Here is a 109,969-nt window from a genome sequence, read left to right on the forward strand (position 1 = left end):
TGATGTCTAACCTCGCACCGTTATCCGGTGCAGGGACCCTCTGTGGCGGGTAGTTTGACTGGGGCGGTCGCCTCCTAAAGAGTAACGGAGGCGCGCGATGGTGGGCTCAGGACGGTTGGAAACCGTCTGTTAGAGTGCAATGGCATAAGCCCGCCTGACTGCGAGACTGACAAGTCGAGCAGAGACGAAAGTCGGTCATAGTGATCCGGTGGTCCCTCGTGGAAGGGCCATCGCTCAACGGATAAAAGGTACGCCGGGGATAACAGGCTGATGATTCCCAAGAGCTCATATCGACGGAATCGTTTGGCACCTCGATGTCGGCTCATCACATCCTGGGGCTGGAGCAGGTCCCAAGGGTTTGGCTGTTCGCCAATTAAAGTGGTACGTGAGCTGGGTTCAGAACGTCGCGAGACAGTTTGGTCCCTATCTGCCGTGGGCGTCGAAATTTGAGAGGAGTTGACCCTAGTACGAGAGGACCGGGTTGAACATACCTCTGGTGTACCTGTCGTCCTGCCAAGGGCGCAGCAGGGTAGCTATGTATGGACGGGATAACCGCTGAAAGCATCTAAGCGGGAAGCCTCCCTCAAGATAAGATTTCTTCGAGCGGTCGTAGACCACGACCTTGATAGGCCGGATGTAGAAGTGTGGTAACATATGGAGCTAACCGGTCCTAATTGCTCTGATCGCGCCTGAGAGTCCCACCATCAATGACAACACTGGACAACAGTGTCAGCCATCGAGCGTGGTGATCACCTCAAGCCAGATAACAACCAAATAGACATAGCGTGCACGGCATCGATTAAAACCCAAAGCGCAAGCTTCATTGCTTGGTGACCATAGCGTCTGTGACCCACCCGATCCCATCCCGAACTCGGCCGTGAAACCAGACTGCGCCGATGGTACTGTGGCTCAAGCCCCGGAAGAGTAGGGCGTCGCCAGGCATTGAAGCTTGCGCTTTGGATCAAAAAAACCCATTCACATCTCATGCAACAAGGGCGGCCCATAAAGCCGCCCTTTTGCGCCTCCAGGCACCAAAGCCAAAGAGGCAAATCAAGGTGACGCGGGATGGAGCAGCCCGGTAGCTCGTCAGGCTCATAACCTGAAGGTCGTAGGTTCAAATCCTACTCCCGCAACCAAATCACCACCGCACAAATCCACAAACGCCGCCCCCAAAAAGGGCGGCTTTGTCGTCTCCGCTCATCCGCAACAAACCCCCGACACGCCAACGCAAGCTCCCCACGCCCGGCACAGGTGGGGGTCAAAGCACGCTGGTCGGCATGACCGCAGGCGGAGGCAACGCTGGCGATGCTCTGGGCTCCTCCCCACAATCGGAGCGCATGCCCCGTCGATAATCACCCATAGCCCATCCGCATTGCCTTTACGCCGGTAACGCCCCACTAAAATGCACCGCGCAAACAGGAGACCGAAATGAGCTTCACGACTGCCGATGTACCGGATCAACGAGGGCGCACGATCCTCGTTACCGGCGCCAACACCGGCATTGGATTTGAAGCCGCAAAAGCGCTCGCGAGTAAAGGCGCACGGGTGCTGCTTGGCTGCCGGGATGCCGATAGAGGTAAAGCCGCGATGGCGCGGATCGCTGCTGAAACTCCCGGCGCCGAACTCGACCTCATCCTGTTGGACCAAGCCGATCTATCAAGCGTCCGCAGTGCCGCAGAACGGATCGCTGAGGAACCGCGGCTAGACGTGTTGCTCAACAATGCGGGCGTCATGATCCCGCCGCTTTCCAGAACGGCGCAAGGGCTTGAGCTTCAGTTCGGGGTCAACCATCTTGGTACCTTTGCGCTGACAGCCTTGCTACTGCCTAAGCTCGCTCAAACCCCAGACTCGCGGGTCGTCGTCACATCCAGCCTGGCGCACCGCCGGGGCCGCATGCTGTGGGACGATTGGAACGCGGAACGCAGCTACGATCCGACGCGCTATTATGGCCAGAGCAAATTGGCCAATCTGCTGTTTGTCCTGGAGCTTGACCGCAGGTTGCGCGCGACGGGTTCTCCTGTGAGTGCGATCGGTTGCCATCCTGGTGTGTCGCTCACCGAACTGATGCGTCACCTGCCCCGGTGGACGCAGCCACTGATCCCGCTGGCGCGGCCGCTGTTCAACCCGGTATCCGCAGCGGCATGGCCCGCGCTGCAAGCCGCCACCGATCCGCACGCCCAGGGCGGCGACTATTTCGGACCGCAGGGCCGTTGGGAGATGAGGGGCATCTCAGGTCCTGCCTTCGTGGAAGATTATGCGCGCGACACTGGAGATGCGCGGCGGCTGTGGGATCTCTCAATCGAACTGACCGGGATAGACCCAGGATTGCCAGCGGTCTGAAGGCAAAGCGCAACCCGGCTGATCCCGGCGACGCGCCAGTCGCCTACTCGCCGCACCCTTTCACCTCACAGCGATCATCGAAATCTGCCGACCATAGCTCGCTTCCCCGAGATGGCACGAGCGACGATAGCTGAAGAAACGCTCGGGCTGGCTATAGGTGTCCTGATCGAGCATCTCGATACGCGCCACCCCGACGGCGGCGAGGCGTGCCGCCACATAGGCTGCGATATCGAACTGGCAATGGCCTTCCCGTCCTTCAGTGAAGAAGCGACTATTCTCCGCGTCCTGCTCTTCGAAATGGCGCGCGAAATCCAGCGTCACTTCATAGGAGCTTCGGCCGATACAGGGGCCGATCGCGGCGCTGATTCGATCGGCTCGCGCGCCCAGCTTCTGCATAGCTGCGATAGTCCGGTCCGTGACGCCGGTGATCGCGCCTTTCCAACCTGCATGGGCCGCACCCACTATGCCCACCTCCGCATCGGCGAGCAGCACGGGCACGCAGTCGGCGGTCAATATGCCAAGGATCAAGCCAGGCCGATCCGTCACCATCGCGTCGGCGGCGGGCCTATCCGCCTCGGCGATGGGCGCGGTAACGGTTACGACATCCGGCGAGTGAACCTGCCGCACGGTGACCAGGGTAGCGCCGGGCAGCAAGGCATCTCTCGCCAGATCCCGATTGTTCAATATCGTGTCCCGCTCATCTTCGGACCCCAGCCCGACATTCAACCCCGCATGCACTCCGGTCGATACGCCGCCCCGGCGTCCCGCAAAGCCGTGCGGCACATCCTGCAGGCTCGCGGCGCGCAGCAGTTCGACCATGAAAAAACTCCCTTTGGACAAACGTGTCGAGGCCGCGCAACATACTTGCGCGCGCCACAATAAGCGATAGTCTCAGGCGCAGAACATAGGGGAACGGCCACCGCCGGCCGTTTGGGCATAAGATATGAGATATAAAGGGCTCCACACATGATCTTCGGCCGCATCAAGTCCTTGGACGCCATATTGGCGACGGCGGAAAAAAAGTCGCTGGTTCGAACTTTGGGGCCCTTGCAACTGACGCTGCTGGGCGTCGGCGCCATCATCGGCACCGGCATTTTCGTTCTGACCGCGGCCGCCGCGCAAAAGGCTGGCCCGGGCATGATGTGGAGCTTCATAATCGCAGGCGCGGTTTGCGCCTTTGCTGCGCTTTGCTATTCCGAAATCGCCTCGATGGTGCCGGTATCGGGATCTGCCTATACCTACACTTATGCAGTGGTCGGCGAACTGCTCGCCTGGATGGTGGGGTGGGCGCTGATCCTGGAATATGCCGTGGCGGCCAGCGCCGTTTCGGTCGGTTGGTCCGGCTATTTCATGGGGCTGATGAAGAGTCTCACCGGACTTGAATTGCCACAGGCACTGTCGGCCGGGCCGGCCTGGACCATGAATGGCCTCATCCCCCATGCTGATTTTTCCCATGGCGTCATCAACATTCCCGCGATCGTCGTGGCGCTGGCCGTAACGGCCTTGCTCGTGATCGGCACCACGGAAAGCGCGCGCGTCAATGCAGTTCTTGTTGCGGTGAAGGTGGCGGCGCTCACCGCTTTCATCGCCCTTACCCTGCCCGCTCTCGACACCGGTAACTTCTCGCCCTTCGCACCCAATGGCTGGTTTGGTCCTGAGGGCACGAGCGGCATGGGCATCGTGGGCGCCGCGGCTTCCATCTTCTTCGCTTATGTCGGCTTTGACGCCGTATCGACAGCAGCAGAGGAGACCAAGGACCCGCAACGCAACGTGCCCATCGGCTTGATAGGCAGCCTCGCGATTTGCACCATTTTCTACCTGCTCGTTGCCGCGGGGGCGATCGGCGCCATCGGCGCGCAGCCGGTGGTTGGGCTGGATGGTTCGGTCGTAGCCCCGGGATCGAAGGGTTTCGCCGAAGCCTGCGCCACCGCTGCCCATGTGGGCGACCTGGTCTGCTCTAACGAAGCGCTCGCTCATGTGCTGCGTTCGATCAACTGGACCGTCGTGGGTAATGCGCTTGGCCTTGCCGCCAACTTGGCGCTGCCATCCGTCATCCTGATGATGATGTTCGGTCAAACCCGCATCTTCTTCGTGATGGCGCGTGACGGCCTGCTGCCTGAAAAGCTGGCAAGCATCCATCCGCGCTTCAAGACCCCGCACATCGTAACCATGGTGACCGGCGTTTTTGTCGCCATTGCCGCGGCATTGCTGCCCGTCGGTCAACTTGCCGACATTTCCAACTCCGGCACGCTTTTCGCCTTCTTCATGGTGTCGATCGCTGTGCTGGTGCTCCGCGTGCGTGATCCGAACCGCGCTCGTCCGTTCCGTACTCCCGCCGTGTGGTTCGTGGCGCCCATGGCCGGGATCGGTTGCCTCTTCCTCTTCTTCAACCTGCCGGTTGATGCTCAGCTGGTCCTGCCCGTCTGGGGCGGCTTGGGCCTGTTCCTCTACTTCCTCTATGGCTACCGCAAGAGCCATGTGGCTCGCGGCATCGTGGAAGCGCATGAGCAGGACGCCGGTATTCCGCCGCAACCGGTGCCGCCGCTGCCGGGCGCGCACACGCCGGGCGGCCGGGACGCCTGATCGGAACAAGAGGCGGCGGCGCAATCCGCCGCCTCTTCGTCAATGAAGCGGGTCCAGTTCCGGCTCGCGCATCGCCGCATGATGCGGGCGAGTGAACAGCTTCCCGCGCTCCGCGAACAGCACGATCAGAAAGGCGGCACTGCCAAAGATCAGCATGCCGAGCGTCAGGGGCAGGGTCGTCCCGTCAAATGCCCGCCCGACCACGCTGCCCATTGCGCTGGATACCGCCGTCGTCAGAAAAGCCTGGAAGGATGAGGCCGCGCCTGCTCCCTTGGCGAAGGGCTCCATGGAGATCGCGCTGAAATTGGACGCGGTGAAGGCCACCGCCATCATGGTCGCCGACTGGAAGAACATGAAGGTGAACATCGTCTCCATCCCAGCGACGATTACGGCCAGGTGAATGGCGCTCGTCAAAATCATCGACAGCACGGCGCCCTGGCTCAGCCGCCGCGCGCCAAAGCGCGACACCAGCCGGCTGTTCAGCAGACTGCCCACACCCATGCTGCCCGCCATCGCCGCAAAGGCGAGGGGAAAGACCTTCTGCGCATGGAACTGATCGAAGAAAATCTGCTGCACCGACAGGATGAAGCCGATCAGTCCGCTCATGACCACGCCGCTCGCCAGCATATAGCCCGCAGAGCTGCGATTGCTCAGCACCGCGCCAATGGTGCGGAAGATCGTCACCGCGCTCATCTTCAAACGGTTTTCCGGACGCAGCGTCTCAGGCATGCGCAGGATCATCCACAGGAGGATCACTGTGGCCTGGATCGCCAAAATCCAGAAAATCCATCGCCAGGGGGCAAACCAGAGTATCGCCTGGCCGAAACTGGGCGCGACCACCGGGATCAGCATGAATACGGCAAAGATCAGGGACATGACCTTCGCCATGGCGTCGCCTTTGAAACGATCGCGGACGATGCCGACGGCGATCACCCGGCTTGCCCCGGCGAAAAAGCCTGCCGAAGCGCGGCCGGCCAGCAACATGGGAAAGCTATGCGCCACCGCGCAGCTGATCGTGGACAGGATGAATAGCGCCAGCGCTCCGCCCATCACTGGCTTGCGGCCATAGCGATCCGACAGAATGCCGAACAGCAAAGACCCGATGCCGAGCCCGAGAAAATAGGTGCTGATGATGAGCTGGCGGTCATTGGCGGCCTTGATCGCGAGATCACGGCCGATCTCCGGCAGTGCGGGCAACATCGGGTCGGTGGACAGCGCGTTCATCGCCATCAGGCAGGCGCTCAGCACCACGAACTCGCGAAAGCCGATATCTTTTTGCGATGTTGTGGTGGCGACCGGGGGCGGTGAGTTGGTCATCGCGCGGCTATGGGGACAATCCATCGCGGAAGCCAGCCCCGGTAGGATCGATCCAGCGCATTAACCTTGCCAATCTCGCATTTCCGCCCTTCGATCTTCTTCGCAGCGAATATGCGTTAACCATTTTTTATCGCCTGCCGGTGCACCGTGACGCCTGTCGAGAACCATTATGTCGAAATCCACAGGGGGATTCGGTCATGGCGAATAGTCTGAAGAGTGCGCAGTTTCTGATGGAAAGCCGCCTGTCTAGCACGGGCTGGGAATCGGCTGAGGCTTGTTTCGACCTCGGCGTCGCCTATAGCTGCGGCACCAATGGCATGCCCGTCGATCTGATCGAAGCGCATAAGTGGTTCAACCTCGCGGCCCTTCGCGGCAGCGAGGAAGGGCAGGCGATGCGCGCTGAGATCGCTGAGGAAATGACCGCGCGCGAAATCGCTGAAGCCCAGCGCCAGGCCCGCGCCTGGATCGCCTCCAACCAGTTGCGCGCTGCCTGACCTTCAGCCCTCCTTACGGAACGGCGCACGCTGCGAAAGCCAGATGCGGTCGCGCTGTACGCCCTGCCGCTCCGCCGCCAGGAAGTCCGCTACCGCCCGTCGGAAGGATGGATTAGGCAGGAAATGGGCGGAATAGGTCGGTTCAGGGCCATAGCCGCGCGCCAATTTGTGACTGCCTTGCGCGCCTGCCTCGACCCGCGACAGTCCCCGCGCGATGGCGACATCGATCGCCTGATAATAGCATAGCTCGAAATGCAGGTTCGGCACGTCCTCCGTACACCCCCAATAGCGGCCATATAGGGCCTCCTCCCCGATCAGGTTCAGCGCCCCTGCGATTGGCTTGCCGTTTCTGTTCGCCAGCATCAGCAGCACGCGATCGGCCATGTTGTCGCCCAGCATCGAGAAAAAGAACCGGGTGAGATAGGGCCGCCCCCATTTGCGTGAGCCGGTGTCCTGATAAAATCGCCAGAAAGCATCCCAATGCGATTCCTGCAGGGCGCTGCCGGTCAGATGGACGATCTCCAGCCCTTCGATTGCGCGCTCCCGTTCCTTGCGGATGTTCTTTCGCTTGGCGCTGGAGAGGGTGGCGAGGAAATCGTCGAAATCACGATAGTCCCGGTTGATCCAGTGAAACTGGCTGTCTTCGCGGATCAGCCATCCTGCCGCTTCGAACAGGGGAACCTGCGCCGGTTCGATGAAGGTCGCATGGGCGGAGGACAGGTCATTGCGGTCAACCACCGCCTCGATACCGGCGATCAGCGCGGGGGCGAGGGCCGGATCACGCAATAGGAGCCTGGGTCCCGGCACGGGCGAGAAAGGCGCGGCGAGCTGGATTTTGGGATAATATTGCCCTCCGGCCCGCTCCCACGCATCAGCCCAGCCATGGTCGAACACATATTCGCCTTGGCTGTGCGTCTTGCCGTAAAGCGGCGCGGCGGCTGCAATACGCCCATCGGCATCATCGATCAGCAATGGCAAGGGTTGCCATCCAGTGCCCGGACCGACGCTGCCCGACCGTTCCAGTGCGGCCAGGAAGTCCCAACTCATGAAAGGATTGCCGCTTCCCGCGCAGGCATCCCATTGGTCCCGCGGAACATCGGCCACACCGCCCGCCATCCGCGCCACGCATTCAGTCACGCCGAACCTCGAATATGATCTGGTCGGCATGCGCAACGGCAACGGCGCGCTCGCTCTGCGTCCGCACTGTCCAGGTCAGCACCGGCAGCCCCCGCTCTTGGGCTTTTGTCGAAAAATCGGAGGGGAGATCGCGGATATCACAAGCGATAAAGTCGGGTTTCGCCACCCAAAGTGCAAGACCGCGCCGGGCAGCGCCGCGCCAACCTGCATCACCCTGCTCCGTCACCACCAGCCCCCGCACCGCTTCCGGCATGTGGCGCGCGAACCAGCGCATCGCGACAGGGTTGAAGGACATGACCGCGGCCAAGGCGCCGGGATAGCGGGCCAGATCACGGGCGACGGCGGCGCACAGCGGCCCCACATGGCGACCCATGACCTTGAGTTCGATCAGCAGCGGGACGTCCGGACCGCACAGCTGCAGCAATGTCTCCAGCCGCGGGATACCGCCGCCGTCCGTCAGTTGCGTCCGTTCCAGCTGTTCCGCCGTCAAATCCGACAGTGATCCTTCGCCGCCTGTCATCCGCAGCAGCGTCGCGTCATGGAACACCATCGCCACGCCATCGCGGCTCAGCCGCACGTCGCACTCGATGCCATGGCCTTGCGCGATGGCTGCGCGAAAGGCGGCCATGCCGTTTTCGCTGATCCCCGCCCCATGCAGCCCGCGATGGGCGAAGGGGCGGGCGGTCAGGAAGGAAAGGTCAGGCCGCCGGCCGGACAAGGACGACTGCGTCGATTTCGACTGCTGCGCCTAGCGGCAGCACAGGTACGCCCACCGCGCTGCGCGCATGCTTGCCCGCCTCGCCGAAAATCTCGACCATCAATTCGGACGCGCCGTTCGCTACCTTGGGCTGGTCGGTAAAGCCCGGCGCGCTGCTGATGAAGGCGCCCAGTTTCACTATCCGCTCGACCCGGTCCAAGCTGCCGAGCGCCGCCTTCATCTGCGCGACCAGGTTGAGCCCGCAGGCGCGCGCCGCCTTGATGCCGAAGTCCAGGTCGCGGTCTTCGCCCAGCCGGCCGGTCATCAATTGGCCATCGGACAGCGAAATCTGGCCGGAAATATGCAGCAGGCCGTTCACCTCTACCGTGGCGACATAGGCCGCAACGGGCGCAGCCGCTTCCGGCAGGGTGATGCCAAGTTCGGTCAGGCGGGCTTCAACGCTCATGCAGGGGCTCCATCGGAATGATAAATGTCAGAAGGGGCGGGACCTTCACCCAGCCGCGCCATGATCCATGCTTCGGCGCTGGCCCATTCGTCGATTCGCGCATGGGCGAGGGGCGCCACATCGATCTGCGGTGCGATTTCTGGTTCGCCGACCATGTGCAAACGCCATACGCCGGGCGCATGCTCCGCCACCGACTGATGATGTTCCGCGAGATCGTCGATGAAGAGCGCAACGGAAGGGCGGCGTTCCGCCACGATCGCAGCCAAGGGCCCGCCCTTGGGTCCATGGTTCCAATGGACCGGAAAATGGAGGCCGTACGTCCCCAATTGCTCGACCCGCTGCTGATGGTGCCGCTCCCCGATATTGGTGAGAACCACAATGTCGGCGATGCGCGAAAGCCGCGCTATTGCTTCCACCGCGCCGCTGATGGGCTTCTGCCGGTGCATTTCCGTGTCGAAAAATCCGACCAGCAGCTGCCACACCAGCTCGCGCTCCAGTGGCACGCCGCTGTCCTTGTGGCGCAGCGCTTCGGCAAAGCCGCGTTCGCGCATGTCGAAATGGACGTCATGATGCTCGTCCAGCCATTCGCGAAAGGGGACGACCATGTGCAACAGCACTTCGTCGCAATCGGTGATGATCAGCGGCCGGCTCATCGGCTCAGCTCCTGCGCGGCCGCGATCAAGGCGGCGGGCTCCCTATCCAGCGCGTCGGCGCAGGCGATCAGGTCGGGCTCATGATCGCCCAGAAATTCCAGCACCGCCCGCAGCACCGCAGGATTGCCTACCCCCGCCCGCAACGCGTCAGCGTCCAGGCCCGTCAGCGCCAGCAACCGGTCAGCGCGCCGCTCATCATTCAGCGTCCAGGCCAGCGCCATCAGCGCTAGCGTGCCCGCTTCCTCGCCATGCTGGCGGCTATCCTGCTTGCCATCGGGGTTCTCGGGACGCATGATTGATTCTCGGCCAAGGGCAGTTTTAAAAGCGCGCTTTTCTATGCGCATTATCTAACGCGGGTGACTGGTGGCAAAGCGCGTGCTCGTTGTCGAGGACAACGAACTCAATCTCAAACTTTTTTGCGATCTGCTGCGCGCCCATGGTCATGAGGTGCTGCCGCTGCGCGATGGCCGTGATGTGGTGGCCCAAGCGCTGGAGTTTCGCCCCGATCTGGTCATCACCGACATTCACTTGCCCCATGTCAGTGGCCTCGACCTCATCATCTCGCTGAAGCGCGATCCCCGCCTTGCGGCCGTGCCGATCATGGCCGTGACCGCCTATGCCGGAAAGGGCGACGAAGACCGCATCCGGGGCGCGGGGGCGCAAGCCTATGTGTCGAAACCGATTTCGGTGCTGCGTTTCATCGAACAGGTGAACGCCCTGCTGTAACGGCCGGGTCACAAAAGTCATTGTACGGTCATTCAATTTTCACAGGCGCGCCTTCGAAGTGAAGCCTTGCTTACACGCGCCTCTGCCAACTCCCCCGGCCAAGGACGCGGCGTTCTGCCGACAGTCCGATCTGCACAGGGGTAAATTCATGTCTCATCTGACCGACGAAGCGCGCGCGCCGTTCCGCGACGCTGAACCCACGATCGACGCTGGCGATAATTGCCTGGAGGCGATCGCCGCCGCCAATCCGGCGCGCCGCTCCGTCCTGAAGAACGGCCTGCTGGGCCTGTCCATGCTGCCGATGCTGGGCGCGCTCGCCGCTTGCGGCGATGACGATGACAGCAGTTCGCCGACGCCCTCACCCAGCCCGACGCCTACCCCCACGCCTGCGCCCAGCTATTCCATCGCCTTTGCGCCTGTGGCCGCGAATCAGAATGACACGGTCACCGTTCCCACGGGTTACACCGTCGATGTGCTGCTTAAGGCTGGTGATTCGGTCGAGGCCGGCACGCCCTATGCGGGTAGCTTCCCCACCCCCGCCGTCGCCGAAAAATGGGCGGGCGGCAACCATGACGGCATGGAATATTTCGACCTTTCGGGCACCGACGCGAATCTGGGCGGGCTGCTCGCCATCAACCATGAGCTCGCCGACTATAACATCCTGTTTTCCGGCAGCTACAATGCCGCCACAGCAACCGCGGACCATAAGGCGCTAGCGCTCTCCGCTGTCGGCATTTCGGTCGTCGAAGTCGCCAAGGGCACGGACGGCAAATGGGCGGTGAAGGCGGGCTCGCGCTTCAATAAACGCTACACCGGCAACAGCAGTTATCGTGCGGGCGGTCCCGCCGCAGGCCAGCTTTCGGGCTCCATCAAGGGCATGCTGAACAACTGCTCTTCCGGCCGCACCCCTTGGGGCACCTACCTGACCTGCGAAGAAACCACGAACAATTATCTCGATCCGACACAGCCCGCCACCAACTATGGTTGGGTTGTCGAGATCGACCCTTATCAGGAGTTGGCCGAGCCCACCAAACGCACCGCCATGGGCCGGTTCAGCCATGAAAATGTCGCCTATCTCAACGATAGCAACAATCGCGTCGCCTTCTACATGGGCGATGACTCGACGCCGGGCTGTATCTACAAATTCGTTCCCAACCGGGCCTACAGCACCGGAAATCGCGCGGCGAACACCGACCTGCTCGACTATGGCACGCTCTATGTCGCTCGCTTCAACGCGGATGGCACGGGCGAATGGCGCGCGCTGGTCCAGGGGCAGAATGGCCTGATCGCCGGTGCATCCGATCCGGGTAATGTCAGCCAATCCACCACGCCGCCCACGCCTGTCACGGTCAACTTCAACACGACTGCCGATGTGCTGATCAACACCCAGGCGGCTGCGCGCGTGGCGGGCGGCACGCTGATGGATCGTCCCGAATGGATCACGGTCGCGCCGAACAAGCAGGCGATCTTCGTCACGCTGACCAACAATAGCGGTCGCCGCGTCACCGATAATCCCAATCCGCGTGTCACCAACCTGCACGGCCATATCCTGAAGTTCCGTGAGGCAGGCGATTCTCCGCTGGCGACCACCTTCACTTGGGAACTGTTCCTGCTGGCGGGTAATCCGCAGCTTGCCGAAGCGAACCTCAAGGGCAATATCAACGGCGATTTCTTCTCCAGCCCCGACGGCATCCGCATCGATCCGCAGGGCCGCCTGTGGGTGCAGACCGACCATAATCTGACTGGCAACGCGGGCACGCTGAACGGCGCTGCGGTCAATATGGTCCAGGCGTTCGGCAATAATTCGATGTATTATATCGATCAGACCAGCAAGCAGTCGAAGCGCTTCCTGGTCGGGCCGACCGGCTGCGAGATCACCGGCATCGCCTATACGCCGGACCTCAAGACCTTCTTCATCAACATCCAGCACCCCACAGGCAACTGGCCGGTGGCGGGTCAGCAGCCGCGTTCTTCGACCATCGTCGTGACGCGCACCGACGGTCAGCCTGTCGGCAACTAAAGAGAGCGGGGCGAGCGGAGGGCTGCCCCCCCTCCGTTCGCTTCGAGCGAAGGCGAGAAGCCGGTAACCGTTTATCGACAAGCTCGAAACGAACGGACGTGGGCCTTGCCGATCTTCAGCACCAACAAGGAAAGGCCCGTTCCCACCAGGGGACGGGCCTCTTCATTCAGCCGCTCAAATCGACCGAGGCGGGCGAACCCGCCTTCAGATCACTTGATCTTGGCTTCCTTGAACTCGACATGCTTGCGCACGACCGGGTCATATTTGCGGAAGCTCAGCTTCTCGGTCTTCGTGCGCGGGTTCTTCTTGGTGACGTAGAAGAAGCCGGTGTCAGCCGAGCTGACGAGGCGAATCTTGACGGTTGCTGGCTTGGCCATGGCCCTGGTTCCTGAATATCGTGAAAAAGAAAAGCGGCCCCCAAATTCTTCCGAAAAAGGGCCGCCCCGTTTCAGCAGCCGCCCATGAGGGAGATTCGGAATAATGTCAAGACGCGCGTGGCAGGGACTCACTGGCCGTGCTAGACTTTACGCGGCCTTAACCCGTTCCGGTACATGCTGTCATCGGAGCGACAGGAGAGGGGAAGACTCCCATGCGACATGATCCGATGCTGGCCATTCTTGCAGATCTGCTGCGCCGCGTGGACGGCCTGGCCGGACAGCGGGGCCATGTGAGCCTCGCGCGATTGCGGGATGAAGTGGACCAGATCCGCCATGTCGCGCGCGCCTATCAGATCGACAGCGTCGAAGGGTTGGCGGGAACGCTGCAGTCGGCCTTGTCGCTGCAGGGCATGGGGCCTGTGGTGCTGTGCTATCTTGATCTGATGCGCGACGCGATCGCCGCCGAGATGCCGGAGGCGCAGGTCATTCCGATGCCGATGGCGGCTCAGCCGATCGCCGGAACGCCGCTGTCCTTCTGACGATCGGCCGGATCGTTCATGGATGCATTGCTGACCGCGTTGCTCGGATGCTTCCTGGCTGAGATCGGTGACAAGAATCAATTGCTGGTGCTGGCGCTCGCGGCCCGATTCGGCCGCGACGGCGCGATAATTGCGGGCATCTTTGCTGCGGCCGCCGCCAATGCAGCCATCGCCGCGACGGCTGGCGCATTCCTCGCGCCGATGCTGGGGTCCGACGCCCGGCTGTTGTTCCTTGCCGTGGCGCTGTTGTTCCTCGGGCTTGGCCTGCTCTGGCCGGTCAAGCCGCCTGATCCGCTCGCTGGCTGGCCGACCGGCCCGTTTCTGACCTCCGCCCTCGGGCTCTTCATTCTCGGCTTCGGGGACGGGTCGCAATTTCTGATCCTCGGCATCGCGACGCGCACCGCCGATCCCATACTCGCCGCTATGGGCGGCGCGTTGGGAGTGGGGGCCGCACTCGTCCCCGCGGTGCTGCTGCGGGACCGGCTGCTGCGCATCATCCCTGTCCGCGCCATTCGTTATGGCGGAGCTGCGCTGACCCTGATCCTTGCTGCGGCTCTTGCCGTCTCGGCGTTGCAGCTGGCCTGATCGACCGCCTTCATCAGACTGAACGAAGATTCGCAGGCAATTCGCGCCTTGTCATGGCACCTTATTGGCACCAGATCATTATAAGACCGAAATTAATTTCATGAGCCAGGAGCACAGCATGACAGCCCCCGACCTCAAGACCCCCACGGACCTGCGCAGCAACGCCACCAAATCGGTGGCCGAGGCGCTGAATGGCGTGCTGGCGGACAGCTATGCGCTCTACTTCAAGACCAAGAATTTCCACTGGCATGTGTCGGGACCGCATTTCCGCGACTATCACCTCATGTTCGATGAGCAGGCCACGCAGATTCTGGCCGTTACCGACGCGATCGCCGAGCGGGTGCGCAAGACGGGCAACACCACGTTGCGCTCCATCGGCGACATCAGCCGCCGTCAATCGCTGTCGGACAATGACGCAGACTATGTCAGCCCTGCCGACATGCTGAATGAACTGCGTGAGGACAATCTGCGCCTCGTCGAAGCACTGCGTGCCGCCAAGTCCGCCGCAACCGAAGCGGGCGATAATGCGACGGAGGGCATCATCGACGACTGGACCGATCAGGCCGAAGAGCGCGCCTGGTTCCTGTTCGAAGCAGGCCGCAACGGCTGATCATTTTATATTCGCTCAGGCGCAGGGGAACTCCGTGTCCTCTGCGCCTGAGCGAGAAAACATCAGCTCTCGCCGACCCGGTCGATGGATAGAATTTCGACCGCTTCGGACTTCCCGCCGAAATCGATCTTCTCGCCTGCTTCGGCGTCCATGATCGCGCGGGCTAGGGGCGATGAAAAACTGATCCGCCCTTCGTTGGGATCGGCTTCGTCATCGCCGACGATATCGACCTGCTTGTCCTTGCCGTTCAGCTGGTAGGTAACGCGCGTCCCAAAGGCGACGGCTTCGCCATCCGGCACCGGCCGCAGTTCCGCCGTCGCGAGGCGCGTGCGCCAATAGCGCAACTCACGCTTCAGCTTCTTCGCCTCTTCCTCGGCCATTTCGGCGGTATCTACCGCTTCCAGCGCATCGACCTTCTCGCGCGTCAGCCTCAGCCCGCGCGCCGTCACCCAGTTCGGGCCGGGGGGCAGCGGGATCTCGAAGGTGGGCTCCAGATGCTCCTCATCGCTTTCGCGGCGAAAGGCGACGCTCATAAAAATCTCCTGAGAATATCCCGCCGAGATTGGGTGGCCCGCCCGGGCTTTCAATCCTCGTCGAAAAGGCCGGCGAGTTGCTCGACCATCGTGCCGCCCAGTTGTTCGGCATCCATGATGGTGACGGCGCGCTTATAATAGCGCGTGACGTCATGACCGATGCCGATCGCCACCAGCTGCACCGGCGACCGATTTTCGATCCAATCGATCACCTGGCGTAAATGCCGCTCCAGATAGGTGCCGCTGTTCACCGACAGCGTGGAATCGTCGACCGGCGCGCCATCGGAAATCACCATCAATATGCGGCGTTCCTCATTGCGCGCGATCAGCCGGTTGTGCGCCCAGAGCAGCGCTTCCCCGTCGATATTTTCCTTCAGCAGCCCCTCGCGCATCATCAGGCCCAGATTGCGCCGCGCCCGCCGCCAGGGTTCATCGGCCCTCTTGTAGATGATGTGCCGCAAGTCATTGAGCCGCCCCGGCATCGGCGGCCGTCCCGCCGCCAGCCAGTCCTCGCGGCTTTGCCCGCCCTTCCACGCCCGGGTGGTAAAGCCCAAAATCTCGGTCTTCACGCCGCAGCGTTCCAGCGTGCGCGCCATGATGTCTGCGCTGATCGCCGCGATGCTGATCGGTCGCCCCCGCATCGATCCGCTATTGTCGATCAACAGCGTGACGACAGTATCGCGAAACTCGGTATCCCGCTCGACCTTGTAGGAGAGCGACCGCGTGGGATCGATCACGATCCGCGCCAGCCGCGCCGAATCCAGCAGACCTTCTTCCTGATCGAAATCCCAGGACCGCGATTGCTGCGCCATCAACCGCCGCTGCAGCCGGTTGGCGAGCTTCGTCACCGCGCCCTGCAAACTCACCAACTGCTGGTCCAGGAACCCGCGCAGCCGGTTCAGCTCATCCTCGTCGCACAGATCCTCGGCGGTCACGACCTCGTCATGCGCCAGCGTATAGGGCTTATAGTCGAAGCCCGGCGGCAGGTCGGACAGCGGCCGGTTCGGGCGGACCGGCATCATGCCTTCCTCACCCATATCGTCCGCGCCTTCCTCGCTGTCGGCGTCGAACTCGTCGCTATATTCGGTCTCGCCTTCCTCGGTATCGCCGCCCTTGTCCTCGGCGCGCGCCTCGGCGTTCATGTCGCTGTCGCCAGCTTCATCCTCGCCGGAATCACCTTCTTCCTGCTGTTCCTCCTCGTCCTCGCCCTCTTCGTGAGGTTCATTCTCGTCGGTTTCGGGCGGCACGTCGCTATCGACCAGTTGCAGATGCTCCAGCATCGCCTGGGCCAGTTTCTGAAAGGCCCGCTGATCATCGATCGCCATAGCCAGCGCATCGAGATCGGCGCCTGCCTTCTCCTCGATCCAGGCATCGACCATCGCCATGCCCGAAGCCGCATCCTTGGGAATGGCCTGTCCGGTCAGTCTTTCGCGAACCTTCAGAGCCAGGGCCGTGGACAGCGGCACTTCATCGGCCGAGCGCGCCCGGCGCAGCGGGTCCGACTTCAACCGCAACTCCAGCGCATGGTTCAGGTTGGCGCGCACGCCCTCCATCGCCCGTGATCCGATCGCCTCCACCCGCGCCTGCTCGACCGCATCATAAACCGCGCGCGCCGTCGTATCGGCTGGCGCAGCCGCCGCGTGCATCTTCAGATTATGGTGCCGCAGCCGCAGCGCATTGGCATCGGCAAAGCCGCGCGCCAGCGCCACCTGCTCGGCCGGCAGGTTGCGTCCGGGTATCGGCACCTTGATCGCCTTGCCCGCCATGTGCGGGGCGTCGGCGGTGAAGCCCACCTCCACCTCCGCGTCGCGCGCGATCGATCGCGCGGCGCCCGACAGCACATCCTTGAAAGCGTCGAGAGGCGACCGCTCCGCCATCAGCCCAGCAGCCTTGCGCGCAACGCCTCACGCGCGCCGTCATCGACGCCGAGCGCGGCCAAATAGCCCTCGATCCCGCCATGACGCTCATCCAGCGTCTCGAACAACGCGTTCAGATAGGCGACGTCCACCGACAGCAGCGGTTGCAGAACATCCGCTCGCGCCCGCCGCGCCCGCGCCACCAGCGTGTTGCGCTGGGCGAGCAGCCAGTCCCAGTCGGCATGCTCGTTGGTCAGCAGATAATCCTCGACGATCGTCGCACGCGGCACGCCAAGCGCCGCCAGGATCAGCGCCGCACCGACGCCGGTGCGATCCTTGCCCGCCGAACAGTTGATCAGGATGGGCACGCGGCCGTCCGCAATCTGCGCGAACATGGCGCGATAGGAGTCGGCATGGTCCACCGGAATGACGCGGTAGAGCGATAGCATCGCCTGCCGCATATCCTCCGGCGTCGCGTCGGGGCGCTTCAGCATCTCGCCCAGCAGGCCGCTGCTCTCGCTATAATCGCGGCAGAAATAATCGACCTCCGCCCCATGCCAGGCGGTTGGCTCGGCGCTCCGTTCATTCCCGCGCCGGAAATCGCAGATCGCGCGGATGCCGAGCGAACGCAGATGGTCCGCATCAGCCTCGCTCAGCAGCGCCATGGTTCCCGACCGGTAGAGCATGCCCCGCCGTACCGTGCGTCCGTCTGCCGTCGCATAGCCGCCAAAGTCGCGCAGATTGAACGCGCGCTCCAGCGGCAGGCGGCGCTGGCCGGTCACAGGAGCGCTGACTTCCGTCACGGCCGCTCGCCTTCACCCACGCGTGGCACGGCGACCGTCTCGATCCGCGTCTCCACTTCGCTCATCAGCTTGTGCACGGGGCAGCGCGCCGCCACGCCGATCAGCGTATCATGCTGCTCGTCGGTCAGCGGCCCGCTCAGCGCAATACGCGTGGTCAGCTTGTAAATGCCGTCCCGTTCCTCGCTCGCGTCGCGGATCACGCCGACATGGATGCCCTCGACCGGAATGCCCTTGCGCCGCGCATACCAGAGCATCGTCATCGCCTTGCAGGCGCCCAGCGCCGAATCATACAGGTCGTGCGGATCGGGACCCGCATCATGGCCGTCAGGGGCCGACATGTCGGCGATCAGCTCATGCCCACGGATGCTGATCCGGTGCGCGGTCCCGTCCGGCGCGATGCGTTCGACGACGATCATCGCCTTACGCCGCCCGGTGGGCGACGCTTTCCGGCAGGTCCTTGCCGAACACGCGCTGATAATATTCCGCTACCAGCGGCCGTTCCGCCTCGTCGCATTTGTTGAGGAAGGACAGGCGGAAGGCGAAGCCGACATTCTTGAAGATCAGCGCATTCTGGGCCCAGCTGATCACGGTGCGCGGGCTCATCACGGTGGAGATATCGCCGTTGATGAAGCCCTGGCGGGTCAATTCCGCCACCTTGATCATATTCTCGACTTCCTTGCGGCCGCCTTCATGGTCGTACTCGCCGGACTTGGCGAGGACGATCTGCGCCTCGGTCGCGGCGGGCAGATAGTTCAGCGTCACCACCAGGTTCCAGCGGTCCATCTGACCCTGGTTGATCTGCTGCGTGCCATGATAGAGGCCCGTCGTGTCGCCCAGACCCACCGTGTTGGCGGTCGCGAACAGGCGGAAATGCGGGTTCGGCCGGATGACCCGATTCTGGTCGAGCAGCGTCATCTTGCCATCGGTTTCCAGCACGCGCTGGATCACGAACATCACGTCCGGGCGGCCCGCATCATATTCGTCGAACACCAGCGCGACGGGCCGCTGCAATGCCCAGGGCAGCAACCCTTCGCGGAATTCCGTCACCTGCTGCCCGTCTTTGAGGACAATGGCGTCGCGGCCTACCAGGTCGATACGGCTGATATGCGCGTCGAGGTTGATGCGGATGCAGGGCCAGCGCAGGCGCGCGGCGACCTGCTCGATATGGCTCGACTTGCCGGTGCCATGATAGCCCTGCACCATGACACGGCGGTTGTAGGCAAAGCCCGCCAGGATCGCCAGCGTAGTATCCGGATCGAACACATAGGCGGGGTCCAGGTCCGGCACCCGCTCGTCCGCCTCGGAAAAGGCCGGAATCTTCAGATCGACGTCCACGCCGAACACTTCGCGCGCATCCACCTCGCGGTCGGGCGCAGCCAGCAGCGTTTCGGCACGGGTGTCGGGCTGGACGTTGGGAATGTCGGTCATTTCCTGGTCTTTCTCGTCATGTCACTCCAGCCCCTAGACGATCGGGGAAGGGCCTGTCGATAGAGTGGGGCCTCCTTCTCCGCCGATCAAGCGGCCCCTTTCACCGGATTGGCCTGCTCAGGCGAAGGCGGGCGCCTTGCGCAGCAGGCCATAGGCTTCGATGACGCCTTGCAGCGCCGTTTCGTGGGTGCGGTCGCCGCCATTATGGTCGGGATGATAGCGCCGCAGCAGTTCGGTGTAACGCTGCCGCAGCGCCTTGCGATCCGCGTCCACCGGCAATCCCATCACCGACAGCGCCCTGCGGTCCTCGTTGGACAGGAACTTGCCATCCTGCCGCATCTGATTGTCGGCTCGCGCCTTCGCCACCCGCTCCTTGAACTTCGCGCCGATCGCGTCGAGCGGGTCCTGAAAATCGGACCAGCGCGGCGGCGGGCTAGCGCCGTTGGCGGAAAAGGCGCGCGTCTCCCGCTCCCAGCCGGCATAGGGGCGCTGAGCGGCGGCGATCTCCTCCGGGCTCATGCCGGTGAAGAAATTATAGCCCTGGTTGAACGCGCGCACATGATCCAAGCACAGCCAGCGCCAGCGCGGACCCTCTTGATGGGAATTGGCATGGCCCTCCAGCGGCGGCGCGCGAAACTCGCCGGGTTCTTCGCATCCCTCGACCGCGCAGGGGCGGTCGCTTTCCACGCGTCCATGGAAGCGGTTGAAACGGCGGGTCGAGAAGGGGTCGGTCGACAAGATTGCCCTGATGCATGATGGAACAAAGGCCCTATATAGGGGCGATGAGCACTCAACTGAAAGGCCCGGTGGCCACAGAGATTGAAGACCGGCTGCGCGCCGCCCTGTCGCCAGAGCATCTCGCCGTGATCGACGACAGCGAAAAGCATCGCGGCCATGCGGGGCACGACGGATCGGGCGAAAGCCACTTCACCGTCGAGATCGTCTCGGCCGAATTCGCGGGCAAGAACCGAGTCGCCCGCCAGCGCCTGGTCAACGCCGCGCTTGCCGACTTGCTGCGGGAAAAGGTCCATGCCCTCGCCATCAAGGCCCGCGCCCCCGGCGAAGCCTGACCTTCCACATAAGCTGTAAATCGGGACACCGGCCTCGCCCCTCCAAGCGCCGCCCATGCGTTCAGCCTGCCATCGGCGGGCGGAGAGGAGCAGCGCATGGCCTATGACTTCTGGTATTGGCCTACCATAACCGGTCGGGGCGAATTTGTCCGTCTGACGCTGGAAGCCTGCGCTATTCCCTACCATGATCGCGCGCGGATCGATGGGGAAGAGGCGCTGATCGCCGATCTGGCCCGGCATGATGCAGGCCCCGCCTTCGCGCCGCCCTATCTCGCCACCGACGGCGCGACGATCGCCCAGACCGCCACCATTCTCTTCTACCTTGCCGAGCGGCATGAATGCGGCCCATCCGGCATGAAGGCGCGGTACTGGCTCTCCCAGCTTCAACTCACCATCATGGACATGGTGGCGGAGGCGCATGATGTGCATCATCCCGTCGCCGCCAGCCTCTATTATGAAGAGCAAAAGGCCGAAGCCCTGCGCGCGGCTCAAGCCTTTCGCGACATGCGCATCCCCAAATATCTCGGCTATTTCGATCGTGCCCTCGGGGCCGAGCCTGGCGACTGGCTGGCGGGGGAGCGCTGGAGCTATGCCGATCTCTCGCTTTTCCACCTGATCGCGGGTCTGCATTATGCCTTTCCGCTACGCATGCTTACGCTGGCCGGTCAGCATCCACGGCTGGAGGCGTTGCACGACCGGGTTGCGATGCTGCCGGAATTGCAGGACTATCTGTCGAGCAACCGGCGATTGCCCTTCAGCAATCAGGACATTTTCCGCCACTATCCCGAACTGGACGCGCCATGACCCTAGACGATCTCGTCATCCAGACCATTATGCCGACCACCCATGACCTCGGCGACTTTCGCGTCCACCGCGCGCTTCCCGCGCCAGGACGCACGATGGTCGGCCCCTTCATCTTCTTCGATCAGGCGGGGCCTGCCAAGATCGCGGCCGGGCAGGGGATCGACGTGCGCCCGCATCCCCACATCAATCTCTCCACCGTAACCTATATGTTCGAGGGCGCCTTTCTCCACCGGGACTCGCTCGGCACGGAGCAGCTGATCGAGCCCGGCGCGGTCAACCTGATGACGGCGGGCAGCGGCATCGTCCATTCCGAACGCTCGCCCGACAGCGACCGGGTGAAGGAGTCGAAGCTCTCCGCGATCCAGACCTGGCTCGCGCTGCCCGACGGACAGGAGGAGATGGCCCCCGCCTTCGAACATGTGAGCGAGGGCGGGTTGCCCGTCATCGACTGCGGTCGCGCCAGCGCGCGCGTGATCATGGGCACCCTGTGGGGCGCGACCTCGCCGGTCACCACCTATGCCGACACCATCTATGCCGATATCCAGCTATCCCCCGGCGGAACCGTGCCGATCGACACGGACGCCGATGAGCGCGCCCTCTATGTCGCCGGCGGTGACGCTGCGCTCGACGGCGTCGCGCTGCTGCCGCAGACCCTCTACGTCCTGCGTCCCGGCACCCGCGCCACGCTGATGAGCGTCGATGGCGGCCGCGTGATGTATTGCGGTGGCGAAGCCTTCAAGACACCGCGGCATGTCTGGTGGAACTTCGTCTCCTCGACCACCGACCGCCTCTATCAGGCACGCGAGGATTGGGAGGCGATGCGCTTCCCCCTGATCCCTGGCGACGATCAGGAATTCATCCCCATCCCCAAGGGCCGCCCGAAGACGGTCAGCTATCCCTAGGAAGGTAACCGGACCCATCCTCCGTTCGGGCTGAGCCTGTCGAAGCCATTCTTTTTCTCCGGGAAAAGCGAGGCCCTTCGACAAGCTCAGGGCGAATGGAGCTTATGGCCTGTTCAACGTGCCCCGATCGAGCAGAGCCTGTTTATTCACCGCACAAAAGTCAGCGACAAATTCTCGGCATTCTTCGGAATGTCGATCCGGCTCTCGTTGATGGACGCTTCTTCACCGGGCTTCAGGCTGGTGCGGTCCGCTTTGGTGGTCCAGCTGAACACCAGCCGGTTCTGCTGGTCGCGTAGCTGCACCAGCACCGGCGGCACCGGCAGCGTCTGCTTCCCGCTGTTCACGATCCGCGCGCCGAAGGCGAAATATTCCTCACCTGTAGGCAGCTTGCGCCGCTCGGCGGGCTTGGACAGGTAGAAAAGCAGATCGGGATCCCCTTCCTCCGCCACCAGCCCTAGATTGATCGCCCAGCTCGGCGTGCCGAAATACCAGAGCGCGCCACCCACGCCGCCGATCGCCAGGCAGAAGAGCACCGCAGCATAGGTCCATAGCTTCAGCCGGTTGCGCCGCGGCTTTACCGGCGCGGCATAATCTTCCTCGACCTCGTCCCGTGCGCGTCCATAAATGTCGTCGAACCGATAGTCCCTGGACGGAGCCTCCACGGCAGCGGGGGCGGCGGCAGACGCCGCAACGGGTTCAGGCGCAGCCGCCGTCACCGGCTCGGCTGCCGGAGCAGTTGGCCGAGCGGGTTCCGCCTCAACCGGCGCGGGTGGCGGCGGCGGAGGCGGCGCGGCAGGCGCAGCGGCTACGGGAGGCGCATCCGCCATCGCCGGCGCTTCCTCGCGCGGGGCGAGCGCCGGTCCTTCCTGGAACCAGCTATGTTTGCAGGAGGCGCAGCGAACCTGGCGGCCATTGGGGCCGACGGCGCTGTCCGGCACAATGTAGCGCGTGGCGCAATTGGGACACACCAGGATCATGACGCTTCATAGGCACGGCTTTGACTCGAGGGCAAGCGGCATTGAAGAGGTAGCGCCAAGATGCCGCGACTCGCCTGTTTCAAGCCGCTTGGGCTTTACGCCTGCCTGCCCGCTGTGCCATGGCTGTGGCCACGGGGCAGAAGGGAGCGCGCAGGCGCATTCATTGAGGCATGTCGGCGATCGTCCAGTTCGAAAATGTCGGCCTGCGCTATGGTCTGGACAGCGAGACGCTGTCTGATGTCAGCTTCTCCCTGCATGGCGGCGGCTTCTATTTCCTGACCGGCGCATCGGGCGCGGGCAAGACCTCGCTGCTGAAGCTTCTCTACCTTGCGCAGCGGCCGAGCCGCGGCGTCATCCGCCTGTTTGGGGAAGATGTGGTGACTCTGCCCCGCAAGCGCCTGCCCGGCTTCCGCCGCCGCATCGGCGTCGTCTTTCAGGATTTCCGGCTGGTTCCGCACCTGTCGGCCTATGACAATATCGCCCTGCCGCTGCGCGTCGCGGGGATGGCCGAAAGCGAGATCGACGCGTCCGTCTCCGAAATGCTCAACTGGGTCGGTCTCGGCGATCGCGGCCAAGCGCGCCCCGCTACGCTCTCGGGCGGGGAGCAGCAGCGCGTCGCCATCGCCCGCGCCGTCATCGCTCGGCCCGAAATCCTGGTCGCCGACGAACCCACCGGCAACGTCGATGCCGACATGGCCCGCCGCCTGCTCACCCTGTTCGAAGCGCTCAACCGCCTTGGCACTACCATCGTCGTCGCCACCCACGACCTGCCGCTGATCGGCCAGGTGGAAGGCGCGCAGATGATGCGGCTGGACAAGGGGCGCCTGTCCGATCCCACCGGATCGCTGCGCTACCCGCCACGGCCTCAGGGGGTCGCCGCGTCATGACCGGCGCCGACCGCCGCGCCGCCTCCGCCGCGCGCCACCGGCTGCTGCCCGAAGGCCGCGTCGCGGGACCGATGCCGTGGGTCATCGCGATCATGATGTTCCTGACCGTGCTGGCCGCCGCCGCCGGTCTCGGCCTCGCCGCCGCCGTGCAGTCGGTGGGAGCTGATCTCGCCGGCCGCGCCACGGTGCAGATCGTCGAAGCCAATCCCGACCGGCGCGAGGCGCTGAGCGGAGAGGCGTCGCGCCTGCTGCGCAAATCCCCCGATGTGCAAGGCGTCCACCCCGTCGATCCTGCCGTGCTGGCCGACCAGATCCGCCCGTGGCTCGGCCAGGACGCGGCCAGCGGCGACCTGCCGATCCCGGCCCTGATCGATGTCGAGCTGAAGCCGGGCGCGACCCGGGCGCAGGTGCAGCGGCTCGGGCGCATCCTCGCCACCCTCTCGCCCCGCATCCGGGTCGAACCGCACGCCGCCTTCCTCCAGCCGCTTGGCAGCCTGCTCACTGCGCTCGGCGGTCTTGCCGCTGGCATCGTCCTGCTGATGGCGCTCGCCACCGCCGCCATAGTGGTGTTGGCCGCGCGTGCGGCGCATGACAGCCATCGCGGCACGATCGACGTCCTCCACCTCATGGGTGCGACCGATGTGCAGATCGCCCGGCTGTTCCAGCGCCGCATCGGCCTCGATGCGCTGTTCGGCGGCCTGCTCGGCTTCGTCACAGCGCTGCTCGTCATCATCCTGCTCGGCACGCGTCTCACCGCAACGGGGTCGGACCTGCTTGCCGCGATCAGCCTGCCGTGGAGCAGCTGGCTCATCCTCGCCGCGCTGCCGGTTGGCGGGGTGCTGCTCGCCACCCTCGCCGCACGCTGGACCGTCCTCCGCTCGCTGGGACGGCTGCTATGATCGTCCGTCTCTTCGCCGTGACGCTGCTCGCCTGGATGCTGGGCTTCGCCTGGTTCGCCATCTTCCTGCCGCAGCCGCTCGACGGCCGCCCCACCGATGCGATCGTGGTGCTGACCGGCGGCGCTGGCCGCATCGATCGCGGCCTCGCTCTGCTTCAGGAAGGTGCGGCGAAGCGAATGCTGATCTCCGGCGTCGATCGTTCCGTCCGCCCGTCCGAACTCGCCGCGCAATATGACGCGCCGGAACGCCTCTTCTCCTGCTGCATCACCCTTGGCCGCGAAGCGATCGATACCCGGTCGAACGCCATCGAAACCTCGCATTGGCTCGAACGGCGGCATTTCAAGACCGTCCGCCTCATCACGACCGACTGGCACATGCGCCGCGCCGCGCTCGAACTGCAGCAAGCGGTGCCGGGCCGGCTCACCATCGTCTATGACGCGGTGCCCAGCCGTCCCAGCCTCACCATGTTGCTGCGCGAATATAATAAATATCTGCTCCGCCGTGCCGCCGCGCTCGTCGGGATCTGATAGGGCGTTTCCATGATCACCGCCCTGCGCTCGCTGGCTTTCATGCTGATATTCTACACCGGTTCCGCGCTGCTGGTCCTTGCCGCGCTGATCGCCGCCTGGCCCTTTCCCCCCGCCGTGCCCGCCATTGCGACGGTGTGGAGCCGCTTCCACCGCTTCTGCACGCGCTGGCTGCTGGGGCAGAAAGTGCGGATCGACGGCGATCTGCCGCAGGGGCGCTATCTCTATATCGTGAAACATGAATCGATGTTCGAAACGATCGACCTGCTCTGCCTGTTCGATCGCCCCGTCATCGCGGCCAAGCGCGAACTGCTCGACATTCCGGTCTGGGGCCGGATCGCCCGGCTTTACGGCCTGATCCCGGTCGAACGCAGCGCGGGGGCCAGCGCCCTGCGCGCCTTGCGCGCCGCCGCCCGCGCCGCCACGGATCAGGGCCGCGCCGTCTGCCTCTTTCCTGAGGGCACCCGCGTTCCCCATGGCGAGAGGCCCCCGCTCCGCGCAGGCTTCGCTGGCCTCTATTCGCTGCTTCGCCTTCCCGTCGTCCCCATCGCGATCGACAGCGGCCGCCTCTCGCCGCGCGGCAAATTCATGAAGCGCGCGGGCACCATCACCTACAAGCCGGGCGAGATCATCCCCCCCGGCCTCGACCGCCGAGAAGCCGAAGCCCGCGTCCACGCAGCGATCAATGCGCTGAATGGAGCCTCCTCAGCCGCATCCCATCCCCCTTCGCCCTGAGCCTGTCGAAGGGCTTTCTCAAAATTGGTTCGAGCAGAGGCGCAGAGTACGCAAAGATATTTCTCTGCGATCTCTGCGCCGCCGCGTGAAATCTAATGCGACCGCCCAAAGTCCGGCTTGGGATCATCCTGCCCTTGCTCGATGATCGACCGCCGGATCGCCCGCGTCCGCGTGAACAGATTGAACAGCGCATCGCCGTCATTCCACCGGATCGCGCGCTGCAGGGCGGACAGATCCTCCGAAAAGCGTTGCAGCATCTCCAGCACCGCGTCCTTGTTCGCCAGGAACACGTCGCGCCACATGGTCGGGTCCGACGCCGCGATGCGGGTGAAGTCGCGGAAGCCGCCCGCTGAATATTTGATGACTTCCGACTGGGTCACATCCTCCAGGTCGCTGGCCGTGCCGACGATCGTATAGGCGATCAGGTGTGGCAGGTGGCTCGTCACCGCCAGCACCAGATCGTGATGCTGCGGGTCCATCGTTTCCACATCCGCGCCGACCCGGTGCCACAGCTCGGAAACCCGCGCCACTGCGGCGGGATCGGCATCGGCAGGCGGGGTGATGATGCACCAGCGGCCCCGAAACAGGCTGGCAAAGCCTGCCTCCGGCCCGCTATTTTCCGTACCCGCGACCGGATGCGCAGGAATGATCGCCCGGCCCGGCAGCGCGGCCGTCAGCTGCGCCAGCACATCGGCCTTGCACGAACCCACATCGCTGATGATCGCCTCGGCGGGCAGGTCGTCGGCAATCTCCGCCGCCGCCACGCCCATCGCGCGCACCGGCACGCACAGCACCACCAGATCGGCGTCGGTCACGCTCGCGCCCGCTGTGTCGGTCACATCGTCGCACAGGTCGATCGCCCGCGCGATCTGCCGTACGTTGGGATCGGCATCATGTCCGGTCACCCGCACGGTCGGCATATATTCGCGGATCGCCCGCGCCAGCGATGACCCGATCAGCCCCAGGCCGATGATGGTGACGCGGGAAAAGGGCAGCATGGTTCAGGCCGCCTCCGCCATCGCGCGCAGCTTCGCGGCGACCGCGCGCACCTGTTCTTCGGTGCCGATGGTGATGCGCAGGCCGTTGGGCAGTCCTTGGCCGGGCAGCCACCGGGTCGCGAAACCCTCGTCCCACAGCCCCTTCATCGCCGCCTCGGCCGTCAGCTTGCCGTTGAACAGGATCAGCAGGAAATTCGCCTTGCTTGGCACCGCCCGCAACCCATGGTTGGATAGCGACGCCACTTCGTCGGCCAGCCACTGCCGCCACTCGCGGTTATGCGTCCGGCTGGCTTCCACCCATGCCTGATCCTTCACGGCCGCGATCGCCGCAGCCTGGCCCGCCGTCGTCACGTTGAACGGCGCGCGGATGCGGTGCAGCGCGTCGATGATCTCCGCACTGGCATAGCCCCAGCCGATCCGCTCGGCGGCCAGGCCGTAAATCTTCGAAAAGGTGCGGGTGACCAGGACATTGCTGGCGGTCTTCGCCAGCTCCATCCCGCCATCATCCTCGTCTGCATCCAGATATTCGGCATAGGCCTGATCCAGCACGAACAGGATATCGGGACGCAGCGCCGCATGCAGCCGCGCAATCTCCTCGCGCGGGGTCATGGTGCCGGTCGGGTTGTTGGGATTGGCGAGGAAAACGACCTTGGTCTTCTCCGTCACGCAGGCCAGCAGCGCGTCCACATCGGTCGCATAATCCTTGTCCGGCGCGATCACCGGCGTCGCGCCCACGCGCCGCGCGGCGATGTCATAGACCGAAAAACCGTAATGGACGTACAGCACTTCATCGCCCGGCCCGGCATAGGCGCTGGCGGCGATGTGCAGCAGTTCGTCCGACCCGGTGCCATAGATCACCCGCGCGGGGTCGAGCCCATGCACCGCCGCGATCGCCTCACGCATCTTCGCTGCGCCCGGATCGGGATAGGTGGCGAGGTCCGCCGTCGCTGCGACCAGCGCCGCCCGCGCCGCTTCCCCCGTGCCCAGCGGATTTTCGTTCGCCGACAGCTTGATCAGCGGACGGCCGTCATCCGCAGCCGCCTTGCCGGGTACATAGGGCGAAATGCCCAGAATCCATTCCTTGGGTGCAGGTTTCGTCATGGCCCGCGCTTTAGCGCCATCCGCGCCAAAGGCAAAGCGCTGCTACACGACGGGTGTCACCAGCGGCTCGCCGGCCGCCCAGGCGTCCAGATTGGCCAGCACCAGGTCCGCCATCGCCTTGCGCGTGCTTTGCGTGGCGCTGCCCTGATGCGGTTGCAGCACGACATGATCCATCGCGAACAGCGCTTCGGGCACATGTGGTTCGTTCACGAACACGTCCAGCCCCGCGCCGCCGATCCGCCGCTCCGCCAGCGCCGCCACCAACGCATCCTCATCCACCACGCTGCCCCGGCTGATGTTGATGAGCACGCCCTGCGGCCCCAGCGCGTCCAGCACCGCCGCATTCACCAGCCGGTGCGCCTCCGGCCCGCCCGAAGTCGCGACGATGATCGCATCGCTCTCCCTCGCGAAGTCCTGCAGGTCGGCCACATAACGATATGCCACGCCGGTCACCGGCCGCCGATTATGATAGATGATCTCGCTCGCCACCGGCTCCAGCCGGCGGGCAATGGCGCGGCCGATCCGCCCCAGCCCCAATATCCCGATGCGCCGCCCGGTCACACTGCCGCTCAGCTGCGGCCTGTCCCCGCGCGCCCATGCGCCCGACCGCACCATCCGGTCGTTCGCCGCGATGTTGCGTACCGTGGCGTAGAGCAGCCCGACCGCCAGATCCGCCACATCGTCGGTCAGCACATCGGGCGTATTGCTGACCCTGATCCCCTTCGCGCGGGCATGGTCGATATCGACCTTGTCATAGCCTACCGAAAACAGCCCGATCATCTCCAGCTTGGGCAGCGCATCCATGATCGCCGCCGAAGCCCCCACCGCGCCGAAAGCCACCAGCGCCCGCGCCTCGCGCACCGCATCCTCCAGCCCGGCGGGATCGGCATCCACCGGCACATGATGCACGGTGAAGCGGGCCTGCAGCTGCTCCTCCAGATAGGGTGAAAGCGGACCATAGGCGACGAGGGAAACAGGGGGTCTTGCGCTCATCCGCTTCCTCTACCCCATAGCCTGCCGATTGACAGCCTCCGTCCGCAGTCCTAGCCCGCATCCCCATGGCCAGCGCCCCGCTTTCCGATGACAGCCGTTTCGGCCTCCGCCGTCAGGTCCGCCTGTCCGGTCCCCTGCGGCTGGACAGCGGCGCGGCGCTCGCGCCCGTCGATATCGCCTATGAAACCTATGGGCGGATGAATGAGGACAAATCCAACGTCATCCTCATCTGCCACGCGCTGACCGGCGACCAATATGTCGCGTCCGACCATCCGGTCACCGGCAAGCCCGGCTGGTGGTGGCGCATGGTGGGGGAGGGGAAGCCCGTCGACCCCGCCCGGCATTTCATCGTCTGCGCCAATGTGATCGGCAGCTGCATGGGCTCCAGCGGGCCTGCCAGCATCGACCCGGCGAGCAATACACCCTACGCCATGCGCTTCCCGGTGCTCACCATCGCCGACATGGTGCGCGCGCAGGCGCTGCTGCTCGACCATCTGGGCGTTGATCGCCTCTCCGCCGTCATCGGCGGCTCCATGGGCGGCATGCAGGCGCTCAGCTGGCCGACGATTTTCCCCGATCGTGTGGAAAGCTGCATCGTCATCGCCTCGACCGCCCGCCACAGCGCGCAGAATATCGCCTTCCACGAAGTCGGCCGCCAGGCGATCATGGCGGATCCCAACTGGCGCGGCGGCGACTATTATGCCGATGGCCAGGTGCCAAGCGCGGGCCTCGCTGTCGCGCGCATGGCCGCGCACATCACCTATCTCTCCGAAGCGGGCCTCACCGAAAAATTCGGCCGCCGCCTGCAGGGCCGGGATGCCAAGACCTTCGGCTTCGACGCCGACTTCCAGGTGGAAAGCTATCTGCGCCACCAGGGGTTGAGCTTCGTCGAGCGGTTCGACGCCAACAGCTATCTCTACATCACCCGCGCCATGGATTATTATGACATTGCGGAGGATCATGGCGGCAGCCTCGCCAAGGCGTTCACCGCCAGCAAGGCGCGTTTCTGCCTGGTCAGCTTCGACACCGACTGGCTCTACCCGACGGCGGAGTCCCGCTCCATCGTCCACGCCCTCAACGCCAGCGGCGCGCCAGCGAGCTTCGTCGAACTGTCGAGCCCCTTTGGTCACGACGCCTTCCTGCTCGAATGCCCCGAACTCAATCGCGTGGTGGACGGCTTCCTGAAGGGCGGCCGCGCATGAGCGAAGAGGGATTGCGCCCCGACCTTGCCCTGATCGCCCGCACCGTGACGCCAGGCGCCCGCGTACTGGACGTCGGCTGCGGTGATGGCGCGCTGATGGCGGCTCTGCGCGATGCCAAGCAGGTCGATGCCCGCGGCCTCGAAATAGACGGCAATAATGTCGCCGCCGCCGTCGGTCGCGGCCTGTCAGTGGTGCAGGGCGACGCCGACACCGACCTTAGCTATTATCCCGACGCCAGCTTCGACTATGCGATCTTGAGCCAAACGCTTCAGACCACCCGCCGCCCGGATCTGGTCGTGGAGGAACTGCTCCGCATCGGTCGCCAGGCGTTCGTATCCTTCCCCAACTTCGCCCATTGGCGCGGCAGGCTGTCGCTGATGTGGGGTGGCCGCATGCCGGTGACGCGCCTGCTGCCCGATACCTGGTACGACACGCTCAACATCCACCATGTCACGGTCGATGACTTCCGCGCGCTCGTAAAGGAGCGGGGCTGGACAATCGACGGCCAATGGTTCCTGAAGGGCGACAAGGAAACCACCCACGCGAACGCCAACCTGTTCGCTGAGCACGCCGTATTCCTCCTTCGGCGCTAATTACCCCTCAGCCATTTTCGTCACCCCGGGCTTGACCCGGGGTCCCGCTTCTTGTGCCTTGGCGCAGGCGGCGACGATGAGCGGGGGCCCCGGCTCAAGTCCGGAGTGACGGCGTCGCATGTGCCGATAGCGGACTTACCGCTCCTTCGTTGCGCTGAACTTCACCTTGGGATGCCGTTCCTGCTGATAGCCGATGTCCCACGCGCTCTTGGCCATGAACACCAGATTGCCGTCGCGATCCTTGGCCATGTTCGCCCCGTTGAACGACACCAGATCCTTGATCGCGGCATCATCCCCCGAAATCCAGCGCGCCGTGTCAAAGGGCGAAGGCTCCAGCCCCGCCGCCACCTTATACTCCGCCTCCAGCCGCGAAATCAGCACATCCAGCTGCAACTGCCCGACCACCCCGACGATCCAGTTCGATCCAATCTCCGGATAGAAAACCTGGATCACCCCCTCTTCGGACAGGTCGTCCAGCGCCTTCCTCAACTGCTTCGTCTTGGTCGGGTCCTTCAGCGCCACGCGCCGCAGGATTTCCGGCGCGAAGTTCGGCAGGCCGGTAAAGCGCACGCCCGCTTTCTCCGACAGCGTGTCGCCCACCCGCAACGTTCCGTGGTTGGGAATACCGATGATGTCGCCCGGAAAAGCCTCGTCCGCAATCTCACGGTCCTGCGCGAAGAAGAGGATGGGCGAATGCACCGCGATCGGTTTGCCCGACCCGCTCGGCGTCAGCTTCATGCTCCGTTTGAACTTGCCCGAACACAGCCGCATGAAGGCGATGCGGTCGCGATGCTGCGGGTCCATGTTCGCCTGCACCTTGAAGATGAAGCCGGTCACTTCGCTATCTTCCGGCTCCACCGGCGCGGGCTCGGCCGGCTGCGCGCGCGGCGGCGGCGCATGGGCGGCAAGCGCATCGATCAGTTCGGTCACGCCGAACAGCTTCAGCGCCGACCCGAAATAAACCGGCGTCAAATCACCATGGCGATAGGCGGCCAGATCGAAATCGGCATAGCCGCCGACCGCCAGCTCCGCCTCCTCGCGCAGCTTCTCCAGCCCTTGCGCGGAAATATGCTCCGCCAGCGCATCGTCATCGATGCCCTCGACGAATACTTCCTTGCCTTCAAACTCCTTGGAAGGACCGCTGGGCTGGCGCAGCCGGTTCTTGGCGAAGTCGTAAATTCCCTCGAACGTCCCGCCCATGCCGACCGGCCAACTCATCGGGCATACGTCCAGCGCCAGAGCGTCCGCCACCTCGTCCAGCAGGGCAAAGGCGTCACGCCCCTCGCGGTCCACCTTGTTCACGAAAGTGATGATCGGCACGTTGCGCAGGCGGCAGACCTCGAACAGCTTGCGCGTCTGCGGCTCAATGCCCTTGGCCGCGTCGATCACCATGACGGCGGAATCGACAGCGGTCAGCGTGCGATAGGTGTCTTCGGAAAAATCCTCGTGCCCCGGTGTGTCGAGCAGGTTGAAGGTGATGCCGTCCCGCTCGAACGTCATGACCGAGCTGGTGACGGAAATGCCGCGCTGCTGCTCGATCTTCATCCAGTCAGACCGCGCCCGCCGGTTCGCCCCGCGCGCCTTGACCTCACCCGCCAGGTGAATCGCGCCACCTTCCAGCAGCAGCTTTTCGGTCAGCGTGGTCTTACCGGCGTCAGGGTGGGAAATGATCGCGAAGGTACGGCGGGATGGAATGGTCATGGCGCGCCATATAGCGAATGTGGGAGGATTCGCCAGCCGTGCGTCCGAACGCCGCGAACGTCACTTCAACTCAGACGAAGCTTATTCCACCACCGTCGCGTCCATGCGGAACCGCCGCTCATCCCCCGGCAGCAACCGCATGATCCCCTGCTTCTCCCATACATCGCCGTCAAACCCCACCAGGTCCGCCATGCCCGCCCAGGGCTCCACGCACAGATAATGCGCGCCCGGCTTCTGCCACAGCCCCAGCCAAGGCGTATCGGGAAAGTCGATCTTCAGCCGCGTCCGCCCCGGCACGCCCCAATACAAGCTATGGCTCGCCATCTCGTCCCAGATCAGCGCATCGCCCTCAAACATCGCATGGCTCGGCGTCAGCATATTGCCCTCGACCGGCGACGGCACGCTCTCCCGCGCGATCAGCCCCGGCTCATCCCCCACCTTCCGGATCGGGGCGGGCTCCGCCTTCTCGAATTCCACGACGTGCGCCTCTGCCGCTCCACCATAAGGCAGCGGCCAGGCGAAGGCGGGATGATAGCCAAAGGAAAAAGGCATGTCCGCCTCGCCCCGGTTCATGACGGTAGCCGTCATCATCAACGTGCCGCCTGCAACCGCGAACTGCATGTCCAGCCGGAAATCGAACGGATAGACCGCCCGCGTTTCCGCATCCGCCTCCAGCCGAAAGGTCACCGATTCGGGCAGATGCTCCACCTGCGCAAAGGCCATGCGCCGTGCAAAGCCATGCTGCGGCATCGGAAATTCATGCCCGTCCAGCCGATAGACATCCCCGCGCGACCGCCCGACGAAGGGAAAGAGCAAAGGCGCATGCCCCGTCCACCAACGCGGATCGGCATCGGTCATCAGTTCGCGGCCGTCCCCGTCGGTGAGCGACCAAAGCTCCGCGCCCAGCGGGTTGATGGAGGCGGTGAGGCCGTCCGAAGCGATCGTAATCAACTCGTCCATCGCACACCCCCTGTATGATGTTCACTGGGTCAATCGAGATCGTCACCCCGGACTTGATCCGGGGTCCCGCTTCCTCGTTCGCATGGCTGAAGAAAAGCGGGGTCCCGGGTCAAGCCCGGGACGAGGGCAAGGAAACTACCGCAGGTTCAGCCCCCTCCCTACCCCCGTTCGTTTCGAGCGAAGTCAAGATCGAACCAAACCGCCTGGATTACCCCCGCAGCGTTCCGCCCAACTTCTCCGCAGCCTTCACCACTGCAGCACTGATGGCGTCCAACTCCTCTTGTGAGAAGCTCTTGTCTCCCGGCTGCAACGTCACCTCGATGGCTAGGCTCTTGCGCCCCTCATCGACGCCCGGCCCGACAAACACATCGAACAACCGCGCATCGACGATCGCCTTCTTGTCCGCGCCCTTGACCGCGCGCACCAGCGCGTCCGCCTCGACCGCCTCATCCACGACAAAGGCGAAGTCGCGCTTCACCGCCTGCAACGCGGGCGGCGCATAGGGCGCACGCATGAAGCCGCTCTTCCGCTTGGCCGGGATCGCATCCAGGAAGATCTCGCCCGCGACCACAGTGCCGGTCAGGCCAAATTGCTTAGCCAGCGAAGGATGTAGCACCCCGAATTCGGCCAGCACCACTTTCGGCCCCAGCCGCAGCGTCCCCGACTGTCCCGGATGATAAGCGCCCGAAGCATCGCCGAAGTTCTGCAGGTTCGCCACCGGCGCGCCAGCGGCCGCCAGCAGCGCCAATACTTCCGCCTTGGCATCGAAGGCCGAGAAAGCCTGCGCCTTGCCCGTCTGCCAGCCGCGCGGCGTCTTCTCGCCCGCCAGCACGAAGCCGATGGTCGCCCGCTCCTTTTCGGCGAAATAGCGCCGTCCCACCTCGAACAGCCGCACCGAAGCCGCGCCGCGATCCATGTTCCGCCGCGTCGCCGACAGCAGGCCGGGCAGCAGCGACGGCCGCATGACCTTCAGATCCTCCGAAATCGGATTGGCGAGCGTCCAGTGGCCGCCGCCGACTGACGCGGCTTCCTTCTCCGAAATGAAGGACCAGTTGATCGCCTCGGCCAGGCCGCGGGCCGCCGCCGTGCGCCGTACCCGCCGTTCGACCAGTTGCTCCGCCGTCGCCGTCGGCCGCGCCACGCCGGGTGCGCGGGGCAGGGGGGTGGAGGGCACCTGATCCAGCCCGACGATCCGCACCACTTCCTCGACCAGATCGGGCCAGCCATCGACGTCCCGCCGCCAGCTCGGCACGGAAACGCTCCAATGGGCGGGCGTCGTCACCGGCATGCCGTCTTCATATTCGAAGGTGGCGTCACGCCCCTCCACGCCAAAGCCCAGGCTTTCAAGGATGCGCTTCTGCTCGTCATCGCTCACATAGACGCCTGCCAGCGCCAGGCATTGCGACGGCTCGTAGCGGACGATCTTGTTGGCGATCGGCGGCTCACCGGCACGCGTCGCCTGGCTCGGCGTGCCGCCGCACAGCTTCACCACCAGGTCGGTCGCGATCGACAGGCCATCATCCAGGAAGGCCGGATCGACCCCGCGCTCGAACCGTCCGCGTGCGTCGCTGGTCAGGCCCAGCTTCTGCCCGGTCACCGCAATCCGCTCCGGCGTGAAGTAAGCGCATTCGATCAGCACGTCTGTCGTGGCGTCGGTCGCGCCCGAATGCTCGCCGCCCATGATGCCGCCAATGTCGTGCACCGCTTCATCGTCGGCGATGACGGTCATCGTCTCGTCAACCGTGTAGGTCTTGCCGTTGAGCGCCAGCACCTCTTCGCCCGCCTTGCCTTTGCGCGCCGTCAGCGGACCCTTCAGCGTCGCCATGTCATAGACATGCAGCGGACGGCCAAGGTCGATCATCAGATAATTGGTGATATCGACCAGCGTGCTGATCGGCTTCTGCCCGATGGCTTTCAGTCGTCGCGCCATCCATTCGGGCGACTGACCGTTGGTGACGCCCCGCACCGTGCGCGCGAAGAAGGCCGGGCAGCCATCTTCATCCTCGACCCGGACTTCCGGCCCCGGACCCACGCCCTCGACCGCTGGAACGATGATCGGATTGAGCGTGCCCAAGCCCGCCGCCGCCAAATCGCGCGCAATCCCCCGCACGCCCATGCAGTCCTGGCGATTAGGTGTTATACTCACATCAATCACCGGGTCATCGAGCCCCGCCCACCGGGCATAGACCTCTCCCACCGGAGAATCCGCGTTTAATTCGATGATTCCTTCATGGTCTTCGCCCAGTTCCAGTTCGCGGAACGAACACATCATCCCGTTGGACTCGACCCCGCGAATGGCGGTCTTCTTCAGAACCATGCCGTTCACCGGCACTACCGCGCCCTCGGTCCCGAACACGCCGACGAGTCCCGCGCGCGCATTGGGCGCACCACAGACGACCTGCAAAGCGCCATCGCCCGCATCCACCGTCAGCACCTGCAGCTTGTCCGCCTGCGGATGCGGTTCCGCCGTCAGCACCCTGGCGATGCGGAATGCGCCCAGCTTCTCGGCCGGATTCTCCACCCCCTCGACCTCCAGACCGATGTTCGTCAGACCCTTCAGGATCGTCGGCAGATCGGCATCGGTGTTGAGATGCGTCTTGAGCCAGCTCAGCGTGAACTTCATGCGCCGACTCCTCCGCTCAGCGTGGGAACGTCCAGCGCCGAAAAGCCATAATGTTTCAGCCAGCGCAGATCGCCGTCGAAGAAAGCGCGCAAGTCGTTCATCCCATATTTCAGCATCGCCAGCCGATCGACGCCTGTGCCGAAGGCAAAGCCCTGCCACTCATCCGGGTCCAGTCCACACGCCTCGATCACCCGGCGATTGACCATGCCGCTGCCCAATACTTCCAGCCAGCCGCCGCCCGGCGCATCACCGTCGCCGCCAATGACCCGCTGACCGTTGGTGAGCGTGTAACCCACATCCACTTCCACCGAAGGCTCGGTGAAGGGGAAATAGCTCGGCCGCAGCCGCAGAACGATATCGTCCCGCTCGAAAAAGGCCTTGAGGAAGGTCTCCAGCGTCCATTTGAGGTGCCCAAGGGTGATGCCCTTGTCGATCACCAGCCCTTCGATCTGATGGAACATCGGCGTATGCGTCGCGTCGCTATCCGACCGATAGACCCGGCCCGGCGCGATGATGCGGATCGGTGGCTCGCCGTTCATCATCGTGCGGATCTGCACCGGCGAAGTATGGGTGCGCAGCAGCATCTTCTTGCCCGATTCAGCGTCGGGGAAATAGAAGGTGTCATGCATCGCTCGCGCCGGATGCGTCTCGGGAATGTTGAGCGCCGTGAAATTATGCCAGTCGTCCTCGATCTCCGGCCCAGTCGCCACGGAAAAGCCGAGGTCGGCGAAAATCTCCGCCAGTTCGTCCATCACCTGAGAGACCGGATGCACCGATCCCTGCGGGCCGATGTCGGCGGGCAGGGTCATGTCGATCTTCTCGGCCGCAAGCTTCGCGTCCAGCACAGCCTGCTCCAGCGCCGCCTTCCTCTCGGCCAGCGCCGCCGTCACACTCTCCCGCAGGTCCTGGATCGGCGGGCCTTTCTCCAGTCGCTCCTCCGGGCTCATCGGTCCCAAGGTCTTGAGCAGCCCCGTCACCACCCCATTCTTGCCCATGGCGCCGACGCGCAGCGCTTCCAGCGCATCGAGCGTATCGGCGGCGGCGATGTCGGCGATCAGGCCGGCTTTCAGATTGGAAATCTCACTCATGATTCTTCGTCATTCCCGCGAAGGCGAAAGTTGTGCGGGCCTTAGCCGGGCGCGAGCGCCAAGAAAAGGGTCAGGCCCGCGCGCCCAGCAGCGCCCCGCCAAATCCAATGAAGAGCAGGCCCGTTCCTCGATTGAACAGCCGCTGCCGGTTGGCCGGCTCCAGCCAGCGCTTCAGCTTCATGCCGCCGAGCGCATAGACGCTGTACCAGAAGCTTTCGATCACCACGAAACTTGCCACCAGTATCGCCAACTGCACCGCGAAAGGCCGGGTGGTGTCGATGAACTGCGGAAACAGCGCGGCGGCAAAGATGATGAGCTTGGGATTGGACAGTCCGGTCAGCAGCGCCGTGCCATAAAGCTTGCTGGTGCGCTGAGCCTGCCCCGCGTCAGCATCGCCGCCGCCAGTTGCCGGAGCGCGCCATGCCTTGATCCCCAACCAGATCAGATAGGCCACGCCCGCATAGCGCAGCACATCGAACAGGCGCGGGGATGCCTTCAGCAGCGCGCCCAGACCCAGCGCGGAGGCGATGAGGCACAGCAGCACCGCGCTCATCAGCCCCGCCATGGTGGCCATCGCCTTGCGCGGACCATGGGCGATGCTCTGCGTCATCACATGCAGCATGTTCGGTCCCGGCGTCGCCGAGATCAGGAAAACCGCCGTGATATAGAGCCACCAGACATGCAGCGACATGGGATCAGCCTCCTTTGCTCACCCTCGTTTGGGCTGAGCCTTTCAAAGCCGCGCGCCCTTCGACAGGCTCAGGGCGAACGGAGATTGGACTGAAAAACAAAAGGGGCGCCGGAAGCTTCTGCCCCGGCGCCCCTTTGGACGATCTTTCGACCGAACCGGATCAGGCTGCGGGCAGCGCAGCCTTCGCTTGAGCGATGATGGCGCTAAACGCCTCGCCTTCGTGCATCGCAATGTCGGCCAGAACCTTGCGGTCCAGATCGACGCCGGCCAGCTTCAGCCCGTGCATGAACTGCGAATAGGTCAGGCCCTCGGCGCGGACACCGGCGTTGATGCGCTGGATCCACAGGCCACGGAAGGTCCGCTTCTTGACCTTGCGGTCGCGATAAGCGTACTGGCCGGCCTTTTCGACGGCCTGGCGAGCGATACGGATCGTATTCTTGCGACGGCCATAATAGCCCTTCGCCTGATCTAGAATCCTCTTATGCTTCGCCTTGGTGGTCGTGCCACGTTTTACGCGTGCCATGTGCCTCTACTCCTTACTTGAGGCCATAGGGCGCCCAGAGGCGCACATGTGCCACGTCGGCATCGGACATGACCGACGTGCCGCGGTTCTGGCGGATATATTTTGCGTTGTGGCTGATCAGGCGGTGACGCTTGCCAGCGACGCCGTGCTTGACCTTGCCGGAAGCGGTGAACTTGAAGCGCTTCTTCACACCGCTCTTGGTCTTGAGCTTGGGCATTTTCGTCTCCTTTTACAGCGCGACGATTACGGACAGCCACGGCAGCCCTAGTTAGCCGGGCGGTCCTTCCGAATATCGCGAAGGGCGGCCCATAGTCGGATGCGTCGTCCAAGGCAAGGTGATTCGGACCCAAAAGCGCGAACCGGCGTTGTTGCGCCATGGCCGACGCCGATCCCCTCCGGCCGGGCACCCCGGCCACCGCGGGTCCCTCATCCCGCCCTGTCGGGGTGGGTTTGGGCCATTATTGGGCGCGCACGCGCGAAGGCTGGCACAAGGTCCCGCTGCCGCTCCGCATCCTTGCCTATATCATAGGCTTCATCTTTCTCCTCTGGCTCATCCTGTTCATCACCAAGGGGCGCTTCCTCAAGCATCCGTTCGAACGTTTCCTTACCAGCCGGCTTGAACGGACCGTCAAGATAGGGGGCGATTTTCAGCTCTATTTTGACCCGATCACCATCAAGTTCCGCGCGGAAAACATGGCGATCGCCAACACGCCCTGGGCCAGCCGCCCCAATTTCTTCCACGCCGACCTCATCGACACGCGCATCGCTCCCTTGAGTCTTCTCTTCGGAGACAAATATCGTGTTCGCTGGCTGGAGCTGCGCAATGGTGCGGCCGACCTGGAATGGTCGCGCGATGGGAAGAGCAACACATGGACCTTCGGTGATCCCAACAAGAAGGGCGAGCCGCTCGATCTGCCTCTTGTCCGGCGGGCGCTGCTGGCAGGCACCACGCTCCGCTACCGCGATCCGCGCATGCAATTGCGTACGGATATCCGTTTTGAAACGGTAAAGGCGCAGGACACCCGCTTCGCCAGCGACGTTCGCTTTTCCGGCGACGGTATGATGCGCGACCGTCCTTTCACCCTGCGCGGCGGCCTTCTCTCTCCCAATGAAACCGTGACGGGCGGCAAGAACAGTCTTGCGCTCCACGCCCAATCAGGCGCCACCGTGATGGAGGTCAGCGGCACGCTGCCCGGAGCCACCGAGATTGAGGGCGCGGACCTGCGGCTTCTCACGCGCGGGCCCAATCTTGCCCTGCTGTTCGACTTTCTGGGCGTCGCCATCCCGGAAACCCGCACCTATCGGATTACCTCGGCACTTACCAAACAGGATGGCGAGTGGCGCTTCACGCATCTCAAAGGGCGCTTCGGCGACAGCGACCTTGCGGGCCGCATGACGGTGTCCATGCCGAAAAATCGTCTGCGGCTGAAGGCGGACCTCACCACCCAGACGCTCGACATCATCGATGTGGGCCCCTTCATCGGTTACAACCCCCAGAGGCTGGAGGCGCAGGGTGCTGATGGGGCCATCCAGAATGTCGGCGGTGCGCCCCGCATCCTGCCCGATGCCCCGCTGCGCGTCGAAGCGCTGCGCAATTTCGACGCGAATGTCCGCTATGATGTTCGCCGCGTCCGTGCCCCCAACGTGCCCATCTCCAATATTGGCCTGACGCTGGCATTGGAACGCAGCCTGCTGACGCTCTCCCCGCTCACCTTCGACATGTCGGGCGGCCATGTGAGTTCGGACATAGACATCAACGCGCGCGGCCGGCCGGTGCGGACCAGCTATGACGTCCGGCTGTCGCCCACGCCGATGGGAAAGCTGCTCGGCCGCTGGGGGGTGGAAGAATCCGGCACGACCGGCATCATCAAGGCGCGCGCGCAGATGACCGGGCTTGGGGACACGGTGCATGATTCGCTCAGCACCTCCAATGGCCGCATTGCGGTGATCCTGCCTGCAGGCACCATGTGGGCGCGTAATGTCCAGCTGTCGGAACTCGACATCGGCACCTTCATCACCAAGATGTTCGAAAAGAAGCTGAAAGAGCCGGTCCAGATCAATTGCGGGCTCATAGCTTTCACCGTCCGCAACGGCATTGCCGCCGCCGATCCCATCATCATCGATACGAAGAAGAATGTGATGCTGGGGCGGGGAGGCTTCTCCTTCAAGAATGAAAGTCTCGACCTCGCCTTCCGCGCCGATGGCAAGAAGTTCAGCCTTTTCTCGGGCCAGTCGCCGATCGGCATCAACGGCTATTTCGCCAAGCCCGGCATCAACGTGATCAGTCCCGAACTGATCGCCAGGGGCGGCGCGGCGGCGGCGCTCGGCATCGCTGCAAGCCCGCTTGCCGCCGTTCTCGCCTTCGTCGATGTGGGCGATGCGAAAAGCGCCGCCTGCGGTCCCGTACTCGCCGGGGCCACGGCCGCCGCTCAACGTACCAAGAGCGGAAAGCCCCGCGACGATGTGGGCCGGGGCACCACGGCGAAGGAAGAATCCGGCAGGGCTAGTTCCAGGGAGAAGAAAGAGCAGAAGAAGAAATTTCTCGGGATATTCTAACCCTGCGCCAGCCTCATCCCTGATAGACGAGACTCCATGATCATCCGCACGACCCGCTGGGACGTCCTCACCGCGGATATCACCCGCTGCGCCACAGACGCGATCGTCAACGCCGCCAACAATTCATTGCTCGGCGGGGGCGGGGTGGATGGCGCAATCCATCATGCCGCCGGGCCTGAACTGCTCGCGGAATGCCGCACCCTTGGCGGATGCCCGACCGGGCAAGCACGGATCACCCGCGGCTACAAATTGCCCGCTGCTCATGTCATCCACACCGTCGGCCCCGTCTGGAGAGGGGGAGGCATGGGCGAACATGACCTGCTCGCCAGCTGCTATCGCTCGTCGCTTGGCCTCGCGAGGGATCATATGCTGCGCAGCATAGCCTTTCCGGCTATCTCCACCGGCATCTATGGATTCCCCAAGGATCAGGCGTCGCTGATCGCCGCCCGCGCGGTTCGGGAGGAACTTGCCGCCTTCCCCAACGCCTTCGATCTCATTCTCTTCATCTGCTTCGATGAAGACAGCGCTGACATCTATAGCCGCGCCGTGGAAGAACAGGCAGCCTGACCGTCAATGGTCGTGATGCCCTTCGGCGAGAGCCTCCAGCACGTCATCCAGCCGGGCAGGGTCGCCAAGCGCGATCACCCGGCCGTCGCTCTCCGCGGTGATCGGATCGCCAGCCCAGTCGCACATGCGCCCGCCAGCGCCTTCAACCACCGGCACCAGCGCGGCGATATCGTGCAGCTTCAGGCCCGCTTCGATGACGATGTCCACATGCCCTGACGCGACCAGCCCATAATTGTAGCAGTCACCACCCCACACGGTATCGCGGCATTGGCCTGCGAGGCGGGAGAAATGTTCGCCGGTACAGGCTGGGAAATATTGTGGCCCGGTGCTGGCGACGATCGCTTCCTCAAGCGACCGGCAGGCCCGCGTCGTCACCGGCAAGCCGTTGAAGGTCGTCGGCTGCCCCATCATTCCGGCCCAGCGTTCGTTCGTGATCGGCTGGTCGATAATGCCGATCGTCGGCCAGCCTGCCTGGGTGAGCGCGATCAGCGTGCCGAAGATCGGACGCCCGGCGATGAAGCTGCGCGTCCCGTCGATCGGATCGAGTATCCACACCCGCTCCGCATCCTCGCGCGTTGCGCCATATTCCTCGCCGATGATGCCGTCCTGCGGCCGCTCCGTTTCGAGTATGGCCCGGATGGCCCCCTCGGCGGCGCGATCGGCCTCTGTCACCGGCGACTTGTCGGACTTGAACTCCATGTCATAGCGCGCGCGGAAAAAGGGCCGGATCGCCGTCGCGGCGGCATCGGCAAGGCGGTGGGCAAGGGCCAGGTCATCGCGGGTGGTCATGGCTCTCCGCCTAGCGGGAAAGCGCCGGGCGCGCTAGGCTGCACCATTCCGATTCCTCGCCCGTGAAGGAGGGAAAAATGCCCGGTTCGCCCGTGATCCCCGGCCTGCGTTACGTCGATGCTCCTGCCGCCATCCGCTTCCTTTGCGACGCCTTTGGTTTCGAGTTGCGCGCGTCCTACGAGGATGAGGCTGATCCGCACATCATCCACCATGCCGAACTCCTGCTGGGGGAGGGCATGGTTATGCTGGGCAGCGCGAAGGATGGAGAGGAGGAGTCTCTTTACAGTTGGACCACGCCGCGCGATCTGGGCGGCGTCACCGCCTGCATCTATGTCGTCGTGCCCGATGCGGACACGCATTGCCTTCATGCCCGCAATGAAGGCGCGGTGGTGGTGAGTGAGCCCCATGATAATCAGGGCTATCCCGGACGCGGCTATGAGGCGCTGGACCCGGAAGGTAATATCTGGAGCTTTGGCACCTACAATCCCTGGGCGGCGAGCGTTTAAGCCTTCCGCAATATCGGCGGGTTAGCTTCGTGCGCAGACAAGGGAGTGTCGCGTGGCGCTGATCGGCTGGATATTGAGTTTTGCTGCCCTGCTGGGGGCTCTGGCGCTGCGGCAGGACATGCCGGTCGGCGGCTCTTTCAGCCTGTCGAACATGCTCTTCCTGCTGGCGCTGCTCGCCTGCCCGATGCTGTGGCAGGACAAGCCTCTAGGCATATCCCGCGCGCAGCGTGTCGTCGGCGCGCTGATCCTGCTCTTCTGCCTGCCGTTGGTGCTGCTGCCGGGCGCTTCATAAAGTCGCGCGGCGCAACTTCCCGGTCAGTCGAACAGGCTTGAGACCGAACTCTCATCCGCGATACGCTTGATCGCTTCGCCCAGCAGCGGTGCGATCGGCAGGTGACGGATGCTCTTGGCGTTGCATACCGCGTCAGTACCCTGGATCGAGTCGGTGATCACCAGCTCCTTGAGTTCCGATGCTTCGACACGCGCCACCGCGCCGCCCGACAGCACGCCATGGCTGACATAGGCGACCACATCTTCAGCACCGGCAGCCTTCAGCGCGCCAGCTGCATTGCACAGCGTACCCGCCGAATCGACGATATCGTCGATCAGGACGCAGAAGCGGCCCTTCACATCGCCGATGATGTTCATGACTTCCGATTCGCCCGCGCGCTCGCGCCGCTTGTCGACGATGGCGAGCGGGGCGTTGTCCAGCCGCTTGGCAAGTGCACGCGCGCGCACCACGCCGCCGACGTCAGGCGACACGACCATCAGGTTGCGGTCGCCGAAACGCGCCTGGATATCGGCCGACATGACCGGCGCGCCGAAGAGGTTGTCGGTCGGAATGTCGAAGAAGCCCTGAATCTGCCCGGCATGCAGATCGACCGACAGAACGCGGTTCGCGCCGGCCGTGGTGATGAGGTTGGCCACCAGCTTGGCGGAGATGGGCGTGCGCGGGCCGGGCTTCCGGTCCTGCCGCGCATAGCCAAAATAGGGGACGACTGCCGTGATTCGCTTGGCCGACGCGCGCTTGAGCGCATCGATCATGATCAGCAGTTCCATCAGATTGTCGTTCGTCGGATACGCCGTCGACTGGATCACGAACACATCTTCGCCGCGGACATTCTCATGGATTTCCACGAAAACTTCCTCGTCGGCGAAGCGGCGGACGCTCGCGTCGGTCAGGGGGATTTCAATATAGTCTGCAATTGCAGCCGCGAGCGGCTTGTTGGAATTGCCGGTCATGAGTTTCATGGCCAAACCCCCGTGACGAATTGATGACGCTGTGTGAAACGCGGCCCCTTTAGCGGCGCATGTCGTTCGTGGAAAGGCGCTTTTGCGCCTTGCGGTAAAATGCTCTACGGGCTCGCCCATGACCGACAAACTCGTGATCGCCCTTGCCCAGATGACGCAATCGGTGGGCGACCTTGCCGCCAATGCCGATGCGATGCTGGAATGGCGCAGCCGGGCGGCGGGCGCCGATCTCATCGTCTTCCCCGAATTACAGCTGATCGGCTATCCGCCGGAGGATCTGGTGCTGAAGCCCGCATTGGTCGATCGCGCCAACCATGAGTTGGATCGCTTGGCTCAGGCCACTGCCGACGGCGGCCCGGCGATGCTGGTCGGCACCGTGGTCGCGTCTCAGGGCGTCCTCTTCAACGTCGTAGCGCTCCTGGAAAATGGCGCAGTCACCGCCATCCGCCAGAAGCGCGAGCTGCCCAATTATGGGACGTTCGATGAAAAGCGCCTGTTCGCGCCCGGTCCGCTGCCCGCACCAATTGATTTCAAGGGCGTCAAGATCGGCGTTCCGATTTGCGAGGATATCTGGTTCCCCTTCGTGACCGCGCATTTGCGGGCGGAGGGCGCCGAAATCCTCATCAGCCCCAATGGCAGCCCGTTCGAGGTCGACAAGGACGATCGCCGTATCAACGGGGTTGCCGGCACGCGCGTGCGCGAAACCGGCCTGCCGCTCGTCTATCTGAATCGCGTCGGCGGCCAGGATGAGCTGGTGTTCGACGGCGCGTCCTTCGTCATGGGCGCGGACCGAAGCATCGCCCACCAACTGCCCGATTGGGAGGAAGCGCTGGTCCTCACCCAATGGGAAAAGTGGGAAGGCCAATGGGTGTGCATCCCCGGCGAGCGCCATCCACTCGATGCGCGTCCGGCCGACATCTATAACGCCATGGTCCTCGGCCTGCGCGACTATGTGAACCGCAATGGCTTCCCCGGCGTGGTGCTGGGCCTGTCAGGCGGTATCGATTCGGCCTTGTCCGCTGCCGTAGCCGTCGATGCGCTCGGGCCGGAACGCGTATGGTGCGTGATGATGCCTTCACGCTTCACCAGCCAGGACAGCCTGGACGACGCGGTCGAATGCGCCCGGCTGCTCGGCGTGCGATACGATACCATCCCGATCGAGCCTGCCGTTGCAGCTTTCGACAGGATGCTGGCGCCCGCGTTCGAAGGCCGCCAGCGCGACCTCACCGAAGAAAATCTCCAGTCCCGCATCCGCGGCGTGACGCTGATGGGCATCTCGAACAAATTCGGCCATATGCTGCTCACCACCGGCAACAAGAGCGAGATGTCGGTCGGCTACGCCACCATCTATGGCGACATGGCGGGCGGCTATTCGGTTCTGAAGGATGCCTACAAAACGACCGTTTTCGACCTCAGCCGCTGGCGCAACGAAAATGTGCCCTCGCTTGGTTCCGGTCCCTCCGGCCCTGTCATGCCGGATCGGGTCATCACCAAGCCGCCCAGCGCCGAACTGCGCGAGGATCAGAAGGACGAAGACAGCCTGCCGCCCTATGAGGTGCTCGACCCGATCCTTTACGGCCTGGTTGAGGAAGAGTTGTCAGTCGAGCAGCTGGTCGCACGCGGCTTCGACAAGGACGTCGTCGCCCGTATCGAGCGCCTTCTTTATGTTGCCGAATATAAGCGCCGCCAATCGCCTCCAGGCGTGAAGCTTGGCATGCGCAATTTCGGTCGCGACCGCCGCTATCCGATCACCAACGCCTTCCGGACTCTCTAAAGCCCGTTTGCTTCGGGCGAAGTCGAGAAGCGCGAAGCGCAACGGTTCTCGACAAGCTCGAGCTGAACGGACAGGGACAGACAATGACCACCATCACCCGCTTCGCCCCGTCGCCGACCGGCAATCTGCATGTCGGCAATATCCGCGCCGCCCTCCACAACTGGCTTTGGGCGCGCAAGAGTGGCGGCCGGTTCCTTCTGCGCCTCGACGACACGGACCTGGAACGCTCGCGCCCGGAATATGCCGAAGCGATAAAGGCAGACCTGCGCTGGCTCGGCCTTCACTGGGACGGAGAGGAGAAGCAGTCGGACCGCTTCGCCCTGTATGAAGAACAGTTCGAAAGGCTCAAGGCATCGGGCCATGTCTATCCGGCCTATGAGACAAGCCAGGAACTCGACCTGCGCCGAAAGGTCCTGCTCGGCCGTGGCTTGCCACCTGTCTATGACCGTGCGGCGCTTACGCTGACCGCGGATCACATCGCGACATTCGAAGCAGAGGGCCGCACGCCACACTGGCGCTTCAAGCTTGACCATGACCAACCGATCGTCTGGACCGACCTTATCCGTGGCGAGCAGCGCTTCGACCCGAAGCTGCTGTCAGACCCGGTGATCCGCCGCGCCGACGGCAGCTGGCTTTACATGCTCCCGTCGGTCATCGACGATATCGACATGGGCATCACCCATGTGCTGCGCGGCGAGGATCATGTGTCCAACACGGCGACGCAGATTCAGATGTTCACCGCCCTCGGTGCATCCTTGCCCCAGTTCGCGCATGAAGCGCTGCTGACGGGCAGCGAAGGCAAGCTCTCCAAGCGTCTTGGCTCGCTCGGTGTCGCGCATTTCCGCGAAAATGGACTCGAACCGATCGCCATTCTTGCGCTGCTCGCACGGCTCGGCACATCAATGCCGATCGAGCCCTTCGGCGCCATAGAACCGTTGATCGACAGTTTCGACTTCGCTCATTTCGGCCGCGCACCCGCGCGGTTCGACGAAGCCGAGCTTGCCGCACTCAATCAGAAGATCGTCCATCTCCTGCCCTATCAGGCGGTATCCGAACGTCTGCCCGATGGCGTGGACGAAGCGGGATGGGAGGCGATCCGGCCCAATTTGGAAACTGTTGCCCAAGCGGCCGACTGGTGGCGGATCGTCACCGGCCCGATCGACGCTCCAGAACTGGAAGAGGAGGACCGCGCCTTCGTTGCCACAGCGCGCGAAATCCTGCTGGAGACGGAATTTGACGCCGACATCTGGCGCGCCCTGACCAACAGGTTGAAGGAGCAGACGGGCCGCAAGGGCAAGGTCCTATTCCTCCCCCTCCGCCGCATGTTGACTGGCCTGGATCACGGCCCCGACATGGGCCAGTTGCTGCCCCTGATCGGCAGGGATGAAGCCCTAAAACGCCTCTCCTGACCGTCACCCCAGCGGAAGCTGGATCTAATCCCAGGAAATGCCGTCCACTGCCGCCCGGCGGCCGATCAGTGCCGCATGCTCTCCAACGCCTTGCCAACAGCCAGAATCCCCTCCGGCGCCACCGCAAAGCCCATATGGGTGCAATCCACTTCGATCGCCCGGTCGCGCTCGCCAGCCTGGCCCTTGGCGCATTCAGGCAGGATCACCCCGTCCCGGCGCGACCATAGCGCAACCGTGGGTACCGGCGGCTTTACTTCCCGATTGCAGACGAAAGGCGGGGAATCCACCGCATGGCCGGACACCAGCTGATAGAGCCGCCACGCGTGATTGGCGCGGGCGTCACCCGAAAAAGGCGTGCCCATGGTGACAACGCCGCCAACCTTTGCGCTCGCATATTTGGCATATTCCCGCGCGAACAGCCCGCCCAGGCTCCAGCCCACCAGCGTCACCGGCTCGCCACTGCTGCGCCGGATTTCGTCCACGCGCCGATCGATTTTTTCAAGGGTGTCGGAACGAGGCCCGAAATTGCGGCCCATTCCCCAGTCATGCACGTCAAAACCCGCCGCCCGCAATATGGTGCGCAGCGCACCCATCCGCTGTTCCGAAGCCAGCAGCCCCGGTATCAACAATATCTGTCGGCCATCACCCCTGATCGCCTTGGCAAGCGAATCGGCCTGCGCGCGGCTGCGTGCGAGGTCGAAGGGCATCGAGGCATTGGCCAGCAAATGCTGAACCGACGGCAACTGAGATGCGCGAGGCCCGGTGGCTAGGCGCCCTTTCCAGAAGCTGGCAATCGAATCAGCATAAGGCGGCACGAGAATAGGGTCTCCAAAGCCCGAAGGGCGAAAGATGACATTCTCATGACAAATGCGCCACGCGTCCAATGGTTTCGCGCATTTGCGCCGACCATTCGTCGATTGTGACAGAGCTTAGGGCGCTAGTGGAGAGGTTTGCGCTACCGCCGCACCATCGGCCGCGCGCACCTGCCGCGGTTCCAGAATGGCGGCCGTTTCGATGAGGTCGAGTGCGCGTCGCGCTTCCAGATAGCGGCGCGCGTACTGCATCCAGCGTTCGGCGACGGCTCGGCCTGGCATGCGCTCTACTTCGGTCAGCGCTGCGCTGACGCGCCCCGCATCGATATAGCGCAGCGCGCGGTCCATCGCAGCCTCCGGCTGGGGGGAGGGGGTGGAGGCGCGGCGGATGGTGACCAGTTCGCGTGCCTCATGCTGGAACGCCTCCCACCAGCTTGTCTGTGGCCCCGGCGTCGTCAACTGGTCAGCGATACTGGCAAGCCCGCCCCGCAGATCAGTCAGCGTTATCGGCTCTTGCGCGGCGTTGATGATCGTGGCGACCGCACGTGGCTGCGCCTGACCAAATCGCAGCCGTAACTGCCCTTCCACATAACCAAGCGGCATGCCGCTATCCAGCGCGCGGCGCGCGGCGAAGGCGACCAGCAATCCTTCCGCCCGCGCGGCGTTGCCTGACGCGGCCTGCGCTTCCACGGTGATGCGGTTCAGCCGTTCCTCCAGCTGCACCACCCGGCCGTCCAGCATCTGCGCCGCGTCGCCAGTTAGCGGGCGCAGCGCCACGCCGGGCCGCAAATAGGGATCAGTAGCCACCACCGGTTGTCGCACGCTATTGCTCCAACGTCCCTGAAGATGGGGCATCGCCAGGATCGTCAGCGTCACACCAATCGCGAAGGCCAAGAGCAGCAGGATCAGCATCAGCCAAGGACTGCGCCCCCGCGGCGCGGCAGGCGGAATTGCCGTGACGTTTGCCGCGCCGCCTTCTTCGCTCATCGGGGACCTTCCTTGCATCTTGGCGGGATCATTCGCACAATCGGGCGGCGAGGGCCAGCATCCTCTCATCATCCGGCTGATCGGGCGCTTCGCCGCTGGCCCAACCCGTCTCGCAGGCGGCAAGCGCCGCAGCGCTGATCGCCACGACATGCAGTTCGCTGCGCCGCTGCGGCCCGACAAGCGCCGCAAGCCTGTTCCCCGCGCGGGGAGAATGGACCAGCAACACCGCTCCGCGCTCCAGTAGCGGTCCCAGAGCCGCGTCCGCTTTCTCACCGATAGTGTAAACCGCCACCCGCCGGATACTGAGCGGCCCCGCTTCGATCGGCGCAACGGTCGTGCCGCCAAGGTGCAGTAGCCTGCGGCGGCCATCGGCAGCGATGCGCGTCGCGATGGCGCTACCATCCTGATCGCCGGACACGACCTTCTGAAAACCTGCGTCCGCCATGGCGCGCGCGGTCGCGCTGCCCACGGCATAAGCGGAAAGGTCGCGGTAACTGGCGAGCTGCGGCCCGCCAAGCCGCGCCGCCTGTGCGCTGGTCATCAACAACGCGTCGAACTCCTCAGCTGGCGGCGCGTCCCACTCGATCGCCCGCGCCTCGAACAGGGGGCAAAGCCGGGGCACAAGGCCCAGCCGCTTCGCCCGCGCAGCGCTCTCGCTCGCGCCGGGTTCGGGCCGCAGGATGATGACGGGCCTCACGCCTCGAACAGCGCGCGCAGCTCCGCACTGGCGCGGCCCAGCAATGATTGGCCCAAAGCCTCGGCGGCATCCACATCGCCGCGCGCAATGTCGACGGTGTCGCCGACGCACTCTCGGCCATCTGGGCTCAATATCTCGGCTGTGAGCCGAATTTCCTCTCCCTGGAGCCGTCCCAACGCAGCGATCGGCGAGTGGCAGGTGCCGCCCAGCCCCTTGAGCACTGCTCGCTCGGCCATCACGCAGTCGAACGTGTCGGCGTCGTTAATGCCCGCCAGCAATGCCATCATCGCCGTGTTGCTGTTGAGCGTTTCGATCCCCACCGCGCCCTGCGACGGCGCAGGCAGCATGACGTCGAGCGCGATATTCGTCCCGACATCTTGCTGGCCGAGCCGGTCGAGCCCTGCCGCAGCCAGCAAGGTCGCATGCACCTCGCCCGCCGCCAGCTTGGCCAGCCGCGTGGCCACATTGCCCCTGAACAGCACCACCTGTGCATCGGGGCGCAGCCGCTTCACCTGCGCCGCCCGTCGTGGCGAGCTGGACCCCACCACCGGGTTGGGGGGCAAAGCCGCAAAGCTGTCCGCACCGACCAGCCGGTCCCGAACATCCGCGCGTGGCAGCATCGCGGCGATCCCGATTTCCGACGGCCGGATGGTCTCCACATCCTTCATGCTGTGAACGGCGAAATCGATTTCGCCAGCCACCAATGCGCGGTCCAGCTCCTTGGTCCACAGCGCCTTCCCGCCAATCTCCGCCAGCGCCCGGTCCTGAATGCGGTCGCCGCTGGTCTGCACGATCACCGTGTCGATCGCATCCGCGTCCCAGCCGTGGCGGGCGCGCAGCGCCTCCGCCGTCATGCGCGCTTGGGCAAGGGCGAGCGGGGAACCTCGCGTGCCAAGGCGGAGCGGACGATCAGGCAAGGGAGAAGGCGTTGTCATATGCCGCTTGCTCTAATGGCCGTGGGCATTAGATGGAAGCAGCATATGACGATCATCCTCGGCCTGGAATCTAGCTGCGACGAAACTGCGGCCGCGCTGGTGACGGCGGAGGGCAAGATCCTCGCGCACCGGCTTGCGACGCAAGAGGAAGCGCACCGGCCTTATGGCGGGGTCGTGCCAGAAATCGCCGCCCGCGCGCATGTCGAGGCGCTGAGCCCCTTGATCGAAGCGGCGCTCGCCGACGCCAATCTCACGCTGGATCAGGTCGATGTCATCGCCGCGACGGCCGGGCCCGGCCTGATCGGCGGCGTGATGGTCGGCCTCGTCACCGGCAAGGCGCTGGCCCATGCCGCGAACAAGCCCTTGGTGGCGGTCAATCATCTCGAAGGCCATGCCCTGTCGCCGCGCCTGGCGGACCCGTCGCTGCAATTTCCCTATCTGCTTCTGCTGGTGTCGGGCGGCCATTGTCAGCTGCTTCATGTTCGCGGACCGGGCGACTATGCCCGCCTCGCCACCACGATCGACGATGCGTCGGGGGAAGCCTTTGACAAGACGGCAAAGCTGCTCGGCCTCGGCTATCCTGGCGGACCGGCCGTGGAACAGGCGGCGGCGAAGGGCAATCCGAAGGCCGTCCCGTTGCCGCGCCCGCTCGTCGGCACGGCCGAACCGCACTTCTCCTTCGCTGGTCTCAAAAGCGCCGTCATGCGCGCCGCGCAATCTGGCCAATATTCGACCGAAGATATCGCCGCCAGTTTTCAGCAGGCCGTCATCGACTGCCTGATCGATCGGACTCAAAGACAGCTAGCCAGCCATGGGGGGATGACCGCGCTTGTCGTAGCAGGGGGCGTTGCGGCCAACCAGTCCATTCGCGCCGCGCTTCAGGCGCTCGCTGCGCGATATGACCTGCCTTTCGTGGCACCGCCGCTCTGGCTCTGCACCGACAATGCGGCGATGATTGCCTGGGCAGGGGCGGAGCGTTATGCGGCCGGGCTGGTCGATGATCTTACTGTCCCGGCCCGTCCGCGGTGGCCGCTTGATCCGGGCGCGGAAAAAGCACGCGGAGCGGGAGTGAAAGCATGAAGGCGGGTGTCATCGGGGCTGGCGCATGGGGGACAGCGCTGGCGCAGACCCTCTCTTCGCAGGGAGAGGATGTCTGCCTCTGGGCGCTGGAGCCCGAAGTAGTGGAGGCGGTGAACCGCGACCACCTCAATCCGCTTTATCTGCCCGGCATCCCCTTGAACTCCGCAGTGCGCGCGACCGGCGACATGACCGAAATGGCCGATCGCGATCTGCTGCTCATAGTAAGCCCCGCGCAGCATCTACGCGGCGTGGTTGCGGGGCTTCCCTCCGGCCTGCCGCTCATCCTCTGCTCCAAGGGGATTGAGGCGGGCACCAGCCTTCTCATGTCGGAGGTCGCGCAACAGGCGCAGCCTGGCTCTCCCATCGCAGTGCTGTCCGGTCCTACCTTCGCGCATGAGGTGGCCAAGGGGTTGCCCACCGCCATCACCCTGGCCTGCGCCGATGCGGATCTTGGAAGCCGCATTGCAGCGCGTATCGCTCGCCCGGCCTTCCGCCCTTATCTGTCCGACGATGTCGTCGGCGCGGAGATTGGCGGCGCGGTGAAGAATGTCCTCGCCATCGCCTGTGGCGTCGCGGAAGGGGCGGGGCTTGGCCTCAACGCCCGTGCCTCGCTCATCAGCCGGGGCTTCGCTGAAATGACGCGCTTCGGCCTTGCGCGGGGCGCGCGCGCGGAGACGCTGTCGGGCCTTTCGGGCCTCGGCGACCTCGTCCTCACCTGCTCGTCCACCAATTCGCGCAATTTCTCACTGGGCAAAGGTCTTGGGGAGGGGAGGCCCGCGTCCGAACTGCTGGCCAACCGCCGCACCGTTGCCGAAGGCGCCTTCACCGCTCCTGTCCTGCGCGATGCCGCGCGTGCCGCCATGGTCGAGATGCCGGTGGTCGAAGCCGTCTGCGCTCTGCTCGAAGATGCCGCGCCACTCGGCCAGGTCATCGACGCGCTGCTCGCCCGCCCGCTGCGGCCGGAATAAATCCATCGCTCTCCCCTGATTTATTGTTTACCATTCGGCACCACAAAATATGACGCGACAGGGGGACCTACATTCTTTGCCGGCTGAGCAAGCCTCCTCTTCGCAACAGGATGATATTGCGGCGCTCGCCAAGGGCGGCCGCACCAACATCTTCGGCTTTCTGCTGCGTCTGGCCGCGCGTCTGCCCTTCCTGTTCATCGCGGGGCGTTGGTACGGCGCGGATGCCCTTGGCCGCTTCGCCTATGCCGTCTTGGTTGTCGAGTTCGTTGCGCAACTCGCTACCCTCGGGCTGAAACGCGGCCTCGCCGGGGCGCTCGCCCAGACGGAGCGGCCGCACAGCCATGTCGTCACCGATGCGATGCTCGTAACGCTGATCGCAGCGTTGATCGGTAGCGGCCTGCTGGTCGCCTTTCCCCAGGCGATGTTCCCCAACAGCGGCATCAACGGGCTCGACAGGCTGCTCGCCCTCATCGTCATAGCGGTGGCCGGCTCAGACGTGGCGCTAGCCGCCTGCGCCTATCGCTTCGATATCGGCGCCACCGTTCGGGCGCGTTCGATCATAGAGCCTTGGGCGATCAGCATCGGCGCCTTCGCCTTCGCCTTCTATTCGACCCGCGACGGCCTGATCCTCTCCTATGTCGTGTCCATGGTCGCGGCTTTGGTCGCCTCGATCATTCCGATGACCCGTCATTATGGCATACCCTATGGCTGGCGGCCCGATGGCGGCAGGCTCTGGCGGCTGGCCCGCCGCAACCTGCCGCTCGCTGCAGCTGATGGCGTCGAATGGGGATCGCGCCGCTTGGACCTCGCCATTCTCGGCCTGTTCGTCAGCCCGGCGGTGGTTGGCGTCTATTATGTCGCGCAGCAGGTCGCCTCGCTGCCGCAAAAGCTCAAGACCAGCTTCGACCCCATCCTGGGGCCGGTCATCACCCGCAATCTGGCGGAAGGCAATCTCGCTGCCATCGCCAAGCAGGTGAGCCAGGTCGGCTTCTGGATTATCGCTGCACAGGCTGGCATCGCTTTGGCACTTGGCATTCCCGGCGAAGCCGTGATGGGCCTTGTCGGCCCGCATTTCGTGGGCGGCACCGGCGCGCTCGCCTTCCTCCTGCTGGCGGAGGTCGTCGCCGCCACGGCGGTCGTCAGTGAATCCGCGCTGGTCTATATCGCCCGCCACCGCAATCTCATGATCTCGCTGTTCATGATCGGCCTGCAGGCGGCACTCAGCTTCGGGCTTATTCTGTTGGCGAAGCGCTTCAATCTGTCGCCCATGGCTATTGCCGCTGCGCCTGCCCTGGCGCTCAGCATCGCGCTGGGCGTCGGCGCGCTGGTGAAGGCGCGGCTGCTGTCGCATCTGCTGGGGGCGAAAGTGAATGCCTGGCGATGGCCGCTGCTCAGCGCTTGCGGTGTGGCCTGCATCGTGGGGGCGGCCTTTGTCGCTCTGCCCCGTGAATATGAGTGGGTCGAACTGGTCTTCGGCGTCGCCACGATCCTGGGCGTCTATGGCTTCGTCATCTGGCGCTGGGGCTTCGGGTCAGAGGACCGCGCCCTCTTCCGGCGGCAAAAGCCGGCCTGACAGCCGCCCCAGCATCCCGCTCTCTCCCGTTCGTTTCGAGCGAAGTCGAGAAACGCAGGTTCCGACTTCGCCCGAACGAACTCGCTCCATCAACCCAGCAGTTTCGCCCGCATCGCCTGCAGATCCGCCTCCGGCCGCGCGCCCCAGTGCGAAATCACTTCCGCCGCCGCCGCCGCGCCGAGTTCAAGGCAGTGGTGCACATCAAGCCCCTCGATATGCCCGGCCAGGAACCCGGACGCGAACAGATCGCCTGCGCCAGTCGTATCGATCACCTGCGCCACAGGCGCTGCGGGCACTTCGTAGCGGAGCCCATCCACCACGGCGATCGCGCCCTTTTCGCTCCGTGTCGAAACCAGCACCGGCACCCGCCCGGCGAAGGATGCCACCGCCTTGTCGAAATCATCGATCTGGGCCAGCGCCTGGATCTCATGTTCGTTGGAAAAGAGGATGTCGATCAGCCCCTGATCGATCAGATCGACAAAGTCCGCCCGGTGCCGCTCGATCACGAAGCCGTCCGACAGGGTGAAGGCGACCTTCCGGTCAGCGCCGCGTGCGGCATCAATCGCCGCCCGCATCGCCGCGCGGGGCTGTTCCGGGTCCCACAGATAGCCCTCCAGATAGAGGATCGACGCCGACCGGATGAGATCCAGATCCAGCGCGGATTCCGGCAGGAACTGCGATGCGCCAAGGAAGGTGTTCATCGTCCGCTGCGCATCCGGGGTGACCAGGATCAGGCAGCGGGCAGTGGGCACGTCACCCTTGGCCGCCGGCGTGTCATAGCGGATGCCAAGCGCGCGCACGTCATGGGCGAACACCTCACCCAACTGGTCGTCGCAGACCTGACCGATGAAGCCGCACCGCTTGCCCAGCGCCGCCAGCCCCGCGAGTGTATTAGCCGCTGACCCGCCGCTGACCTCCTTGCCCGCACCCATGTCGGCATAAAGGCTTTCCGCCGTCGCTGCGTCGATCAGCTGCATGCCGCCTTTGGTCAGCGCATGTTCGGCCAGGAACGCGTCGTCACTCGGGGCGAGCACATCGACGATGGCGTTGCCGATCGCGACAACATCTAGCGAGGGGGCAGCAGCGGTCACGCGATATCCTTGTCGATTGAGGGGAAAGGTCTTGAAAATCGCGCCGTGTCTATCGACCCGCACGGCTGCGCGCAACGCCGCTGATTGACGGCTTGGGCCGGGCGCGGGATAGCGGGGTCATGGTGATCATCGCTGCCCTGCGCGCCTTACCCGTAATCTTCCATCCCGCTGCCCTGCGCCTGTTCGGCAAAAGCCTGGCTTTGACGCTACTGATATTCGCCATGGCGGGGCTTGGCCTGTGGACGGCGGTGCATGCAGTACGCGTCTATTTCGGCTGGGGCGGGGGCGGCATGGCCGAAGCCGCCGCTACCACCCTTGGCGTGGCCGCGCTGGCCTGGCTGTTGTTTCGCACCATCGCCATGGCGGTCATGAACATCTTCGCGGACGATATCATCATTGCAGTAGAGCGCGACAGCTATCCCGCCGCAGCCGCAAATGCGCGCTCCCTCGGCGTCGGCCCCAGCCTCCGATTTGCCCTCGCTTCGGCAGCCCGTACGATCGGCTGGAACCTGGTGGCCTTGCCTGCCTATCTCGTCCTGCTCGTCACCGGCGTCGGAACGATCGGATTGTTCCTCGCCCTCAACGCCTATCTGCTCGGCCGGGACCTTGCCGACATGGTCGAGCCTCGCCACCCCGCGCTGCCGTCTATCCCCCGCATCCGCCGATGGCTCATGGGGCTCGTCTCGACGCTTCTCTTCCTGCTGCCCTTCATCAACCTGCTTGCACCGATCTGGAGCGCGGCTATGGCGGTGCACATGCTGCACGGTGCCGGAAGCAAGCCGCGATGAACTTTGTCCGCCTGATCCTCGGCGCTGCCCTCGCGCTGCCGCTCGCGGCCTGCGGCGGATCGATCGTGCCGCCCGCGCCGGTCAGCCGCCCGCCCGCGGGTCCGCCCGCCAGCGCCTTCATGCGCTCCGGCCCGCTCATGGGCATGGATGCGCGCCACCTCATCCAGCAGTTCGGCACGCCGCGCCTCGACATTCGCGAAAGCACGATGCGCAAGCTGCAGTTCGCCAATGGCCGCTGCGTACTCGACGCCTATCTCTATGCGCCTGCGCAGGGACGGGAGCCGGTCGTCACCCATGTCGATGCCCGCAACCCGGCGGGAACGGATATCGATCCCGCCGCTTGCGCTTCCGCTCTCCAGGCGAGATAGCCTCTAGCCGGACAATCGCCCGATCGCCCAGTCGGCCGCTTCCGCCACCACCGGGTCTTCATCGTTCAGCAGTGGTTGCAATCGCTCGATCAACCGCTTCTCGCCGCTATTCCCGGCGGCGATCGCAGCATTGCGCACCATCCGGTTGCGCCCGATCCGCTTGATCGGCGAGCCCGAGAAGATCTCGCGAAAACCGGCATCATCCATCGCCAGGAGATCGCCCAGCTCCGGCGCCGCCAGTTCCGCCCGCCCGATGAAAGCCTTGTTCGCCGCCGCCGCATTGGCGAACTTGTTCCACGGGCATACCGCCAAGCAATCGTCGCAGCCATAGATGCGGTTGCCGATCCCGGCGCGGAATTCTTCGGGGATCGGCCCCTTATGCTCGATGGTGAGGTAGGAAATGCACCGCCGCGCATCGACCACATAGGGGGACGGGAAGGCATCTGTTGGGCAGGCCGTCTGGCAGGCAGTGCAACTGCCGCAATGATCGACTTCCGCCGCATCGGGTTCCAGCGCGATTTCGCTATAGATGGCGCCCAGGAACAGCCAGCTGCCATGGGTACGGCTGACGAGATTGCTGTGCTTGCCCTGCCAGCCTAGCCCCGCCGCCTCGGCGAGGGGCTTTTCCATCACCGGCGCGGTATCGACGAACACCTTGAGCGCGCTCTGCTGTTGTTCCACCAGCCAGCGCGCGAGGCTTTTCAGCCCCTTCTTGACCACATCATGATAGTCACGCCCCTGCGCATAGACGGAAATTCGTCCCCGATCGCCCACCTCCGCCAGCGCCAGCGGATCACGGCCGGGCGCATAGCTCATTCCCAGCATGATGACGCTGCGCACATCGGGCCATAGCCCCCGCGGCGAACCTCGCTGATCGGCCCGATCTTCCATCCACAGCATCTCGCCATGATGTCCCGCGTCCAGCCATTGCCGCAGCCTTCGGCCCGCTTCGGGCGCAGCATCGGCGCGCGCAATGGCGCATGCGGCAAAGCCCAGCCGCTCCGCCTCTGCCTTCAGGCGCTGTTCCAAGGTTTCGGTTTGCGTTGGCATAGTGTGCGACTATCAGGGTCGGATGATCGGTACTGCTCCGGCTCCTTCCCCGACCTATGCCGTCGAAGGCCATGGTCTTGTCAAGACATTCGGCACTTTCCGGGCAGTCGATGGCATCGACCTCGCGGTGCCCGCCGGGTCGATCTACGGCATTTTGGGCCCCAATGGAGCAGGCAAGACGACGCTGCTGCGCACTCTGCTCGGCATCATCGATCCGGATGAAGGCCGCCGCACCCTGCTGGGTGATGATGTTCCGCTGCGCCAGGCGCGCATCATAGGCTATCTTCCCGAGGAGCGCGGCCTTTACCCATCGATGAAGGCCTATGAGGCTATCGCGTTCATGGGCGCATTGCGCGGCTTGCCGCTGAAGGTCGGCCGCGAACGCGCGCGGGCCATGCTGATCGAACATGGCATGGGCGATTCCGTCGACAAGCCGATCCGCCAATTGTCGAAAGGCATGGCGCAGACGGTCCAGCTGTTCGGCACCATCGTGCACGAACCCCGGCTGATCGTGCTGGACGAACCCTTTTCGGGGCTGGACGCGATCAATCAGGGCAAGCTGGAGCTGTTGATCCGCGAGCAGGCGAAGCGCGGAGTCACCGTCCTTTTTTCCACCCATGTTATCGCCCATGCCGAACGGCTGTGCGAACGCATCGCCATTGTCGCTGGCGGACGCATCCGTTTTGAAGGGTCGGTGAGCGAGGCGCGCGATCAGCTGCGCCCCAAGGTCCGCTTGCGCACACGCGCCAGTGATGGCGGCTGGCGCAGGGCGCTGCCTGCCGAGACATTGGCGGCCGATGGAGCCTGGCATTTCGATCTACCCGACGAAGGCATCGAACCGCTGCTGCGCGCCCTCCTTGATGGCCATGCTGGCATAGAAAGCCTTTCGATCGAACGTCCCGGCCTGCACGACGCCTTTGTCTCGATCGCCGGAGCCGCTGCCGCACGACAGATGCAGGATGTGGAAGGGGAGGGCGCGGCATGAGTGAAGTCCTGCGTGCCGCTCTGGTCATCGCCCGCCGGGATTTTTCGGCGGTCATCTTCTCGAAAACCTTCATCCTGTTCCTGCTGGGGCCGCTCTTCCCCGTGATCATCGGCATGGCTTTTGGCGGCCTTGGGGAAAAGATCACGACCGAAAGCCTGCGCCCCACGATCGGGATCGCCATGAAGGCGGAGGATGGCGGAAGGATGGAGCGGGCGCATCGCATCCTTTCTGCCCGGATGGGTGCGGACAATCTGCCCCGGCTCCAGCGCGCGCCCAGGGGCGATCCTCGAACGATCCTCGCCCGCCCGGATGCGCGTTTTATTGCGATCGTATCCGGCACTGTCGAGCGGCCAATACTCACTGGCAAGAGCGGCGATATCGCCATGCTGGAGGGCGATGTCAGCCTGCTCGCCAGCGCCGCGCTGGCGGGCGAGCGGCTTCCCCATGTGCAGGTCGGCAAGCAACTGGTCGCGGCCAGTGCGGGTGCAGAAGCGCAGTCACGCCTGCTGACCGGCAGGGCGGCGCAGGTGCTGATCTTCCTGCTGACGATGCTGCTGGCGGGCATGGTCCTTTCCAACCTGGTGGAAGAAAAGACCAACAAGGTGATTGAGATTTTGGCCGCCGCCGTGCCGATCGACGCCGTTTTCCTTGGCAAGCTGCTCGCCATGCTGGCGATGAGCTTCGTCGGCATCTGTTTCTGGGGATCGGGGATAGTCGCGGGCGTCAAGCTGCTCGCCGGTCCCGACATCGCGCCGCCCACGCCCGCTGTCGGTTGGCCCGTCTTCCTGCTGCTGGGGGCCGTCTATTTCACCATGGCCTACGCCCTGCTAGGTTCGCTGTTCCTGGGCATCGGCGCTCAAGCCGCCACGGTGCGGGAGGTGCAGACCCTGAACATGCCGGTGACCATGGCGCAAATGGGCATCTTTTTCTTCGCCACCTATGCGGTCGATCATATGGGCTCCACTCCGGAGATTGCCGCCATCATCTTCCCTTTCTCCTCGCCCTTCGCGATGATCGCCCGGGCCGCGCAGGATGCGTCAATCTGGCCACACCTTCTGGCGATCGTCTGGCAGGCTTGCTGGGTGGCGGTGATCATCCGCCTCGGCGTATGGCTGTTCCGCCGTCATGTGCTGAAGTCCGGCCAAGCGAGCGGCGGCAGGCTGTTCAGGCGGCGCTCAGCCGTGGTAAAATAATCCGGCATGATGACCCGACGGCATCTTCTGAACGGCGCTCTTTGCAGCGTTGCGGCCATGGCCTTCTGGAGGCTGGGACTTTCAGAAGCTGAAGCCGCCTACCCCTTCACCCTGTCCGACGCAGAGTGGCGCAAGCGTCTCAGCCCGCTCGCCTATCAGGTTTTGCGGAAGCAGGCGACGGAGCATCCCTTCACCAGCCCGCTCAACAAGGAACATCGGGCCGGTGTCTTCCGCTGCGCAGGCTGTGCGCTACCTCTGTTCGATGCGAAGACCAAGTTTGACAGCGGCACGGGCTGGCCCAGCTTTTGGGCGCCGCTGCCGCGGGCAACCGGTACGTCGCGCGACTTTGCCCTCGTCTATCCGCGCGTGGAGGTGCATTGCGCGCGCTGTGGCGGTCATCTCGGCCATGTGTTCGACGACGGCCCGCCGCCGACCGGCAAACGCTATTGCATGAACGGCGTAGCGCTCAGTTTCGCCGCAGCATGACCTTATAGACGCGCAGGGATTTTGCGCTCGCGGGTGTGGCGGGCGTCAGCCATGCGGGTGGCTTGCCCTTGGCCAGCACCGCCGCCAAACTGCCCTCATGCTCCTTGGCATAATGTTCAAATTCGTTGAGGCCAGGGCAAGTGATCAGATAATCGGGCCCCTTCCCGCCATTCAGCCTGCTCAGGATCATGCGAGCGCGAGCGGGTGGCGCGGTAAAGCCTTCGACCACGGCGGTAATGCCTGCAGCGTTGCGGTGATGCGCAGTGCCGATCACATCGTGGCGCGTGCGGATCAAGATATCCGGCCCCATGTCCAATGGCGCGAACAGCGTCGATGGAGGCAATTGGCGAAGCGGCCCCAGCGCCGCCTCCGTCCGGCATTCACTGGCGGTGGTCGGCGCTTTCTCCTCGCTTTTGCGGGTCACCGTCATGGCTCCGATCCAGGCGGCGCATAAAGCGGCGGGCGTCAGCAAGGCCACCGCCGATGAAGCGAACACGCGGACCAGCGTCGCGGGTTGCTGCTGCGCACGCCGGAAAAGCGTCAGCATGAGCCAGGCAATTCCGGGCAGGGCAATGACATGCGCTACCGACATAGCCCGCATCACCAGCATGGCCACCATCGTCGCGCCCGTTAGAAGCAGCGCCACCACCAGCCAGCGATCGCGCGCTTCCCTTGTCCGGGCGTTGCGCGCGGCCATGATGGAGCCTGCCAAGCCCGCAATCGGCGGCAGCAGGATCAGGCCGATCATCGAGCGTCCCTGCTCCCAAATCGGTCGCCCTTCCATCACCTGCAAATACCAGAGTTTATAGGCGACGGGCCCCAATGCCTGAAAAGGGTCACCCGTCAGGCAAGGGCGCCCGGTTATGAGGAACAGCGCAGCGGCCGCCCCTCCGCCCAAGCCTGCCGCGACAAAACGTCCTTTGGCAGACATAGGACCGATGACCCGGAAGGCGAGCGGCGTCGCGGCTCCGAAGGCGAGCAAAGGCCAGACATAGGCCGAAGATAGCGCGTCGCATTGCGCCTGGAGGAGAGGTGCAGTGCCCCGGAGCAAGGCGAGCAGAGGCAATGATGCGCTACCGAGCGTGGCGGCATAGGCGATGAAACGAGCCGTCTCTTTCCCGTTCAGCCATTGGTGAAGTGCAAATATCGCGGCGAACAACGCGGCATAGGGCAGTCCCTCGCTCGATATCTGCAGCCACACCGCCATTGCGATGCCAGCCACAGCGCCGCCCCGCGCTCCACGCGAATCCATCGCGCCCGCCAGCGCGATCGTCGCCATCAGGATCTGCCATCCATGATGATCGATCCGCAAAGGCCCGAATTGTACCAGGATGGTCGGCGTCAGCAGTAGCAGCACAGGCGCGAGCATCGCTGTCGCCTCGTCCGCGATCCGACGGGTGGCGACATGCAGCGCCCAGGCGAGGCCGCCCAACAGCAGCAGCGGCACCATCGCGCAGGCCAGCACTTCGGCCAGATGCGCGCCCACGACCGGCCGTAGCATCAGGATCATCGCCGCGATCGGCATATCGACGATCCGCGACCAGTGCATCGGGCCGCCGGCAGGCGGATTCACCCGATGCTGGCTGACGTCCAGAAAGGGTTGCCCGCCGATCCAGTCCCGCACTTGTTGGAGGCGCATGGCGTCATCAGGGTCGCGAAAACCGAGCGCGTTGAATTCGCCGCGCGTCAGCCACAGCAAGACCATGCAGCAGGCTATCCACGCCAGGACGAGCCAGCGTGGATGCGGTGTGATCGTCACACCCAGGTCGCGTGTCAGACCTGATCGGACCTTAGCTAGCGGCGAAGACGCCATATTTCCGGATCGCGTAAACCGACAGGAAGCTCACCGGAATGGCGAAGAGCTTGGCTAGGGCAGGCGCCAATCCTGCAGCCCCAAGTGCGCTGATCACGCCCGTCGTGATGGCAAGGCCGACCGCCGCGCTGATCGCGAAGCCCAGCCGCTGCCCATGTGTCGGCCTTCGGGCAGAGGTGAAGACGAACCGCACACTGATCAGCCAGTGGAGCAGGAGCCCGCCCACATAGCCGATAGCCCCAGCCGCCGCGGCAGGCATCTCCAGCCGCAGCAGGGCCAGGAACAGCAGCATGTCACCCGAAAGCGCGCACAGGCTCGCGAGCAAATAGCGGAGGAAAGTGAATCGAGCGGCAATCGCCGCTGCCATGCTGCCGATGTTCATGGACGCCGTCGCCACCTTCACGCGGCTTTGAGGCGGCTGGGTACGAGCCGCAGGCTACCGAGCGCGGCTTTCTGGCCGGCCGCATCCTCGCCTTCCTCGCCCGCCTCATGATATTCGGCGTCTTCGTTGACGGCCCATGTATCGAAGAGTCGCTGGCCCGCTTCAATGTTGCGCACCGTCAGCATCGCCGTCATCATCGCATGATCCTGATTATTGTAGCGATGCATGCCGTTGCGGCCGACCAGATGCAGGCTCGGATACAGCTGCTCAAGCTCGCTCCGCATTGCCAGCACATTGGCGGCATAATCGTCATCATAAACCGGATAGGCTTTTTCCTGGCGAACCACCGCGCCGCCGACGACATCCTTGGGGTTGCAAAGACCCAATATGGCCATCTCGCGCTTGGCGAGTTCGACCAGTTCATCGTCGCTCGCGGACCAGAGGCCGTCGCCTTCGAAGCAGAAATATTCCAGGCCCACACAGGCCAGCGATGGATCGGGCACCATTTCCGGCGACCAGCTGCGGAAATTCTGAATACGGCCGACCTGCACCTTCGAATCGTGAATGTAGATCCAGTTATCGGGGAAAAGATCGTCCGACTTGATCATCAGCGCCACGGTCAGGAAGTCGCGATATTTAAGTTCCATCGCGTTGCCCAGCGTGGCGGGCAGGGGATGGATGCGTCCGGCCAGCTCGCGCATCGGTGCGGAGCTGACGACATGCTTCGCCTTCAGCAGCACATCGCCATCGACGCCTTGCGCCACCATCTGCCACAGCCCCGTCGCGTCATCGCGGGCAAGCTGCTTGAGGCTATGGGCCATCAGCACCTGATTACCGCCAGCCACCACCGAATCGCGCGCCGCTTCCCACATCATGCCGGGGCCAAGGCGCGGATAGCGGAAGCTTTCCAGCAGCGTCTTGGTCTCCATGCCGTCATTGGGCCGCTTGTTGAGCCCCAGCGAGCGCTTCAACCCGTCCTTCACCGCGCCCCAGAGCGACAATCCCTTGATCCGCTGGGCGGCCCAATCGGCGGACATTTCGTCGCAGGGCATGCCCCAGACCTTCTCAGTGTAGGTCTTGAAGAAAATGGAGAAGAGCTTGTGACCGAAGGCGTTCACGGTCCAATCCTGAAAGGATCGGACGTTCCGGTTGGGCAGCAGCTTGGCCTTCGCAAAGCTCGCCATGCAAAGGGTGGAGCGCCACAGGCCGAGATTCCACAGCGCCTCGAACGCCCGCAGCGGATAGCTGTAGAACTTGCCCTCATAATAGATGCGGCTCATCCGCGGACGCTGGATGAAGTCGTTGGGCAGGATCTCATTCCAGAGATCGACCACCTCTTTCGACTTGGAAAAGAAGCGGTGTCCGCCAATGTCGAACCGAAAGCCGTTCAATTCCACCGTACGACTGATGCCGCCGACATAAACCGGGTCCTTTTCGATGACGGTGACCGAATAGCCCTTTTTGGTGAGGAGATAGGCCGCGGTAAGGCCTGCCGGACCCGCGCCGATAATGGCGACATCCACATTCTGGTCGATACCCGGCATTCAATGCCCCCCGTAGGCTTGCTTCTACCATCGGGAGTGAAGGAAATCATCTAAGGAATGGTTAATAGCCGAGTAAGGATGCAGGCGAGGCCGCCTGGTGACAGCCTCGCCTTTTACGATCGGGGATCAGCCCTGACGCTGCGCCTGGGCCAGGCTGTCGAGGTCGCTGCGCGCTTCGCCAAGTGCGGCGCCATAGCAGGTGCGGAATTCGCGGGTCGGCTGCTGGATGGAGCCGTTCATCCAGCCGCACACCTGCTTGGCCGCACGCGTGATGCGCGAATCGGCCAGTCGTGCGTCGTGGGTGCTGGCGAGGTTCAGGTCGGCGACCGACACCGCGATGCTGCGCGTTTCCGTTCCCATGCGGCCATCGACGATCACGTCCATGTCGTTGCTGAGAGCGAGCGCCGAAGCGGGAAGGGCTAAGGTCATCGCGGCGGCAAATGCCGCCAACGTCTTTCTGGTCATCCTATGTCTCCTGCGAACTTTATGAAGGTCTGCCCAACGCCTGACGTGGGTGGAGGGTCGGGAGCAAAATAGGTCCCGTGCAGGGTGATGAAAAGAGGCCAATTCGTGGAAAGTGGCAGAAAAGCGGGATTTTTGCGGGCGCGAAAGGAAATTGGTGCCTTCGCACCCGCATCATTTTTTCTTTAGTGGCGGAAGTGCCGCATGCCGGTGAAGACCATGGCCAGACCCGCCTCGTCGGCAGCAGCGATGACTTCCTCGTCGCGGATCGATCCGCCCGGCTGGATCACCGCCGTCGCGCCCGCCTCGACTGCCGCCAGCAATCCGTCGGCGAAGGGGAAGAAGGCATCGGAGGCGACTGCCGAACCGATGGTGCGTGGCTGTGCCCAGCCAGCCTTTTCGGCGGCGTCTTTGGCCTTCCATGCCGCAATGCGCGCGGATTCCAGGCGGTTCATCTGGCCAGCGCCAATGCCGGCAGTGCTGTTGCCCTTGGCATAGACGATGGCGTTGGACTTCACATGCTTCGCGACCGTCCAGGCGAACAGGCAATCATTAAGTTCTTGGCTTGTCGGCGCGCGCTTGGTCACGACCTTCAACTGGTCGCGGCTGACCCGGCCATTGTCGCGGCTCTGCACCAGCAGCCCACCGGCGATGCTCTTCAGCTGAAGGCCGGTGCGCGCCGGATCGGGCAGCTCGCCGGTCAGCAGCAGGCGAAGGTTCTTCTTCTTCGCGAAGATCGCCTTCGCTTCGTCATCGGCATCAGGCGCGGCGACGACTTCGGTGAAGATGCCGCTGATGGCTTCGGCCGTGGGGCCATCGAGCGGCCGATTAACCGCGATGATCCCGCCAAAGGCCGAAACGCTGTCACAGGCCAGCGCCGCTTCATAGGCTTCGATCAGCGTGTCGCCGGTCGCGACGCCGCAGGGATTGGCATGCTTCACGATCACCACGGTCGGCGGGCCGTCGCGGAACTCGCTGACCAGCTCCAGCGCGGCGTCGGCGTCGTTGTAATTATTGTAGCTGAGTTCCTTGCCCTGGATCTGCTGCGCCTGGGCAATGCCGTTGGCGGTAGGCCCGACCGGCAGATAGAGCGCCGCCGACTGGTGCGGATTTTCGCCATAGCGCAGGGTCGATCCAAGCTTGCTCGACACCGCCAGCGTCTCGGGAAAATCGACGCCCTGATCGGCAAAGGCGAACCAGCTGGCGATCATCGAGTCATAAGCAGCGGTGGCGGCATAGGCTTTGGCCGCCAGCATACGGCGGAAGTCATAGCTGGTCGCGCCGCTCTTTTCCTCCATCTCCGCGATCAGGCGCGCATAGTCGGCCGGGTCGGTGACGATCGCCACGCTTTCATGGTTCTTCGCGGCGGACCGGACCATCGACGGACCGCCAATGTCGATATTTTCGATGATCTCCTCACGTTCGGCGCCCTTGGCGACCGTCGCGGCGAAGGGGTAGAGGTTGACGACGACCAGGTCGATCGCGCCAATTTCATGTTCCTGCATCGATGCGACATGCTCGGCATTGTTGCGCACCGCGAGCAGGCCGCCATGCACCTTGGGGTGCAATGTCTTGACGCGGCCGTCCATCATCTCGGGAAAGCCGGTCAGGTCGGAAATATCCTTTACCTCCAGCCCGGCCTCGCGCAGCGCCTTGGCGGTGCCTCCCGTGGATACCAGCTCAACGCCATGTTTGCCCAGCGCCTGCCCCAGTTCGACAAGGCCGGACTTGTCCGACACGGAAAGAAGGGCGCGCTTGATGGTGACGTCGGTCATGGAAGGTCCTGTGTGCTGCAATGGCTCGCCGCGCCCTCTAATCCTGCTGGGCGGATGCGGCAAGCGATAGGATTGGGCCGAACGGGCTCGTCAGCCCATCCGCTTGAAAAGCCATCCGATGGTCGATCCGCCAGGCAGAGCTTCGGCCGTGATGACGAGCTGGCGGCTTTCGTGGGGACGGCCCTGACCATCCACCCACAGGCTTTCCTCGATCGCCAGCTTGCCCGCATTGGCGCGGAACTGCCATATCGCGCCCAGTTCGATCCGTAGCAGCGCCCCCATGCCGTCGGCGGTCGCGGTCGGCTCGACGCCCGGAGCCAGATGGAAGCGGAGTTGCGCAGGCAGCTTCACCGGCCTGCGGCGACGGGCGGCAGGAGTCAGCATATCCTCACCGCGGATTTCCTTGCCGTCGATGCTGACCAGCAGCAACCGGCGATGCACATAGCCCAGCCGCCGGACATAGCCGTCATGACTGATCTCGATGCGGCTGCCGTTTTCCTGCTCCTGCCGATGCAGTTCCACCTCGGTCACGCCGCGGCCCAGCGTGCCGTCAGGCAACAGTGCGGTCGAATTGCTGTCGTCGAGCACAACCGTGCTGTGCGCTGCAGTCGTGCGCAGCGCCTGCGCCAGTCCATCGGGCATCCACGCGCCGCTTAGCGCTGCACCGCCGCAATTGACGACCAGCCGCTGCGGCCCGTCGCTGATCTCGATCGCGGTGGTGGAGGCGCATCCCGCGTCCGCCAGCCTGGCGACCGGCGGCGGCGCGGCATCGATCTGGACGATGGTCGCACCCGCTACCAGCCGTTGATATCCCCAATCGCTTGCCTGCCGAAGCGGCCGCGCACGCACCCGGCTGGCGCGGACAACGGCTTCGATGGTTGCGGGATCAATGGCGCCTGCGCCCTGCCAGTTGCCCAGGCCGCCATCGCCGTGACAAAGGCCGAGCAGTGCCGGAACCATTCGGCCGAGCGCTTCCGTGATGAAAGGCGGCACCTGCTCCCGGCGCACGTCATAGACTGCGCGCACCATGGCGAGCAGCATGATGGCTTCCAACTGGTCGAGCGGTGACCGCGACACGATGCCGCCATCGGCATGAACCGCATTTTCGATCGCCCGCTTCAGACCCGCTTCGCCAAAAACCTTGCGGGCAGCGCCACCGGGCAGCAGCATCGACGCCGCCACAATGCCGCCCCATGCTACAAGGCGCGGCAGGCCCAGCGGAGCCTTGTCCGCTCCCCGGTCCAGATGCCGTGCCGTCCGCGCGATGCAGTTGAGCACCAAAGAGCGATAAACAAGGTCGCTCGACGACAGGATCAGCGGTGCGTGAGCCGACCAGAAGAGTAGTCGCCAGCCTGCATTATCCGCACGCCATGCTGGCTCGCTCGGCGTATCGGCATGCACATCCAGCCATTTGCGCAGCACGGCTTCGGCGACCGGCGCAGCCTGCTCGCGTGTCGCCGCCGACGACAGGTCCCGCAGCCAGGCGAAGCTGTGCAGATAATCGGTAAAGGCGGGGATCAGCGCCAGCTTTTCGAAATCCAGCGTGTGGATCGGCTGCTTCAGGCCACGAAATAGGAAATAGCCCGCGCGGATCGCTTGGCCCGCCTTCGGATCGCCGGGAATTTCGTCATCCGGCACGGCGAGCAGCTTGAGCGGATATTTTCCCTTGAGACGCCGCCCGTGGATCGGCGTCTTCCAGCTCATCAGGTAGAAACGGTTGGCGATCCGTTGAGCGAGCGACAGACCCTTGTCATCCGCGACACGGATGAGCCGCTTGCCCTGTTCGATACCGTCGTCGGCTGGCTCTGATCCGGCCTGATCGGCGGTCGAAGGACTGGGGATGCGCCTCGCGTCGCTCACCCGCCCTTGAGCTTCCGGATATTGTCCGCATAGGCCGCCGGGCCGCCGCGGAAAGTGGCCGTGCCCGCTACCAGCACGTCCGCCCCGGCCTCGATCGCGCGCGGCGCGGTGGTGAAGTCGATGCCGCCATCGACCTGCAGGCGGATGTCCCGCCCGCTTTTGTCGATCATCTTGCGGATGGCTTCGATCTTGCGCAGCTGGTTTTCAATGAAGCTTTGGCCGCCGAAGCCGGGATTGACGCTCATCACCAGGATCAGATCGACATCATCGATCAGATAATCGAGCATCTTGGCCGGCGTGCCGGGGTTCAGCACGACGCCTGCCTGCACGCCCAACGACTTGATATGCTGGATCGAACGGTGGATATGCGGCCCCGCTTCCGGATGGACCGTCAGAATGTCGGCGCCGGCCTGTGCGAACGCGTCGAGATACTGGTCCACCGGCGAGATCATCAGATGGACGTCGAACGGCTTCTTGCTGTGGGGGCGCAGCGCCTTAACCACGCCCGGTCCGATCGTGATGTTGGGCACGAAATGGCCGTCCATAACGTCGATATGGATCCAGTCGCATCCCGCCTCGTCAATGGCGCGGACCTCCTCGCCCAGACGGGCGAAGTCCGCGGACAGGATGGACGGCGAGATAAGGATCGGACTGGTCATCAACAGTCGGCTCTAGCCGTGCCTAGGGCCCAGGGCAACGCTCCTTTTCAAGCTTATCCACAGGGATTTTCGGCGCAGGCCGCCGCACCCTCAGGGCAGGGTGAAAAGCGTTGGGTCCAACCCGCGCGACGCGAGGGAACCGCGCGGCAGAAACTGCTTCACGCCATGTAGTGCAATTACCTGCGCACCCTTCAGGATCGGCGCGGCGATCAGGCGCATCGTGCAGTCGCCGCCATCAAGCGGCCGAATATCGACGTCCAGCGTGAAGCCGCGTCGATGCCGGATGGCATAGGCGCGCAGCCGTTCCATCGCCTCCCGCGAATCCGGCGCATAGAGCGAGACGGCCAGAGAGCGCGGCACCTCCATGTCCCGCTCGATCCCGAACAGGTCATAGACGCCGCTGGTCCAGGACAGGCTATTGTCGCTCAGGTCGCAATGCCACAGGCCAAGGCCGCGCTCCGCCAGCGCTTCGTCATCCCGCGCCGCGCGGTCGTCGAGCGGCACCGGCGCCAGATGCTGATGCAGATCGCTCAGCGGCCAGCTATGGTGCAGGGGAAGGGGCTCGGTCGGGCGCACGCTGGACCTTTCTGGCTACGGCGTGAGCTTAGGATTATCCGGGTGTGCGGACAAGCCGCGCGATGAAAAAGCCGTCAGTGCCGCCTTCATCGGCGAGCGTGTCGGGCAATGTGCGCAACCATCCTTCCGCGCAGGGGACAATGCCGTGCGGCAATTCGGCGTCCTGAGCGGGCTTCAGCGTAAAGTCAGGGTGGTCCTGCAGGAAGGCGTGCAGCTGTTCTTCCCCCTCTGCCTGTTCAAGCGAACAGGTGGCATAGACCAGCGAGCCGCCGGGCTTCAGCCATTGTGCCGCGCGTCTGAGAAGCTCACCCTGCAACTCGGCAAGTTCGCTAATCTGGCGCGGCCCGATCCGATGCAGCACATCGGGATGGCGGCGATAGATGCCGGTGGCGCTACACGGCGCATCCAGCAGAATGGCGTCGGCTGGCGCGGCGGGCTCCCACTGCCGCAGGTCGGTTTGTACGATCGCCGCGGAAAGGCCGGTGCGCGTCAGATTGCCGCCAAGCCGCTCCAGCCGTTTCTTCGACTGATCGACCGCCGTCACCTGCCATCCGGCTGCAGCCAGCTGCATCGTCTTGCCACCGGGCGCTGCGCACAGGTCGAATATAGTGCGACCCTCGCCCGCTCCCAGCAGCCGCGCCGGGCAGGATGCGGCAAGGTCCTGCACCCACCAGGCGCCCTCGCCGAAGCCCGCCAGTTCCGTCACAGACGCATGGCTCGGCAGCCGCACATGGCCCGGTGCGAAGCTCTTCCCCCCAAGCTTCTCCGCCCATGCGGCTGTCTCTGTCGGATCACGCAAGCTCACATCGACCGGCGGTCGCATGGCGAAGGCGCGGGCGGCGGCCGCAGGCATGGCCTCGCCCCACATTGCCGCCCAGCGCGTGACCACCTCTGGGGGCAGAGTAGGCGGTTCAGCCAGAGTGGGCGCAGCGCGCGTGATCGTTCCAAAGACGCCGTGGACCAGCTTGCGCGGTCCGCCATCGACCAGCGGCAGCGCCGTTGAAATGGCGGCATGCGGAGCCGTGCCAAGCGCCAGCACCTGGATCAGTGCGATGCGCAGCACCATCCGCGCCTTCGCATCCGGGGGAAGCGGCTGCCGCGTCGCGCCGTCGATCAGCGCATCCAGATCAGGCAGGTGGCGCAGTGTTTCCGCGACGATGGCGTGAACCAGCGCCCGGTCTGCAGGAGCCAACCCTTGCGCCGCCCCATGCAGCGCCAGCTCCAGCGGATCGCCGCGCCGCAACACGGCGTCGAGTAGGCGCAGCGCCGCCCGCCGCGCAGGAAGGCCAGGAATATCATCGGATCGCGAGGGTTTCGGCATAAGCTGCGCCTAGGCCAATCGCGCGCAAAAGTAACGACAGTTCGCATCATCGGCCAACATTCGTCACCCCAGCGGAAGGCGGGATCTCCTGCAGCCAGTCGGTCCCTTCCAGATCCCAGCTTTCGCCGGGACCACGGAGTGCGTTAGTCCCGCCGCAACGGATCGAGCGCGCTGGACCTGCGGCGCACCGGCGGGGCCGCAGGGTTGAGCGCAGAGGTCCGGGCAACGTGCGGAGCCGCCGTCCCCATGTCCCCCGCCAACGCTTCCAGCGCAGCGATGCGCTTCTCGGTCGCGGGGTGGGTGGAGAAAAGCTCGCTCACATGCACCGGCACGATATAAAGCTGAGCCGCAGCCGGATTGCGCTCCGCGACCGGGTTGGGGATCATCTCCGCCTTGCCCGAAATCTTCGCCAGCGCCGACGCGAGCGCACGGGGATTGCCGCTGATCTGCGCCCCGGCTTCATCCGCGCCATATTCGCGCGTGCGGCTGATCGCCATCTGCACGATCATGGCAGCAAAGGGCGCGACGATGACTGCGAGCAATGTCGCAGCCATATTGCCATGGCCATTTTCCTGATTACCGCCCCGGAAGAACAGGCCGAAATTGGCCAGCATCGAGATCGCGCCAGCGATCGTCGCCACCATGGTCATGATCAGCGTGTCGCGATTTTTCACATGGCCAAGCTCATGCGCCATGACGCCTGCGATTTCATCGCGTGTCAGCATCGACAAAAGGCCGGTCGTCGCGGCGACGGCGGCATGTTCGGGGTCGCGGCCGGTCGCAAAGGCGTTGGGATGCGGCTCGTCGATCAGATAGACGCGCGGCATGGGAAGGCCCGCCCGCTGCGCAAGTTCGCGAACCAGGCCGTAAAATTCGGGCGCGCTCTCGCCATCGACTTCCCGCGCATGGTGCATCGACAGCACGATCTTGTCGGCGTTCCAGAAGGTGAAAAGGTTCATCCCGGCCGCCACCAGCAGCGCGATCAATGCGCCGCCGCTGCCGCCCAGCGTATAGCCCAATGCCATGAACAGCGCCGTCAGCGCCGACAGCAGCATCACCGTCCTCATGCCACTCACTTGTCTTCCGCTCCTTCACGGCCCAGATAGCGGGCCGCGCATGAATATGGGATGGCCTGCGCGGCATCGCAATTGAAAGGCTTCGACGATGGGAACATTCAACGGCAAGCGCCCCGCGCATGTGAAGCCGCCTGCGCATCTCTCCAAAAGCCCGCCGGTGCCGCAACCGGACCCGATCGATAGTCCTTCCCGTCACGATGAAGAACTGAGCCCAGTCCGTTACGGCGACTGGGAACGCAAGGGAATCGCTATCGATTTTTGAATGGGCCAGGCGGGAGGGTGATCGGTTCATCGCTGATTTTGCACGTCTTCCGCTGGCCTGTGCCCCCGCTGCGAGCGGCGCGGCGTCCGCCTCTAGCCTTTACCTCCCTGTTCCGTGCAGGATTCCTCCGGGCAAAAGACGAAAACAAAGCCGGGGTGGGTCGTGAATCATATAGCCGAGATAAAGGTGAGGGCGGTGTCTGATTATGCGCCGGAGGATGCGGCGCTGCTCTGTGCCGTGGGTCGTCTGGTCTGTGCCTGGACGATGCTGGAACAGAGTTTGGAGGCGAAGATCGCCATGATGCGGGAAGCCATGGGTGACGTACGAACCGTCGGCACCCGGACGCGCCCGGGCATGGCGAAACTGATGACGGAACTTCGGACGATGGTGGCGATGCGTGACAAGCGCAACGCCGGCGCGCTGACGGAGATTTCGGATATCGAGCGACACATGCAGAGGATCGATCGCTTCCGATCGCTCATCATTGGCGGCTTTCAGCAGCCCGCGCCCGGCGGCTTCACCTGTCGCGACGCGCGGAACAATCATACGCATGTCTCGCTTGATCACCTCGATGCGGAGATATCTTCGCTCGAAACGGTGGCGCAGCGCCTGCTCGCCGTCTGACCGGGCGAGGTAATCCTCCCGCTAAGCTTGACCTTTGGGGCGCGGAGCGCGAAGCCTTTCCGCGCGCCTAGCTAGAATGGAGTCCCATGCCTTACAAGCCGATACGCAAAGCCGTTTTCCCTGTTGCAGGTCTCGGTACGCGCTTTCTGCCCGCAACCAAGTCCGTTCCCAAGGAATTGCTGCCGGTCGTCGATCGCCCGCTGATCCAATATGCCGTCGATGAGGCGCGCGAGGCGGGCATCGAGCAGATGATCTTCATCACCGGCCGCGGCAAGGGCGCGATCGAGGATTATTTCGACATGGCTTTCGAGGCCGAAGCGACGCAGCGCGAACGCGGCAAGGACCTCTCCGCCCTGGATGGCACAAGATTGGCGCCCGGCAACGCCGTCTTCCTGCGTCAGCAGGAGCCGCTGGGCCTTGGTCACGCCGTATGGTGCGCCCGTGAAATCGTGGGCGACGAACCCTTCGCCATCCTGCTGCCCGATGAATTCATGAAGGGCGCGCCTGGCCGGGGATGCCTTAAGCAGATGGTGGACGCCTATAATCAGGTAGGCGGCAATCTGGTCTGCGCGCTCGAAGTGGCGATGTCCGAAACTCCCAGCTACGGCGTGATCGATCCCGGCAAGCGCGACGGCGCGCTGACCGAGGTCAAGGGCCTCGTTGAAAAGCCCGCTCCGGGCACAGCGCCCTCCAACCTCATCCTGCCCGGCCGCTATATCCTGCAGCCCGAGGTCATGAAAATCCTCGAAACGCAGGAAAAGGGCGCAGGCGGCGAGATCCAGCTGACGGACGCCATGGCGTCGATGATCGGTAAGCAGCCCTTCCACGGCGTCACCTTCGACGGCCGCCGCTTCGACTGCGGGTCGAAGGCCGGCTATATCGAAGCGAACTTCGCCCTCGCGCTGGAGCGTGAGGATTTGGGCGACCATATCCGCCGCTTCGCCCTGGCTGAACTGGAAGCCACGCGCGTCGCCGCTGCGGCGTAATCTACACCTTCAAAGAAAGCGGCCAGGTAATCCCCAGGCCGCTTTTTTATTCCCCGACCATGACCTTGCGATGGCCGATCGCCGCCTTCGTCATGCCAGCGAAAGCTGGCATCTCCGTCCCGGAACCGACCTCCCCGAACGAACCAGACGGGTATGACGGGGGTGGCTAGCCGATACCGATATTCCCCATCGCGCCTGCGGGAGGGGAATGTCTTGGACGGGTGGAATGTGGAACGTCAGCTTACTGACCACTGCACCCAGAAGTGATCGTTAGGGAAGAAATTTCCTCTGTGCTAATTTCCCGAGGTGACGTGCGCTCGGCTTAGGGGTTCGTTTCTGGGTATCTCGATCCACCGCAACAAGGCCAAACTTTGGTCGATATCCAAAAAGCCACTCGAAATTATCGAGGAGAGACCAATGGATGTAGCCGCGCACATCCACACCATCCCTCATCACAGCCGCCAAGCTGGCGAGTGCTTCATCGATGTATCGGACCCGCATCGCATCGTCTTCGATGCCGACGCCGCTCTCGGTGACCATGACAGGAACACCCGCAGTCAAAGCTGCGTATCTGACCGCTCCGCCAAGGGCAGCAGGATAGAATTCCTGTCCTATCTGTGTTTTAGGAGCCTCCGCAGGCGTCGGGATCGGACCGCGATCTCCAACCACCATGCGCGTGTAGTTTTGCACTCCGATAAAATCGTCGCCTTTGGCACTCTCAAGCCAGACATCATACATTGCTGAGCGGAGCCTTGCTGCTCGTCCTTCGACGCCCTGCGCGTCCTGGACATCATCCATCGCAAGCGTATATCCCACAGGCAGTGTCGGCCGCACAGCCTTAATAGCAGCGCGTGCCGCAGTGTGGCAGTCCCGCACGATTGGCTTAGACTTGCCGATGCTCGAAAAAAGAAAAGTCGAAAAAGCCGAGGTATCGGCGGCCTTTGCCGCCGCTGCCAGCAGCTTTGGATTGGGGCCAAAGGAAAGATTGGCCTCATTGATAGTGCAAAGCCAACCGATGCGATCTCCCAGCGCTTCAACTACACGCCGGGCGTATCGGGCAAAGAGCATCGGCGCGGCGCCATTTTCGAACCCCCCTTTCGCTGCGAACCAGCGGGGAGAGCTAAAATGGTGGAGCGTCACCACAGGCGTCACACCATGACGATGGCAGCTGTCCAACATGCGTCCATAATGCTCAAGAGCCGCGTTGGAAAACATGCCTTCATCTGGTTCGACCCGAGCCCATTCGATGCCAAAGCGGTAGCTGTTCAAGCCAAGCTTGGCGAGAAGGGCGATATCTTGATCATACCGGTGATAATGATCACACGCATCGCCAGAGCGCTCCGCAAAAGGCGAGTTCGGGAGCGCCTCAAGCAGCCAGATGTCGCTGTTGATGTTATTACCTTCGACCTGATAGGCGGCGGTAGCGGCTCCCCAAAGGAACGGGTTCCTGTTCGACCGAGAGTGAGAAAGGGACGGTGTTGCACTGGCAATAGCGGATGCGCCAAGCAATCCAACAGCGTCGCGTCGGCTCAACATTCTCGAACTCTCCTACTTCTCGCCTATTCACTCATTAGAGTTTTCAGCGGGAATGACAATGTAAAAGAACGTAACCGTACGTTTATGCTGCCGCTCACGTTGCTGTTGAAACGTCCGCTTTTAGGATGAGATGCCACATGGACCGTAGGCAGAAACTGGTCGTTTGAAGTCATGCTCACCTTCGTCACCCCGGACCCGAGCCGGGGTTCCGCCAGATCGTTGAGCACAGACGAAAAGAAAAGCGGCGCCCCGGATCAGGGTCGGGTGACAGACCAAAAGCTTTCCAGTGTGGCTGCAAGCGGGCGCTAACACTCATCTGTGACCTCCCCGCCACGGCTCACGTAAAAAGCATCCTATTTTCTGCTGCAACCCCAACTTTCCTCTGTCCTACATGCTTGCAGCCGACCTATCGCAGACCGGTCTTTGAAACGTCCGACCTGCTTCCCACGACGCCTACGCGCGCCGGCGCACGCGCGCGCATACACTGTGAACTTCGGCGGAAAACCGCCATTCCTGGCCCGAGGCACGCCATGAAAAAGGCGACGCCTGCCCGGCGCCGCCTCATAAAACTCTGCTAGGATAACCCGATCAGAACGGCACTTCATCGTCCAGATCATTGTCGAAGTTCGGGCCGCCAGCGCCACCCCGGCCTCCGCCTGACGAGCGGCCGCCGCTGCCGCCACCGCTGAAGCCGCCACCGCCGAAATCGTCATAGTCGCTGCCGCCGCCGAAGCCGCCAGCGGAGCTACCACCCCAATCGCCGCCGCCCTGCGACCGTCCGCCGCCTTGGCCGCCACCGCCGCCTGCGCCGTCCAGCATCGTCAGCACCGCGCTCGGCCCCTGCAGCACGACTTCGGTCGTGTAGCGGTCATTGCCAGACTGATCCTGCCACTTGCGGGTCTGCAGCTTGCCCTCGACATAGACCTTGCTGCCCTTGCGCAGATAGCGCTCGGCTACCCCGGCAAGACCTTCGGAAAAGATCGCGACGCTGTGCCATTCGGTGCGCTCCTTGCGTTCGCCCGAATTGCGGTCCTTCCAGGTTTCAGAGGTCGCGATGCGGATGTTGCACACCTTGCCGCCATTCTGAAAGCTGCGGACTTCCGGGTCCGCGCCCAGATTGCCCACCAGAATGACCTTGTTGACCGAACCCGCCATATTTCCTCCGATACTTTGGCTGGTTCTTATAGTCGGCTGGTCTGCCGACGCTACCCTAAACCGATGGCGGTTGCCGTCCAGTAGGTGATCCCGGCGGCGGCATAGGCCAGCGCGAACAGATAGCCGACCATGAACAGCGGCCATTTCCAGCCATTGGTCTCCCGCTTGGTCACCGCGATCGTCGAAATACACTGTGGCGCGAAAACGAACCAGGCCAGGAAGGCGAGGGCGGTCGGCAGCGGCCAATTGTCCTTCAGCCGGTCGCCCAGGCTCCGCTCCAGCTTCGCCTCGTCATTGCCGGCGTCGAGCGAATAGACGGTAGCGAGCGCCGACACCGCCACCTCCCGCGCCGCCATGGCAGGAATAAGCGCCAGTGATATGTCGCGGTTGAAGCCAACCGGCTCCAGGACGACGTTCAGGCCGTTGGCGATGCGTCCCGCGATCGAATAATTCACTTGGCTCACGCCGCTATTTTCTGGCGCCTTGGGAAAGCTCAGCAGCACCCAGAGGATCACCGTGGATGTGAAGATGATCGTGCCCGCGCGCTTCAGGAAGATCACCGCGCGCTGCCAAAGGCCCAGCAGCACGTCTTGCGGGCGCGGCCACTGATATTTGGGCATCTCCATCAGGAAACCGCCGCTTGCGCCCTTGGTGACGGTCATCCGCAGCACCAGCGCCACCAGCATCGCGCCGATGATGCCGGCGACATAGAGACAGAAGAGGACAAGCCCCTGCAATCCGATGCCCAGCCCAACGTTGCGCGCCGGAATGAACGCTCCAATGATGACCGCATAAACCGGCAGCCGCGCCGAACAGGTCATAAGCGGCGCGATCAATATGGTGGTTAGCCGGTCCTTTGGGTCTGAAATGGTGCGGGTCGCCATGATGCCCGGCACCGCGCAGGCGAAGGAGGAAAGGAGCGGGATGAAGGCCCGTCCCGACAGCCCGACCCGCGCCATCAGTCCGTCCATCAGGAAGGCAGCGCGGACCATATAGCCGGTCGCTTCCAGCATCAGGATGAAGAAGAACAGGATCAGGATCTGCGGCAGGAACACGACCACCGAACCCACGCCGTTGATGACGCCGTCCACCAGGAACGATCGCAAGAGCCCGTCAGGCAATGCGTCGCTGACGGTGTTGCTTGCGGCTTCCGCGAGCCCCTCGATCATCGCGATTGGCGCTTCAGACCAGGCATAGACCGCCTGAAACATGATGAAGAGCAGTCCCAGCAGCAGGACGAGGCCCGCAACGGGATGCAAAGCTATCCGATCGACCGCCGCAGTCAGGCGGCGCGACGGAGTTTCGCTGACCACTGCCGTGCCAGCGATCCGCCGCGCTTCGCTGCGCAGCGCGTCGAAATCGCGCGGGCCGCTGGAGGCGCGCACCAGATGGGGGCTGCCGTCGAACAGCGTGTCGAGTTCGGTGCGCAGATGGTCGAGCCCACGCTTGCGCACGGCGACGGTCGGAATAACCGGCACGCCCAGTTCACGCGAAAGGACAGCCGCATCCAGTTCCAGCCCGTCGCGGGTGGCGAGGTCCACCATGTTAAGTGCGATGACCGTGGGCAGACCGAGCGACAGCAGTTCGAGCGCGAACCGCAGATGATTGTCGAGGTTGGAGGCATCGACCACCACGACCAGCGCATCGGGCAAACGCTCGCCCTGCTGCTTGCCCAGGACGACGTCGCGCGTCACCTGCTCGTCGGGGCTGGTGGGATTGAGGCTGTAAGTGCCGGGCAGGTCGACCAGTTCGACCGGTCGGCCATCCGACAGCGACAGGCGGCCCGCCTTGCGCTCCACGGTGACGCCGGGATAGTTGCCCAGCTTCTGCCGCGCGCCGGTCAGCGCGTTGAACAGTGCGCTCTTGCCCGCATTGGGATTGCCGACGAGGGCGACCAGGGGCAGCGTGCTCATTCCTCGTCGTCTCGCGGGCCCGTCCGCACGCTGATCGCCGCGGCATGGTTGCGCCGCATCGCGATGGTCATGCGGCCGACCTTGCAGGCGATCGGTCCCCGTCCCAGCAACCCGCCATGGTGCAGCGCCTCGACGCTCGCCCCTTCGCACAAGCCGAATTCGCGCAGGCGTTGACCGTCCGAAGCGGACAGGGCGCTCCAGTCGATCAGGTCCACATAGGCGGGCTGGCGCAGCGGCAGGTCGGTCAGGCGCAAGGAAGGAAAACTCGCAGACATGTGCTGCGAGTGACTATCAATATAGATAGGAAAAGGCCAGTCTGAATCGCTGCGTGGCCCCGGCAGATCATACCGCCGGGTAGCGCAGCCTTCCGATAAAGCGGGAAAGGCTCAGCCGTTCGCCACCGCCGATGCCCTTCCACTTGGCTTTGGCGCGCTCGAACCGCATCACCCCTTCGATCCGCCGGTCCAGGAAGGCACGGCTGTCCGCCCAATCCTCGCTCTCGTCATCCACGAAGACCAGCAGCGTTGCGGCATAGACTGCTGCCAGCGTCAGGCGTTTGCTATAGTGGTTGAAGTCTGTCGCGCTGTCCCCAGCCGTGCGCCACATTACATCCGCCGCCCGCCAGCCGAGCTTCGCTGCGCGCGCACTGTTCTGCGGCATGGCCATGACGGCCAGCGCGCGTCGCAACGCTTCACGATCCCGCGCCAGCAGATTCAGCCGCGCGGTAACCAGCGCGGTAATGCGCTGGCGAATCGACATGGTGCCGATCTTTTCAGGAGGCAGGGCCTCGACCATGCGCGCGTCGACGCTGGCGAACCATGCGTCGATCATGTCCATCGCGCCTGCGGAGAAGGCGAGCTGCGCAATCTCTACATCCACGCGCCCTTCCGCCGCCGCCATTGCCACTGCCTCCGCTCGCCAGCCGTCAAAAGCGGCATGGCGTGGCAGGATCGGCGCCAGATGGGCGCGCACTTCGTCCAAGGTCGGATCTTCGGGCAACTGGCTCATGGCTTCATGTTAAGGTCGACCAGCCCCCCGCACAAGCGTTGCGCTGAACAGCCGAAAGATGATGTTGCAACATATCATGAGATATGATGTAACATCATCTTTGCGATGACGATAAGATCGCGCAGAGGATGGAGGATGCGATGGCGTTAATGGCGATGCGCGCAATCGGTGGGCAGCGGCAGTCAGGCTATAGTGGGAGCGGTGGATCACCCGTTGGGATCGGCGCAACCATAGCGGTTCACGCGTTGGTGGCCGGGGCGTTCATTCTGATGCCCAAGGAGGTCATCGCGCCTTATGTGCCGCAGATATTCATCGGCAACCAGATCCCGCTCGATCCGCCGCCTCCACCCGAACCACAGCCACAGCAGCCCGAAAGCAAGCTGCCGGCGCGCCTCAAGACCGACCCACTCCCGGGCAAGCCTAATGAGTTGGTGAAATTGCCCGAAAGTGGCGCAAACGAACTGTTCACCGGCGGGGATGCCGGGGAGGGGACTGGAGGAGGCGAGATCATCCTGCCGCCGATCGATCCTCCGCATGAGCCGGTGCTGGTCGAATCGAAAATCGATCCCAGGGCGCTCCCCGCCTTCCAGCCCGACTATCCCGGATCGATGATCCGCCAGGGAGTGGAAGGAACCGTCACGGTCCGCGTGACCATCGGCGCTGACGGGCGAGTGACGGACATAGAGCGTGTTTCCGCGACCGACGAAGCCTTCTGGCTCGCCACTCAGCGCCACGCCTTGCGCAAATGGCGGTTTCGTCCGGCGACTCGCGACGGCGTTCCGATCGCCAGCAGCAAAGTGCTGACCGTCCACTTCAAGCTGACCGACAGGTGAGCGTGCTTGCGCCGGGTGCAAGGGGCGGCTTTGCATCCGGCCGCGCCATCCCCTATATATCCGCGATGGCGATCTTCCCCCGTCCGGTTTCTCCCAAGAGCGCGCTTAGCGACCTGTGGAGCTATTTTCGCGAGAATCGGCCGCACAAATGGCCGCTCCTCGGGCTATCGGTTGCCATCACCTATGTGATCGTCTGGGTCTTCGTGGTCGATGCGAACACCAACACCATGCCGACCCGGAACAAGATCATCTATATCCAGAGCTGGGACGCCAATCGCTCGGACGCCGCGATCATCCTGCAGCAGAAGATCGACCTGGCGAAGAGCGAGGCGGCGCTGCAAAAGCGGCAGAAGCAGATGCAGGGCTGGGCCGACGCCTTCGGCATTGACTGGCGTACCGAGGAAGCGCGCAACAGCGCGCGCCGCAAGGAAGCGCTGAAGGAAATAAACGCACAGCTCGACTCGCGACTGGCCAAGGCGGAGGCGGCGGAAAAGGCCGCGCCCCAAACGCGCCAGCCTTGATCGCGTCCGCCATGGCCAATCCCGCCGACGACCGCCGTTTCATGGCAGCGGCCATCGCCCTGTCTGAACGTGGTCGCGGACTTTCCACCCCCAATCCCAATGTCGGCTGCCTCATCGTCCGCGATGGCGTGATCGTCGGTCGCGGCTGGACGCAGAAGGGCGGCCGTCCTCATGCGGAGGCTCAGGCGCTGGATCAGGCGCTGGACCAGGCACGCGGCGCGACCGCCTATGTGACGCTGGAGCCCTGTTTCCATCTTTCCGCGCGCGGCCCCCGCTGTGCCGATCTGATGGCGCGCGCAGGGGTGAAGCGCGTCGTGATCGCGCTGCGCGATCCCGACCCCCGTACCGATGGACAGGGCGCGGAGCATTTGCGCGCACGGGGCATCCAGGCCGAAATGGGGCTGATGGCGCAGGAAGCGGCGTCGGCCATGCGCGGCTTCGTGCTGCGACAGACGTTGGGCCGCCCGGCCGTCACTTTGAAGCTCGGCCTGTCGCTCGACGGCCGCATCGCGCTCAAGGATGGATCGAGCCGCTGGATCACCGGCGAAGCAGCGCGCGCCCACGCCCATCTCGAACGTGCGCGGCATGATGCGATATTGGTCGGCGGCGGTACGCTTCGCGCCGACAAGCCCCGCCTGGACGTGCGGCTCAAGGGGCTGGAGAACCGCTCGCCCCGCCGACTGCTGCTGAGCCGCAGTGCCGCCCCCAAGGGATGGGAAGCGATCGCCCAGCCCGAGGACATCGCTACGCTCGCTCAAGTCGATCATCTGCTGATCGAAGGCGGAGCCGCTGCAGCAGCAGCCTTCCTCCAGCCCGATCTCGTCGATCGGCTGTTACTGTATCGCGCGCCTATCCTGATCGGCTCGGGCCTTCCCGCTATCGGCGACATTGGCCTTTCCGATCTGGCCCAGACGCATGGCCGCTGGCGGATCGCGGACGAGCGCCGGCTGGGAGAGGACCGGCTGGAGGTTTACGAAAGGCAGCGCAGCGCTTAGAGCGCAGGAAAACGCAAACATCCGTTCGCCCTGAGCTTGTCGAAGGGCAGTCCTTCATCTTCCATGGAAGAAGGCGGCTTCGACAGGCTAAGCCCGAACGGGAAAATGGACCAGTCACCCATGTTCACCGGCATCATCACCGACATCGGCACCATCCGCTCCGCTGAGCAGCGCGGCGACCTGCGTCTCGTCATCGATTCGTCCTATGACATGGACAGCGTCGCGATCGGCGCTTCGATCGCCTGCTCAGGCGCATGCCTCACCGTAGTGGAAAAAGGCGAGGGCTGGTTCGCGGTCGATCTGTCCGCCGAAACGGTCGCGCGCACCGCGCCGGGTCTTTGGGTGCAGGGCGGGCGGCTGAACCTTGAACGCGCGCTCAAGGTCGGCGACGAACTCGGCGGTCATATCGTCACCGGTCATGTCGATGGGATCGGCTCCCTGGTTTCCGCCACTCCCGAAGGCGATTCAACGCGCCTCGTCATCGCCGCTCCCGCCGCGCTTGCTCCGGCGCTCGCGGCCAAGGGGTCGATCACGCTCGACGGCATTTCCCTGACCGTCAACAGTGTCGAGGACCACCCGGACGGCTCGGTGCATTTCGGTCTCAACATCATTCCGCACACTGCCGCAGCCACCACGCTTGACCAGTTGCCGGCAGGCCGGACCTTCAATCTGGAGATCGACGTGCTGGCTCGCTATCTCGACCGGATGCAGAGCCTGCGTGGAGCAGTGTGATTCCTGCTTGAAAAAATCACATTATGATGTGATATCTTCCTCACAAGGCCATCGGGCCAGAGGAGAGTCGCGTCATGTCATCTGCGCTTATCGATACCGTCCGCACCTTGGTGAATGAAGGCGGCATGTCCCGCTCCGGCCTGGCGCGCGCCGCCGGTCTGCACGCCAACAGCCTGCGCAAGCTGGGCGAACCCGACTGGAATCCAACCGCCGACACGCTGGGCAAGCTTGAAAGCTATCTCCTCCGCCGCGAAGGTGGCACTGCACTCGCCAGCCCGGAAGAGATCATCAACGAAGCTCGCAACGGCCGCATGTTCATTCTGGTCGATGACGAGGACCGCGAGAATGAAGGTGACCTCGTCATTCCTGCGCAGATGGCGACGCCCGACGCGATCAACTTCATGGCGACCCATGGCCGCGGCCTCATCTGCCTGGCGATGACCAAGAGCCGGGTTGAGGAACTCGGGCTTGACCTCATGAGCCGCAACAATGGCACGCGGCACGAAACCGCCTTCACCGTCTCGATAGAAGCGCGGGAGGGCGTCACAACCGGCATCAGCGCCGCTGACCGCGCCCGCACCATTTCGGTCGCGATCGACGGATCGAAGGGCCGCGACGATATCGTCACGCCCGGCCACGTCTTCCCGCTGGTCGCCAAGGATGGCGGTGTGCTGGTCCGCACCGGCCATACCGAAGCGGCTGTCGATGTAGCGCGTCTCGCCGGGCTCAATCCGTCCGGCGTGATCTGCGAAGTGATGAAGGACGACGGCACGATGGCGCGCCTCGACGACCTTATCCCCTTCGCGCAGAAGCACAAGATGAAGATCGGCACGATCCGCGATCTCATCGCTTATCGCCGCCGCCACGATCATATGGTGGAACGCCGGGCCGAAACCACGTTCAAGAGCGAATGGGGCGGCGATTGGAAGGCGATCAGCTTCTACAACAAGGCGACGAACAGCGAGCAACTGGTGCTGCAAAAGGGCCATGTCTCTCCCGATGAGCCCACCCTTGTTCGGGTGCATCAGCTTTCCCTTCTGGACGACGTCTATGGTGCCACCGGACCTCGTCGTGGGTTGCTCGCCAAGTCGATGGAAATCATTGCGCAGGAAGGTGCGGGCATCATCGTCGTGCTGACCGGCACCTCGCCGGTGGACTTTGTCAGCCGCATCCTGCGCCATCATGCGGGGCAGCCCGGCAGCGGCATGGATGAGCTTCGCGACTATGGCGTCGGCGCGCAGATCCTCGCCGAACTCGGCGTCCACGACATGATCCTGCTCAGCAACACGCATCACAGCCTGATCGCGCTTGACGGCTACGACCTCGCCGTGGTTGGGCAGCGGTCCGTCGAGCTATAAGAAGGACATCAGCCGTGGCCAAATTCCTGATCGTCGAAGCCCGCTTCTACGACCATCTCAACGACCTTCTGATCGAAGGCGCGGCCGCTGCGCTCGACGCGGAAGGGCATAAATATGAAGTCGTGACTGTGCCGGGTGCGCTCGAAATTCCGGGCGCGGTGGCTCTGGCTGCGGAGACTGGCCGCTATGACGGCTTCGTCGCCATTGGCGTGGTGATCCGGGGCGAGACCTATCATTTCGAAGTGGTCTCAAACGAAAGCGCGCGCGGCCTGATGGCGCTCAGCATGGATGGCATCCCGATCGGCAACGGCATATTGACCGTCGAAAATGAGGCGCAGGCGCTGACCCGCGCCCGCCCGACCGAAAAGGACAAGGGCGGTGAGGCTGCAAAGGCCGCCATCGCCATGCTGGCGCTGCGCGAAAAGTTCAGCGCCTGAGGCTTTGAAGAAAAGGGCTGCCCAAACAGGCAGCCCTCCTCAACTACATTCGTTCGTGTCGAGCGAAGTCGAGACACGTGCCAGCACGGCCTCGACTATCCAGCCTTGGCGAGTACCGGATAATCCACATAGCCCTCCGCGCCCTGCGTATAGAGCGTACCCTCGCTCAACGCATTGAGCGGTGCGCCCACCGATAGGCGGTCGGGCAAGTCGGGGTTGGAGATAAAGGGCCGCCCGAAGCTGATCGCCTGCGCCAATCCGCTGGCCAGATCTTCCTGCGCGCGTGCCACATCATAATCACTGTTCAGCACCAAGGGGCCGCTGAAATACCGGCGCACGATCGGCGACTGGCGCGGCACGTCGCTCGCGCCCCGCGTACCGTCCGGCCGCAGCTCGCGCATTTCCACGAATGCGAGGCCGATCGGCTCCAGCGCCTGCGCGACAGCGGGGGACAGGCTTGCGGGATCGCTGTCGTCGGTTCCCTGTGACGGGCCGTTCAGCGACAGCCGAACCGCCGTGCGATCCGCGCCGATTGCGTCCGCAACCGCCTGCGTAATCTCGCGCAGCAAGCGCGCGCGGTTTTCCGGGCTGCCGCCATAAGCGTCCTGCCGCTGATTGACCCCGTTGCGCAGAAACTCGTCGATCAGATAGCCGTTCGCCGCGTGAATCTGCACGCCGTCAAATCCTGCTTCGCGGGCGTTGAGTGCCGCCGTGACATAGGTCGCGATCAGCGCCGGGATTTCCTCTGCAGTCAGCGCGCGCGGCTGCTCGTAGGGCTTGTTGCCCTCATAGCTATGCGCGTGACCCGGCGCGGTGATCGGGCTGGACGAGACCGGCTGCTCACCCGTGACGCTCGAATGCACCAACCTGCCCATGTGCCAGAGTTGTGCAAAGATGCGGCCGCCTGCATCATGCACGGCTTGCGTCACCGGCTTCCACGCCGCGACCTGCTCCGCCGACCAGATACCCGCTGCATAGGGCCAACCAAGCCCCTGCTGCGACACGCCGATGCCTTCGCTGATGATGAGTCCGGCCGAGGCGCGTTGCCGGTAATAATCCGCCATGATGGGCGTGGGCACATGGTTGCGGGTGGCGCGGGCGCGGGTCAGTGGCGCCATGAGGATGCGGTTGCGCGCGGTAACAGCCCCTAGCTTCACGGGATCGAACAGGCTGGTCATAACTTCCCCTAATCAAAGTTGCAAATTGCAACGCAAAATGCTTGCCGACGCCAACTAAGTATGGCCGAAGCCTCTTTCAAGAGGGCAGGCAGCGAAGATCAGAAGAATGTATCGACGGCATGGATCGCCAGTCCGACGAGCCCGCCGACCAGCGTTCCGTTGATCCGGATATATTGCAGGTCGCGGCCCACCGCGCCCTCAAGGCGGCTGGTGACGGTCCCCGCGTCCCACCCCCGCACTGTTTCGCTTACCAGCGTCACGATCGAATCGCCATAAGCCGCCGTCGCACCCACTGCCGCCCGGCGAACGAAACGGTTGATCAGCAGGCGCAGCCGGGCATCCTCCTGTAACGTCGCACCCAGCTGCTGCAGAGCTTCGCCCAAACGTCCCGCCATTGCCTTGCTCGGATCGCGCACTGCGCGCAGCAGCCCGGACCGCGCCTGCTCCCACAGGCCGTCGATCCATCGCTGCATCGCCGGATTATCGACGATCTCGTCGCGGATGCGGGACACGCGCTCCTGCATGGCGGCATCGAATTGCAGGTCTTGCGCCAGCTTCGCCATGCCTTCTTCCGCCTTCAGGCGCAGGCTATGGCCGGGATCGGCCGCCATCTCCGCCAGCAGCCGCCGCAGCCCGTCGATGATGGCGTTGGACAGATTCTCATCCAGGCCGGTCCAGCGCAATATCTTCCCCGCCCGGTCGTGCACCATTTGGCGGATCAAATGGTCATTGGCCTCCAGCGTGCGATCTGCCCAATGGATAATCCCGTCCATCACAGGCGCATGGCGGCCGTCCCGCATCGCAGCCTCGATCGCCTGCCCGATCAAAGGCGACAGGTTCATGCCGCGCAGCCGCTGCGCAATGGCGCCCTTCACCATTCCGCCCAGCCGTTCCTGATCCAACGCTTCGAGCATGTCTGCCGCCAGCCGGGAAGCGCCCTCGCGCAGGCGGCCGTCGCCGCCAGAGGGGCTGGCGAGAAAGCGTCCGGCCGCGCCCGCCACGTCCAGCCTCTGCATGCGGCGGGCGACGACGGCGGGGGTCAGGAAGTTATCGCGCAGGAACAGCGCCAGCGTGTCGCCGATGCGGTCCTTGTTGCGTGGAATGATTGCCGTGTGCGGAATGGGCAGGCCAAGCGGATGGCGGAACAGCGCGGTGACGGCGAACCAGTCGGCAAGTCCACCCACCATCGCCGCCTCGGCGAAGGCCTGGACGAAACCTATGGCGGGGTGAACATGGGCTGTGGCCCGCGCGACCAGGAACAGCAGCGCCATGGCCAGCAACATGCCGGTTGCCACCAGCCGCATGTCGCGTGAGGATCGGACCGGCACATCGGCGGCGGGAAGGGAAACGGGAAGCAACTTCATCGTCCGACCAACGGTTACGCCGCCGTTTCGTTCAGACAAGCGCTTCTTTCACCGCGCCGTCTGTCCTTCGCCTCATTCCGCCGGTTGTGCGGTGCCGTCATGTGGCGAATCGTCCCCGGGCTTGTAGGTGAGCAAGCGGCGGCTGAGGCGGGGGCCGGCCCACTCCTCTATCTCCAAGGCCAGGCTGAACGTCGCAGGCACGATCACCAGCGTCAGCAGAGTGGATAGCAGCAGTCCGCCGATCACCGTAATACCCATCGGCGCGCGCCAGGCGCTGTCGCCGCCCAGAGACAGAGCGGTCGGCACCATGCCCGCGACCATGGCTACGGTTGTCATGACGATCGGCTGCGCACGCTTGTGCCCCGCGTCCACGATCGCGTCAAAGCGCGGCACGCCTTTCTGCACTTCCTCCAGCGCGAAATCGATCACCAGGATCGAGTTCTTGGCGACAATGCCGAGCAGCATCAAGAGGCCGATCAGCACCGGCATGGAAATCGGATTGCCGGTCAGGTGCAGCGCGATCGCGCCGCCCAGCGGCGCGAGCAGCAGCGAGCCCAGATTGACGAAGGGCGGCATCAACCGCTTGTAGAGCAGCGTCAGCACCGCCAGCACCAGCATCACGCCGGAAATCACCGCGACGACGAAGTTCATCACCATCTCGGCCTGCCACTTGGACTCGCCGGTGTTGATTTTCTGGATGCCGGGGATGCGTCCTTCCTCCACCGCCTTCATCGTCGGCAGGGCGTTGATCTTCTTCATCGCCTGGCTGCTGACGATGCCCGGTGCGAAGTCCGCATCGACGACGATCCGGCGGATTTGGTTGTAGCGGCGGATCTGCGTCGGGCCTGCCCCAAATTCGACATCGGCAACGACCTTCAGCGGAACGGAGCCTCCGCTGACCGTGGGAACCGGCATATTCTCGACCGTGGCGATGTCGCGCCGGCTGTTTTCGGCCACTGCCACGCGGATCGGAATCTGGCGGTCCGACAGCGAGAATTTGGCGCTGTTCTGATCGATCTCACCGATGGTCGCCACCCGGATCGTCTGGCTGAGCGCGGCGGTGGTCACGCCCAGGCTGGCCGCCAGGTCAAAGCGTGGCTTGATGATGATTTCCGGCCGGTTCATGTCGCCCTGGACGCGTGGCGCGCGGACCTCCCGCACGGCGGACATCTCGGACACCAGCTTGTTCGCCGTCTGCTCCAGCAGATCGGCATTGTCGCTGCCCAGCATGACCGTGACGTCACGGCCGAAGCCGCCGCCCGCCTGCGACTGGAAATTGACCCGCGCATCGGCGATCTGCTGGAATTTCGGCGCGACGCTGCGTTCCCAATCCACCGATGATCCGGGCCGGTCCTTGCGCAAGGTCAGGTAGATGTTGGCGCTGGTCGGTTCGATATCGGCAAAGGCCGCATCGACATAATCCTTGTCCGCCGCCAATATGTCCGCCACCCGCCGGGCGACCCCAGCCGTCTGCTCCAAAGTGCTGCCCGGCACGGTTTCAATCTTCACCTGACTGAAATCCGTGTCCATCGACGGCTGGAACGCCATCGGCAATGTCGCGAAGGCCAGCAGGGTCGCGGCAAAGGCGAGCCCGCCTATGCCCACGGTCCACAGGCGATGATCCCGCAGCCAGGCGGCAAAGCGCGGCCGCCCGCCGCGTGCGCGGTAGGCGTGCGCCGCCCGTTCGTCGAGCGACCAGTGCAGGACGCGCATATAGACGTCCATCAACCAGCCCTCGCCATGGCTTTCCTGGCCATGGGCCTTCAGGAAATAGGCCGCGACCATGGGCGTGATGAGGCGCGCAACCGCCAGGCTCAGCAGCACGGCCACGACGACGGTCATGCCGAACTGGATGAAAAACTGCCCGGAAATCCCCGGCATCAGCGCGACCGGCAGGAACACCGCGACGATCGCCATCGTTGTCGCCAGTACGGCAAGGCCGATCTCATCGGCGGCATCGATCGCTGCCTGATAGGCTGTTTTGCCCATGCGCATGTGGCGGACGATATTCTCGATCTCCACGATCGCGTCGTCCACCAGCACGCCCGCCACGAGGCTGAGCGCCAGGAGCGACGTCATGTTGAGCGTGAAACCCATCATGTCCATGAACCAGAAGGTTGGAATGGCGGACAGCGGAATGGCCAGCGCAGCGATGATCGTCGCGCGCCAGTCACGCAGGAACAGGAACACGATAACGACCGCCAGCACCGCGCCTTCGATCATCGACTGCATCGCCGAGTGATATTGGCTTCTGGTATATTCGACGCTGGTGAACAGCTGCTTGTAGCGGACCTTCGGATTTTCCTTCTTCAATTGCTCCAGCACCTTGAGCGCATTGTCGAAGACGGTGACGTCCGATGATCCCTTCGCCTTTTCCATGCTGAAGCTCGTCACCTGCGTGCCGTTCATCAGCGACAGCGACCGCTGCTCCGCATACATGTCGCGCACATCGGCGAGGTCGGCGAGCTTTACCGTGCGTCCGCCGGGGATAGCGATCTGCGTCTGTCCCAGGGCATAGGCATCCTGCGCGTTGCCCAGCACGCGAATGGCCTGTTCTGCGCCCGCGATTTCAGTACGGCCGCCTGCCGCGTTCAGGTTCACCTGCTGCAGCTGCTGATTGACCTGCGCGGCGGTGATCCCGTGCGACTGCAGCTTGACCGGGTCCAATATGACGCGGATCTCACGCGTAACGCCGCCGCCGCGCTTCACCGCAGCCATGCCCGGCACCGCCAGAAGCCGCTTGGCGACCGTATTGTCCACATACCAGGACAATTGCTCCAGCGTCATGTCGGTCGCTTCGGCGCTGAAATAGGCGATCGGTCCATCCGCATCCAGACGCGTGACCTGCGGCTCCAATATGCCTTCGGGCAGGTCGCTGCGGATCTGATCCACCGCATTCTTGACGTCATTGACTCCGCGGTCGATCGGCGTTCCGATCTGGAACTGCACGATCGTCATCGACTGACCTTCGGACACGGTCGATGTGATCTCATCGACGCCGCTGATGCCGCGAACCGCGGCCTCAATCCGCTGCGTCACCTGGGTTTCGAGTTCCGGCGGCGCTGCGCCCGGTTGCAGCACCAGCACCTGCGCTATGGGGAAGCTGATATCGGGCTGCTGGTTGATGTCCATCCGGCCGAAGCTGACGACCCCGGCGATCAGCAGCGCGACGAACAGCACCAGTGGCGACACCGGATTTCGAATGGCCCAGGCGGAAATATTGCGAAAACTCATGACGGCTTCCTCGCAGGCGCGGTGTTACCCGGCCTTTTGCAGTTGCGGCCGGACCTTCTGCCCCGGCCGCAGGAAGGCGCCCGCCGACGCCACGATACGTTCATTGCCATTCAGGCCGCTGGTTACCGCAACGCCCTTGTCGGATACCTGGCCTACCTCAACATCGCGCCGCTCAGTCTCGTCACGCGCATTGATGACATAGACATAATGCCCCTTGTCGTCCGTCTGCACGGCGGACTCCGGCAGCATCGGCGCGGTCGCGGTCCCGCTGACGATCGTCGCGGACGCAAAACCGCCCGGACGGATCGCGGCATTATAAGGGATGGCGATGCGTGCGATACCTTGGCGGGTCTGCGGATCGACGACAGGCGAAACCTGCCATACGCGTCCGCTGAATCGCGATTGGCTACCAACCGGAGTCACAGTCGCGCTGTTTCCGGGCCGCAGCGTGCTGAGGTCGCCCTCGCTCAGCTGCGCCAGCAATTCCATTTCGCCGCCCTTGGCCATGCGGAACAGCACGCCGCTGGCTGATCCGACAATCTGTCCCGGCTCAACGTCGCGCGTCAGCACCAGGCCCGCCGCCGGTGCGCGAATGTCGAGACGCCCCGTGCGGGCCCGCTGCTCGGCAAGCTGCGCCGCCGCCACAGCCACGCGGGCGTTTGCGGCATCGCGGGTAGCGGTGCGCTGGTCGATGTCCGCCTGGCTGATGAAGCCGCGCTTCACCAATGCGCGCGCCCGGTCAAGCTGAGCCTGCGCCAGCTTCGCATCGGCGCGCTGCACCTCCAGCTGCGCCGCCAGGGATCGAATCTGTTCTGCTTGTACGGACCGTTCGATCACCGCCAGTACCTGTCCAGCCCGGACCCAATCGCCTGGCTGCACCAGTACCTGCCGCACTTCGCCACCTTCGCCCACGACGCCCACCGGCATTTCCACGCGGGCGGCGAGCGATCCGGTGCCGCTGATCGTGCGCGGGACCACCGATTGGCCGGGGACGATCACGGTAACTGCGGGAGCCTGTTCCGCTGCGGGCGCCTCCGCGCCCTTGCCATGCATCGTGACCCAAGCGGCGATGGCGATCAGGATGATGGCGATGATCGCCCCGATAACCAGCATCCGCCGCCGCGCAGGCTGCGGTTCGTCGGCGAAGATGCGCACCGGGGCGTCCCCGGCGACTTGAGTTTCGTAGTTCATCCTGGTTCCATCGTTCGGCGGCTTGGCCGTGCAAGCGCTGTGTTATATGAATAACGCACCTGTCTCAACCCTCCATACACTTTGCGCATCAGCGGGGCAACGCTGGCGGGGTGAGCGCCTCCCTTGCCAAACCGGCGCGGCTATGGCGCTATGACCTAAGTTAACTGCGGGAGGCTAGGATGGAATTGTTCGGATGGATAATCGTCGGCCTGTTCGCAGGCGCGATTGCGCGACTGGTGATGCCGGGCCGCGATCCGGGCGGCTGTGTGCTGACGGTGCTGCTTGGTATCGCTGGCGCGTTGCTGGCGGGATATGTCGGGCGTCTGCTCGGCGTCTATGAGCCGGGGGAGCAGGCGAGTTTCCTGGCTGCCGTACTGGGCTCGATCGGCGTACTCGCCATCTATCGCTGGTTCGCCAGACGCCGGTAGACGCAAAAAAGGGCTGCGCCGAAACGCAGCCCTTCATACCCGCCAGCTAAGCTTTTGGGGTCGGTTTTAGCGGACCGATCCGCGACGGACCAGGTTGACGATGGCGAGCAGCACGATCGCGCCCACCAGGGAAACGAGGAAGCTATAGAGCGTCAGGCCTTCGTTGATCGAACCGCCGCTGAAGATCAGGCCGCCGATGAAGGCGCCCACGATACCCACGACGATGTTCAAAAGGATGCCCTGCTGCGCATCGGTGCGCATGACCATGCTGGCAAGCCAGCCGATGATACCGCCGACAACAAGCCACAAAATGATACCCATTTCACACTCTCCTTGGACCAGCGCCCCCAGCGGGTTGGCTGATCTATTCAACGGAGAAGTCGGCTTCGCGTTCCGTCAAAAATGTTTCTGGGTTGACAATGGGAGAAGAATCGGGGCCGCGCCCAAAAGGAAAGGGCCGCCGGAAACGGATCCAGCGGCCCTTGAATATCTGCCCCGCGCAACCCGCGCGTGGCGGGATGATCAGTATTTCTGCTGCCGTTCGTAGAGCGACTTGTAATATTGAATGCGCGTGACGCGCAGCCCGTGCATGCCCGACCGATCGACCGCGCGCTGCCAGCCCGCAAATTCTTCCAGCGTCAGCGAATAGCGCGCGCACGCTTCATCGACGGTCAGCAGCCCGCCATTGACGGCGGCCACCACCTCGGCCTTGCGGCGCACGACCCACCGGGTTGTATTCACCGGGGGAAGGCTCTCCAGAGTCAGGGGTTCCCCGAGCGGCCCGACGACCTGAGCAGGCCGAATTTTCTGATTTTCTATCATTCTCACCCTCAAAAAGCGGCACTGGCGTTGCCGAATTCAGCAGCGGCAACCGGTATGCGCGTCAGCCCTGAAGATCGACTAAAGCGCCACGGTAAACGCCCCCTTCATCATCCTTGCCCCACTCTTAAATGCTGTGCGATCAACGGGTTGAAGCTGCCCGTTGGACGCGCGGCTTCGATCACGCCGCTTGGACGAGGCGCGAAGATTCCGGCCAGGTCCTGGATCCAGTCGCTCGGCTCGTCCTGCCCCCGCAGGACCCCGGCAACCGCCTGCGCGGTCGGGCTGGCCGCCTGCGCCGCCGCCGAAGCGGCCCGCAGCATCGGCCAGACCGGCGCGTGCGGCCGGCTGACGGGTCTGGCATTGGCAGGCCGAAGCCCACCCGCCCGAAGGAAACTGAAATCCATGAGGCGAGGGGATAGCGAATAAAGGATAAGGTCCGGTAAACTCCGTCACGGGAATGACGCATCGCGGGCGCGGTGGCTGAATCCCGCTGGAATGCAGGCGCGCGCGCGACTATATGCGCGCCCATGCAGCCCCAGTTTCAGTTGCCCGAGCCGCTCAAGCAGCGGCGAATCGTCGTCGCCATGTCCGGGGGCGTGGATTCCAGCGTCGTCGCTGCGTTGGCCGCCCGCACGGGCGCGGAAACCATCGGCGTGACGCTTCAACTCTATGATCATGGCGCTGCGGTTGGCCGCACCGGAAGCTGCTGCGCCGGGCAGGACATCCGCGACGCTCGCGCCGTCGCAGACCGCATCGGCATCGCGCATTATGTCTTTGATTATGAAAGCCGTTTCCGAGACTCGGTGATCGCAGACTTCGCCGATGAATATATGGCGGGACGCACGCCCATTCCCTGCGTGAAGTGCAATATGGGGGTGAAGTTCACCGACCTTTTCCAGATCGCGCGCGACCTCGGCGCGGACTGCCTCGCCACCGGGCATTATGTCCGCCGGGTGGAGGGCCCGCAGGGCGCCGAACTGCACCGCGCTGCCGATCCAGCCCGCGACCAGAGCTATTTCCTCTTTGCCACGACTCAGGCGCAGCTGGATTATCTGCGTTTCCCCCTGGGGGGTTTGCCAAAGCCGCAGGTGCGCGAAATTGCCGCCGAACTCGGCCTGTCCGTGGCGATGAAGCCTGACAGCCAGGACATTTGCTTCGTGCCCGACGGCGATTACGCCAAGATCGTGCGCAAGCTGCGCCCCGACGCGGACCAGGGCGGCGAGATCGTGCATGTCGATGGCCGGGTGCTGGGCGCACACAAGGGGCTGATCCACTATACGGTGGGACAGCGCAAAGGGCTGGAGATCGGCGGTCAGGCCGAACCGCTCTATGTCGTACGCCTCGACGCCGAAGGACGGCGGGTGATCGTCGGGCCCAAGGCCGCGCTTGCCGTGTCTGCGGCGCGGCTGTCCGACATCAATTGGCTCGGTCGTGACTTCACCGGCCCGCTGAGCGCCAAGGTGCGGTCCATGGCAAAGCCCGTGCCTGCCCGACTGGAGGCCGAAAGGCTGATCTTTGACGCGCCCGAATATGGCGTCGCGCCCGGCCAGGCCGCCGTACTCTATGCGGGCGACCGCGTGCTGGGCGGCGGCTGGATCGCCGCGACGGAAGGAGCTGTGCTGGAAGCGGCCTGACATCCACCCTATCCCAAGATGGTGGAGGGGAAGAATGGGAAGGTCGCGCAACTATCCTCCACCAGCCTGCAGCCGGTCCCCCTCTTCATGCTGCGCGCAGGGAGGAAACGGCCACCCCCAAAACCTTGCCCTTTCTCCGCCCGCCAAGTAAGGCCCGCCGGTCATGACTCGTCCGCTCACACTCGCCATCCCCAAGGGCCGCATCCTTGATGAAGCGCTGCCGATGCTCGCACGCGTCGGCATAGAGCCGGAGGCGGAATTCTATGACAAGAAGAGCCGGGCGCTCCGCTTTGCCACCAATCGTCCCGACATATCGATCATCCGCGTGCGCGCTTTCGACGTCGCCACCTTCGTCGCTCATGGGGCCGCGCAGATCGGCATCGTCGGTTCCGACGTGGTCGAGGAATTCGACTATTCTGAACTCTATGCGCCGGTGGACTTGGACATCGGCCATTGCCGCCTGTCGGTCGCGGAACCCGTCGATCTCGCCGACGAAGATGAGGCGGCGATGAGCCATGTCCGCGTCGCCACCAAATATCCCTATCTAACGCGCCGCTATTATGAAGCGCGCGGCATTCAGGCCGAATGTGTGAAGCTGAACGGCGCGATGGAACTCGCGCCCTCGCTCGGTCTCTCGCGCCGGATCGTCGATCTGGTGTCGTCGGGCGCGACGCTCAAGGCGAACGGCCTCGTCGAAACTCATGTCATCATGCAGGTGTCGGCGCGGCTGGTGGTCAATCGCGCCGCCTACAAGATGCGCTCAGCTGAGCTCACGCCGCTGGTCGAAGCCTTCCGCAAGGCCGTGGGGGTGAAGGATGCCGCTTAGGCTCGATAGCCGCAGCGCGGATTTCGTCGCCGCCTTCACCGCTCTGGTGGATGCCCGGCGCGAGGCGGATGAGGATGTGTCGCGCGACGTCACCGCCATCCTGAAGCGCGTGCGCGCGGAGGGCGACACGGCGATCGCCGATTATACCAGCCGCTTCGACCGGCACGATCTGGAAGCGAGCGGCTGGGCGGTCAGCCCGGCCGAATGCCGCGCGGCGCTGGAGAGTATCTCGCCGCAGCTGCGCGAGGCGCTCGAACTCGCGGCGGCGCGTATCACCGCCTATCATGAAAAGCAGAAGCCTGAAGGCAGCGACAGCGTCGATGCGGCAGGCGTGCGCCTGGGTGCGCGCTGGACTCCGGTCGATGCGGCGGGCCTTTATGTGCCCGGCGGCCGCGCGGCCTATCCCAGCTCTCTGCTGATGAACGTCATCCCCGCCAAGGTCGCGGGCGTCTCGCGCATCGCGATGGTGACGCCCACGCCCAATGGGGAGATCAACCCGCTGGTCCTCGCCGCAGCCAGCATCGCCGGGATCGAGGAGATCTGGCGCATCGGCGGGGCGCAGGCCGTGGCCGCGCTCGCCTATGGCACGGATCGGATCAGGCCCGTGGACGTCATCACCGGCCCCGGCAACGCCTGGGTCGCGGAGGCCAAGCGGCAGCTTTACGGCGTCGTCGGCATCGACATGGTTGCGGGCCCGTCCGAGATCGTCGTCGTCGCCGACGCGCACAATGATCCCGACTGGATCGCCGCCGATCTGCTCAGCCAGTCCGAACATGACCCGACCAGCCAGTCGATCCTCTTCACCGACGATGCCGCCTTTGCCGATGCCGTTGCGGCGGCGGTCGAAAAGCGCCTGCCGCTGCTGTCGACGCAGGCGGTGGCGGCGACCAGCTGGGCCGCCAATGGTGCGATCATCCTGGTGCGGGACTGGCAGGAGGCGATGCCGCTGGTAAACCGCCTCGCCGCGGAGCATCTGGAACTTGCCGTGGACGATCCCGACGCGCTGTTCGCACAGGTGCGGCATGCCGGATCGGTCTTCCTCGGCCGCATGACGCCCGAAGCCGTCGGCGATTATGTTGCGGGTCCCAACCATGTCCTGCCGACCGGCCGCCGCGCGCGCTTTTCCTCGGGACTCTCGGTGCTCGATTTCATGAAGCGCACCAGTTTCCTCAGCCTGGACAAGGCCGCGATCGGAGCCATCGGCCCGGCAGCGGTCGCCCTCGCGGAGGCGGAGGGGCTTCCTGCTCACGCTGCCTCGGTGGCGGTGCGGCTGACCTAAGCCCGCTCTTTTCAAGAAACACTGCCCTTCGACAAGCTCAGGGCGAACGGCTACATGGAATCCTTATGAACGATCGCGCCAAATCCCGCTCCGCCGCCCGCCTCGCCGCGGTCCAGGCGTTGTACCAGCTGGAAATGGAAGGCACGCCGCTCGCCGCCCTGCTGCATGAGTTCCACCAGCATCGCCTCGGCGCGACGATCGAAGACGTCACCTATGCCCAGGCGGAAGAAAGCTTCTTTGACGACATCGTAAGCGGCGTGGACAAGCGCCGGGACGAAATCGACGGCGTCATCGCCGCGCGCCTGTCCAAGGGCTGGAGCCTGGAACGCCTCGACAAGCCGATGCGCCAGATCCTCCGCGCGGGCGCTTACGAACTGCTGGCCCGCAAGGATGTTTCGACCGGCACCGTGATCAGCGAATATGTCGATGTCGCCCATGCCTTCTACGACAAGCGGGAGGCAGGGTTCGTCAACGGCTTGCTGGATGGTGTGGCGAAGGATGTGCGGAAGTAGGGCTGTTCGGATGGCGGGCCGTGCTCCTGCGAAGGCAGGAGCTCAGCCCTGGGCTCTGAACTGGGCACTTGCCTTCGCAGGAGCACGGTAGGCCATGTCCGCTGAATCCCGCTTCCTCACCTTACTCCGCCTGCTGGCAAGCGATCCCGCCGCCCAGGGCCTGCAAGACGATGTGGCCGTCCTGGACGTTGGCGAAACCCGCCTGATCCTCACCAGCGACACCATGGTCGAGGGCGTGCATTATCTCCCCACCGACCCTCCCGCCGATATCGGCTGGAAACTCGCCACCGTGAACCTCTCCGACCTCGCCGCCAAGGGCGCGAGGCCGGTGGCATGCCTCCTCAACTACGCCTTGTCCGGCGAAGATAGCTGGGACGCCGCCTTCCTCGAAGGACTGGGTGAGGCGCTCAGCCGTCACGCCATGCCGCTGCTCGGCGGTGACACCGTGCAAATGCCCGGACGCAGCGCCCGCAGCTACAGCCTCACCGCCATCGGTGAGGCGCGCGGACCGGTGCCGCTGAGGACAGGCGCTCAGGCGGGGGATCGTCTCTATATCACCGGCCCGGTCGGCGACGCCGGCGTGGGCCTCGACCTGCTCCGCTCCGACCCCAGAGCATCCGGGCCGTTGGTCGAAGCCTATCGCCGTCCCAAGCCCCGCCTCGCCGAAGGCGCGCTGCTCGCGCCCCATGCTCACGCCATGATGGATGTGTCGGACGGTCTTCTCATCGATGCGGCGCGCATGGCGCAGGCGAGTGGGCTTGCCGTCACCATCGACCACATACCCCTCTCTCCCGCGCTGGAGGCGGTGCGCGGCGCCAGCACCGCCGCACAGATCGCCGCGGCGCAAGCCGGTGATGATTACGAACTGCTCTTCGCCCTTCCGTCTTCAGAAAAGCCGCCGGTCAGGGCCATTCCCGTAGGACATTTCTCCGCCGGATCGGGGCTCTGCCTCGTCATCGACGGGGCTGAGATGCCTCTGCCCGCCCGCCTCGGCTGGGAACATGGCTGACCCACACTCCGCCAAGTCGCTGATTCAGGTGAATTCCGTAACCGCTTGACGCGGCCCGTCCTGCCTGTAGCTTCCCCGCATCCTTTCTTCAGCCCGGTTGGACGCTCATGATGTGCGTGACCCTGATGCTGATTGACGCGGTGCCTGATGCCGGATGCGTGAATTCCGGCCGCCCGCCCTTACGCCTTTCGTTCGCCCGTCATTCCCTGCGGAGCGGCCGATGATAGGAAAAACAGGGGGAGAGGAACATCCATGCAGATTGTCTATATCGCCATAGGGTGCGGCCTGCTGGCCGTGCTCTACGGCCTGTTCACCAGTCGACAGGTGCTGGCGGCCTCCGCCGGCAATGAAACCATGCAACAGATTGCGGGGGCCATTCAGGAAGGGGCAAGAGCCTATCTTGGCCGCCAATATACGACCATCGGCATGGTCGGCGTCGTGGTCGCGGCGCTGGTCTTCTTCTTTCTTGGCGCAACCTCCGCGATCGGCTTCCTGATCGGCGCGATCCTGTCGGGGGCGGCGGGGTTCATCGGCATGAACATCTCGGTGCGCGCCAATGTCCGCACCGCGGAAGCCGCGCGCACCACGCTGCAGAGCGGCCTTACCGTCGCCTTTCGGGCAGGGGCCATCACCGGCATGCTCGTGGCGGGCCTCGCCTTGCTCGCGATCAGCGTCTTTTTCTGGTATCTGACCGGACCTGCCGGTCACGCGCCTGACGATCGTCTGGTGATCGACTCCCTGGTGGCTCTGGCCTTCGGCGCCAGCCTCATCTCCATCTTCGCGCGTCTGGGCGGCGGCATCTTCACCAAGGCGGCCGATGTCGGCGCGGACCTGGTGGGCAAGGTCGAGGCGGGCATTCCGGAGGATGATCCGCGCAACCCCGCCGTCATCGCCGACAATGTGGGCGATAATGTCGGCGACTGCGCCGGCATGGCCGCTGACCTCTTCGAAACCTATGTCGTGACCGTCGGCGCGACGATGGTGCTGACCGCGCTGCTGGTGAAGGGCGTGGACAACGCCTTCCTGCAACAGCTCATGTCGTTGCCGCTGATCGTCGGCGGCGTGTGCATCATCACGTCGATCATCGGCACCTACATGGTGCGCCTGGGCGCCAGCCAATCGATCATGGGCGCGCTCTACAAGGGCTTCTGGACCACCGCTATCCTGTCCATCCCCGCGCTCTATTTCGCGGCGCACTTCACGCTGGGCGATCTCAATGCCCGCTTCGGCACCGATCTTGACGGCAATGGCGGTTATACCGGCATGGCGCTCTTCTGGTCGATGATGGTGGGCCTCGCCGTGACCGGCCTTATCGTCTGGATCACCGAATATTATACCGGCACCAACTATCGCCCGGTGCGCAGCATCGCGCGGGCGTCGGAAACCGGCCATGGCACCAACGTGATCCAGGGCCTCGCCGTCAGCCTGGAAGCGACCGCGCTTCCCACGCTGGTGATCGTCGCGGGCATCATCGTCGCGCATCAGTTGGCGGGCCTCATCGGCATCGCCTTCGCGGCCACCGCCATGCTGGCGCTGGCGGGCATGGTCGTCGCGCTCGACGCCTATGGTCCGGTCACGGACAATGCAGGCGGCATCGCGGAAATGTCGCATCTTGATGACAGCGTGCGTGGCAAGACCGACGCACTGGACGCCGTGGGCAACACGACCAAGGCGGTGACAAAGGGCTATGCGATCGGTTCGGCGGGCCTCGCTGCGCTCGTCCTGTTCGGCGCTTACACGGAGGACCTGAAATTCTACAACTCGGCCCTTGGTCTTACCGAGCCGGTCGATTTCAGCCTCTCCAACCCATATGTCATCGTCGGCCTGCTGCTGGGCGCGCTGCTGCCCTATCTCTTCGGCGCAATGGGCATGACGGCGGTGGGCCGCGCAGCGGGCGATGTGGTCAAGGACGTGCGCGACCAGTTCGCCACCAACAGCGGCATCATGGAAGGGACGTCGCGCCCTGATTATGCCCGCACGGTGGACCTCGTCACCCGCGCCGCGATCAAGGAGATGATCATCCCCAGCCTGCTTCCGGTGCTGGCGCCGATCGTCGTCTATTTCGCGATCTCGGCCGTCGCGGGCACGCCCAACGGCTTCGCCGCGCTGGGCGCTTTGCTGCTCGGCGTCATCGTCTCGGGCCTCTTCGTCGCGCTGTCTATGACCTCGGGCGGGGGAGCCTGGGACAATGCGAAGAAGTTCATCGAGGACGGCAATCACGGCGGCAAGGGATCGGAAGCGCACAAGGCGGCCGTGACCGGCGACACCGTGGGTGACCCCTACAAGGACACGGCGGGCCCCGCCGTCAATCCGATGATCAAGATCACCAACATCGTCGCCCTGCTCCTGCTCGCCGCATTGGCGCATGGGGCGTAGCGACCGAGAACAAACTGTCAAAAAATTCAAGACAGTAGAATGGCCCCGCCCTATGATTAGGGCGGGGTTATTGTTCGGGGGGTACATAGCTTGAAGAAGATTGCAGTTGCCGCGAGCATCCTGTTCGCGCAGCTTTCGTCCGTCGCGTTCGCACAAGCCGAAGCGTCGAAGTCCGTTCAGCCCAAGGAATGGCCGATAGAGGCCTTCGCTGAACTGCCGCTCATGGAGCAGCCGGAATTGTCGCCCGACGGCAGGCGTGTCGCCGCGCGGGTGGGATATCAGGGTCGGTTAATGCTCGTCATAGCCGACATATTCGACGCTAAGGCTTTCCACGCGATGGGGTTGGGCGAAAACGACCTCAATTGGTGGTCATGGGTCAACGATGATTGGCTGATCGCGGGTCTGGGCGCGGAAAGCTTCGTCGAAGGCATGCCCTTCCGTCTCAGCCGCGTCGCCAGCATCAAACGCGACGGGTCCAAGCTCAATCTGCTCGCCAAGAATACGGCGGCGCAGAATGCCGACGATGTCGTCTGGATGGCGCGGGATGGCACGCCGCGCATCCTCCTGTCCTATCAGACATCGATATACATCAATGAGCCGGGCTTCTGGCCCCAGGTTGATGAAGTCGATGTGACCACCGGCCGGATGCGCAATGTCATCCCGCCGCGTGCGAACGTCATGTCCTGGCGTGCCGACGCGTCTGGAGCCGTTCGGATGGGGGTAGGCTATGTCGATGCGACGCGCACCTCAAAGCTGCTGTACCGTCCGGACGGCAAGTCCAGTTTCCGCGTAGTCGACCGCGCCGACAAGCGCCGTAATGAATCCATGGTGACGCCGCTGCTGTTCACGGCTGACCCTGGCAAGGCTATCGCCAGCGACGATCGTGACGGAACCGAGGCGCTCTACGAGCTCGACCTGAACACGCTGCAATTGGGGCAGAAGATCTTCGCCGCGCCTGGCTTCGACATCGGCAACGTCGTGACCGACGACAGTCAGACGAGCCTTTCCGGCGTTTATTACACCGCCGATGCGCCCGCAGTGCATTGGTTCGACGCCTCGCTCGTGCAGATCCAGGCGGATCTCGACAAGGCGGTCGGCAATCGCCGGGCAAAGATCGTTTCCACCAGTCGCGATCACAAGAAGATGATCGTGCATGTCGGCAGCGCCGATCAACCTGGCGCTTATTACTATTACGACACCGACTATGGCGTGATGAGGCTTCTTTCCAATGTCAGCAGCAGCTTTGGCAGCGCGCATCTCTCGCCGGTCAAGACCATCCGGTACAAGGCGCGCGACGGCCTGGAAATCGCCGCCGTGCTGACGCTTCCTGCGAACAGGAGTCCCAGAAATCTGCCGATGATCCTGCTGCCGCATGGGGGCCCGTTCGCACGCGACAGTGAAGATTGGGACTGGTGGGTACAGTTTCTCGCGCATCGCGGTTACGCGGTGCTGCAGCCCAATTATCGCGGTTCGTCAGGCTATGGCACGGCTTTCGCGGAAAAGGGGGAGGGGCAATGGGGCCTCGCCATGCAGGACGACCTGAACGACGCCGTCGATTGGGCGGTGAAGGAAGGCATTGCCGACGCAAAGCGCGTCTGCATCGCCGGCGCGTCCTATGGCGGTTATGCCGCGATGCGGGCGGCGCAGCGCGACGGGGCGAAATATCGGTGCGCGGTATCTTATGCGGGGGTGTCGGACCTTTCGGCGATGATGCGGTACGATCGCCGCTTTCTCAATCACGGCGGCCGTTCGGACTGGATGCGGCAACAGGCCCCCAATTTCGCAGCCGTTTCTCCCATCAATTTCGCCAGCCAGTTTTCCACGCCCATCCTGCTGATGCATGGGAAGAAGGACCGGCGCGTGCAGGTCACACAATCGCGCGAGATGGCGGAAAAGCTGAAGGCGGCGGGAAAAGCGCCGGGCAAAGACTTCATCTACGTCGAACAGCCGCTTGCCGACCATTTCTTCTCGCGCCAAGCCGACCGGCTCGATTTTCTTCAGCGGCTCGATGCTTTCCTCAAGGAGCATAATCCGGCTTAGCCACGCCATCCGTGCACCATCGGACATAGGCTGCCGCACCGTCTGCGGCGAGCCTATGGCCATGCGCATGTCATGAAAGTGAAATATAATAGAAATGATGCGGTAACATAGAAGTCATAGTCGGCCGCCCACGCCACGGGGCGAGGGAGAAAGATTCAATGCGACCGACCTTCAAGCTTTTTCTGTCCGCGCTCGCCGCGCTCGCCCTTCCGGCGGCCGCGCACGCCAGCGAGGATGAGCAGCTCTGGACCGGCGTCACCGCCAATGTGAAGCTCAGTGACAAATGGCGCTTCTCGCAGGAAGTGATCGGACGTTTCAGCAACGACCGCAACGGCCTGTACGAAGTCGAGATGAACTCGCTGATCGGTTACAAGATCAGCAAGAAGGTCACGATCTGGGCGGGCTACACCCACGATCCGAATTATGTCAGCGGCGACTTCACCGTTATGGAGCATCGCGGCCGCCAGCAGGTGACGTTCGACAATATAGTGAAGATCGGCCCGGGCCAGCTCAGCGCCCGCCTGCGCCTTGAGGAACGCTGGCGCGAAGGCGTCGATGGCACTGCCTGGCGTTTGCGGCCCTATGTCAAATATGTCCTGCCCTTCAAGGAAGGCGGCAAGACTGCGCTGGTGCTGAGCCATGAAAGCTTCATCGACCTCAACACCACCAATTTCCAGCGCGTCGAGGGTGAGGAACGGATGCGCAACCTGATCGCCATCACCACGCCGCTGGCCAAGAATGTGAATGCCGAAATCGGTTATCTGCACCAGCATGGCTTCCGGCCCCACGCCGATGATCCGAACGACAGTGTCGCGTCTTTCGCGCTGAGCTTCTCTTTCTAGGCTTCCCTCCCTCCGGCCCCTCAACCCGTTCGGGCTGAGCCTGTCGAAGCCCTTCTCCGGGAAGAGAGAAGGCCCTTCGACAAGCTCAGGGCGAACGGGGTGGTCCAATAACAGCGGGCGTTGGGCGGTTTTTGAAAAGACGAGATAGGCGAGGCACCCACACCTTGCCCCCCTGCCACATAGGGGCCTATAGGCGCCCCCATGACCAGCGAACCCTTCCGCTCGCAGCTGGCGGCCCTCGACAAACGGGGGCGTCTGCGCCGCCTGGTGCCGCGCGCCGGGCGTGATTTTGCTTCCAACGATTATCTCGGCCTCGCCTCCGATCCCCTGATCGGGCAGGCCGTCGCCGATGCGGTCGCGCGCGGGGTCCCGGTGGGCTCTGGCGGATCGCGCCTGCTGCGCGGCAACGCGCCCGAGCATGAGGGGCTGGAGGCGAAAGCCGCCGCCTTCTTCCGCACGCAGGGGGCGCTGTTCCTCGCCAACGGCTTCGCCGCCAATTGCGCGATCTTTTCCACCCTGCCGCAGCGAGGCGACCTGATCGTCGCCGATGAACTGATCCATGCCAGCGTGCATGACGGCATTCGCCTCTCCAAGGCGGCGACCGTCTTCGCCCGCCACAATGATATGCAGAGCTTTGCCGATCTCATTACCGCCTGGCGCGCGGAGGGCGGCAAGGGGCGCATCTGGATCGCCGTCGAAACCCTTTATTCGATGGACGGCGATATAGCGCCGCTTTCGGACCTCGCCACGCTCGCTGCTCGGCATGAGGCGATGCTGATCCTGGATGAGGCGCATGGCACCGGCGTTTTCGGTCCGGGCGGGCGCGGCCTTTCGGCTGGGCTGGACGGCCTTCACAATGTCGTCACGCTCCACACCTGCGGCAAGGCGATGGGGGTGGAAGGCGCGCTCATCTGCGGGCCGCAGATCATCATCGACTATCTCATCAACCGTGCGCGCGCCTTCATCTTCTCGACCGCGCCCTCGCCGCTGATGGCCGTCGCCGTTTCGGCGGCGATCGATCGGATCGAGCAGGCCGACGACCTCCGCGCCCGGCTTAAGACCCTGCGCGTCGATGCGGCCGAATCCATCTGTGCGCCGCTCGGCCTGCCGCAGCCGCGCAGCCAGATCGTTCCTGTCCTGCTGGGTGAGGACCGCCGCGCCATGGCCGCCGCCGCCGCCCTGCAGGAGGCGGGGTTCGACATACGCGGCATCCGCCCGCCCACCGTGCCGCCGGGCACCAGCCGCCTGCGCATCTCGCTGACGCTCAACGTCGGCCGCGCGGATGTCGCTGCGCTCGGCAAGGAATTGCAGCGGGTGCTGGCATGACCCGCTTCGTTGTCACCGGCACCGACACGGACATTGGCAAGACGGTCTTCGCCGCCGGTCTGGCGGGCGCACTCGGCGCGCGCTATTGGAAGCCCGTCCAGGCCGGGATCGATCCGGAGGGGGACAAGGAAGCGGTGGCCCGCCTCGCGAATCTGCCAGCCGACCATATTCTGCCCGAAGCTTATCGCCTAAAGACCCCTGCCTCGCCCCATCTGGCCGCACGCCTCGACGGGGTTGAGATCAGCCTCGACAAGCTCGACTTGCCCCCCATCGATGGCCCGCTGGTGGTCGAGGGTGCGGGCGGCGTCCTTGTGCCGGTCAGCCAGACCCTGTTGATGGCCGACATCTTCGCCCATTGGGGCCTGCCGGTCATCCTCTGCGCCCGCACCGCGCTTGGCACCATCAACCACAGCCTGCTCAGCATCGAAGCGCTGCGCAGCCGCGGCGTGCCCCTCGCCGGCATCGCCTTCATTGGCGATGCTCATGCGGAAAATGAGCGGATCATCCCTGCTCTTGGCAAGGTCCCTAGCCTCGGCCGCCTGCCGCGCCTTGATCCGCTGAACGCGCAGAGCCTTAAGGCTGCCTTCGCCGCGAATATCCGCTTGCCCTGACGCACTGTCCCGGCTCAACTCCTTGCAACCCGGTCAAGCAAGGATGCTTCGATGAAATTTCTCCTCCTCGGCGCCGCCGCCTCGGCGCTGGTCCTCGCCGCTTCGGTTGCGCAGGCCGATCAGGCCCCCGCCGCAAAGCCGACCTATGGTAGCTACGGCTTCGACACGAAAGGCATGGACCCGGCGGTCGCGCCGGGCGACGACTTTTACCTCCACGCCAATGGCGGCTGGGCACGCTCCACGCCGGTCCCGGCCGACAAGTCCAACTATGGTGCGTTCAATGTCCTCGACGACCTGTCGCGCGAACGGACCAAAGCTATTTTGGAGGCCGCCCGGACCGACCCCGCGAGCAAGATCGGCATCGCCTATGCAAGCTATCTCGACGCTGCTCCGGTCGAGGCCAAGGGGCTATCCCCCATCCGGCCCTGGCTCACGAAAATACAGGCGATCAGGGACAAGCGCGGCTATGCCTGTATCGCAGCCGAAGCCGCCCGTGCAGGCATTGCCGGACCTTTCGCCTTCTATGTGGGACAGGATGACAAGGACCCCGACCATTACATCCTGAACCTGCGGCAGGGCGGCCTCGGCCTCCCCGACCGCGACTTCTATCTTCAGCCTGACGAAAAGATGGCGGCGATCCGCACCGCCTATGTCGCGCATCTTGAGCAGATGCTGACGCTCGCGGGCCAGTCCGATGCAAAGCGCCGCGCCGCTGCGCTCATGGCGTTCGAAACCGAAGTGGCGAAGCTGCACTGGACTCAGGTCGATAGCCGTGACGCCGACAAGACCTACAACAGGATGACCCTGGCCGACCTTCAGAAAGCCGCGCCAGCCTTCCCCTTCGCCGACTATTTCGCCGCCAATGAGTTGAAACCCGCTGCCCTGATCGTCGCTCAGCCCAGCGCCATCACCGGGGAGGCGGCGCTGATCGCCAGGACGCCGCTGGAGCAGTTGAAGGACGCGCTTCTGCTGCGCAGCCTCCACGCCTACGCCACATATCTGCCTGACCGGATCGCCGATGCCGACTTCGCCTTTTACGGCACCAGTTTGTCGGGCACGCCGCAGCGCGAGGAGCGGTGGAAGCGCGCCGTGGATTTCGTGAAGGAGTCCATGGGCGAGGAAGTCGGCAAGATCTACGTCGCGAAATATTTCCCACCCGAAACCAAGGCAGCCATGGATCAGCTGGTAAGGAATGTCATCGCCGCCATGGGCCGCCGCATCGATGGCCTCCCCTGGATGAGCGACGCTGCCAAGGCTCGCGCCCACAAGAAGCTCGCCGCCTTCACGCCAAAGATCGGTTATCCCGAAAAATGGCGCGACTATCGCGGGCTGACCGTCAAACCAGCCGACCTGTTCGGCAATGCGCTGCGGTCGAACCATTATGAATTCGACTATCAGATGGGGAAGCTCGGCAAGCCCATCTACCGTTGGGAATGGCAGATGACGCCGATGGAGATCAACGCCTATGCGGACTTCTCCATGGTGGAGATTGTCTTCCCGGCCGCGATCCTTCAGCCGCCCTTTTTCGATCCCCATGCCGATCCCGCCGTCAACTATGGCGGCATCGGTGCTGTGATCGGCCATGAACTCAGCCATCATTTCGACGATCAGGGCGCGAAATATGATGAAACCGGCAAGCTCAACCAGTGGTGGAGCGACGCTGATGTCGCCGCTTTCAAGGGGCTGACCGACAAGCTGGTGAAGCAATATGACGCCTATGAACCTTTCCCCGGCGCGCATGTGAAGGGCGCCTTCACCCTGGGCGAGAATATCGGCGACCTGGCCGGCCTCGCCGTCGCGCTCGACGCCTATCATGCCTCACTTGGTGGCAGGCCCGCCCCGGTGATCGACGGCACCAGCGGCGACCAGCGCTTCTTCCTCGGTTGGGCGCAGGTGTGGCGGCGCAACTATCGTGAGCCGAATCTGCGGCAGCGGCTGGTCACTGATCCCCATTCGCCGTCTCAGTATCGCGCTGATACCGTGCGCAATTTTGATCAATGGTACGCCGCGTTCAAACCCGCGCCGGGCGGCAAACTCTACCTCGCACCACAAGACCGGGTGAAGATCTGGTGATCCATTGCCCCGCCGGAACGATTCGGCTCTGCGGCGGGGCGAGCGATCATGGGGACAAGCTGTGACGCTGCTCAACCGTCATCCCTCAAATCTCACGCTTCGCCGGATCACCCTTTAATCTGACGCTGCTCTTCCACAGCTTTCATTCATTAATTTGTGAGGAGAAGCATGTTGACGGGTTTTCGTTCTTCGATCTTTCTGAAAGCTGGCCTGGCGTCGGCCACCCTGTTTGCCGCAGCGCCGCTTCTGGCGCAGGGCGCGGCAGCTCCTGCTGCCCCGGCTACCCCCGCCGCTCCGGCAACGCCTTCGGCGGGCGCGTCCAAATATAGCGAAGCCGATATCAAGCAGTTCGCTGCCGCTGCGGTGGAAGTGACCAAGATTCAGTCGGACGCTTCCATTGCCGACGCTGAAAAGCAGCCCAAGATGCTGGCCGCGCTTCAGGCCTCGGGCATTGCGCCGGAAAAGTTCAATGAGATCGGTCAGGCGGCCGCCGCAGATCCGGCGCTGCAGCAGCGCATTCAGGCGGCAGCCCCCGCCACTCCGGCTGCGCCTGCAACTCCGGCGACCCCCGCCGCTCCGAAATAAGCGGGCTGACACGGGGGAGGAGCTTGGCGTGACGCCCTCGCTCTTCTAAGCGTCACGTCATGACCTCCCCTGTCTGGCATCCCTTTTTTCAGCACGGTCTTGAAGAAGCCATTCCGCTCGTGACGCGAGCGGAGGGTGCTTTGCTCCATCTCGTCGATGGCGGAACGCTGATCGATGGCATCTCCAGCTGGTGGGTGACGACCCACGGCCATTGCCATCCCCCCATCGCCGCCGCCATCGCAAAGCAGGCGGGGCAGCTCGATCAGCTCATTTTCGCGGGCTACACCCATGAACCGGCTGAAGCGGTGGCGCGCGGCCTGGTCGATCTGGCGCCCCGTGCTACGGACCGGGATCCGCTCGCCCATGTCTTCTTCTCTGACAGCGGCTCCACCGCCGTCGAAGTCGCGCTCAAGATGGCGCTTGGCTATTGGCACAATCGCGCCCTCGATGGATTGGCGGAGCCGCGTCACCGCATCCTCGTCCTGCAGCACAGCTATCACGGGGACACGATCGGGACGATGTCCGTGGGCGAGCGTGGCGTCTATAATGCCGCCTGGACGCCGCTGTTGTTCGACGTCGGCACGATACCCTTTCCCTATCAGGACCAAGAGCAAACAACGCTCAATGCTCTTGAGGCAGCCTGCGCGCAGCGTCCCGCCGCCTTCATCGTCGAACCGCTGATCCTGGGGGCAGGAGGGATGCTGGTCTATTCGCCAGCCGTCCTGCGGGAAATGGCCGCGATCTGCGCCCGGCACGACGTCCTCTTCATCGTTGATGAGGTGATGACCGGCTGGGGCCGCACCGGGACTCTGTTCGCCTGTGAGCAGGCCGGCATCGTCCCAGATATCATGGCCGTGGCTAAGGGGATCACGGGCGGGGCGATCCCGCTGGCTGCGACTCTGGCTACTGCGCGCATCTTCGATGCGCACCGCTCCACGGACCGATCGCGTCTTTTCTATCATTCCAGCAGCTATACCGCGAACGCCATCGCCTGCGCCGCGGCGGCCGCCAATCTCGCCATCTGGCGGGAGGAAGATGTGCTGGGTCGCATCGCCACCCTGTCGGACGGGATGGCGCAGCGACTCGAAAAACTTGGCCGGCACCCGGCCTTCGTCAATCCGCGCCAGCTTGGCGCCATTGCCGCGATCGATTTGATCGCGGCGGACGCGGGCTATCTGTCCGATCTCGCCCCGCGCCTGCGTGCCTTCTTCCTGGAAAAGGGCATCTTGCTGCGGCCGCTTGGCAACACCATCTATCTGATGCCGCCTTATTGCCTTGATGCGGATCAGCTGGATCACATCTTCGCGGCCCTCTCAAAAGCCGGTGATATTTTCGGGCTTTCGGCCTGACTTTCATTTTCCGCATTTTGGCGCTATGGCGGCGCGATTTTTCGACTTCCCAGGATATTATGGCAAAAGAAGAACTGCTTGAAATGCGCGGACAGGTTGTGGAGCTTCTCCCCAACGCCATGTTCCGCGTCCGGCTTGAAAATGATCACGAGATCCTCGGCCATACCGCTGGCAAGATGCGCAAGAATCGCATCCGTGTTCTGGTGGGCGACGAAGTGCTGGTCGAACTCACCCCCTACGACCTGACGAAGGGTCGGATCACCTACCGCTTCAAATAAGCCGCTTCACGCATGCGGCTCATTCTCGCTTCAGCTTCTCCTAGACGGTGTGAACTTCTGGGTCAGATCGGCGTGTCTCCCGATGCGGTGGACCCGGCGGACCTTGATGAAACTCCGCTCAAAGCCGAACTTCCCGCCGCTTATGCAGCCCGTGTCGCCGCCGAAAAGGCCGCACTGGTGGCACGGCGGCATCCCGGTGCGCTGGTGCTCTCGGGCGACACGGTAGTCGCGGCAGGCCGTCGTATCCTGCCCAAGGCCGAGAGCGAAGCCGAAGCGCGCCAGTGCCTCGAACTTCTCTCCGGCCGCCGCCACCGCGTGTTGAGCGCCATAACGCTGGTCGATGGGGAGGGGAGGGCGCGCCACCGCCTCTCGACCAATATCGTCACTTTCAAACGCCTCGATCGCGCCGAGATCGACGCCTATATCGCGTCGGAAGAATGGCACGGCAAAGCAGGCGGCTACGCAATACAGGGCCGCGCCGCGGGCCTCATCCGCGCAATCCAGGGGAGCCACAGCGCGATCATGGGCCTGCCCATTTACGAAACCCGCGCGCTGCTCAAGGCAGCGGGCTATCCACTGGACTAGAGTGATTTCGAGGGAAATGGCACATTTCCCGGTTCGGAAATCACGACCAACAGGACTGATCGACATGGCCGAATGGCTCTATGAAGAAGGGATTGGCGAGGCCCGCGCCGCGCTGATCGAAAAGGGCCGCCTGGTCGAAGCGCAGATAGAGCGGACAACTGATGCCGCCCGCGCCGGATCGGTCATGCAGGGCAAGCTCGTTCGCACAGTAATCCCCAAGAAGCGCGGCATCGCCCGTCTCATCTCGGGCGAAGAAGTGCTCGTCGAGCCCATTCCCCCGAAGATCGCGGAGGGGG

The 109,969-nt window shown here is 64.1% G+C and carries 112 protein-coding genes, 1 tRNA gene and 2 rRNA genes (2 of these 115 cut by a window edge); 60 read left to right on the forward strand and 55 right to left on the reverse strand.

Going from position 1 to position 109,969, the window contains the following annotated elements; all coding sequences use genetic code 11:
• From ACZ5Y5_RS12110 to ACZ5Y5_RS12125, 4 genes are all read left to right on the forward strand, one after another.
• Window positions 1–694 (forward strand): 23S ribosomal RNA (locus tag ACZ5Y5_RS12110) (it extends 2,116 nt beyond the left edge of the window).
• 132 nt (window positions 695–826) lie between these two features.
• Window positions 827–941, forward strand: a 5S ribosomal RNA gene (rrf, locus tag ACZ5Y5_RS12115).
• A 118-nt stretch (window positions 942–1,059) separates the two neighbouring features.
• A tRNA-Met gene (locus ACZ5Y5_RS12120) sits at window positions 1,060–1,136 on the forward strand.
• 292 nt (window positions 1,137–1,428) lie between these two features.
• Entirely contained in the window at window positions 1,429–2,340 is a 912-nt protein-coding gene (locus ACZ5Y5_RS12125) for an oxidoreductase (RefSeq protein ID WP_464808867.1), read from the forward strand.
• Window positions 2,341–2,400: 60 nt separating this feature from the next.
• Here the strand turns inward: ACZ5Y5_RS12125 and pgeF are convergent, their stop codons facing one another.
• Window positions 2,401–3,159, reverse strand: coding sequence for a peptidoglycan editing factor PgeF (gene pgeF / locus ACZ5Y5_RS12130; RefSeq protein ID WP_464808868.1), 759 nt, complete (start codon window positions 3,157–3,159; stop codon window positions 2,401–2,403).
• A 147-nt stretch (window positions 3,160–3,306) separates the two neighbouring features.
• Here pgeF and ACZ5Y5_RS12135 point away from each other — a divergent pair, with 147 nt between their 5' ends.
• Complete coding sequence (locus tag ACZ5Y5_RS12135; protein ID WP_464808869.1) at window positions 3,307–4,923, forward strand: amino acid permease; 1,617 nt, start codon at window positions 3,307–3,309, stop codon at window positions 4,921–4,923.
• A gap of 39 nt (window positions 4,924–4,962) precedes the next feature.
• Here ACZ5Y5_RS12135 and ACZ5Y5_RS12140 read toward each other — a convergent pair whose 3' ends face one another.
• Entirely contained in the window at window positions 4,963–6,240 is a 1,278-nt protein-coding gene (locus ACZ5Y5_RS12140) for a multidrug effflux MFS transporter (protein WP_464808870.1), read from the reverse strand.
• A 197-nt stretch (window positions 6,241–6,437) separates the two neighbouring features.
• Between ACZ5Y5_RS12140 and ACZ5Y5_RS12145 the strand changes: the two genes are divergently transcribed.
• A complete protein-coding gene (locus ACZ5Y5_RS12145; protein ID WP_464808871.1) occupies window positions 6,438–6,734 on the forward strand; it encodes an SEL1-like repeat protein in 297 nt (98 codons plus the stop codon).
• Between the two features lie 3 nt (window positions 6,735–6,737).
• Here the strand turns inward: ACZ5Y5_RS12145 and ACZ5Y5_RS12150 are convergent, their stop codons facing one another.
• From ACZ5Y5_RS12150 to ACZ5Y5_RS12170, 5 genes are read right to left on the reverse strand one after another with little or no spacing between them, the layout of a single operon-like run.
• On the reverse strand, window positions 6,738–7,871 hold the full coding sequence (locus ACZ5Y5_RS12150; RefSeq protein ID WP_464808872.1) for a GNAT family N-acetyltransferase: 1,134 nt from the start codon (window positions 7,869–7,871) through the stop codon (window positions 6,738–6,740).
• A complete protein-coding gene (locus ACZ5Y5_RS12155; RefSeq protein WP_464808873.1) occupies window positions 7,864–8,589 on the reverse strand; it encodes a glycerophosphodiester phosphodiesterase family protein in 726 nt (241 codons plus the stop codon). The genes ACZ5Y5_RS12150 and ACZ5Y5_RS12155 overlap by 8 nt, the downstream gene beginning before the upstream one ends.
• On the reverse strand, window positions 8,570–9,034 hold the full coding sequence (locus ACZ5Y5_RS12160) for a RidA family protein (protein ID WP_464808874.1): 465 nt from the start codon (window positions 9,032–9,034) through the stop codon (window positions 8,570–8,572). The genes ACZ5Y5_RS12155 and ACZ5Y5_RS12160 overlap by 20 nt, the downstream gene beginning before the upstream one ends.
• Window positions 9,031–9,687, reverse strand: coding sequence for an HAD family hydrolase (locus ACZ5Y5_RS12165; protein ID WP_464808875.1), 657 nt, complete (start codon window positions 9,685–9,687; stop codon window positions 9,031–9,033). The genes ACZ5Y5_RS12160 and ACZ5Y5_RS12165 overlap by 4 nt, the downstream gene beginning before the upstream one ends.
• Window positions 9,684–9,980: a DUF3572 domain-containing protein gene (locus tag ACZ5Y5_RS12170; RefSeq protein ID WP_464808876.1), complete on the reverse strand. Its 297-nt coding sequence runs from the start codon at window positions 9,978–9,980 to the stop codon at window positions 9,684–9,686. The genes ACZ5Y5_RS12165 and ACZ5Y5_RS12170 overlap by 4 nt, the downstream gene beginning before the upstream one ends.
• A 70-nt stretch (window positions 9,981–10,050) precedes the next feature.
• On the opposite strand from ACZ5Y5_RS12170, the gene ACZ5Y5_RS12175 reads away from it, so the two are divergent.
• Both ACZ5Y5_RS12175 and ACZ5Y5_RS12180 read left to right on the forward strand, forming a co-directional pair.
• Window positions 10,051–10,413 carry a response regulator gene (locus ACZ5Y5_RS12175; protein ID WP_464808877.1) on the forward strand — a complete coding sequence of 121 codons (363 nt, stop codon included), beginning with the start codon at window positions 10,051–10,053 and terminating at the stop codon, window positions 10,411–10,413.
• Between the two features lie 148 nt (window positions 10,414–10,561).
• Window positions 10,562–12,433, forward strand: coding sequence for a PhoX family protein (locus ACZ5Y5_RS12180; protein ID WP_464808878.1), 1,872 nt, complete (start codon window positions 10,562–10,564; stop codon window positions 12,431–12,433).
• Window positions 12,434–12,642: 209 nt separating this feature from the next.
• On the opposite strand, the gene rpmG is transcribed toward ACZ5Y5_RS12180, so the two are convergent.
• On the reverse strand, window positions 12,643–12,810 hold the full coding sequence (gene rpmG, locus ACZ5Y5_RS12185) for a 50S ribosomal protein L33 (protein ID WP_007687342.1): 168 nt from the start codon (window positions 12,808–12,810) through the stop codon (window positions 12,643–12,645).
• A 212-nt stretch (window positions 12,811–13,022) separates the two neighbouring features.
• Between rpmG and ACZ5Y5_RS12190 the strand changes: the two genes are divergently transcribed.
• The 3 genes from ACZ5Y5_RS12190 (at window position 13,023) to ACZ5Y5_RS12200 (ending at window position 14,544) form a co-directional block, all read left to right on the forward strand.
• A complete protein-coding gene (locus ACZ5Y5_RS12190; protein WP_464808879.1) occupies window positions 13,023–13,349 on the forward strand; it encodes a hypothetical protein in 327 nt (108 codons plus the stop codon).
• A gap of 18 nt (window positions 13,350–13,367) precedes the next feature.
• A complete protein-coding gene (locus ACZ5Y5_RS12195; RefSeq protein WP_464808880.1) occupies window positions 13,368–13,934 on the forward strand; it encodes a TMEM165/GDT1 family protein in 567 nt (188 codons plus the stop codon).
• A gap of 118 nt (window positions 13,935–14,052) precedes the next feature.
• Window positions 14,053–14,544, forward strand: coding sequence for a Dps family protein (locus ACZ5Y5_RS12200; protein ID WP_464808881.1), 492 nt, complete (start codon window positions 14,053–14,055; stop codon window positions 14,542–14,544).
• A gap of 62 nt (window positions 14,545–14,606) precedes the next feature.
• Here the strand turns inward: ACZ5Y5_RS12200 and ACZ5Y5_RS12205 are convergent, their stop codons facing one another.
• From ACZ5Y5_RS12205 to ACZ5Y5_RS12230, 6 genes are all read right to left on the reverse strand, one after another.
• The gene (locus tag ACZ5Y5_RS12205; protein ID WP_464808882.1) at window positions 14,607–15,077 is read right to left on the reverse strand and encodes a GreA/GreB family elongation factor; all 471 of its coding nucleotides are present in this window, start codon (window positions 15,075–15,077) and stop codon (window positions 14,607–14,609) included.
• A gap of 50 nt (window positions 15,078–15,127) precedes the next feature.
• Entirely contained in the window at window positions 15,128–16,954 is a 1,827-nt protein-coding gene (gene cobT, locus ACZ5Y5_RS12210) for a cobaltochelatase subunit CobT (RefSeq protein WP_464808883.1), read from the reverse strand.
• A complete protein-coding gene (locus ACZ5Y5_RS12215; RefSeq protein WP_464808884.1) occupies window positions 16,954–17,736 on the reverse strand; it encodes a tyrosine-protein phosphatase in 783 nt (260 codons plus the stop codon). The genes cobT and ACZ5Y5_RS12215 overlap by 1 nt, the downstream gene beginning before the upstream one ends.
• A complete protein-coding gene (locus ACZ5Y5_RS12220; protein ID WP_464808885.1) occupies window positions 17,733–18,152 on the reverse strand; it encodes an OsmC family protein in 420 nt (139 codons plus the stop codon). The genes ACZ5Y5_RS12215 and ACZ5Y5_RS12220 overlap by 4 nt, the downstream gene beginning before the upstream one ends.
• Window positions 18,153–18,156: 4 nt before the next feature.
• Window positions 18,157–19,164 carry a cobaltochelatase subunit CobS gene (gene cobS, locus ACZ5Y5_RS12225; RefSeq protein WP_464808886.1) on the reverse strand — a complete coding sequence of 336 codons (1,008 nt, stop codon included), beginning with the start codon at window positions 19,162–19,164 and terminating at the stop codon, window positions 18,157–18,159.
• 117 nt (window positions 19,165–19,281) lie between these two features.
• Window positions 19,282–19,902, reverse strand: a complete 621-nt coding sequence (locus tag ACZ5Y5_RS12230) for a DnaJ domain-containing protein (RefSeq protein ID WP_464808887.1) — start codon at window positions 19,900–19,902, stop codon at window positions 19,282–19,284.
• Window positions 19,903–19,946: 44 nt separating this feature from the next.
• Between ACZ5Y5_RS12230 and ACZ5Y5_RS12235 the strand changes: the two genes are divergently transcribed.
• The 3 genes from ACZ5Y5_RS12235 to ACZ5Y5_RS12245 all read left to right on the forward strand — a co-directional run bounded on the left by ACZ5Y5_RS12235 (window position 19,947) and on the right by ACZ5Y5_RS12245 (window position 21,940).
• Window positions 19,947–20,234: a BolA family protein gene (locus ACZ5Y5_RS12235; RefSeq protein ID WP_464808888.1), complete on the forward strand. Its 288-nt coding sequence runs from the start codon at window positions 19,947–19,949 to the stop codon at window positions 20,232–20,234.
• Window positions 20,235–20,330: 96 nt separating this feature from the next.
• Window positions 20,331–21,038: a glutathione S-transferase gene (locus ACZ5Y5_RS12240; protein ID WP_464808889.1), complete on the forward strand. Its 708-nt coding sequence runs from the start codon at window positions 20,331–20,333 to the stop codon at window positions 21,036–21,038.
• Window positions 21,035–21,940, forward strand: coding sequence for a pirin family protein (locus ACZ5Y5_RS12245; protein WP_464808890.1), 906 nt, complete (start codon window positions 21,035–21,037; stop codon window positions 21,938–21,940). Before ACZ5Y5_RS12240 ends, ACZ5Y5_RS12245 begins: the two co-directional genes overlap by 4 nt.
• Before the next feature lie 146 nt (window positions 21,941–22,086).
• Here the strand turns inward: ACZ5Y5_RS12245 and ACZ5Y5_RS12250 are convergent, their stop codons facing one another.
• A complete protein-coding gene (locus ACZ5Y5_RS12250; RefSeq protein ID WP_464808891.1) occupies window positions 22,087–22,917 on the reverse strand; it encodes an MJ0042-type zinc finger domain-containing protein in 831 nt (276 codons plus the stop codon).
• Between the two features lie 170 nt (window positions 22,918–23,087).
• Here ACZ5Y5_RS12250 and ftsE point away from each other — a divergent pair, with 170 nt between their 5' ends.
• The 4 genes from ftsE to ACZ5Y5_RS12270 are packed head-to-tail and all read left to right on the forward strand — an operon-like array spanning window position 23,088 to window position 25,965.
• A complete protein-coding gene (gene ftsE, locus ACZ5Y5_RS12255) occupies window positions 23,088–23,804 on the forward strand; it encodes a cell division ATP-binding protein FtsE (protein WP_464808892.1) in 717 nt (238 codons plus the stop codon).
• Window positions 23,801–24,703 (forward strand): cell division protein FtsX, encoded by a 903-nt coding sequence (locus ACZ5Y5_RS12260; RefSeq protein ID WP_464808893.1) that lies wholly within the window; start codon window positions 23,801–23,803, stop codon window positions 24,701–24,703. The genes ftsE and ACZ5Y5_RS12260 overlap by 4 nt, the downstream gene beginning before the upstream one ends.
• Window positions 24,700–25,230: a YdcF family protein gene (locus ACZ5Y5_RS12265; RefSeq protein ID WP_464808894.1), complete on the forward strand. Its 531-nt coding sequence runs from the start codon at window positions 24,700–24,702 to the stop codon at window positions 25,228–25,230. Before ACZ5Y5_RS12260 ends, ACZ5Y5_RS12265 begins: the two co-directional genes overlap by 4 nt.
• A gap of 12 nt (window positions 25,231–25,242) precedes the next feature.
• Window positions 25,243–25,965 (forward strand): lysophospholipid acyltransferase family protein, encoded by a 723-nt coding sequence (locus ACZ5Y5_RS12270; protein ID WP_464808895.1) that lies wholly within the window; start codon window positions 25,243–25,245, stop codon window positions 25,963–25,965.
• Between the two features lie 92 nt (window positions 25,966–26,057).
• On the opposite strand, the gene ACZ5Y5_RS12275 is transcribed toward ACZ5Y5_RS12270, so the two are convergent.
• The 3 genes from ACZ5Y5_RS12275 to ACZ5Y5_RS12285 are packed head-to-tail and all read right to left on the reverse strand — an operon-like array spanning window position 26,058 to window position 29,057.
• Window positions 26,058–26,963, reverse strand: coding sequence for a prephenate/arogenate dehydrogenase family protein (locus ACZ5Y5_RS12275; protein WP_464808896.1), 906 nt, complete (start codon window positions 26,961–26,963; stop codon window positions 26,058–26,060).
• Window positions 26,964–26,966: 3 nt separating this feature from the next.
• Window positions 26,967–28,064, reverse strand: coding sequence for a histidinol-phosphate transaminase (hisC, locus tag ACZ5Y5_RS12280; protein ID WP_464808897.1), 1,098 nt, complete (start codon window positions 28,062–28,064; stop codon window positions 26,967–26,969).
• Between the two features lie 42 nt (window positions 28,065–28,106).
• A complete protein-coding gene (locus ACZ5Y5_RS12285) occupies window positions 28,107–29,057 on the reverse strand; it encodes a 2-hydroxyacid dehydrogenase (protein WP_464808898.1) in 951 nt (316 codons plus the stop codon).
• A 65-nt stretch (window positions 29,058–29,122) separates the two neighbouring features.
• On the opposite strand from ACZ5Y5_RS12285, the gene metX reads away from it, so the two are divergent.
• Both metX and metW read left to right on the forward strand, forming a co-directional pair.
• Entirely contained in the window at window positions 29,123–30,259 is a 1,137-nt protein-coding gene (gene metX, locus ACZ5Y5_RS12290; protein WP_464808899.1) for a homoserine O-acetyltransferase MetX, read from the forward strand.
• On the forward strand, window positions 30,256–30,852 hold the full coding sequence (gene metW, locus ACZ5Y5_RS12295) for a methionine biosynthesis protein MetW (protein WP_464808900.1): 597 nt from the start codon (window positions 30,256–30,258) through the stop codon (window positions 30,850–30,852). Before metX ends, metW begins: the two co-directional genes overlap by 4 nt.
• Before the next feature lie 135 nt (window positions 30,853–30,987).
• Here the strand turns inward: metW and ACZ5Y5_RS12300 are convergent, their stop codons facing one another.
• The 7 genes from ACZ5Y5_RS12300 to rpmI all read right to left on the reverse strand — a co-directional run bounded on the left by ACZ5Y5_RS12300 (window position 30,988) and on the right by rpmI (window position 38,655).
• Window positions 30,988–32,553 (reverse strand): peptide chain release factor 3, encoded by a 1,566-nt coding sequence (locus ACZ5Y5_RS12300; RefSeq protein ID WP_464808901.1) that lies wholly within the window; start codon window positions 32,551–32,553, stop codon window positions 30,988–30,990.
• Window positions 32,554–32,634: 81 nt separating this feature from the next.
• Window positions 32,635–33,513 (reverse strand): aldose 1-epimerase family protein, encoded by an 879-nt coding sequence (locus tag ACZ5Y5_RS12305; RefSeq protein ID WP_464808902.1) that lies wholly within the window; start codon window positions 33,511–33,513, stop codon window positions 32,635–32,637.
• A 208-nt stretch (window positions 33,514–33,721) separates the two neighbouring features.
• Complete coding sequence (gene pheT / locus ACZ5Y5_RS12310; protein WP_464808903.1) at window positions 33,722–36,136, reverse strand: phenylalanine--tRNA ligase subunit beta; 2,415 nt, start codon at window positions 36,134–36,136, stop codon at window positions 33,722–33,724.
• A complete protein-coding gene (pheS, locus tag ACZ5Y5_RS12315; RefSeq protein WP_464808904.1) occupies window positions 36,133–37,224 on the reverse strand; it encodes a phenylalanine--tRNA ligase subunit alpha in 1,092 nt (363 codons plus the stop codon). Before pheS ends, pheT begins: the two co-directional genes overlap by 4 nt.
• 70 nt (window positions 37,225–37,294) lie before the next feature.
• On the reverse strand, window positions 37,295–37,915 hold the full coding sequence (locus tag ACZ5Y5_RS12320; protein ID WP_464808905.1) for a LysE family translocator: 621 nt from the start codon (window positions 37,913–37,915) through the stop codon (window positions 37,295–37,297).
• A gap of 160 nt (window positions 37,916–38,075) precedes the next feature.
• Window positions 38,076–38,438, reverse strand: a complete 363-nt coding sequence (gene rplT / locus ACZ5Y5_RS12325) for a 50S ribosomal protein L20 (protein WP_022682430.1) — start codon at window positions 38,436–38,438, stop codon at window positions 38,076–38,078.
• Between the two features lie 13 nt (window positions 38,439–38,451).
• Window positions 38,452–38,655 carry a 50S ribosomal protein L35 gene (gene rpmI / locus ACZ5Y5_RS12330; RefSeq protein WP_007689506.1) on the reverse strand — a complete coding sequence of 68 codons (204 nt, stop codon included), beginning with the start codon at window positions 38,653–38,655 and terminating at the stop codon, window positions 38,452–38,454.
• Window positions 38,656–38,813: 158 nt separating this feature from the next.
• On the opposite strand from rpmI, the gene ACZ5Y5_RS12335 reads away from it, so the two are divergent.
• Together ACZ5Y5_RS12335 and ACZ5Y5_RS12340 are read left to right on the forward strand one after the other, a co-directional pair.
• Window positions 38,814–40,994, forward strand: coding sequence for an AsmA family protein (locus ACZ5Y5_RS12335; RefSeq protein ID WP_464808906.1), 2,181 nt, complete (start codon window positions 38,814–38,816; stop codon window positions 40,992–40,994).
• Window positions 40,995–41,030: 36 nt separating this feature from the next.
• Window positions 41,031–41,561 carry an O-acetyl-ADP-ribose deacetylase gene (locus ACZ5Y5_RS12340; RefSeq protein WP_464808907.1) on the forward strand — a complete coding sequence of 177 codons (531 nt, stop codon included), beginning with the start codon at window positions 41,031–41,033 and terminating at the stop codon, window positions 41,559–41,561.
• 3 nt (window positions 41,562–41,564) lie between these two features.
• Here the strand turns inward: ACZ5Y5_RS12340 and hisN are convergent, their stop codons facing one another.
• Entirely contained in the window at window positions 41,565–42,350 is a 786-nt protein-coding gene (gene hisN / locus ACZ5Y5_RS12345; RefSeq protein WP_464808908.1) for a histidinol-phosphatase, read from the reverse strand.
• 77 nt (window positions 42,351–42,427) lie between these two features.
• On the opposite strand from hisN, the gene ACZ5Y5_RS12350 reads away from it, so the two are divergent.
• Window positions 42,428–42,856: a VOC family protein gene (locus tag ACZ5Y5_RS12350; RefSeq protein WP_464808909.1), complete on the forward strand. Its 429-nt coding sequence runs from the start codon at window positions 42,428–42,430 to the stop codon at window positions 42,854–42,856.
• Between the two features lie 52 nt (window positions 42,857–42,908).
• Window positions 42,909–43,148: a hypothetical protein gene (locus tag ACZ5Y5_RS12355; protein ID WP_464808910.1), complete on the forward strand. Its 240-nt coding sequence runs from the start codon at window positions 42,909–42,911 to the stop codon at window positions 43,146–43,148.
• A gap of 23 nt (window positions 43,149–43,171) precedes the next feature.
• On the opposite strand, the gene ACZ5Y5_RS12360 is transcribed toward ACZ5Y5_RS12355, so the two are convergent.
• Window positions 43,172–44,107 carry a ribose-phosphate pyrophosphokinase gene (locus ACZ5Y5_RS12360; RefSeq protein ID WP_066525693.1) on the reverse strand — a complete coding sequence of 312 codons (936 nt, stop codon included), beginning with the start codon at window positions 44,105–44,107 and terminating at the stop codon, window positions 43,172–43,174.
• Between the two features lie 118 nt (window positions 44,108–44,225).
• Here ACZ5Y5_RS12360 and ACZ5Y5_RS12365 point away from each other — a divergent pair, with 118 nt between their 5' ends.
• Window positions 44,226–45,881, forward strand: a complete 1,656-nt coding sequence (locus tag ACZ5Y5_RS12365; RefSeq protein ID WP_464808911.1) for an NAD+ synthase — start codon at window positions 44,226–44,228, stop codon at window positions 45,879–45,881.
• Window positions 45,882–45,964: 83 nt separating this feature from the next.
• Window positions 45,965–47,290 (forward strand): glutamate--tRNA ligase, encoded by a 1,326-nt coding sequence (gene gltX / locus ACZ5Y5_RS12370; RefSeq protein WP_464808912.1) that lies wholly within the window; start codon window positions 45,965–45,967, stop codon window positions 47,288–47,290.
• A 65-nt stretch (window positions 47,291–47,355) separates the two neighbouring features.
• Here gltX and ACZ5Y5_RS12375 read toward each other — a convergent pair whose 3' ends face one another.
• The 4 genes from ACZ5Y5_RS12375 to hemC all read right to left on the reverse strand — a co-directional run bounded on the left by ACZ5Y5_RS12375 (window position 47,356) and on the right by hemC (window position 50,721).
• Window positions 47,356–48,105: an esterase/lipase family protein gene (locus tag ACZ5Y5_RS12375; protein WP_464808913.1), complete on the reverse strand. Its 750-nt coding sequence runs from the start codon at window positions 48,103–48,105 to the stop codon at window positions 47,356–47,358.
• A gap of 114 nt (window positions 48,106–48,219) precedes the next feature.
• Window positions 48,220–49,089: a hypothetical protein gene (locus ACZ5Y5_RS12380; protein ID WP_464808914.1), complete on the reverse strand. Its 870-nt coding sequence runs from the start codon at window positions 49,087–49,089 to the stop codon at window positions 48,220–48,222.
• Between the two features lie 28 nt (window positions 49,090–49,117).
• Window positions 49,118–49,786: a uroporphyrinogen-III synthase gene (locus tag ACZ5Y5_RS12385; protein WP_464808915.1), complete on the reverse strand. Its 669-nt coding sequence runs from the start codon at window positions 49,784–49,786 to the stop codon at window positions 49,118–49,120.
• Entirely contained in the window at window positions 49,783–50,721 is a 939-nt protein-coding gene (gene hemC / locus ACZ5Y5_RS12390) for a hydroxymethylbilane synthase (protein ID WP_464808916.1), read from the reverse strand. Before hemC ends, ACZ5Y5_RS12385 begins: the two co-directional genes overlap by 4 nt.
• Before the next feature lie 45 nt (window positions 50,722–50,766).
• Between hemC and tsaD the strand changes: the two genes are divergently transcribed.
• From tsaD to ACZ5Y5_RS12405, 3 genes are read left to right on the forward strand one after another with little or no spacing between them, the layout of a single operon-like run.
• Window positions 50,767–51,801: a tRNA (adenosine(37)-N6)-threonylcarbamoyltransferase complex transferase subunit TsaD gene (tsaD, locus tag ACZ5Y5_RS12395; protein WP_464808917.1), complete on the forward strand. Its 1,035-nt coding sequence runs from the start codon at window positions 50,767–50,769 to the stop codon at window positions 51,799–51,801.
• Window positions 51,798–52,769: an NAD(P)H-dependent glycerol-3-phosphate dehydrogenase gene (locus tag ACZ5Y5_RS12400; protein ID WP_464808918.1), complete on the forward strand. Its 972-nt coding sequence runs from the start codon at window positions 51,798–51,800 to the stop codon at window positions 52,767–52,769. Before tsaD ends, ACZ5Y5_RS12400 begins: the two co-directional genes overlap by 4 nt.
• A gap of 49 nt (window positions 52,770–52,818) precedes the next feature.
• Window positions 52,819–54,342, forward strand: coding sequence for a lipopolysaccharide biosynthesis protein (locus ACZ5Y5_RS12405; protein ID WP_464808919.1), 1,524 nt, complete (start codon window positions 52,819–52,821; stop codon window positions 54,340–54,342).
• Window positions 54,343–54,431: 89 nt separating this feature from the next.
• Here the strand turns inward: ACZ5Y5_RS12405 and ACZ5Y5_RS12410 are convergent, their stop codons facing one another.
• The gene (locus ACZ5Y5_RS12410) at window positions 54,432–55,433 is read right to left on the reverse strand and encodes an adenosine kinase (RefSeq protein ID WP_464808920.1); all 1,002 of its coding nucleotides are present in this window, start codon (window positions 55,431–55,433) and stop codon (window positions 54,432–54,434) included.
• Between the two features lie 119 nt (window positions 55,434–55,552).
• Here ACZ5Y5_RS12410 and ACZ5Y5_RS12415 point away from each other — a divergent pair, with 119 nt between their 5' ends.
• On the forward strand, window positions 55,553–56,221 hold the full coding sequence (locus ACZ5Y5_RS12415) for an EI24 domain-containing protein (protein ID WP_464808921.1): 669 nt from the start codon (window positions 55,553–55,555) through the stop codon (window positions 56,219–56,221).
• On the forward strand, window positions 56,218–56,589 hold the full coding sequence (locus ACZ5Y5_RS12420; protein ID WP_464808922.1) for a hypothetical protein: 372 nt from the start codon (window positions 56,218–56,220) through the stop codon (window positions 56,587–56,589). The genes ACZ5Y5_RS12415 and ACZ5Y5_RS12420 overlap by 4 nt, the downstream gene beginning before the upstream one ends.
• 3 nt (window positions 56,590–56,592) lie before the next feature.
• Here ACZ5Y5_RS12420 and queG read toward each other — a convergent pair whose 3' ends face one another.
• Complete coding sequence (queG, locus tag ACZ5Y5_RS12425) at window positions 56,593–57,639, reverse strand: tRNA epoxyqueuosine(34) reductase QueG (protein ID WP_464808923.1); 1,047 nt, start codon at window positions 57,637–57,639, stop codon at window positions 56,593–56,595.
• Window positions 57,640–57,661: 22 nt separating this feature from the next.
• On the opposite strand from queG, the gene ACZ5Y5_RS12430 reads away from it, so the two are divergent.
• From ACZ5Y5_RS12430 to msrB, 3 genes are read left to right on the forward strand one after another with little or no spacing between them, the layout of a single operon-like run.
• Window positions 57,662–58,624 carry an ABC transporter ATP-binding protein gene (locus ACZ5Y5_RS12430; RefSeq protein ID WP_464808924.1) on the forward strand — a complete coding sequence of 321 codons (963 nt, stop codon included), beginning with the start codon at window positions 57,662–57,664 and terminating at the stop codon, window positions 58,622–58,624.
• A complete protein-coding gene (locus ACZ5Y5_RS12435) occupies window positions 58,621–59,817 on the forward strand; it encodes an ABC transporter permease (protein WP_464808925.1) in 1,197 nt (398 codons plus the stop codon). Before ACZ5Y5_RS12430 ends, ACZ5Y5_RS12435 begins: the two co-directional genes overlap by 4 nt.
• A gap of 9 nt (window positions 59,818–59,826) precedes the next feature.
• Window positions 59,827–60,303: a peptide-methionine (R)-S-oxide reductase MsrB gene (gene msrB, locus ACZ5Y5_RS12440; protein WP_464808926.1), complete on the forward strand. Its 477-nt coding sequence runs from the start codon at window positions 59,827–59,829 to the stop codon at window positions 60,301–60,303.
• Here msrB and ACZ5Y5_RS12445 read toward each other — a convergent pair.
• The 10 genes from ACZ5Y5_RS12445 to htpX form a co-directional block, all read right to left on the reverse strand.
• Window positions 60,284–62,008 carry a hypothetical protein gene (locus tag ACZ5Y5_RS12445; RefSeq protein WP_464808927.1) on the reverse strand — a complete coding sequence of 575 codons (1,725 nt, stop codon included), beginning with the start codon at window positions 62,006–62,008 and terminating at the stop codon, window positions 60,284–60,286. The genes msrB and ACZ5Y5_RS12445 overlap by 20 nt on opposite strands.
• A gap of 85 nt (window positions 62,009–62,093) precedes the next feature.
• Window positions 62,094–62,498, reverse strand: coding sequence for a GtrA family protein (locus ACZ5Y5_RS12450; protein ID WP_464808928.1), 405 nt, complete (start codon window positions 62,496–62,498; stop codon window positions 62,094–62,096).
• 17 nt (window positions 62,499–62,515) lie between these two features.
• Window positions 62,516–64,042, reverse strand: a complete 1,527-nt coding sequence (locus ACZ5Y5_RS12455) for an NAD(P)/FAD-dependent oxidoreductase (protein WP_464808929.1) — start codon at window positions 64,040–64,042, stop codon at window positions 62,516–62,518.
• A 126-nt stretch (window positions 64,043–64,168) separates the two neighbouring features.
• Window positions 64,169–64,507, reverse strand: coding sequence for a UrcA family protein (locus ACZ5Y5_RS12460; protein WP_464808930.1), 339 nt, complete (start codon window positions 64,505–64,507; stop codon window positions 64,169–64,171).
• 182 nt (window positions 64,508–64,689) lie between these two features.
• Window positions 64,690–66,279 (reverse strand): bifunctional phosphoribosylaminoimidazolecarboxamide formyltransferase/IMP cyclohydrolase, encoded by a 1,590-nt coding sequence (gene purH, locus ACZ5Y5_RS12465; RefSeq protein WP_464808931.1) that lies wholly within the window; start codon window positions 66,277–66,279, stop codon window positions 64,690–64,692.
• 90 nt (window positions 66,280–66,369) lie between these two features.
• On the reverse strand, window positions 66,370–68,139 hold the full coding sequence (locus ACZ5Y5_RS12470) for a heparinase II/III family protein (protein ID WP_464808932.1): 1,770 nt from the start codon (window positions 68,137–68,139) through the stop codon (window positions 66,370–66,372).
• Window positions 68,136–68,798, reverse strand: a complete 663-nt coding sequence (rpe, locus tag ACZ5Y5_RS12475; RefSeq protein WP_464808933.1) for a ribulose-phosphate 3-epimerase — start codon at window positions 68,796–68,798, stop codon at window positions 68,136–68,138. The genes ACZ5Y5_RS12470 and rpe overlap by 4 nt, the downstream gene beginning before the upstream one ends.
• A gap of 90 nt (window positions 68,799–68,888) precedes the next feature.
• A complete protein-coding gene (locus ACZ5Y5_RS12480) occupies window positions 68,889–69,374 on the reverse strand; it encodes a diguanylate cyclase (RefSeq protein ID WP_464808934.1) in 486 nt (161 codons plus the stop codon).
• Window positions 69,375–69,408: 34 nt separating this feature from the next.
• Window positions 69,409–70,695: an RsmB/NOP family class I SAM-dependent RNA methyltransferase gene (locus ACZ5Y5_RS12485; RefSeq protein WP_464808935.1), complete on the reverse strand. Its 1,287-nt coding sequence runs from the start codon at window positions 70,693–70,695 to the stop codon at window positions 69,409–69,411.
• Window positions 70,696–70,838: 143 nt separating this feature from the next.
• A complete protein-coding gene (gene htpX, locus ACZ5Y5_RS12490) occupies window positions 70,839–71,771 on the reverse strand; it encodes a zinc metalloprotease HtpX (RefSeq protein WP_464808936.1) in 933 nt (310 codons plus the stop codon).
• An 88-nt stretch (window positions 71,772–71,859) separates the two neighbouring features.
• Between htpX and ACZ5Y5_RS12495 the strand changes: the two genes are divergently transcribed.
• The 3 genes from ACZ5Y5_RS12495 (at window position 71,860) to ACZ5Y5_RS12505 (ending at window position 73,643) form a co-directional block, all read left to right on the forward strand.
• The gene (locus ACZ5Y5_RS12495; protein WP_013847977.1) at window positions 71,860–72,033 is read left to right on the forward strand and encodes a DUF1674 domain-containing protein; all 174 of its coding nucleotides are present in this window, start codon (window positions 71,860–71,862) and stop codon (window positions 72,031–72,033) included.
• A gap of 195 nt (window positions 72,034–72,228) precedes the next feature.
• A complete protein-coding gene (locus ACZ5Y5_RS12500) occupies window positions 72,229–72,657 on the forward strand; it encodes a hypothetical protein (protein WP_464810540.1) in 429 nt (142 codons plus the stop codon).
• An 86-nt stretch (window positions 72,658–72,743) separates the two neighbouring features.
• A complete protein-coding gene (locus ACZ5Y5_RS12505) occupies window positions 72,744–73,643 on the forward strand; it encodes a UTP--glucose-1-phosphate uridylyltransferase (RefSeq protein ID WP_464808937.1) in 900 nt (299 codons plus the stop codon).
• A gap of 270 nt (window positions 73,644–73,913) precedes the next feature.
• Here ACZ5Y5_RS12505 and ACZ5Y5_RS12510 read toward each other — a convergent pair whose 3' ends face one another.
• The 5 genes from ACZ5Y5_RS12510 to ACZ5Y5_RS12530 all read right to left on the reverse strand — a co-directional run bounded on the left by ACZ5Y5_RS12510 (window position 73,914) and on the right by ACZ5Y5_RS12530 (window position 79,255).
• A complete protein-coding gene (locus ACZ5Y5_RS12510; RefSeq protein WP_464808938.1) occupies window positions 73,914–75,179 on the reverse strand; it encodes a glycoside hydrolase family 1 protein in 1,266 nt (421 codons plus the stop codon).
• A gap of 588 nt (window positions 75,180–75,767) precedes the next feature.
• The gene (gene ssb / locus ACZ5Y5_RS12515; protein ID WP_464808939.1) at window positions 75,768–76,334 is read right to left on the reverse strand and encodes a single-stranded DNA-binding protein; all 567 of its coding nucleotides are present in this window, start codon (window positions 76,332–76,334) and stop codon (window positions 75,768–75,770) included.
• Between the two features lie 50 nt (window positions 76,335–76,384).
• Window positions 76,385–78,247, reverse strand: a complete 1,863-nt coding sequence (gene feoB, locus ACZ5Y5_RS12520; protein WP_464808940.1) for a ferrous iron transporter B — start codon at window positions 78,245–78,247, stop codon at window positions 76,385–76,387.
• Window positions 78,244–78,501, reverse strand: a complete 258-nt coding sequence (locus ACZ5Y5_RS12525; protein WP_464810541.1) for a FeoA family protein — start codon at window positions 78,499–78,501, stop codon at window positions 78,244–78,246. Before ACZ5Y5_RS12525 ends, feoB begins: the two co-directional genes overlap by 4 nt.
• Window positions 78,502–78,589: 88 nt before the next feature.
• Window positions 78,590–79,255 (reverse strand): COQ9 family protein, encoded by a 666-nt coding sequence (locus ACZ5Y5_RS12530; RefSeq protein ID WP_464808941.1) that lies wholly within the window; start codon window positions 79,253–79,255, stop codon window positions 78,590–78,592.
• A gap of 140 nt (window positions 79,256–79,395) precedes the next feature.
• On the opposite strand from ACZ5Y5_RS12530, the gene ACZ5Y5_RS12535 reads away from it, so the two are divergent.
• The 6 genes from ACZ5Y5_RS12535 (at window position 79,396) to ribH (ending at window position 84,131) form a co-directional block, all read left to right on the forward strand.
• Entirely contained in the window at window positions 79,396–80,088 is a 693-nt protein-coding gene (locus tag ACZ5Y5_RS12535; RefSeq protein ID WP_464808942.1) for an energy transducer TonB, read from the forward strand.
• 65 nt (window positions 80,089–80,153) lie between these two features.
• Window positions 80,154–80,609 (forward strand): hypothetical protein, encoded by a 456-nt coding sequence (locus ACZ5Y5_RS12540; protein WP_464810542.1) that lies wholly within the window; start codon window positions 80,154–80,156, stop codon window positions 80,607–80,609.
• A gap of 11 nt (window positions 80,610–80,620) precedes the next feature.
• Entirely contained in the window at window positions 80,621–81,604 is a 984-nt protein-coding gene (ribD, locus tag ACZ5Y5_RS12545; RefSeq protein WP_464808943.1) for a bifunctional diaminohydroxyphosphoribosylaminopyrimidine deaminase/5-amino-6-(5-phosphoribosylamino)uracil reductase RibD, read from the forward strand.
• A 120-nt stretch (window positions 81,605–81,724) separates the two neighbouring features.
• Window positions 81,725–82,336: a riboflavin synthase gene (locus ACZ5Y5_RS12550; protein ID WP_464810543.1), complete on the forward strand. Its 612-nt coding sequence runs from the start codon at window positions 81,725–81,727 to the stop codon at window positions 82,334–82,336.
• Between the two features lie 74 nt (window positions 82,337–82,410).
• Window positions 82,411–83,694 carry a 3,4-dihydroxy-2-butanone-4-phosphate synthase gene (gene ribB, locus ACZ5Y5_RS12555; RefSeq protein WP_464808944.1) on the forward strand — a complete coding sequence of 428 codons (1,284 nt, stop codon included), beginning with the start codon at window positions 82,411–82,413 and terminating at the stop codon, window positions 83,692–83,694.
• 14 nt (window positions 83,695–83,708) lie between these two features.
• The gene (gene ribH, locus ACZ5Y5_RS12560; protein ID WP_464808945.1) at window positions 83,709–84,131 is read left to right on the forward strand and encodes a 6,7-dimethyl-8-ribityllumazine synthase; all 423 of its coding nucleotides are present in this window, start codon (window positions 83,709–83,711) and stop codon (window positions 84,129–84,131) included.
• Window positions 84,132–84,226: 95 nt separating this feature from the next.
• Here the strand turns inward: ribH and ACZ5Y5_RS12565 are convergent, their stop codons facing one another.
• From ACZ5Y5_RS12565 to ACZ5Y5_RS12580, 4 genes are all read right to left on the reverse strand, one after another.
• The gene (locus tag ACZ5Y5_RS12565) at window positions 84,227–85,309 is read right to left on the reverse strand and encodes an alkene reductase (RefSeq protein WP_464808946.1); all 1,083 of its coding nucleotides are present in this window, start codon (window positions 85,307–85,309) and stop codon (window positions 84,227–84,229) included.
• A 98-nt stretch (window positions 85,310–85,407) separates the two neighbouring features.
• Window positions 85,408–86,673, reverse strand: a complete 1,266-nt coding sequence (locus tag ACZ5Y5_RS12570) for a DUF445 domain-containing protein (RefSeq protein WP_464808947.1) — start codon at window positions 86,671–86,673, stop codon at window positions 85,408–85,410.
• A 72-nt stretch (window positions 86,674–86,745) separates the two neighbouring features.
• On the reverse strand, window positions 86,746–89,907 hold the full coding sequence (locus tag ACZ5Y5_RS12575; protein WP_464808948.1) for an efflux RND transporter permease subunit: 3,162 nt from the start codon (window positions 89,905–89,907) through the stop codon (window positions 86,746–86,748).
• A gap of 24 nt (window positions 89,908–89,931) precedes the next feature.
• Complete coding sequence (locus ACZ5Y5_RS12580) at window positions 89,932–91,098, reverse strand: efflux RND transporter periplasmic adaptor subunit (protein WP_464808949.1); 1,167 nt, start codon at window positions 91,096–91,098, stop codon at window positions 89,932–89,934.
• A 179-nt stretch (window positions 91,099–91,277) separates the two neighbouring features.
• On the opposite strand from ACZ5Y5_RS12580, the gene ACZ5Y5_RS12585 reads away from it, so the two are divergent.
• Window positions 91,278–91,526: a GlsB/YeaQ/YmgE family stress response membrane protein gene (locus ACZ5Y5_RS12585; RefSeq protein WP_464808950.1), complete on the forward strand. Its 249-nt coding sequence runs from the start codon at window positions 91,278–91,280 to the stop codon at window positions 91,524–91,526.
• Between the two features lie 66 nt (window positions 91,527–91,592).
• On the opposite strand, the gene ACZ5Y5_RS12590 is transcribed toward ACZ5Y5_RS12585, so the two are convergent.
• The 3 genes from ACZ5Y5_RS12590 to ACZ5Y5_RS12600 form a co-directional block, all read right to left on the reverse strand.
• The gene (locus tag ACZ5Y5_RS12590) at window positions 91,593–91,847 is read right to left on the reverse strand and encodes a GlsB/YeaQ/YmgE family stress response membrane protein (protein ID WP_464808951.1); all 255 of its coding nucleotides are present in this window, start codon (window positions 91,845–91,847) and stop codon (window positions 91,593–91,595) included.
• Window positions 91,848–92,048: 201 nt separating this feature from the next.
• The gene (gene sciP, locus ACZ5Y5_RS12595; RefSeq protein WP_062112932.1) at window positions 92,049–92,348 is read right to left on the reverse strand and encodes a CtrA inhibitor SciP; all 300 of its coding nucleotides are present in this window, start codon (window positions 92,346–92,348) and stop codon (window positions 92,049–92,051) included.
• Between the two features lie 107 nt (window positions 92,349–92,455).
• Window positions 92,456–92,752, reverse strand: coding sequence for a hypothetical protein (locus ACZ5Y5_RS12600; RefSeq protein ID WP_464808952.1), 297 nt, complete (start codon window positions 92,750–92,752; stop codon window positions 92,456–92,458).
• 123 nt (window positions 92,753–92,875) lie between these two features.
• Here ACZ5Y5_RS12600 and mnmA point away from each other — a divergent pair, with 123 nt between their 5' ends.
• The 16 genes from mnmA to ACZ5Y5_RS12680 form a co-directional block, all read left to right on the forward strand.
• Window positions 92,876–93,982 (forward strand): tRNA 2-thiouridine(34) synthase MnmA, encoded by a 1,107-nt coding sequence (gene mnmA, locus ACZ5Y5_RS12605; RefSeq protein WP_464808953.1) that lies wholly within the window; start codon window positions 92,876–92,878, stop codon window positions 93,980–93,982.
• A gap of 163 nt (window positions 93,983–94,145) precedes the next feature.
• Complete coding sequence (gene hisG / locus ACZ5Y5_RS12610; RefSeq protein ID WP_464808954.1) at window positions 94,146–94,808, forward strand: ATP phosphoribosyltransferase; 663 nt, start codon at window positions 94,146–94,148, stop codon at window positions 94,806–94,808.
• Window positions 94,798–96,087, forward strand: coding sequence for a histidinol dehydrogenase (gene hisD / locus ACZ5Y5_RS12615; RefSeq protein ID WP_464808955.1), 1,290 nt, complete (start codon window positions 94,798–94,800; stop codon window positions 96,085–96,087). Before hisG ends, hisD begins: the two co-directional genes overlap by 11 nt.
• Window positions 96,088–96,152: 65 nt before the next feature.
• Complete coding sequence (gene nusB / locus ACZ5Y5_RS12620) at window positions 96,153–96,599, forward strand: transcription antitermination factor NusB (RefSeq protein WP_464808956.1); 447 nt, start codon at window positions 96,153–96,155, stop codon at window positions 96,597–96,599.
• Window positions 96,600–96,693: 94 nt separating this feature from the next.
• Window positions 96,694–97,608: a thiamine-phosphate kinase gene (gene thiL, locus ACZ5Y5_RS12625; protein WP_464808957.1), complete on the forward strand. Its 915-nt coding sequence runs from the start codon at window positions 96,694–96,696 to the stop codon at window positions 97,606–97,608.
• 252 nt (window positions 97,609–97,860) lie between these two features.
• On the forward strand, window positions 97,861–99,984 hold the full coding sequence (locus ACZ5Y5_RS12630) for a sodium-translocating pyrophosphatase (RefSeq protein ID WP_464808958.1): 2,124 nt from the start codon (window positions 97,861–97,863) through the stop codon (window positions 99,982–99,984).
• A 90-nt stretch (window positions 99,985–100,074) separates the two neighbouring features.
• Window positions 100,075–102,024 (forward strand): alpha/beta hydrolase family protein, encoded by a 1,950-nt coding sequence (locus ACZ5Y5_RS12635; protein ID WP_464808959.1) that lies wholly within the window; start codon window positions 100,075–100,077, stop codon window positions 102,022–102,024.
• 158 nt (window positions 102,025–102,182) lie between these two features.
• Window positions 102,183–102,866, forward strand: coding sequence for a DUF2490 domain-containing protein (locus ACZ5Y5_RS12640; protein ID WP_464808960.1), 684 nt, complete (start codon window positions 102,183–102,185; stop codon window positions 102,864–102,866).
• Between the two features lie 201 nt (window positions 102,867–103,067).
• On the forward strand, window positions 103,068–104,192 hold the full coding sequence (locus ACZ5Y5_RS12645; RefSeq protein ID WP_464808961.1) for an 8-amino-7-oxononanoate synthase: 1,125 nt from the start codon (window positions 103,068–103,070) through the stop codon (window positions 104,190–104,192).
• Window positions 104,189–104,803 carry a dethiobiotin synthase gene (gene bioD / locus ACZ5Y5_RS12650; protein ID WP_464808962.1) on the forward strand — a complete coding sequence of 205 codons (615 nt, stop codon included), beginning with the start codon at window positions 104,189–104,191 and terminating at the stop codon, window positions 104,801–104,803. Before ACZ5Y5_RS12645 ends, bioD begins: the two co-directional genes overlap by 4 nt.
• 51 nt (window positions 104,804–104,854) lie before the next feature.
• Complete coding sequence (locus ACZ5Y5_RS12655) at window positions 104,855–106,876, forward strand: M13 family metallopeptidase (protein ID WP_464808963.1); 2,022 nt, start codon at window positions 104,855–104,857, stop codon at window positions 106,874–106,876.
• A gap of 168 nt (window positions 106,877–107,044) precedes the next feature.
• Complete coding sequence (locus ACZ5Y5_RS12660; RefSeq protein ID WP_464808964.1) at window positions 107,045–107,461, forward strand: DUF4168 domain-containing protein; 417 nt, start codon at window positions 107,045–107,047, stop codon at window positions 107,459–107,461.
• 59 nt (window positions 107,462–107,520) lie between these two features.
• Window positions 107,521–108,810 (forward strand): adenosylmethionine--8-amino-7-oxononanoate transaminase, encoded by a 1,290-nt coding sequence (locus tag ACZ5Y5_RS12665; RefSeq protein ID WP_464808965.1) that lies wholly within the window; start codon window positions 107,521–107,523, stop codon window positions 108,808–108,810.
• Window positions 108,811–108,869: 59 nt separating this feature from the next.
• On the forward strand, window positions 108,870–109,088 hold the full coding sequence (gene infA / locus ACZ5Y5_RS12670; protein ID WP_003049127.1) for a translation initiation factor IF-1: 219 nt from the start codon (window positions 108,870–108,872) through the stop codon (window positions 109,086–109,088).
• Window positions 109,089–109,100: 12 nt separating this feature from the next.
• The gene (locus ACZ5Y5_RS12675; protein WP_464808966.1) at window positions 109,101–109,673 is read left to right on the forward strand and encodes a Maf family protein; all 573 of its coding nucleotides are present in this window, start codon (window positions 109,101–109,103) and stop codon (window positions 109,671–109,673) included.
• A 64-nt stretch (window positions 109,674–109,737) separates the two neighbouring features.
• Window positions 109,738–109,969: the start of a ribonuclease gene (locus ACZ5Y5_RS12680; RefSeq protein ID WP_464808967.1), read on the forward strand. 758 nt of this gene lie beyond the right edge of the window; 232 of the gene's 990 nt are visible here — the first part of the coding sequence; the start codon lies at window positions 109,738–109,740; the stop codon falls past the right edge of the window.

Source organism: Sphingobium sp. TomTYG65, assembly GCF_055395525.1.

What these genes read in the sequence shown, in the direction of transcription:
- ACZ5Y5_RS12125 (WP_464808867.1), top strand. Translation starts at nt 1,429, where the DNA reads ATGAGCTTCACGACTGCCGATGTACCGGATCAACGAGGGCGCACGATC.
- pgeF (WP_464808868.1), bottom strand. Translation starts at nt 3,159, where the DNA reads ATGGTCGAACTGCTGCGCGCCGCGAGCCTGCAGGATGTGCCGCACGGC.
- ACZ5Y5_RS12135 (WP_464808869.1), top strand. Translation starts at nt 3,307, where the DNA reads ATGATCTTCGGCCGCATCAAGTCCTTGGACGCCATATTGGCGACGGCG.
- ACZ5Y5_RS12140 (WP_464808870.1), bottom strand. Translation starts at nt 6,240, where the DNA reads ATGACCAACTCACCGCCCCCGGTCGCCACCACAACATCGCAAAAAGAT.
- ACZ5Y5_RS12145 (WP_464808871.1), top strand. Translation starts at nt 6,438, where the DNA reads ATGGCGAATAGTCTGAAGAGTGCGCAGTTTCTGATGGAAAGCCGCCTG.
- ACZ5Y5_RS12160 (WP_464808874.1), bottom strand. Translation starts at nt 9,034, where the DNA reads ATGAGCGTTGAAGCCCGCCTGACCGAACTTGGCATCACCCTGCCGGAA.
- ACZ5Y5_RS12165 (WP_464808875.1), bottom strand. Translation starts at nt 9,687, where the DNA reads ATGAGCCGGCCGCTGATCATCACCGATTGCGACGAAGTGCTGTTGCAC.
- ACZ5Y5_RS12170 (WP_464808876.1), bottom strand. Translation starts at nt 9,980, where the DNA reads ATGCGTCCCGAGAACCCCGATGGCAAGCAGGATAGCCGCCAGCATGGC.
- ACZ5Y5_RS12180 (WP_464808878.1), top strand. Translation starts at nt 10,562, where the DNA reads ATGTCTCATCTGACCGACGAAGCGCGCGCGCCGTTCCGCGACGCTGAA.
- rpmG (WP_007687342.1), bottom strand. Translation starts at nt 12,810, where the DNA reads ATGGCCAAGCCAGCAACCGTCAAGATTCGCCTCGTCAGCTCGGCTGAC.
- ACZ5Y5_RS12190 (WP_464808879.1), top strand. Translation starts at nt 13,023, where the DNA reads ATGCGACATGATCCGATGCTGGCCATTCTTGCAGATCTGCTGCGCCGC.
- ACZ5Y5_RS12195 (WP_464808880.1), top strand. Translation starts at nt 13,368, where the DNA reads ATGGATGCATTGCTGACCGCGTTGCTCGGATGCTTCCTGGCTGAGATC.
- ACZ5Y5_RS12200 (WP_464808881.1), top strand. Translation starts at nt 14,053, where the DNA reads ATGACAGCCCCCGACCTCAAGACCCCCACGGACCTGCGCAGCAACGCC.
- ACZ5Y5_RS12205 (WP_464808882.1), bottom strand. Translation starts at nt 15,077, where the DNA reads ATGAGCGTCGCCTTTCGCCGCGAAAGCGATGAGGAGCATCTGGAGCCC.
- cobT (WP_464808883.1), bottom strand. Translation starts at nt 16,954, where the DNA reads ATGGCGGAGCGGTCGCCTCTCGACGCTTTCAAGGATGTGCTGTCGGGC.
- ACZ5Y5_RS12220 (WP_464808885.1), bottom strand. Translation starts at nt 18,152, where the DNA reads ATGATCGTCGTCGAACGCATCGCGCCGGACGGGACCGCGCACCGGATC.
- cobS (WP_464808886.1), bottom strand. Translation starts at nt 19,164, where the DNA reads ATGACCGACATTCCCAACGTCCAGCCCGACACCCGTGCCGAAACGCTG.
- ACZ5Y5_RS12235 (WP_464808888.1), top strand. Translation starts at nt 19,947, where the DNA reads ATGAGCACTCAACTGAAAGGCCCGGTGGCCACAGAGATTGAAGACCGG.
- ACZ5Y5_RS12240 (WP_464808889.1), top strand. Translation starts at nt 20,331, where the DNA reads ATGGCCTATGACTTCTGGTATTGGCCTACCATAACCGGTCGGGGCGAA.
- ACZ5Y5_RS12245 (WP_464808890.1), top strand. Translation starts at nt 21,035, where the DNA reads ATGACCCTAGACGATCTCGTCATCCAGACCATTATGCCGACCACCCAT.
- ACZ5Y5_RS12250 (WP_464808891.1), bottom strand. Translation starts at nt 22,917, where the DNA reads ATGATCCTGGTGTGTCCCAATTGCGCCACGCGCTACATTGTGCCGGAC.
- ftsE (WP_464808892.1), top strand. Translation starts at nt 23,088, where the DNA reads ATGTCGGCGATCGTCCAGTTCGAAAATGTCGGCCTGCGCTATGGTCTG.
- ACZ5Y5_RS12260 (WP_464808893.1), top strand. Translation starts at nt 23,801, where the DNA reads ATGACCGGCGCCGACCGCCGCGCCGCCTCCGCCGCGCGCCACCGGCTG.
- ACZ5Y5_RS12265 (WP_464808894.1), top strand. Translation starts at nt 24,700, where the DNA reads ATGATCGTCCGTCTCTTCGCCGTGACGCTGCTCGCCTGGATGCTGGGC.
- ACZ5Y5_RS12270 (WP_464808895.1), top strand. Translation starts at nt 25,243, where the DNA reads ATGATCACCGCCCTGCGCTCGCTGGCTTTCATGCTGATATTCTACACC.
- ACZ5Y5_RS12275 (WP_464808896.1), bottom strand. Translation starts at nt 26,963, where the DNA reads ATGCTGCCCTTTTCCCGCGTCACCATCATCGGCCTGGGGCTGATCGGG.
- hisC (WP_464808897.1), bottom strand. Translation starts at nt 28,064, where the DNA reads ATGACGAAACCTGCACCCAAGGAATGGATTCTGGGCATTTCGCCCTAT.
- ACZ5Y5_RS12285 (WP_464808898.1), bottom strand. Translation starts at nt 29,057, where the DNA reads ATGAGCGCAAGACCCCCTGTTTCCCTCGTCGCCTATGGTCCGCTTTCA.
- metX (WP_464808899.1), top strand. Translation starts at nt 29,123, where the DNA reads ATGGCCAGCGCCCCGCTTTCCGATGACAGCCGTTTCGGCCTCCGCCGT.
- metW (WP_464808900.1), top strand. Translation starts at nt 30,256, where the DNA reads ATGAGCGAAGAGGGATTGCGCCCCGACCTTGCCCTGATCGCCCGCACC.
- ACZ5Y5_RS12300 (WP_464808901.1), bottom strand. Translation starts at nt 32,553, where the DNA reads ATGACCATTCCATCCCGCCGTACCTTCGCGATCATTTCCCACCCTGAC.
- ACZ5Y5_RS12305 (WP_464808902.1), bottom strand. Translation starts at nt 33,513, where the DNA reads ATGGACGAGTTGATTACGATCGCTTCGGACGGCCTCACCGCCTCCATC.
- pheT (WP_464808903.1), bottom strand. Translation starts at nt 36,136, where the DNA reads ATGAAGTTCACGCTGAGCTGGCTCAAGACGCATCTCAACACCGATGCC.
- pheS (WP_464808904.1), bottom strand. Translation starts at nt 37,224, where the DNA reads ATGAGTGAGATTTCCAATCTGAAAGCCGGCCTGATCGCCGACATCGCC.
- ACZ5Y5_RS12320 (WP_464808905.1), bottom strand. Translation starts at nt 37,915, where the DNA reads ATGTCGCTGCATGTCTGGTGGCTCTATATCACGGCGGTTTTCCTGATC.
- rplT (WP_022682430.1), bottom strand. Translation starts at nt 38,438, where the DNA reads ATGGCACGCGTAAAACGTGGCACGACCACCAAGGCGAAGCATAAGAGG.
- rpmI (WP_007689506.1), bottom strand. Translation starts at nt 38,655, where the DNA reads ATGCCCAAGCTCAAGACCAAGAGCGGTGTGAAGAAGCGCTTCAAGTTC.
- ACZ5Y5_RS12335 (WP_464808906.1), top strand. Translation starts at nt 38,814, where the DNA reads ATGGCCGACGCCGATCCCCTCCGGCCGGGCACCCCGGCCACCGCGGGT.
- ACZ5Y5_RS12340 (WP_464808907.1), top strand. Translation starts at nt 41,031, where the DNA reads ATGATCATCCGCACGACCCGCTGGGACGTCCTCACCGCGGATATCACC.
- hisN (WP_464808908.1), bottom strand. Translation starts at nt 42,350, where the DNA reads ATGACCACCCGCGATGACCTGGCCCTTGCCCACCGCCTTGCCGATGCC.
- ACZ5Y5_RS12350 (WP_464808909.1), top strand. Translation starts at nt 42,428, where the DNA reads ATGCCCGGTTCGCCCGTGATCCCCGGCCTGCGTTACGTCGATGCTCCT.
- ACZ5Y5_RS12360 (WP_066525693.1), bottom strand. Translation starts at nt 44,107, where the DNA reads ATGAAACTCATGACCGGCAATTCCAACAAGCCGCTCGCGGCTGCAATT.
- ACZ5Y5_RS12365 (WP_464808911.1), top strand. Translation starts at nt 44,226, where the DNA reads ATGACCGACAAACTCGTGATCGCCCTTGCCCAGATGACGCAATCGGTG.
- gltX (WP_464808912.1), top strand. Translation starts at nt 45,965, where the DNA reads ATGACCACCATCACCCGCTTCGCCCCGTCGCCGACCGGCAATCTGCAT.
- ACZ5Y5_RS12380 (WP_464808914.1), bottom strand. Translation starts at nt 49,089, where the DNA reads ATGAGCGAAGAAGGCGGCGCGGCAAACGTCACGGCAATTCCGCCTGCC.
- hemC (WP_464808916.1), bottom strand. Translation starts at nt 50,721, where the DNA reads ATGACAACGCCTTCTCCCTTGCCTGATCGTCCGCTCCGCCTTGGCACG.
- tsaD (WP_464808917.1), top strand. Translation starts at nt 50,767, where the DNA reads ATGACGATCATCCTCGGCCTGGAATCTAGCTGCGACGAAACTGCGGCC.
- ACZ5Y5_RS12400 (WP_464808918.1), top strand. Translation starts at nt 51,798, where the DNA reads ATGAAGGCGGGTGTCATCGGGGCTGGCGCATGGGGGACAGCGCTGGCG.
- ACZ5Y5_RS12405 (WP_464808919.1), top strand. Translation starts at nt 52,819, where the DNA reads ATGACGCGACAGGGGGACCTACATTCTTTGCCGGCTGAGCAAGCCTCC.
- ACZ5Y5_RS12415 (WP_464808921.1), top strand. Translation starts at nt 55,553, where the DNA reads ATGGTGATCATCGCTGCCCTGCGCGCCTTACCCGTAATCTTCCATCCC.
- ACZ5Y5_RS12420 (WP_464808922.1), top strand. Translation starts at nt 56,218, where the DNA reads ATGAACTTTGTCCGCCTGATCCTCGGCGCTGCCCTCGCGCTGCCGCTC.
- queG (WP_464808923.1), bottom strand. Translation starts at nt 57,639, where the DNA reads ATGCCAACGCAAACCGAAACCTTGGAACAGCGCCTGAAGGCAGAGGCG.
- ACZ5Y5_RS12430 (WP_464808924.1), top strand. Translation starts at nt 57,662, where the DNA reads ATGATCGGTACTGCTCCGGCTCCTTCCCCGACCTATGCCGTCGAAGGC.
- ACZ5Y5_RS12435 (WP_464808925.1), top strand. Translation starts at nt 58,621, where the DNA reads ATGAGTGAAGTCCTGCGTGCCGCTCTGGTCATCGCCCGCCGGGATTTT.
- msrB (WP_464808926.1), top strand. Translation starts at nt 59,827, where the DNA reads ATGACCCGACGGCATCTTCTGAACGGCGCTCTTTGCAGCGTTGCGGCC.
- ACZ5Y5_RS12445 (WP_464808927.1), bottom strand. Translation starts at nt 62,008, where the DNA reads ATGGTCTTGCTGTGGCTGACGCGCGGCGAATTCAACGCGCTCGGTTTT.
- ACZ5Y5_RS12450 (WP_464808928.1), bottom strand. Translation starts at nt 62,498, where the DNA reads ATGAACATCGGCAGCATGGCAGCGGCGATTGCCGCTCGATTCACTTTC.
- ACZ5Y5_RS12455 (WP_464808929.1), bottom strand. Translation starts at nt 64,042, where the DNA reads ATGCCGGGTATCGACCAGAATGTGGATGTCGCCATTATCGGCGCGGGT.
- ACZ5Y5_RS12460 (WP_464808930.1), bottom strand. Translation starts at nt 64,507, where the DNA reads ATGACCAGAAAGACGTTGGCGGCATTTGCCGCCGCGATGACCTTAGCC.
- purH (WP_464808931.1), bottom strand. Translation starts at nt 66,279, where the DNA reads ATGACCGACGTCACCATCAAGCGCGCCCTTCTTTCCGTGTCGGACAAG.
- rpe (WP_464808933.1), bottom strand. Translation starts at nt 68,798, where the DNA reads ATGACCAGTCCGATCCTTATCTCGCCGTCCATCCTGTCCGCGGACTTC.
- ACZ5Y5_RS12485 (WP_464808935.1), bottom strand. Translation starts at nt 70,695, where the DNA reads ATGCCGAAACCCTCGCGATCCGATGATATTCCTGGCCTTCCTGCGCGG.
- ACZ5Y5_RS12495 (WP_013847977.1), top strand. Translation starts at nt 71,860, where the DNA reads ATGGGAACATTCAACGGCAAGCGCCCCGCGCATGTGAAGCCGCCTGCG.
- ACZ5Y5_RS12505 (WP_464808937.1), top strand. Translation starts at nt 72,744, where the DNA reads ATGCCTTACAAGCCGATACGCAAAGCCGTTTTCCCTGTTGCAGGTCTC.
- ACZ5Y5_RS12510 (WP_464808938.1), bottom strand. Translation starts at nt 75,179, where the DNA reads ATGTTGAGCCGACGCGACGCTGTTGGATTGCTTGGCGCATCCGCTATT.
- ssb (WP_464808939.1), bottom strand. Translation starts at nt 76,334, where the DNA reads ATGGCGGGTTCGGTCAACAAGGTCATTCTGGTGGGCAATCTGGGCGCG.
- feoB (WP_464808940.1), bottom strand. Translation starts at nt 78,247, where the DNA reads ATGAGCACGCTGCCCCTGGTCGCCCTCGTCGGCAATCCCAATGCGGGC.
- ACZ5Y5_RS12530 (WP_464808941.1), bottom strand. Translation starts at nt 79,255, where the DNA reads ATGAGCCAGTTGCCCGAAGATCCGACCTTGGACGAAGTGCGCGCCCAT.
- ACZ5Y5_RS12535 (WP_464808942.1), top strand. Translation starts at nt 79,396, where the DNA reads ATGGCGTTAATGGCGATGCGCGCAATCGGTGGGCAGCGGCAGTCAGGC.
- ACZ5Y5_RS12540 (WP_464810542.1), top strand. Translation starts at nt 80,154, where the DNA reads ATGGCGATCTTCCCCCGTCCGGTTTCTCCCAAGAGCGCGCTTAGCGAC.
- ribD (WP_464808943.1), top strand. Translation starts at nt 80,621, where the DNA reads ATGGCCAATCCCGCCGACGACCGCCGTTTCATGGCAGCGGCCATCGCC.
- ACZ5Y5_RS12550 (WP_464810543.1), top strand. Translation starts at nt 81,725, where the DNA reads ATGTTCACCGGCATCATCACCGACATCGGCACCATCCGCTCCGCTGAG.
- ribB (WP_464808944.1), top strand. Translation starts at nt 82,411, where the DNA reads ATGTCATCTGCGCTTATCGATACCGTCCGCACCTTGGTGAATGAAGGC.
- ACZ5Y5_RS12565 (WP_464808946.1), bottom strand. Translation starts at nt 85,309, where the DNA reads ATGACCAGCCTGTTCGATCCCGTGAAGCTAGGGGCTGTTACCGCGCGC.
- ACZ5Y5_RS12570 (WP_464808947.1), bottom strand. Translation starts at nt 86,673, where the DNA reads ATGAAGTTGCTTCCCGTTTCCCTTCCCGCCGCCGATGTGCCGGTCCGA.
- ACZ5Y5_RS12575 (WP_464808948.1), bottom strand. Translation starts at nt 89,907, where the DNA reads ATGAGTTTTCGCAATATTTCCGCCTGGGCCATTCGAAATCCGGTGTCG.
- ACZ5Y5_RS12580 (WP_464808949.1), bottom strand. Translation starts at nt 91,098, where the DNA reads ATGAACTACGAAACTCAAGTCGCCGGGGACGCCCCGGTGCGCATCTTC.
- ACZ5Y5_RS12585 (WP_464808950.1), top strand. Translation starts at nt 91,278, where the DNA reads ATGGAATTGTTCGGATGGATAATCGTCGGCCTGTTCGCAGGCGCGATT.
- ACZ5Y5_RS12590 (WP_464808951.1), bottom strand. Translation starts at nt 91,847, where the DNA reads ATGGGTATCATTTTGTGGCTTGTTGTCGGCGGTATCATCGGCTGGCTT.
- sciP (WP_062112932.1), bottom strand. Translation starts at nt 92,348, where the DNA reads ATGATAGAAAATCAGAAAATTCGGCCTGCTCAGGTCGTCGGGCCGCTC.
- ACZ5Y5_RS12600 (WP_464808952.1), bottom strand. Translation starts at nt 92,752, where the DNA reads ATGGATTTCAGTTTCCTTCGGGCGGGTGGGCTTCGGCCTGCCAATGCC.
- mnmA (WP_464808953.1), top strand. Translation starts at nt 92,876, where the DNA reads ATGCAGCCCCAGTTTCAGTTGCCCGAGCCGCTCAAGCAGCGGCGAATC.
- hisG (WP_464808954.1), top strand. Translation starts at nt 94,146, where the DNA reads ATGACTCGTCCGCTCACACTCGCCATCCCCAAGGGCCGCATCCTTGAT.
- hisD (WP_464808955.1), top strand. Translation starts at nt 94,798, where the DNA reads ATGCCGCTTAGGCTCGATAGCCGCAGCGCGGATTTCGTCGCCGCCTTC.
- nusB (WP_464808956.1), top strand. Translation starts at nt 96,153, where the DNA reads ATGAACGATCGCGCCAAATCCCGCTCCGCCGCCCGCCTCGCCGCGGTC.
- thiL (WP_464808957.1), top strand. Translation starts at nt 96,694, where the DNA reads ATGTCCGCTGAATCCCGCTTCCTCACCTTACTCCGCCTGCTGGCAAGC.
- ACZ5Y5_RS12630 (WP_464808958.1), top strand. Translation starts at nt 97,861, where the DNA reads ATGCAGATTGTCTATATCGCCATAGGGTGCGGCCTGCTGGCCGTGCTC.
- ACZ5Y5_RS12640 (WP_464808960.1), top strand. Translation starts at nt 102,183, where the DNA reads ATGCGACCGACCTTCAAGCTTTTTCTGTCCGCGCTCGCCGCGCTCGCC.
- ACZ5Y5_RS12645 (WP_464808961.1), top strand. Translation starts at nt 103,068, where the DNA reads ATGACCAGCGAACCCTTCCGCTCGCAGCTGGCGGCCCTCGACAAACGG.
- bioD (WP_464808962.1), top strand. Translation starts at nt 104,189, where the DNA reads ATGACCCGCTTCGTTGTCACCGGCACCGACACGGACATTGGCAAGACG.
- ACZ5Y5_RS12655 (WP_464808963.1), top strand. Translation starts at nt 104,855, where the DNA reads ATGAAATTTCTCCTCCTCGGCGCCGCCGCCTCGGCGCTGGTCCTCGCC.
- ACZ5Y5_RS12660 (WP_464808964.1), top strand. Translation starts at nt 107,045, where the DNA reads ATGTTGACGGGTTTTCGTTCTTCGATCTTTCTGAAAGCTGGCCTGGCG.
- ACZ5Y5_RS12665 (WP_464808965.1), top strand. Translation starts at nt 107,521, where the DNA reads ATGACCTCCCCTGTCTGGCATCCCTTTTTTCAGCACGGTCTTGAAGAA.
- infA (WP_003049127.1), top strand. Translation starts at nt 108,870, where the DNA reads ATGGCAAAAGAAGAACTGCTTGAAATGCGCGGACAGGTTGTGGAGCTT.
- ACZ5Y5_RS12675 (WP_464808966.1), top strand. Translation starts at nt 109,101, where the DNA reads ATGCGGCTCATTCTCGCTTCAGCTTCTCCTAGACGGTGTGAACTTCTG.